General features: G+C 65.9%; 90 protein-coding genes, 7 tRNA genes, 1 other RNA gene, 1 pseudogene and 1 riboswitch (1 of these 100 only partly in view). Of the genes and pseudogenes, 30 read left to right on the forward strand and 69 right to left on the reverse strand.

All coding sequences use genetic code 11. The annotated features are described in order from the left end of the window. The 19 genes from AC1DRE_RS02870 to AC1DRE_RS02960 all read right to left on the reverse strand — a co-directional run. Positions 1-679, reverse strand: partial view of a carbohydrate ABC transporter permease gene (locus tag AC1DRE_RS02870; protein WP_476983246.1) — the 5' portion only. Its footprint begins 203 nt before the window's first position; only the first 679 of its 882 coding nucleotides appear in the window; its start codon is at positions 677-679; the stop codon falls past the left edge of the window. A gap of 3 nt (positions 680-682) precedes the next feature. Next, positions 683-2,083 carry an extracellular solute-binding protein gene (locus tag AC1DRE_RS02875; RefSeq protein WP_476983247.1) on the reverse strand — a complete coding sequence of 467 codons (1,401 nt, stop codon included), beginning with the start codon at positions 2,081-2,083 and terminating at the stop codon, positions 683-685. Positions 2,084-2,198: 115 nt separating this feature from the next. Further along, positions 2,199-3,401, reverse strand: a complete 1,203-nt coding sequence (locus tag AC1DRE_RS02880; protein WP_476983248.1) for an ROK family transcriptional regulator — start codon at positions 3,399-3,401, stop codon at positions 2,199-2,201. Between the two features lie 205 nt (positions 3,402-3,606). Beyond that, entirely contained in the window at positions 3,607-4,749 is a 1,143-nt protein-coding gene (locus tag AC1DRE_RS02885) for a class I SAM-dependent methyltransferase (protein ID WP_476983249.1), read from the reverse strand. 112 nt (positions 4,750-4,861) lie between these two features. Continuing rightward, entirely contained in the window at positions 4,862-5,986 is a 1,125-nt protein-coding gene (locus AC1DRE_RS02890; RefSeq protein ID WP_476983250.1) for an NAD(P)-binding domain-containing protein, read from the reverse strand. Positions 5,987-5,994: 8 nt separating this feature from the next. Next, positions 5,995-6,345, reverse strand: coding sequence for a zinc ribbon domain-containing protein YjdM (locus AC1DRE_RS02895; RefSeq protein ID WP_476983251.1), 351 nt, complete (start codon positions 6,343-6,345; stop codon positions 5,995-5,997). A 91-nt stretch (positions 6,346-6,436) separates the two neighbouring features. Beyond that, positions 6,437-6,512: transfer RNA gene (locus AC1DRE_RS02900), tRNA-Ala, on the reverse strand. Between the two features lie 186 nt (positions 6,513-6,698). Then, positions 6,699-6,771, reverse strand: a tRNA-Ala gene (locus AC1DRE_RS02905). Between the two features lie 139 nt (positions 6,772-6,910). Continuing rightward, the gene (rsfS, locus tag AC1DRE_RS02910; protein ID WP_104173103.1) at positions 6,911-7,312 is read right to left on the reverse strand and encodes a ribosome silencing factor; all 402 of its coding nucleotides are present in this window, start codon (positions 7,310-7,312) and stop codon (positions 6,911-6,913) included. 105 nt (positions 7,313-7,417) lie between these two features. After that, positions 7,418-8,791, reverse strand: a complete 1,374-nt coding sequence (locus AC1DRE_RS02915; protein WP_476983252.1) for a hypothetical protein — start codon at positions 8,789-8,791, stop codon at positions 7,418-7,420. Positions 8,792-8,798: 7 nt separating this feature from the next. Continuing rightward, positions 8,799-9,416, reverse strand: coding sequence for a nicotinate-nucleotide adenylyltransferase (gene nadD / locus AC1DRE_RS02920; RefSeq protein WP_104173200.1), 618 nt, complete (start codon positions 9,414-9,416; stop codon positions 8,799-8,801). Positions 9,417-9,471: 55 nt separating this feature from the next. After that, positions 9,472-9,696 carry a hypothetical protein gene (locus AC1DRE_RS02925; protein WP_214955410.1) on the reverse strand — a complete coding sequence of 75 codons (225 nt, stop codon included), beginning with the start codon at positions 9,694-9,696 and terminating at the stop codon, positions 9,472-9,474. Between the two features lie 80 nt (positions 9,697-9,776). Further along, positions 9,777-11,126 carry a glutamate-5-semialdehyde dehydrogenase gene (locus tag AC1DRE_RS02930; protein ID WP_476983253.1) on the reverse strand — a complete coding sequence of 450 codons (1,350 nt, stop codon included), beginning with the start codon at positions 11,124-11,126 and terminating at the stop codon, positions 9,777-9,779. Positions 11,127-11,152: 26 nt separating this feature from the next. Next, positions 11,153-12,325: a glutamate 5-kinase gene (gene proB / locus AC1DRE_RS02935; RefSeq protein ID WP_476983254.1), complete on the reverse strand. Its 1,173-nt coding sequence runs from the start codon at positions 12,323-12,325 to the stop codon at positions 11,153-11,155. After that, positions 12,315-13,904: a GTPase ObgE gene (gene obgE / locus AC1DRE_RS02940; protein WP_104173108.1), complete on the reverse strand. Its 1,590-nt coding sequence runs from the start codon at positions 13,902-13,904 to the stop codon at positions 12,315-12,317. The genes proB and obgE overlap by 11 nt, the downstream gene beginning before the upstream one ends. A 117-nt stretch (positions 13,905-14,021) precedes the next feature. Next, positions 14,022-14,285, reverse strand: a complete 264-nt coding sequence (gene rpmA / locus AC1DRE_RS02945) for a 50S ribosomal protein L27 (protein WP_009372867.1) — start codon at positions 14,283-14,285, stop codon at positions 14,022-14,024. Between the two features lie 61 nt (positions 14,286-14,346). After that, complete coding sequence (rplU, locus tag AC1DRE_RS02950) at positions 14,347-14,655, reverse strand: 50S ribosomal protein L21 (RefSeq protein ID WP_011692233.1); 309 nt, start codon at positions 14,653-14,655, stop codon at positions 14,347-14,349. Positions 14,656-14,978: 323 nt separating this feature from the next. Further along, positions 14,979-16,571: a bifunctional hydroxymethylpyrimidine kinase/phosphomethylpyrimidine kinase gene (gene thiD, locus AC1DRE_RS02955; RefSeq protein ID WP_476983255.1), complete on the reverse strand. Its 1,593-nt coding sequence runs from the start codon at positions 16,569-16,571 to the stop codon at positions 14,979-14,981. Next, positions 16,554-16,651: riboswitch (TPP riboswitch) on the reverse strand. (Overlaps the previous gene by 18 nt.) Before the next feature lie 105 nt (positions 16,652-16,756). Next, a complete protein-coding gene (locus AC1DRE_RS02960) occupies positions 16,757-20,017 on the reverse strand; it encodes an Rne/Rng family ribonuclease (protein ID WP_476983256.1) in 3,261 nt (1,086 codons plus the stop codon). Positions 20,018-20,488: 471 nt separating this feature from the next. On the opposite strand from AC1DRE_RS02960, the gene AC1DRE_RS02965 reads away from it, so the two are divergent. Then, entirely contained in the window at positions 20,489-21,160 is a 672-nt protein-coding gene (locus AC1DRE_RS02965) for a vitamin K epoxide reductase family protein (protein WP_476983257.1), read from the forward strand. 121 nt (positions 21,161-21,281) lie between these two features. Here AC1DRE_RS02965 and ndk read toward each other — a convergent pair whose 3' ends face one another. The 4 genes from ndk to ileS are packed head-to-tail and all read right to left on the reverse strand — an operon-like array spanning position 21,282 to position 26,886. Beyond that, positions 21,282-21,701 carry a nucleoside-diphosphate kinase gene (ndk, locus tag AC1DRE_RS02970; protein WP_104173111.1) on the reverse strand — a complete coding sequence of 140 codons (420 nt, stop codon included), beginning with the start codon at positions 21,699-21,701 and terminating at the stop codon, positions 21,282-21,284. 37 nt (positions 21,702-21,738) lie between these two features. Further along, a complete protein-coding gene (locus AC1DRE_RS02975) occupies positions 21,739-22,182 on the reverse strand; it encodes a DUF4233 domain-containing protein (protein ID WP_476983258.1) in 444 nt (147 codons plus the stop codon). A 2-nt stretch (positions 22,183-22,184) separates the two neighbouring features. Further along, entirely contained in the window at positions 22,185-23,543 is a 1,359-nt protein-coding gene (locus tag AC1DRE_RS02980; RefSeq protein ID WP_476983259.1) for a bifunctional folylpolyglutamate synthase/dihydrofolate synthase, read from the reverse strand. A gap of 4 nt (positions 23,544-23,547) precedes the next feature. Beyond that, on the reverse strand, positions 23,548-26,886 hold the full coding sequence (ileS, locus tag AC1DRE_RS02985; RefSeq protein WP_476983260.1) for an isoleucine--tRNA ligase: 3,339 nt from the start codon (positions 26,884-26,886) through the stop codon (positions 23,548-23,550). Positions 26,887-27,248: 362 nt separating this feature from the next. Here ileS and AC1DRE_RS02990 point away from each other — a divergent pair, with 362 nt between their 5' ends. Next, positions 27,249-28,277 (forward strand): endonuclease/exonuclease/phosphatase family protein, encoded by a 1,029-nt coding sequence (locus tag AC1DRE_RS02990; RefSeq protein ID WP_476983261.1) that lies wholly within the window; start codon positions 27,249-27,251, stop codon positions 28,275-28,277. Positions 28,278-28,299: 22 nt separating this feature from the next. Here AC1DRE_RS02990 and AC1DRE_RS02995 read toward each other — a convergent pair whose 3' ends face one another. Together AC1DRE_RS02995 and AC1DRE_RS03000 are read right to left on the reverse strand one after the other, a co-directional pair. After that, positions 28,300-29,061, reverse strand: a complete 762-nt coding sequence (locus AC1DRE_RS02995; RefSeq protein WP_476983262.1) for an SDR family oxidoreductase — start codon at positions 29,059-29,061, stop codon at positions 28,300-28,302. Between the two features lie 9 nt (positions 29,062-29,070). After that, positions 29,071-29,430 (reverse strand): DUF488 domain-containing protein, encoded by a 360-nt coding sequence (locus AC1DRE_RS03000; RefSeq protein ID WP_104173117.1) that lies wholly within the window; start codon positions 29,428-29,430, stop codon positions 29,071-29,073. 61 nt (positions 29,431-29,491) lie between these two features. Between AC1DRE_RS03000 and valS the strand changes: the two genes are divergently transcribed. Continuing rightward, on the forward strand, positions 29,492-32,113 hold the full coding sequence (gene valS, locus AC1DRE_RS03005; RefSeq protein ID WP_476983263.1) for a valine--tRNA ligase: 2,622 nt from the start codon (positions 29,492-29,494) through the stop codon (positions 32,111-32,113). 431 nt (positions 32,114-32,544) lie between these two features. Here the strand turns inward: valS and AC1DRE_RS03010 are convergent, their stop codons facing one another. The 6 genes from AC1DRE_RS03010 to AC1DRE_RS03035 all read right to left on the reverse strand — a co-directional run bounded on the left by AC1DRE_RS03010 (position 32,545) and on the right by AC1DRE_RS03035 (position 37,815). After that, complete coding sequence (locus tag AC1DRE_RS03010) at positions 32,545-33,159, reverse strand: mycothiol-dependent nitroreductase Rv2466c family protein (RefSeq protein ID WP_476983264.1); 615 nt, start codon at positions 33,157-33,159, stop codon at positions 32,545-32,547. 67 nt (positions 33,160-33,226) lie between these two features. After that, a complete protein-coding gene (clpX, locus tag AC1DRE_RS03015) occupies positions 33,227-34,516 on the reverse strand; it encodes an ATP-dependent Clp protease ATP-binding subunit ClpX (protein ID WP_104173120.1) in 1,290 nt (429 codons plus the stop codon). Positions 34,517-34,712: 196 nt separating this feature from the next. After that, on the reverse strand, positions 34,713-35,372 hold the full coding sequence (locus AC1DRE_RS03020) for an ATP-dependent Clp protease proteolytic subunit (RefSeq protein WP_214955434.1): 660 nt from the start codon (positions 35,370-35,372) through the stop codon (positions 34,713-34,715). A 39-nt stretch (positions 35,373-35,411) separates the two neighbouring features. After that, entirely contained in the window at positions 35,412-36,020 is a 609-nt protein-coding gene (locus tag AC1DRE_RS03025) for an ATP-dependent Clp protease proteolytic subunit (RefSeq protein WP_476983336.1), read from the reverse strand. Positions 36,021-36,275: 255 nt separating this feature from the next. Continuing rightward, entirely contained in the window at positions 36,276-37,673 is a 1,398-nt protein-coding gene (gene tig / locus AC1DRE_RS03030) for a trigger factor (protein ID WP_476983265.1), read from the reverse strand. Positions 37,674-37,740: 67 nt separating this feature from the next. Further along, a tRNA-Pro gene (locus AC1DRE_RS03035) sits at positions 37,741-37,815 on the reverse strand. A gap of 154 nt (positions 37,816-37,969) precedes the next feature. On the opposite strand from AC1DRE_RS03035, the gene AC1DRE_RS03040 reads away from it, so the two are divergent. Continuing rightward, positions 37,970-38,043, forward strand: a tRNA-Gly gene (locus AC1DRE_RS03040). A 95-nt stretch (positions 38,044-38,138) separates the two neighbouring features. Here AC1DRE_RS03040 and AC1DRE_RS03045 read toward each other — a convergent pair. The 3 genes from AC1DRE_RS03045 to AC1DRE_RS03055 all read right to left on the reverse strand — a co-directional run bounded on the left by AC1DRE_RS03045 (position 38,139) and on the right by AC1DRE_RS03055 (position 40,677). Next, entirely contained in the window at positions 38,139-39,068 is a 930-nt protein-coding gene (locus tag AC1DRE_RS03045) for an Fpg/Nei family DNA glycosylase (protein ID WP_476983266.1), read from the reverse strand. Beyond that, positions 39,068-39,562, reverse strand: a complete 495-nt coding sequence (locus AC1DRE_RS03050) for a ribose-5-phosphate isomerase (protein WP_104173124.1) — start codon at positions 39,560-39,562, stop codon at positions 39,068-39,070. Before AC1DRE_RS03050 ends, AC1DRE_RS03045 begins: the two co-directional genes overlap by 1 nt. A 113-nt stretch (positions 39,563-39,675) precedes the next feature. Beyond that, positions 39,676-40,677 carry a hypothetical protein gene (locus tag AC1DRE_RS03055; protein ID WP_476983267.1) on the reverse strand — a complete coding sequence of 334 codons (1,002 nt, stop codon included), beginning with the start codon at positions 40,675-40,677 and terminating at the stop codon, positions 39,676-39,678. A gap of 146 nt (positions 40,678-40,823) precedes the next feature. Here AC1DRE_RS03055 and pepN point away from each other — a divergent pair, with 146 nt between their 5' ends. Then, positions 40,824-43,376: an aminopeptidase N gene (pepN, locus tag AC1DRE_RS03060; protein ID WP_476983268.1), complete on the forward strand. Its 2,553-nt coding sequence runs from the start codon at positions 40,824-40,826 to the stop codon at positions 43,374-43,376. 97 nt (positions 43,377-43,473) lie between these two features. After that, the gene (locus AC1DRE_RS03065) at positions 43,474-43,953 is read left to right on the forward strand and encodes an OsmC family protein (RefSeq protein WP_476983269.1); all 480 of its coding nucleotides are present in this window, start codon (positions 43,474-43,476) and stop codon (positions 43,951-43,953) included. A gap of 32 nt (positions 43,954-43,985) precedes the next feature. Here the strand turns inward: AC1DRE_RS03065 and AC1DRE_RS03070 are convergent, their stop codons facing one another. Then, positions 43,986-44,984: a Rossmann-fold NAD(P)-binding domain-containing protein gene (locus AC1DRE_RS03070; protein WP_476983270.1), complete on the reverse strand. Its 999-nt coding sequence runs from the start codon at positions 44,982-44,984 to the stop codon at positions 43,986-43,988. Positions 44,985-45,093: 109 nt separating this feature from the next. Between AC1DRE_RS03070 and AC1DRE_RS03075 the strand changes: the two genes are divergently transcribed. After that, a complete protein-coding gene (locus AC1DRE_RS03075) occupies positions 45,094-45,759 on the forward strand; it encodes a mechanosensitive ion channel family protein (protein WP_476983271.1) in 666 nt (221 codons plus the stop codon). A 2-nt stretch (positions 45,760-45,761) separates the two neighbouring features. Beyond that, positions 45,762-46,217, forward strand: coding sequence for a globin (locus tag AC1DRE_RS03080; protein ID WP_476983272.1), 456 nt, complete (start codon positions 45,762-45,764; stop codon positions 46,215-46,217). A gap of 65 nt (positions 46,218-46,282) precedes the next feature. On the opposite strand, the gene AC1DRE_RS03085 is transcribed toward AC1DRE_RS03080, so the two are convergent. Then, the gene (locus tag AC1DRE_RS03085; protein WP_476983273.1) at positions 46,283-46,990 is read right to left on the reverse strand and encodes a Pr6Pr family membrane protein; all 708 of its coding nucleotides are present in this window, start codon (positions 46,988-46,990) and stop codon (positions 46,283-46,285) included. Positions 46,991-47,032: 42 nt separating this feature from the next. Then, entirely contained in the window at positions 47,033-47,692 is a 660-nt protein-coding gene (locus tag AC1DRE_RS03090) for a DUF8185 domain-containing protein (protein WP_476983274.1), read from the reverse strand. 63 nt (positions 47,693-47,755) lie between these two features. Between AC1DRE_RS03090 and AC1DRE_RS03095 the strand changes: the two genes are divergently transcribed. After that, on the forward strand, positions 47,756-48,736 hold the full coding sequence (locus AC1DRE_RS03095; RefSeq protein WP_476983275.1) for an acyl-CoA thioesterase: 981 nt from the start codon (positions 47,756-47,758) through the stop codon (positions 48,734-48,736). A 107-nt stretch (positions 48,737-48,843) separates the two neighbouring features. Here AC1DRE_RS03095 and ettA read toward each other — a convergent pair whose 3' ends face one another. The 3 genes from ettA to AC1DRE_RS03110 form a co-directional block, all read right to left on the reverse strand. Next, positions 48,844-50,526, reverse strand: coding sequence for an energy-dependent translational throttle protein EttA (ettA, locus tag AC1DRE_RS03100; protein ID WP_104173133.1), 1,683 nt, complete (start codon positions 50,524-50,526; stop codon positions 48,844-48,846). A gap of 127 nt (positions 50,527-50,653) precedes the next feature. Further along, positions 50,654-51,274, reverse strand: coding sequence for a DUF6993 domain-containing protein (locus tag AC1DRE_RS03105; RefSeq protein ID WP_476983276.1), 621 nt, complete (start codon positions 51,272-51,274; stop codon positions 50,654-50,656). 66 nt (positions 51,275-51,340) lie between these two features. Continuing rightward, complete coding sequence (locus tag AC1DRE_RS03110) at positions 51,341-51,916, reverse strand: single-stranded DNA-binding protein (RefSeq protein WP_476983277.1); 576 nt, start codon at positions 51,914-51,916, stop codon at positions 51,341-51,343. A 220-nt stretch (positions 51,917-52,136) separates the two neighbouring features. On the opposite strand from AC1DRE_RS03110, the gene AC1DRE_RS03115 reads away from it, so the two are divergent. Then, positions 52,137-52,212: transfer RNA gene (locus AC1DRE_RS03115), tRNA-Arg, on the forward strand. Positions 52,213-52,441: 229 nt separating this feature from the next. After that, positions 52,442-52,843 (forward strand): LapA family protein, encoded by a 402-nt coding sequence (locus tag AC1DRE_RS03120; RefSeq protein ID WP_476983278.1) that lies wholly within the window; start codon positions 52,442-52,444, stop codon positions 52,841-52,843. Positions 52,844-52,886: 43 nt separating this feature from the next. On the opposite strand, the gene AC1DRE_RS03125 is transcribed toward AC1DRE_RS03120, so the two are convergent. From AC1DRE_RS03125 to AC1DRE_RS03145, 5 genes are all read right to left on the reverse strand, one after another. Further along, complete coding sequence (locus AC1DRE_RS03125) at positions 52,887-53,063, reverse strand: hypothetical protein (RefSeq protein ID WP_181038806.1); 177 nt, start codon at positions 53,061-53,063, stop codon at positions 52,887-52,889. Between the two features lie 81 nt (positions 53,064-53,144). Continuing rightward, positions 53,145-53,576: an SRPBCC family protein gene (locus tag AC1DRE_RS03130; RefSeq protein WP_476983279.1), complete on the reverse strand. Its 432-nt coding sequence runs from the start codon at positions 53,574-53,576 to the stop codon at positions 53,145-53,147. 211 nt (positions 53,577-53,787) lie between these two features. Then, the gene (locus AC1DRE_RS03135) at positions 53,788-54,645 is read right to left on the reverse strand and encodes a sugar phosphate isomerase/epimerase family protein (protein ID WP_476983280.1); all 858 of its coding nucleotides are present in this window, start codon (positions 54,643-54,645) and stop codon (positions 53,788-53,790) included. Next, positions 54,642-55,856: a dihydrodipicolinate synthase family protein gene (locus tag AC1DRE_RS03140; protein WP_476983281.1), complete on the reverse strand. Its 1,215-nt coding sequence runs from the start codon at positions 55,854-55,856 to the stop codon at positions 54,642-54,644. The genes AC1DRE_RS03135 and AC1DRE_RS03140 overlap by 4 nt, the downstream gene beginning before the upstream one ends. Further along, positions 55,856-57,025 (reverse strand): Gfo/Idh/MocA family protein, encoded by a 1,170-nt coding sequence (locus AC1DRE_RS03145; protein WP_476983282.1) that lies wholly within the window; start codon positions 57,023-57,025, stop codon positions 55,856-55,858. Before AC1DRE_RS03145 ends, AC1DRE_RS03140 begins: the two co-directional genes overlap by 1 nt. 161 nt (positions 57,026-57,186) lie before the next feature. On the opposite strand from AC1DRE_RS03145, the gene AC1DRE_RS03150 reads away from it, so the two are divergent. From AC1DRE_RS03150 to AC1DRE_RS03160, 3 genes are all read left to right on the forward strand, one after another. Then, the gene (locus AC1DRE_RS03150) at positions 57,187-58,272 is read left to right on the forward strand and encodes a LacI family DNA-binding transcriptional regulator (RefSeq protein ID WP_476983283.1); all 1,086 of its coding nucleotides are present in this window, start codon (positions 57,187-57,189) and stop codon (positions 58,270-58,272) included. Positions 58,273-58,286: 14 nt separating this feature from the next. Then, entirely contained in the window at positions 58,287-59,024 is a 738-nt protein-coding gene (locus tag AC1DRE_RS03155) for an alpha/beta hydrolase (protein ID WP_476983337.1), read from the forward strand. Positions 59,025-59,326: 302 nt separating this feature from the next. After that, positions 59,327-59,599 carry a GNAT family N-acetyltransferase gene (locus AC1DRE_RS03160; protein WP_476983284.1) on the forward strand — a complete coding sequence of 91 codons (273 nt, stop codon included), beginning with the start codon at positions 59,327-59,329 and terminating at the stop codon, positions 59,597-59,599. Positions 59,600-59,635: 36 nt separating this feature from the next. Here AC1DRE_RS03160 and AC1DRE_RS03165 read toward each other — a convergent pair whose 3' ends face one another. Next, complete coding sequence (locus AC1DRE_RS03165; protein WP_476983285.1) at positions 59,636-60,874, reverse strand: ROK family transcriptional regulator; 1,239 nt, start codon at positions 60,872-60,874, stop codon at positions 59,636-59,638. A gap of 141 nt (positions 60,875-61,015) precedes the next feature. Here AC1DRE_RS03165 and xylA point away from each other — a divergent pair, with 141 nt between their 5' ends. Together xylA and xylB are read left to right on the forward strand one after the other, a co-directional pair. Continuing rightward, on the forward strand, positions 61,016-62,203 hold the full coding sequence (xylA, locus tag AC1DRE_RS03170; RefSeq protein ID WP_476983286.1) for a xylose isomerase: 1,188 nt from the start codon (positions 61,016-61,018) through the stop codon (positions 62,201-62,203). An 84-nt stretch (positions 62,204-62,287) separates the two neighbouring features. Beyond that, on the forward strand, positions 62,288-63,715 hold the full coding sequence (xylB, locus tag AC1DRE_RS03175; RefSeq protein WP_476983287.1) for a xylulokinase: 1,428 nt from the start codon (positions 62,288-62,290) through the stop codon (positions 63,713-63,715). 7 nt (positions 63,716-63,722) lie between these two features. Here xylB and AC1DRE_RS03180 read toward each other — a convergent pair whose 3' ends face one another. Together AC1DRE_RS03180 and map are read right to left on the reverse strand one after the other, a co-directional pair. Continuing rightward, on the reverse strand, positions 63,723-64,628 hold the full coding sequence (locus tag AC1DRE_RS03180; RefSeq protein ID WP_476983288.1) for an aldose 1-epimerase family protein: 906 nt from the start codon (positions 64,626-64,628) through the stop codon (positions 63,723-63,725). An 87-nt stretch (positions 64,629-64,715) separates the two neighbouring features. Further along, on the reverse strand, positions 64,716-65,483 hold the full coding sequence (map, locus tag AC1DRE_RS03185) for a type I methionyl aminopeptidase (RefSeq protein ID WP_476983289.1): 768 nt from the start codon (positions 65,481-65,483) through the stop codon (positions 64,716-64,718). A gap of 131 nt (positions 65,484-65,614) precedes the next feature. Between map and AC1DRE_RS03190 the strand changes: the two genes are divergently transcribed. Continuing rightward, positions 65,615-66,304 (forward strand): DNA alkylation repair protein, encoded by a 690-nt coding sequence (locus AC1DRE_RS03190; protein WP_476983290.1) that lies wholly within the window; start codon positions 65,615-65,617, stop codon positions 66,302-66,304. A gap of 26 nt (positions 66,305-66,330) precedes the next feature. Here the strand turns inward: AC1DRE_RS03190 and mptB are convergent, their stop codons facing one another. Further along, positions 66,331-67,887, reverse strand: a complete 1,557-nt coding sequence (gene mptB, locus AC1DRE_RS03195) for a polyprenol phosphomannose-dependent alpha 1,6 mannosyltransferase MptB (protein ID WP_476983291.1) — start codon at positions 67,885-67,887, stop codon at positions 66,331-66,333. Between the two features lie 157 nt (positions 67,888-68,044). On the opposite strand from mptB, the gene orn reads away from it, so the two are divergent. The 3 genes from orn (at position 68,045) to def (ending at position 69,616) form a co-directional block, all read left to right on the forward strand. Beyond that, positions 68,045-68,680, forward strand: coding sequence for an oligoribonuclease (gene orn / locus AC1DRE_RS03200; protein WP_476983292.1), 636 nt, complete (start codon positions 68,045-68,047; stop codon positions 68,678-68,680). Positions 68,681-68,811: 131 nt separating this feature from the next. Beyond that, positions 68,812-68,884, forward strand: a tRNA-His gene (locus tag AC1DRE_RS03205). A gap of 159 nt (positions 68,885-69,043) precedes the next feature. Further along, positions 69,044-69,616, forward strand: coding sequence for a peptide deformylase (gene def, locus AC1DRE_RS03210; protein WP_364127015.1), 573 nt, complete (start codon positions 69,044-69,046; stop codon positions 69,614-69,616). Between the two features lie 90 nt (positions 69,617-69,706). On the opposite strand, the gene AC1DRE_RS03215 is transcribed toward def, so the two are convergent. The 4 genes from AC1DRE_RS03215 to rnpB all read right to left on the reverse strand — a co-directional run bounded on the left by AC1DRE_RS03215 (position 69,707) and on the right by rnpB (position 73,025). Then, a complete protein-coding gene (locus AC1DRE_RS03215) occupies positions 69,707-70,504 on the reverse strand; it encodes an HNH endonuclease family protein (protein ID WP_476983293.1) in 798 nt (265 codons plus the stop codon). A 92-nt stretch (positions 70,505-70,596) separates the two neighbouring features. Further along, positions 70,597-70,806, reverse strand: a complete 210-nt coding sequence (locus AC1DRE_RS03220; RefSeq protein ID WP_476983294.1) for a hypothetical protein — start codon at positions 70,804-70,806, stop codon at positions 70,597-70,599. 75 nt (positions 70,807-70,881) lie between these two features. After that, complete coding sequence (locus tag AC1DRE_RS03225; RefSeq protein WP_476983295.1) at positions 70,882-72,363, reverse strand: glyceraldehyde-3-phosphate dehydrogenase; 1,482 nt, start codon at positions 72,361-72,363, stop codon at positions 70,882-70,884. Positions 72,364-72,633: 270 nt separating this feature from the next. After that, positions 72,634-73,025, reverse strand: an RNA gene (rnpB, locus tag AC1DRE_RS03230) — RNase P RNA component class A. A 121-nt stretch (positions 73,026-73,146) separates the two neighbouring features. Here rnpB and AC1DRE_RS03235 point away from each other — a divergent pair. Genes AC1DRE_RS03235 through AC1DRE_RS03245 form a run of 3 tightly spaced genes read left to right on the forward strand, consistent with a single transcriptional unit; the run spans position 73,147 to position 75,663 of the window. Continuing rightward, positions 73,147-73,959: an SPFH domain-containing protein gene (locus AC1DRE_RS03235; protein ID WP_476983338.1), complete on the forward strand. Its 813-nt coding sequence runs from the start codon at positions 73,147-73,149 to the stop codon at positions 73,957-73,959. Between the two features lie 42 nt (positions 73,960-74,001). Then, positions 74,002-74,838: an alpha/beta hydrolase gene (locus tag AC1DRE_RS03240; protein WP_476983296.1), complete on the forward strand. Its 837-nt coding sequence runs from the start codon at positions 74,002-74,004 to the stop codon at positions 74,836-74,838. 60 nt (positions 74,839-74,898) lie between these two features. Further along, on the forward strand, positions 74,899-75,663 hold the full coding sequence (locus AC1DRE_RS03245) for a YaaA family protein (RefSeq protein ID WP_476983297.1): 765 nt from the start codon (positions 74,899-74,901) through the stop codon (positions 75,661-75,663). Positions 75,664-75,727: 64 nt separating this feature from the next. On the opposite strand, the gene AC1DRE_RS03250 is transcribed toward AC1DRE_RS03245, so the two are convergent. Both AC1DRE_RS03250 and AC1DRE_RS03255 read right to left on the reverse strand, forming a co-directional pair. Next, positions 75,728-76,465, reverse strand: coding sequence for a zinc ribbon domain-containing protein (locus AC1DRE_RS03250; RefSeq protein ID WP_476983298.1), 738 nt, complete (start codon positions 76,463-76,465; stop codon positions 75,728-75,730). A gap of 61 nt (positions 76,466-76,526) precedes the next feature. Further along, positions 76,527-77,459: a Nif3-like dinuclear metal center hexameric protein gene (locus AC1DRE_RS03255; RefSeq protein WP_476983299.1), complete on the reverse strand. Its 933-nt coding sequence runs from the start codon at positions 77,457-77,459 to the stop codon at positions 76,527-76,529. A 99-nt stretch (positions 77,460-77,558) separates the two neighbouring features. Here AC1DRE_RS03255 and msrA point away from each other — a divergent pair, with 99 nt between their 5' ends. The 3 genes from msrA (at position 77,559) to epsC (ending at position 79,722) form a co-directional block, all read left to right on the forward strand. Next, positions 77,559-78,083 carry a peptide-methionine (S)-S-oxide reductase MsrA gene (gene msrA / locus AC1DRE_RS03260; protein WP_476983300.1) on the forward strand — a complete coding sequence of 175 codons (525 nt, stop codon included), beginning with the start codon at positions 77,559-77,561 and terminating at the stop codon, positions 78,081-78,083. A gap of 77 nt (positions 78,084-78,160) precedes the next feature. Continuing rightward, positions 78,161-79,096 carry a cysteine synthase A gene (gene cysK, locus AC1DRE_RS03265; protein WP_104173157.1) on the forward strand — a complete coding sequence of 312 codons (936 nt, stop codon included), beginning with the start codon at positions 78,161-78,163 and terminating at the stop codon, positions 79,094-79,096. A 41-nt stretch (positions 79,097-79,137) separates the two neighbouring features. After that, entirely contained in the window at positions 79,138-79,722 is a 585-nt protein-coding gene (gene epsC / locus AC1DRE_RS03270; protein ID WP_055803662.1) for a serine O-acetyltransferase EpsC, read from the forward strand. Here the strand turns inward: epsC and AC1DRE_RS03275 are convergent. Together AC1DRE_RS03275 and gndA are read right to left on the reverse strand one after the other, a co-directional pair. Next, a complete protein-coding gene (locus tag AC1DRE_RS03275) occupies positions 79,719-80,552 on the reverse strand; it encodes an oxidoreductase (RefSeq protein ID WP_476983301.1) in 834 nt (277 codons plus the stop codon). The genes epsC and AC1DRE_RS03275 overlap by 4 nt on opposite strands. Before the next feature lie 134 nt (positions 80,553-80,686). Further along, complete coding sequence (gene gndA, locus AC1DRE_RS03280) at positions 80,687-82,123, reverse strand: NADP-dependent phosphogluconate dehydrogenase (RefSeq protein ID WP_476983302.1); 1,437 nt, start codon at positions 82,121-82,123, stop codon at positions 80,687-80,689. A gap of 262 nt (positions 82,124-82,385) precedes the next feature. Here gndA and AC1DRE_RS03285 point away from each other — a divergent pair, with 262 nt between their 5' ends. Beyond that, positions 82,386-83,114: a FadR/GntR family transcriptional regulator gene (locus tag AC1DRE_RS03285; protein WP_476983303.1), complete on the forward strand. Its 729-nt coding sequence runs from the start codon at positions 82,386-82,388 to the stop codon at positions 83,112-83,114. A 61-nt stretch (positions 83,115-83,175) separates the two neighbouring features. On the opposite strand, the gene AC1DRE_RS03290 is transcribed toward AC1DRE_RS03285, so the two are convergent. From AC1DRE_RS03290 to AC1DRE_RS03300, 3 genes are read right to left on the reverse strand one after another with little or no spacing between them, the layout of a single operon-like run. Then, a complete protein-coding gene (locus AC1DRE_RS03290) occupies positions 83,176-84,234 on the reverse strand; it encodes an L-idonate 5-dehydrogenase (protein WP_476983304.1) in 1,059 nt (352 codons plus the stop codon). Further along, complete coding sequence (locus AC1DRE_RS03295) at positions 84,234-85,004, reverse strand: SDR family oxidoreductase (protein WP_104173161.1); 771 nt, start codon at positions 85,002-85,004, stop codon at positions 84,234-84,236. Before AC1DRE_RS03295 ends, AC1DRE_RS03290 begins: the two co-directional genes overlap by 1 nt. Positions 85,005-85,017: 13 nt before the next feature. Next, the gene (locus tag AC1DRE_RS03300) at positions 85,018-85,965 is read right to left on the reverse strand and encodes an NAD(P)-dependent oxidoreductase (RefSeq protein WP_476983305.1); all 948 of its coding nucleotides are present in this window, start codon (positions 85,963-85,965) and stop codon (positions 85,018-85,020) included. A 70-nt stretch (positions 85,966-86,035) separates the two neighbouring features. Here AC1DRE_RS03300 and AC1DRE_RS03305 point away from each other — a divergent pair, with 70 nt between their 5' ends. Next, entirely contained in the window at positions 86,036-87,100 is a 1,065-nt protein-coding gene (locus AC1DRE_RS03305; RefSeq protein ID WP_476983306.1) for a D-2-hydroxyacid dehydrogenase, read from the forward strand. Positions 87,101-87,198: 98 nt separating this feature from the next. Here the strand turns inward: AC1DRE_RS03305 and AC1DRE_RS03310 are convergent, their stop codons facing one another. Together AC1DRE_RS03310 and AC1DRE_RS03315 are read right to left on the reverse strand one after the other, a co-directional pair. Next, the gene (locus tag AC1DRE_RS03310) at positions 87,199-87,822 is read right to left on the reverse strand and encodes an FMN-binding negative transcriptional regulator (RefSeq protein WP_476983307.1); all 624 of its coding nucleotides are present in this window, start codon (positions 87,820-87,822) and stop codon (positions 87,199-87,201) included. A 4-nt stretch (positions 87,823-87,826) separates the two neighbouring features. Beyond that, complete coding sequence (locus AC1DRE_RS03315; protein WP_476983308.1) at positions 87,827-88,804, reverse strand: DMT family transporter; 978 nt, start codon at positions 88,802-88,804, stop codon at positions 87,827-87,829. On the opposite strand from AC1DRE_RS03315, the gene AC1DRE_RS03320 reads away from it, so the two are divergent. Beyond that, positions 88,803-90,215, forward strand: coding sequence for an aminotransferase-like domain-containing protein (locus AC1DRE_RS03320; protein WP_476983309.1), 1,413 nt, complete (start codon positions 88,803-88,805; stop codon positions 90,213-90,215). The genes AC1DRE_RS03315 and AC1DRE_RS03320 overlap by 2 nt on opposite strands. A 107-nt stretch (positions 90,216-90,322) precedes the next feature. On the opposite strand, the gene AC1DRE_RS03325 is transcribed toward AC1DRE_RS03320, so the two are convergent. The 7 genes from AC1DRE_RS03325 to AC1DRE_RS03355 form a co-directional block, all read right to left on the reverse strand. Continuing rightward, the gene (locus AC1DRE_RS03325) at positions 90,323-91,678 is read right to left on the reverse strand and encodes an MFS transporter (RefSeq protein ID WP_476983310.1); all 1,356 of its coding nucleotides are present in this window, start codon (positions 91,676-91,678) and stop codon (positions 90,323-90,325) included. 172 nt (positions 91,679-91,850) lie between these two features. Next, entirely contained in the window at positions 91,851-92,651 is an 801-nt protein-coding gene (locus AC1DRE_RS03330; RefSeq protein ID WP_476983311.1) for an IclR family transcriptional regulator, read from the reverse strand. 304 nt (positions 92,652-92,955) lie between these two features. Beyond that, complete coding sequence (locus tag AC1DRE_RS03335; RefSeq protein ID WP_476983312.1) at positions 92,956-93,246, reverse strand: hypothetical protein; 291 nt, start codon at positions 93,244-93,246, stop codon at positions 92,956-92,958. Positions 93,247-93,350: 104 nt separating this feature from the next. Further along, positions 93,351-93,426 (reverse strand) — tRNA-Val (locus AC1DRE_RS03340). A gap of 110 nt (positions 93,427-93,536) precedes the next feature. Beyond that, positions 93,537-94,457 carry an NAD-dependent protein deacetylase gene (locus AC1DRE_RS03345; RefSeq protein WP_476983313.1) on the reverse strand — a complete coding sequence of 307 codons (921 nt, stop codon included), beginning with the start codon at positions 94,455-94,457 and terminating at the stop codon, positions 93,537-93,539. A gap of 4 nt (positions 94,458-94,461) precedes the next feature. Next, complete coding sequence (locus tag AC1DRE_RS03350) at positions 94,462-94,965, reverse strand: peroxiredoxin (RefSeq protein ID WP_476983314.1); 504 nt, start codon at positions 94,963-94,965, stop codon at positions 94,462-94,464. Further along, positions 94,962-95,381, reverse strand: a complete 420-nt coding sequence (locus AC1DRE_RS03355; RefSeq protein WP_104173208.1) for a DUF3052 domain-containing protein — start codon at positions 95,379-95,381, stop codon at positions 94,962-94,964. Before AC1DRE_RS03355 ends, AC1DRE_RS03350 begins: the two co-directional genes overlap by 4 nt. A gap of 398 nt (positions 95,382-95,779) precedes the next feature. Between AC1DRE_RS03355 and AC1DRE_RS03360 the strand changes: the two are divergent. Beyond that, positions 95,780-96,168, forward strand: a pseudogene (locus tag AC1DRE_RS03360) (pyruvate dehydrogenase (acetyl-transferring), homodimeric type); the annotation flags it as partial.

Below are 96,168 nucleotides of genomic sequence, written 5' to 3' on the forward strand. Positions count from 1 at the left end.
TCTGCAGCGTGACGAGCATCAGGTTGGTGGCGATGCTGGATCTGATCAGCGGCAGCGTGATGAACACCAGGCGCTGCCAGCCCGCCGCCCCGTCCATCAGGGCGGCCTCCGAGATCTCACGGGGCACGTCGGCGAGGGCCGCCCGGTACACCAGCATGGAGAATGCGGTGCCTCGCCAGATGTTGGCCAGCACCACGGCCACCATGGGGAACGCATACAGCCAGTCGGCACCGGCCAGGCCCGCACCGGCCAGCAGCTGGTTCAGGGTCCCGTCCCTGCTGAAATAGGCGTAGGCGGCGAAGGCCGCAACAATCTCGGGAAGCACCCAGGCCGCCACCACGGCTGTTCCCACCACGGCGGACACGCTTTTCCGGGCGCGCGCCATCAGCCCGGCAATAAGGAGTCCCAGCAGGTTCTGGCCCACGATCGCAGACGCTACGACGAAAACTATCGTCAGGACCACCGAGGCCGGGAACGCGGCGTCGGTGAGCAGACGGGTGTAATTCTCGAGGCCGGTCCAGGCCGGATTCCTGGCGTTGCGCCCGGTCAGGGCCGCGTTGGTGAAGGACGCGTGGAAGGACCACAGGACGGGCGCCGCCAGGAAAAGGAGGATCAGCAGGACGGAAGGCACAACCGGCAGCAGCCGGAGCTGCCGCCGGACGGATTTTCGAGCAGGCATGCGCTACTTCTGCAGGACCTTGGCTTCACCCACCTGGTCCCTGACTGTCTTGTCGTACTGCTCGGCCGCCTCCTGCGGCGAGAGGGTGCCGGTGATCACGGCTTCGGTCGCTACCTGCACCGCGGCCGAGATCCGAGGATAGTCGGCGGTGGCAGGCCGGTAGTGGGTGACGGACACCAGCTCTGACACGTCCTTCACGAACGGGTTGGCCGCCAGGTAGTCCGGTTCGGAAGCCACGTCCGTGCGGACCGCGATCTGGGAACTGGCCACGGTGAACGACAGCGAGTTCTTCTTGTTCATGGCCTCGGTGAGGAACTTGAACGCCAGGTCCGGATTCTTGGAGTCCGCCCCGACGGCCAGGGTCCAGCCGCCGGACATGCTGACGCCGCCCGGTTCCTGGCCCCGCTGCGTGGGGAACCTGGCAACGCCCATGTCCTCCGCGTAGCCGGCCCACTCGTAGCTGCCGCCCTTCTGCCAGAACGACGGCGTGTAGGACCCTTCCACCGTGGCCCCCATTTTGCCCTGCGGCAGCCATTCACCGAAGACTTTCTTCCAGACGTTGGCATCAAGCGCCTCGGCCGGCGCGACAGCCAGCTTCTCGTCGTAAAGGGTTTTCAGGAACGCCAGCGAATCCGTGAATCCCTGCGAGCCAACCACCCATTTCTTCTCCTGCTGGTCGTACAGTTCGCTGCCCGTACCGTAGAGCAGCTCGTAGAAGCTCTGCATCACAGTGCCTTCACCGGTGGCTTTGCCGGCGTACATATTGAACGGGACGAGTTCCGGGTCCGCGGCCTTCATTTTGCGTGCAGCATCGAGGATGTCGTCCCAGGACCGGGGCTGCCATGGAACGGCAATGCCGGCCTTCTGCAGGACCTTCTTGTTGTACCAGATGGCCCGGGTGTCGGTTCCGAGGGGCACGGCGTAGATGCCGCCGTCGTCTCCGGTGCCTGCAGCTTTGGCGGCTTCGTTGAACGTCTTCCAGTCGTCCCACTTCTCGAGGTAGCTGTCCAGTTTCAGGAGGTATCCGGCGTCGACGTCGGACCTCACTTTGAACGTGTCCTCGTAAAAGACGTCCGGGGCGGTCTCTGCCGATCTCAGGGCCAGCGCAAGCTTCGTGCCGTAGTCGTCGTCATTGGCCTCGATGGGCTGCAGCTCAACGGTGGTCCCCTGGTTGGCGGCTTCGAAGTCCTTCTTGGCGTCCTTGAACAAGGTGTCGAGGGCGGAAAACGAATCCGTTTTTTGGTAGACGATTTTCAGGGTCCGGTTTTCGGCGGCCGGCTGTTGCGCGGAACAGGCCGCCGTTGCCAGCAGGGCTGCCGCGGACAACAGCGCGGCCACTAATTTGGCAGCACCCGCTTTGGCGGGGCCTTTTTTGGCAGGATCTATTTTGGCAGGGCGATGCATGACGCTCCGATCTTCGAGCGGCTGCAGCCCCCAATAACCTCCAGCTGGCCCCAGCCTTTAGCCGATATGCAATTTCAGGTTAGTGCTGCCCGCTGTCCCGCAGCTCGGGCCAGCCTCAGCCTTCCAGCAGAAGCCGCTGTGCGCGCGGGGCCAGCGTATGCTCGAGCACCAGGCAGGCCGCGCCGACGGCACCTACGTCCTCTCCCACGCCTGTGCCGACAACTTCGACGCCATGGATCTTGCGGGCCGCGCTGTTCTCCGCCAGCAGCTGCGGAACGCGGTCCAGGTACCTCTGCGAGAGGAGAGTCCAGAACGGGCCTCCGAACACCACCCGTTCGACGTCAAGGGTGTTGGTGACGACGGCGACGGCCCGGGCCACGAGGACGGCGGACTGGTCAATAATCTCCCCGGCCTTGCTGTTGCCGGCGTCAGCTGCCTCACACAGTTTCGCGAAGCTCTCCTGGACCGCCGGGGCGCCGGAGGGGTGGCGCTCAACTTCCAGGACGCCGGCCGCTTCGGCCTGCGCCACGAGGACCTGCGGAATGCACGACGACTTCACGCATCCCCTCAGTCCGCAGTCGCAGGGCGCGCCGTCCGGGTCCACAATGATGTGCCCTATTTCGCCGGCATTCCCCGAGGTGCCGCGCACGACTTCGTCGTTCAGGACGATGCCGCAACCGATGCCTGTGCCCATGTACATAAAGACGAAACTGCCCGAGCCGCTGGGACCGCCCGCCCAGGTTTCGGCGACCGCGGCGCTGGTGACGTCCTTGTCCACCAGGGTGGACAGGCCGGTGGCCTCCGCCAAGGCGTCGCGCAACGGCACGCGGTCCCAGCCGAGCAACAGCGGCGGATCCACAACTGTGCCCTCTTCCAGGTTGATAGGGCCCGGAGCTGCGACGCCGAGACCGGCAATCTTGTCCGGGTCGACGCCGGAGGCGGCCACAAGGTCCTTGATCTCGGCGGCAATGGTGGCGATGATCCCGTCGGGGTCGCTGGCGCCGGGGGTATTGATCCGTGAGTGCCTGACGACGGCCCCCACAAGGTCGAGCACCACGAAGGTGGTGACGGCAGGATCGAGGTGCACGCCAACGGCGTACATTCCCGCAGGGTTCAGCCGGAGGATGGTGCGCGGCTTGCCGGGCCCGCTCCCTTCCTTGCCGGCTTCGACGATCAGGTTCTGGTCGAGCAGGCGCCGGGAGATGTTGGAAATCGTCTGCGGGGAAAGGCCAACGATCTGGGCGAGTTCCACGCGGCTGAGGCCGCCGGAGGACCGCCGGATGGCGTCCAGAATCACCGTGAGATTGAAGTCCCCCATGCGGGGCAAATTTGTTCCGCGCCTCGGCGATGGCGTGCGGATCTCAGTCACGGATTCCCCTAAACTTCTTCGGTTATGCACTACTGATGCTTGAATCGTACGTTACCTGCGGTCGTGGCGGTACGCTCACACGCTGACTTCTGGCACGGCGGTTTCCGCCCTGCGGCGGACCGTCTGCCGGCCCGCATCCGCGGCGCCGGCAGCGTTATGGGAGCGGACTGCGCGCCGTGCTGACCGCAACCGTGAACTTGGCGTTCCGGCCCGCGACGCGGGTGGGGCCGACAAACCGTTCCAGGGCAGGCAAATACTGCAGGTGGCTGTTGTATACAGTCCAGAGTTCCCCGCCCGGTGCCAGTACCCTGCCGGCGGCACGGAACATCTTGAGCCCCGCCCCTGCATGGACGCTGGCGCCCAGGTGAAAGGGCGGATTCAACAGAATGAGCCCGGCACTTCCGTCCGGCAGCGAATCCATGGCGTCGTCCTGGAGGACAGTGATCTGGCCCTCCAGTCCGTTGGCCTCCGAAGTTGCCCGGGCAGAGTCGACGGCGGCCGCCGACTGGTCCGTGGCAGTGACCTTGGAGCCCGGATGGCTTCTGGCATACATGGCGGCCAATATGCCGGTCCCGCACCCCAGATCCACCACGCCCCCAGCCGACGGCATATCGGGCAGGAACCCCAGCAGGAACCGTGTCCCGATATCGAGCTTGGTGCCGGCGAACACCGCACCGCGCGCGCAGACGGTGAGGCCCAGCTCGCTGTTGGTGTCAGCGACCGGAAACGGCGGCGGGCCGGTCACAGGCCTGGGGTCCCGGGCGATGAGGACCCTTGATTTCTGCCGGGCCAGCTGTGGCTGGACGTCGTTGAAGTGGCGCAGCAGGACCGTGTTCATACCCAGGCTCATGTGCTTGATCCGGCCGCCCGCCAGCAGGACCGTGTGCGGTGCCGCGTAGCGGGCTACGGCGTCGGCCACTTCCTCCAGCTCCGCGAGCGTTTTGGGCAGCTGCAGCAACACGACGTCCGCGCCGTCGAACAGGGCCGCATCGAGCGGTCGCTGGTCAACACCGGCGTCGATGTTGAGGGCCGCGGCATTGTTCCGGAGGGCCCGCTCCCCCGTGATGAGGTCCTGGTGGACCCGTACGTTCCTGACGCCGCACGTGGCCAGCGCCCCCAGTGTGAGGGCTCCGTAGCGGTCACCGACCACCGCTACGCGGCTGTCCGGGGTCAGCAGTTCCGACGCTGTTTCGAGCAGGAGCCTGTCTGTTGCGTCCCAGGCCTGCAGGTTCGGGGCTTCAACATCCGGGAACCGGCGCAGGCCCGAGAGGACCGAGTCCAAGCTGTTTTCCGCCACGTGCAAGCTGCCGCCTTCTCTGTCCATCGTCGATCCGCTCACCGGGAAGATTTACCGGGCGGAAAGCTACCCAGTAAAACCTACCGTGAAACGGCCCCGTCCGCGGCCCGCGTCACCCCTGCCCCGCCGCGGCTGCCAGCATCCCCAGGATGCCGGCCACAGCCGCCCGGCCTGCGCGGTTGGCGCCGATGGTGGACGACGACGGCCCGTAGCCGACAAGGTGAACGCGTTCCTCTGCTGCCACCTGGGTTCCGTTCATGGCGATTCCGCCGCCGGGGCCGCGGAGGTGCAGCGGGGCCAGGTGTTCCAGCTCGGCCCGGAATCCGGTGGCCCAAAGAATGGCATCCGCCGCCAGGAAGCCCCCGTCGGCCAGCCGGACTCCGCGGGGTTCGATTCCGGTAAACATCGGGCGCCGGTCCAGGGCGCCCCGCGCTGCGGCGGCCCGCAGGGAGGGGGTCCAGATCAGACCGGTCACGGAAACCACGCTCTGTGGAGGCAGTCCCTGCCGTACACGCTCTTCAACGAGGGCGACGGCGTCGTGTCCCGCCTTCTGATCAAATTCGGCGTCGCGCCATACCGGCTCCCGGCGGGTGAACCAGCTTGTGGACGTCACCTGGGATATTTCGTCAAGCAGGCCGACGGCGGAAATACCGCCGCCCACCACAATCACGTGCTGCCCGCGGAACTCCTCGGCAGCCACGTAGTCGGCCACGTGCAGCTGCTTCCCCCGGAACGTGGACTGCCCGGGGTAGATCGGCCAAAACGGCCTGGTCCAGGTGCCGGTGGCGTTGATGACTGCCCGCGCCGACCAACTTCCGGCCGAAGTTTCGATCCGTAGCCGCCCCGAAGGACGGTTGTCCTCGCGGGATACGGAGCGGACTTTCACCGGCCGGACAATGTTCAGGCCGAGTCCGTCCTCGTAGTCCCCGAAATAGCGTGAGAGAAAGCCTGAACTGGGTTCGGCCGGGTCAACCGACGGCTTGGGAATGCCCGGCAGGTCGCTGATCCCGTTCACAGTGGCCATCCGCAGGCTCTGCCAGCGGTGGCGCCATGCACCGCCCGGCCCGGCTTCGGCGTCCAGCACGACATACGAAGGGGGCGCTTCCTCCGGGGCGGGAGCCCGTAGAAAGCCACGCCGCTGCAAGTGATAGGCAGCTGATAGGCCGGCCTGGCCGGCACCGATCACCACTACATCCGCGGTCTGCAGTTCCGTTGCCCGGGCGTCAGTGATTTCCAATCCCTGCCCTAGACCTTCTTGACCACACTGGACTTGAGCTGCATGGGTCCGACGCCGTCCACTTTGCAGTCGATGTCGTGGTCACCGACGCCGTCCATCAGCCGGATGCCGCGAACCTTCGTCCCGACTTTGATGACAGTGGAGCTTCCCTTGATCTTGAGGTCTTTGATCACGGTCACCGTGTCACCGTCGGCGAGCACATTGCCTACCGCGTCCTTGATCACCGCTTCCGCAAGAGCTTCAGGTTCTGCGGCCGCGGCGGACCACTCGTGGGCGCACTCGGGGCAGACCAGCAGCGCACCCATTTCATATGTGTACTCGCTGGAGCATGCAGGGCAAGGGGGAAGAGTGTCGTTCACGGTCCCATTTTAGTCGAGCGTGCTCCGGCCAAAGGCCGGGCTGCTTAAACAGCAGAAGCCGCCCGATCGGGCGGCTTCTGCTGTGTGAATCTGGTGGAGCTGAGGGGACTCGAACCCCTGACCCCCTGCATGCCATGCAGGTGCGCTACCAGCTGCGCCACAGCCCCAAACTCTTGTTTCTTTCGGATCGATCTCCGTAAGCAACTTGATTATCTTAAACCACAATCGTGTAAGACGCCAATTCGGCAGAGGCGTTGGTGGCCGGCACCCCGGCTCACCATCCGTACCGGCACGAGTGGTTAGTGAAAACAAGAAAGTCCGCCGGAATCTTTTGATTCCGGCGGACCGTTCGGTGGAGCTGAGGGGACTCGAACCCCTGACCCCCTGCATGCCATGCAGGTGCGCTACCAGCTGCGCCACAGCCCCGAATTTTCATTGCTCCGGCACCTTCAGCTTTCGCTGCCGGGCCCGGCTCTTCGTCCGGATCTCTCCGAAGCAACTCAAATATCTTAGAACAGCCGTTCCGAAAATTCCAAATCGGGCATATTCGGGCGGCAGGTTCCGCTTATTCGCTGTCTGAGGAGACAGCAGCCTTGGCCGACGTGTCGTCGCCGAGCTGGAGGTCCACGACGGGGCAGTCCTTCCACAGTCGCTCAAGGGCGTAGAAAACGCGGTCCTCCTCATGCTGGACGTGGATGACGACGTCGGAGTAGTCCAGCAGGACCCAGCGTCCGCCGGAGCGGCCCTCGCGGCGAACAGGACGCAGGTCCTGCTTGCCCAGTTCCTCTTCGATCCCGTCAACGATGGCGTTGACCTGGCGCTCACTGGGCGCCGAGGCGATCAGGAAGACGTCGGCAAGGGCAAGCCGCTCACTGACGTCCAGGGCAACGATGTCCTGGGCTATCTTGTCCGCAGCAGCGCGCGCTGCTACGCGGGCTGTGGCGATGGATGTTTGGGTTGCAGTCACGGGACTCCTTGTAGTGGTTTAAAGCTATGTATGTTCCGACGCCCGTGGTGTCTACCCCGGATGACGGGAGAACAGCAGCGTTGGCGACGCGCCGGGACGTTTGGATCAGGGCGCCAGGCCGCTGATGATCATGGTGACGCCGGCGATCAGCGCAACAATCCCCAACGCGAGGACACCCAACTGCAGCAGACGGACACGGTGCGCCCTGCCGAGGCCGGCGGTGACGGCGTCCAGCGGTTCAAGGCCGTAGGCAGCGTTGGCGGGCACACGTGGCCTGTCCACGAAATTCTCGCCGGATTCCGCAGCCCAGGGCTCGCCGGACGCCGATGCTCCAATCTGCATTGCCGCAGGATCAGTTGCTGCCTGCGCTGCCGCCTCGGCGCGCGCAAGCACGCCGGCCCGGCCCGTTACCGGCCTGGCATTCCGCTGCCTCGACGGTCCGGATTTGCGTGATCCCTTGGTACTTGGCGGCTGCAACCTGGGGCCGGGGTTGGTGACTACCGGCACATAAGAGGTGGCGGGCTTTTTCATCACCGGCCGGTCAATCCCCGGGACCTTCTCGAACTCCAGGGGCGTCACCATCGCAAGGTTGCTCACAGCTGACGGCTCGGTCTTCGGATGCGCGGGCTGGCTGGCCTGCTCGGCCAGCTTCTGCTTGGCCATGGCCCGTTTGTTCAGGACGGCGGCGCGCTCGGCCAGGGCGATCTGTTCGGCGAGGATTTCCGGGTCCACCGCTTCAGGATCGTTCGCCGCGATGTGCTCCATCTTGGCGATCTGGTTCCTGGCCTGTTCGGCGAGGAGGGAACGTGCTGCGAGAGCCTGCTCAACGGTCATTCCATCAGGAAGCCGGCTGTCCGGGTTGGCTTGCGGCACGTTGGCCAGCGGCGGACCGGACTGTTGCCGTCCGGCCGGAGGGGTTTCCGCTTGCGGCGATGCCTGTGGCGGCCGGGCCGGCTGAACGATCCGCTGGGCGGACGTGCGGGCAGGCGGAACGATGGGGTTGGCAGCCGTGGCCGGTGCAGCCTCGGCTTGAAGCTGCTGGAGGCGAAGCTGGCGGCGAGTCGGCGGACCGCCGCCGGACAGCCGTTCTTCCTTCTCTGCCAGTTCCTTGATGGTCCGCAGGGCAGCACGGTCCCGTGCCCTGCTCTGTGAGGACCGCTCGGACCCGGTCGACGGTCGGACTGAATCCACCGGGCCGGGTGCCACGCGCCGGATTCGGCCGGTTCCGGCGTCCGAACCGTTTTCGCCGGACCGTGCTTCTGGTCCGGACTGCGTCTGCGGCGCAGGCGGCGTCGCCGGACCGGGTTTGTGCGGGGCATCGCCGCGGACAGGAGCCGGCGTCACATTGACGGGCTCTTTTGAGGCAGGGGGAACCGGACGCGGAGCCGAAGGCCCCGCATCCTGGCGTGATTCCGCGCGCTCATCTCTGGCCTGTCGCAATTCACGACGGCTGCGGAGGGGAGGCTGTTCCTGGCTCATCTAAAACTCACTCGGTACTGGCTGGTTCGTGTAACTCGGTAAGTGCAGCGCTGCTGTCCGGGTCGGGCTGCCCGGCGTACAGGCCGTATTTCGCAATATACTGGACCACCCCGTCGGGCACGAGGTACCAGACAGGGTTGCCTGCCGCGACCCGGGCCCTGCAATCCGTGGAAGAGATCGCCATGGCGGGCACTTCCAACAGGCTGACGTCCTTCCGACCCATCCCGTCAAGGACGTGCCCCGGACGGGTCACACCGACAAAATGCGCCAGCGACCACAGTTCGTCAATGTTCTTCCAGGACAGAATCTGCGCCATGGCATCCGCACCGGTGATGAAGAAAAGGTCCGCATCCGGCCGTTGCGTCCGCAGGTCCCTCAGGGTGTCGATGGTGTACGTCGGACCGGGACGGTCCACATCCACACGGCTGACCGTAAAACGCGGATTGGAGGCTGTGGCGATCACCGTCATGAGATAGCGGTGCTCGGGCTCACTGACCTGCTTGTGCGTCTTTTGCCACGGCTGGCCGGTGGGGACAAAGACCACCTCGTCAAGGCCGAACTTCGCCGCAACTTCGCTGGCCGCCACCAGGTGGCCGTGATGAATGGGATCAAATGTGCCACCCATCACACCCAAACGCAGGCGGCGCTTGGCGCCGCGCCGCTTCAGGACGGTAGTGATGTTAGTGGCCTTGGCCGTGATCGTGCTTGTTCGGGTGCTGGCGGTGCGGGTCTGAGTGCTCCTCGACGGCTTCGTGCCGGTTACCCAGGTTGCTGTAGGACAGCGTCACGAACATCAGGATGAGCATGATCGTAAAGATCGATACACCGAAGACCCACGGTTCGGCCCACAGCGGAGCCAGTTCTTCATGTTCGGCGACGGACGCGCCAACCTGCTGCAGCAGCATTTTCTCCCCTAAAGAGTTCACACAATGAGGACGGCGGTACTTCCCGCCGTTCCGGACTTCTGTTCCATGTTACAGCGTTGCTAGCTGCGGATCTGGCCCTCGCCCTGGACTATCCACTTGGTGGTAGTCAGTTCGGTCAGCCCCATGGGGCCGCGTGCGTGGAGCTTCTGGGTGGAAATGCCCACCTCGGCGCCCAGCCCCAGTTCGCCGCCGTCCGTGAACCTGGTGGAAGCATTGACGATGACCGCCGCGGAGTCGATTTCCGAAATGAAGCGCTCCGCGTTTGCCAGGTCGTTGGTGATGATGGCCTCAGTGTGGCCGGTCGACCAGCGGCGGATGTGCTTCACTGCCTCGTCGAGGTTGTCCACCATGGCAACGGCGAGGTCCAGGTCCATGTACTCGGTGGCCCAGTCCTCATCGGTGGCGGGAACGGTTTCCACGGACGCGGGCAACGCGGCGCGTACGCGGGCGTCGGCATGGAGCGTGACTCCGGCCTTCCGAAGTGCCGCGGCGACGGCGGGAAGCACGGTTGACCCGGAGTGCACCAGGAGGGTCTCCACCGTGTTGCAGACGCTGGGCCGATGGGTCTTGGCGTTGAGGAGGATGTCCACCGCCATCTCTTCACTGGCGGATTTGTCAATGAAGATATGGACGTTGCCCTCGCCCGTCTCGATGACCGGCACGGCCGAATTGTTGACGACAGTCTGGATCAGGTCCCTGCCGCCGCGGGGAATCAGGACGTCCACCCGGCCGCGTGCCCGCATCAGGACGTTGGCGCCTTCACGGCCGAACTGGTCAACGGTCTGGACGGCATCTGCCGGCAGGCCGACCGAAGCGAGTGCATCGCGGAGGACCCTGATGAGGGCCTCATTGGTGGCTGACGCGGCGGTACCGCCCCGCAGGATCACCGCGTTGCCGCTCTTCAGCGCCAGCCCGGCGATATCCACCGTTACGTTGGGACGTGCTTCGTAAATGGCAGCAACCACGCCCATGGGAACGTTGATCTGGCGCAGGCGCAGGCCGTTGGGCAGCGTCTGGCCGCGGACCACGTTTCCCACCGGGTCCGGCAGACCGGCGAGGTTCTCCAGTGCGGCGGACAGTGCCTCAATCCGCGTCTCATTCAGGGTCAGGCGGTCAAGCAGCGCGGCGGACGTTCCGTTGGCACGGCCGGCCTCTACATCCTTGGCGTTGGCGGCGAGGATTTGGGTCCTGCTGTCGAGTAGGGCCTTGCCGATGGCGCGGAGGCCCTTGTCCTTCCAGGCACGGTTTGCGCGCGCCATACTGCGGGCAGCGTGGCGGGACCGGTCGGCGATGGAATGTACGGCGGCCTCGACGTCAGCCGGCGACAGCTGGGCATTTTCCGGCGTGGGAGATACCTCCGTGGAGTCGTTGGATTTCTCAGCGGCTTGGTGAATCAGTGCCTCAGTCATCATTCAAGTCTAAGGGAGTCAGCCCGTTAGACCAGAACCAGGTCATCAACGTGAACAACTTCACGGTCGAAGCCCCGGCCCAGGGACTCCCCCAGCTCCACTGTGGAACGGCCCAGCATTTGCGGCAGTTCGTCGGAGGAGTAGTTGACCAGGCCCCGGGCGATAACGGTACCGTCGGGTGACAGCATTTCCACGGCGTCGCCGGATTCAAAGGTCCCTTCAACGGCCGTAATACCAGCAGGCAGCAGCGACGTGTGATTGTCCTGTACGGCCGTGACAGCACCGTCGTCGAGGATCAGCCGGCCCTGCACATGGGCAAGGTGGGCGAGCCACATCATGCGCACAGACTTGCGTCCGCTGTTGACGGTGAACCAGGTTCCGACGTCCTCGCCCCTTAGGGCCGCCGCGGCATTGGCGGTGGAGGTGACCAGGGCGGGGATTCCCGAATCCGCTGCCATGGTGGCGGCCTCGACCTTGGTCTGCATTCCGCCGGTTCCGACTCCGGCCTTGCCGGGCTTGCCGATGTTGACGCCTTCAAGGTCCTGCGGGCCATCCACCTGCGGAATCCGCTTGGCCCCCTTCGACGGCGGGCCGTCATACAGGGAGTCGACGTCGGAGAGCAGCAGCAGGGCATCCGCGCGGACCAGGTGCGCCACCAGGGCGGAGAGCCGGTCGTTGTCGCCGAAGCGGATCTTGTGCGTGGCCACGGTGTCGTTCTCGTTGACCACAGGCACGACGCCCAGGTTCAGGAGCCGGTTCAGCGCGCGGAAGGCGTTCATGTGGTGGCTGCGCCGCATAAGGTCATCCGCGGTCAGCAGCACCTGGCTCACGGTCACGCCGTGCGCTGCGAAGGCATGGGTGTAGCGGGCCATCAGCAGCCCCTGCCCGACGCTTGCAGCCGCCTGCTGGGTGGCAAGGTCCCGCGGGCGCTTCACGAGGCCCAGCGGTGCCAGGCCGGCGGAGATGGCGCCGGAGGAAACAAGGATGATCTCCGTGCCGGCGTTGCTCTTCGCGGCCAGCGCATCCGACAGCTGGATCAGCGCCTCTTCTGAGATCCCACCCTTGATGCTGGTGAGCGACGATGATCCAACCTTGACGACGATGCGGCGGGCCCTCGCGAGCACGCTACGGTCGTCGGTCCTGGGTTCCTCGATGACAATTGCGGAATTATCGGTCACGTGTGGGGGTTCACTCCTCATTCTCGGTGGTCAGTCCGCTTTCTTTAAGCGGCCGTGCGGCACGGCGCCCGCTGACTGATTCAGTCCAGATGCCGGCTTTGCGCTCGGCTTCAAGTTCAGCCCGGGCCGCAGCCTTGGCGTCGCGGCGCTCCTGCTGTTCGTCGCGCTTTTGCCCGCGGGTGGGGCGGTCGCCGATGTCGGCAAAGCGGACGTCGGTGCCACGCGGAGAGGCGAGCAGCTCGGCGCCGGCCATCATGGTGGGCTCCCAGTCGAACACCACGCCGTCGTCTTCACCGATCACTACGGTGTCGCCGGGCACGGCGCCCTGCTTGAACAGCTCGTTTTCCACGCCCAGTTTGGCCAGGCGGTCGGCGAGGTAGCCAATGGCTTCCTCGTTGGTGAAGTCGGTCTGCTTGACCCAGCGCACGGGCTTGTCGCCCAACACGCGGAACAGCGGCTCAAGGTTCTTCTCTTCGCGGCGGATCTTGAAGCCGGTCTCGTTGACTGCCCTGGGGCGCAGCACGGGTGCGTGCACCTTGGGCGGCGTGGCAGCCACGGCGTCCCGGGCGGCCTTGACGATCTCTGCCATGGCGAAGCCCAGCTGTCGCAGGCCTTCGTGGCTCGTCGCGGAAATCTCGAACACACGGTAGCCGCGGGATTCAAGCTCGGGCCGGACGAACTCGGCCATATCCTTGCCGTCAGGCAGGTCGACCTTGTTCAGTGCCACCAGCCGGGGACGGTGGTTCAGCGGGACAACCTCGCCGTCGGAGCCGGCGAAGCTCATGTCAACCGCGTATTTCTCGAGCTCGGCTTCGATGATGGCCAGGTCCGAAAGCGGATCGCGCTCAGATTCCAGCGTACCGCAGTCCAAAACGTGGACCAAAGCTGCGCAGCGCTCTACGTGTCGCAGGAAGTGGTGGCCCAGGCCCTTGCCTTCGCTGGCCCCTTCGATAAGTCCGGGGACGTCGGCGATGGTGAAGCGGACGTCGCCGGCCTGCACCACACCCAGGTTGGGGATCAGGGTGGTGAAGGGGTAATCGGCAATTTTGGGGCGTGCCGCGGACATGGCGGCGATCAGGCTCGACTTGCCCGCTGACGGGAAGCCCACGAGTGCGATGTCCGCAATGGACTTCAGTTCCAGGACGATGTCGCTGGATTCGCCTTCGATGCCGAGCAGGGCGAAACCCGGGGCGCGGCGCTTCTGCGAGGACAGCGCGGCGTTGCCCAAACCGCCCGGGCCGCCAGCGGCCGCGATGAACTCAGTGCCTTCGCCGACGAGGTCGGCCAGCACGCGGCCGTCCTTGGTCTTGACTACGGTTCCTTCCGGAACGGGGAGGATCAGCGTTTCGCCGTTCTTCCCGCCGCGCCAGTCACCCATGCCGGGTCCGCCGTTGGTGGCATGGCGGTGGGGTGCGTGGTGGTAGTCCAGCAGCGTGGTGGTCTGGGCGTCAACGCGCAGGATGACGTCGCCGCCGTCGCCGCCGTTACCGCCGTCGGGACCGCCCAGGGGCTTGAACTTTTCGCGGTGGACGGAGACACAGCCGTGACCGCCGGTACCGCCGGATACGTGCAGTACTACCCGGTCTACAAAGCTCGCCACGTGAATCTCCTCTGTGCATAACCTGACCGTCTTGGACGCCCAAATTGATTGTAATGCGGTTAAAAGAACAGTGGAGCGGGCCATCAATGGCCCGCTCCACCGGTTCAGATCTTGTTGTTACTCTGCAGCTGCAGCAGCAACGATGTTCACGACTCGACGTCCGCGGCGGGTGCCGAATTCGACGGCGCCGGGGGTCAGTGCGAACAGGGTGTCGTCGCCGCCACGGCCAACGCCTGCACCCGGGTGGAAGTGGGTGCCACGCTGGCGGACGATGATCTCGCCTGCGGAAACTACCTGGCCGCCGAAGCGCTTGACGCCGAGGTACTGGGCGTTGGAGTCACGACCGTTGCGAGTGGAACTCGCGCCTTTTTTATGTGCCATTTGAAATGCCTGCCTTAAAAATTCTGGGGAATCTGCTGAAAACCTGAAAAGTAACGGAAGGTTACTTGATACCGGTGATCTTGACCTTGGTCAGTTCCTGACGGTGACCCTGGCGCTTCTTGTACCCGGTCTTGTTCTTGAACTTCTGGATGACGATCTTCGGACCACGAAGGTCCTGAAGGATCTCAGCCGTAACCGTTACCTTGGCCAGGTCCGCAGCGGCAGAGGTGACTTTGTCACCGTCTACCAGGAGCAGTGCGGGCAACTCAATGGTGCTGCCGGCTCCACCGGGGACGCGGTTCAGGGTAACGAAGTCTCCAACGGAAACCTTCTCTTGGCGGCCGCCTGCGCGGACAATCGCGTACACCACTGGGGAACTCACTTCTCTCGACGTTTATTACTAGATTTGCGTGCGGAACCTGGGTCCAATTGTTTGGCCTGGCTCACGCTGTGCCTCAACGCCGGTGGATTCCCCGGGGGAACCCATGAGTTATCCCACGAACAATTCCGTTTGTCATTCCAAACAGTCTGATCCGGGGTCATAACCCAAGTGTTGGCGTAAGCACCGAAGATCTAGAATACGCTAATTTTGCCTTCGGCCGCAAATGAGGCTGGCTCCGGTGGTAGTACGTGATAGGCGACACTCCGTGTATTACGGCCTGCCACTGCAACGACTTCCGGAACCGTGCCCCACTATCCTACCGGCTTTGGAAGGCTTTCCGGTTCAGCGTGCAGGCGCGGCGCGTCGAAGAACTTCACCTCGTACCGGCAGGACTGCCGGAAGGCCACCCGCATTGCCTGCCGTTCCATTTCCGAGGCAGCCCGGGCGGCGTCGTCCGTGATCCGCACCGCCTGCCTGGTGGCGGCGGCGAACTCCTCGTCCGCGTACGTCCGCAGCCAGTCGGCATACGGGTGGCCGGACGGCGATCCTGCGGCCAGGAACTGCCCGTGCAGCGTGGCCCCCACTTCGGCGTACAGCCAGAAACACGGGAGTACCGCTGCCACCAGCACTCCGTAGCTGCCGGAAACAGACGAGGCCAGCAGGTGGTCCACATAGGACTTGGTCACCGGCCCCAGTCCGGAGTCCACCGTCCGCGTGCTCAGCCACGTCCGGTGCAGTTCGGACTCGACTTCGAGGCATTGCTGGGCCGACCGCGCCCAGAACAGCTGCTCGGCCTCGGTGGGGGCGATCGCGGCCGCACGCGACAGCACCCTTGAATAGCCGTTCAGGTAAAGGGCGTCCTGGGCAAGGTAATAGGCAAAATGGCGTTCCGTGAGGGAACCGTCGGCCAGGCCGCGGATGAAGTCCAGCCCGTAGATGGCGTCCAAGTCCGGCCCAGCGTCCTGCCGGAGCACCGCGGCGAACCGGCCTTCCGCCGGCACGTCCTGCCCCCTGGGCGCCAGATGGTGGAAGTGGTGGACCGGGCCGTTGCCCGTCCCCACGTCCAGCACACCGGACTCCCGGAGCGCCCCCTGCAGCCACGGTTTCACAGCCCGCAAGGACGCCTCCCAGTCCCCCAGCCTTGCCTGCACGGTGGCCATGGCGGAAGACAGGGAGCAACCGGTCCCATGGCTGTTCCGGGTGGCGATCCGGTCACCGTCGACCACCACCACATCCTGGGCCAGCAGCCCTTCGGTGTTGACGAGCGCGTCCGGGCATTCCCCGCCGTCGAGATGTCCGCCTTTAACCAGCACGGTGGTGCCGGCCTGGGCGGCAAGCCGTTTGCCCTGGGCCAGTGCCGCCTCCCAGTCGCCCGCGAGGGGCTCGTTGAGGAGCATCGCGAGTTCTGCGAGGTTCGGCGTGATCAGGTCGGCCAGTGGGAGGAGTTCACGCAGTTCCGCTTCGGCGGCCTCCTGCAGGAGCCGGTCACCGCTGGTGGCCACCATGACAGGGTCCAGAACCACGACGCCGGGACGGGACTTTGCCAGCCAGTTGCGGACGGCGGCAATCACCGCGGAGTCACCCAGCATGCCGATCTTGACGGCGTCGATGCTGATGTCATCGCTGATGGCCTCAAGCTGGGCGGTCAGGAAGTCCGCCGGCGGAACGTGGACGGCCCGGACACCGTGGGTGTTCTGTGCCGTCAGGGCGGTAATGGCGGCCATGCCGTAGCCGCCGTTGGCGGCAATGCTCTTGAGGTCCGCCTGGATCCCCGCCCCTCCGGACGGGTCCGATCCGGCGATGGCCAGCACCCGCGGGGTAGCGCGCAGGCCGGTGTCCAGGGTGGATCCGGCCTCCGTGGTGGAGGCAGGGGTGGGCAGGAATGATGAAGACAAAGGAGACATCCCTTCGCCGGTGCTAGCCGGACAGGTTCAACGGGTGTGGATCTCAGCCGGCCCTGTGCGCGGCACCCCGTGTCAGTCCCCTAGCCTAGCCGTTTTCCTTTAACGGACTCGCGGGTACGGCCCGAATCCGGCGTATTACTACGCCCGGTTCGGACCGCACCCGCGGTGTCAGTCGGCTGGTGGGATCAGAGCTCGGAGGCCGGGACTCCCACGCCGAGGATGATCGGTTCGCTGGCCGGAGCCTTTGCCCGCGCATCCTTCTGTGCCGGTTCCGGTGCCTTCGCCTCATGGGAGTGCCCTGCCGCGGCTACCGGAGCGGTCTCGTGATGTTCCACGGACGTTTCGTTCGCTGCGCCCTGGGCACGGCTGGCACTCCGGTTGCGGCGCGGACGGCGCGCCCGGCCCTGCACCGCAGTGTGGTCCGTGTAGTCGGCTTCAGCAGCCTGGGCTGCTGCCGGGGCCCGCGTTTCCGGAACCCGGGCTGCCGGGGCCTGGACCGCCGGAACAGGCTGCTCAGCCGGTGCCGCGGCGCGCTCAGCCGCTGCAGGCTCGCCAAGGTGCGCGAACGCCTCGGCCAGGCGGTCGAGGGTCAGGGCCGCACCGGTGGCCGGCGATTCCCCTGCGTGCTCAACGAACGGAAGCGCAACCTTTTCGCCGCCGAAAGTCAGGACCGCGGCCGGCCGCCCCGCGGCAGCCGCCTCGGCGTCGGACACCTTGGCGGGCCGCGCCGTGGCGGGAGCGGACTGCGCCGGCGTTGACTGGACAGCGTGTGCCTGCCCTGCCGCCTGGGCAGCGGCAGCCGCCGGGGCGGCATGGCCGGCCTCGGCGTCGTGCAGGTGGGCGGCGTGCGCCGCGGCGGCGATGTTGGCCAGCGCAGCGCGGGTAGCTTCGGCCTTGGCGTGGCGCTCGGCATCGGTGGGCTCGTGATGGACCGCGGCCGGCGTCAGCGGAGCGGCCTCGGGAGCCTGACCGCCCTTGCCGCGGCGGCGGCTCTTGCGCTCCGTCCGCGGGGCCGGCTGGCTCTCCGTCCGCGGTACGTGATGCTCGGCGGCCACAACGTTGGCGCGGCGGTGTTCCACGGGCTCGTCGTGGGTGACGATGCCGCGGCCGGCGCAGGCTTCACACTGCTCGCCGAAGACTTCCAGCAGCCCGGTGCCCATCCGCTTACGGGTCATCTGCACGAGGCCCAGCGAGGTCACCTCGGCCACCTGGTGCTTGGTCCGGTCGCGGCCGAGGCACTCCACCATGCGGCGGAGCACGAGGTCGCGGTTGGATTCGAGCACCATGTCGATGAAGTCGATGACGATGATGCCGCCGATGTCGCGGAGCCGGAGCTGCCGAACGACTTCCTCGGCCGCTTCCAGGTTGTTCTTGGTGACGGTTTCCTCGAGGTTGCCGCCGCTGCCGGTGAACTTGCCGGTGTTGACGTCCACCACGGTCATGGCTTCGGTGCGGTCGATGACCAGGGAACCGCCGGACGGCAGGAAGACCTTGCGGTCGAGTGCCTTGTGGATCTGCTCGTCGATCCGCCATGCCGCGAAGATGTCCGTGTCCTTGGTCCACTTCTCGAGCCGGCCCACGAGGTCCGGAGCCACGTAGGTGACATAGGCCTCGATCGTGTCCCAGGCTTCCTCGCCGGAGACGATCAGCTTGGAGAAGTCCTCGTTGAAGACGTCACGGACCACCTTGATGGTCAGGTCAGGTTCGCCGTAGAGCAGTTCCGGAGCGAGGATCTTGGTGGACGTTGCCTGGCCCTCGATCCCTTCCCACTGGGCGCGCAGGCGGTTGATGTCGTGCGTGAGCTCTTCCTCGGACGCGCCCTCGGCTGCGGTGCGGACGATGACGCCGGCATCCTCCGGCAGGCGGTCCTTGAGGATCCGCTTGAGGCGGTTGCGTTCGACGTCGGGCAGCTTGCGGGAGATTCCGGTCATGGAACCTCCGGGAACGTAGACGAGGTAGCGGCCCGGCAGGGAAATCTGGCTCGTCAGGCGGGCGCCCTTATGGCCGACCGGGTCCTTGGTGACCTGGACCAGCACGGAGTCGCCGGACTTCAGTGCGTTCTCGATCCGGCGCTGCTTGCCTTCGAGGTTGACCACGTCCCAGTTGACTTCACCGGCGTACAGCACGGCGTTCCGGCCGCGTCCGATGTCCACGAAGGCGGCTTCCATCGACGGCAGCACGTTCTGGACCTTGCCCAGGTAGACGTTGCCGATCAGGGAGTCCTGCTGGGTCTTGGACACGAAGTGTTCCGCCAGGACGCCGTCTTCGAGGACGCCGATCTGGATTCTGTCGTCGCGCTGGCGGACGATCATCTGACGATCCACGGACTCGCGGCGGGCCAGGAACTCGGCCTCGGTGATGACGGTGCGGCGGCGTCCGGTATCGCGGGATTCGCGGCGGCGCTGCTTCTTGGCCTCCAGCCGGGTGGAGCCCTTGACGGATGTGACGCGGTTGTTGACCGGCGCCTCGCTGACGGCGCGCGGGGCACGGACACGGGTCACGGTGTTGGGCGGGTCGTCGCCTTCCCCTCCGGTGAGCTCAAGATCCTGGTCGCCGCGGCGGCGGCGGCGACGGCGGCGGGACGTCACGCCGTCCTCAGCGGTCCGGGTGGACTCCTCATCGGCGTCCTCGGCGTCTTCGGCCTCGCCGGTTGCTTCGCGGTCGGCCACGCGGCTTCGGCCGCGGCGCCCGCGGCTGCGCCGGCGACGGGCGCCGCCGGAGTCAGCATCGCCGTCGTCGCCGGTTTCTTCCTCGTCAGGTTCCTCGGCCGCAGCAGGGGTGACCGCGGGGGCCGGGGCCGCGGGGCGGACCACGGTGCTCAGGTCGGGTGCCTGGAAAATCATGGAAGTGACCGAGCCGGGCTCAAGGAAGAGCGCGCCCACCGGGCTGGCCTCCGCGGTGGCGGGCTTTTCAGCCACGGCTTCCTCCGGTGCTGCCGTTTCAGCAACGGGCGCGGTCTCCTCGGCGGGTGCGGCCTCCTCGAGGGGCGCAGGCTCGGCGACCGGCGCAGGTTCTTCGGCGGGGGCCGGTTCAGCAGCGGGTTCGGTGACGGCCACTTTTGCGGGGGCCTTGGCACGCGAGGCACGGCGGCGGACGGGCTTTTCAACGACGGCGGCTTCAACCGGGACGTCTTCCATGGGTGCCGCATCAGCAGGAGTTGCGTCTACCGGAGCAGCTGCGGCGTCCTCGGCGAAGACCGGGAGCGGCTCGGCAGGCTCGACTTTCCTGCGGGAACGGCTGCGGCGCGCCGGGGGCTTCTCCTCTGCGGCGGGATCCGTCGCAGGCGCCTCCGCCGGAACTGCCTCCGGTTCGCCGGCTTCGACGGCCTCCACCTTGGGGGCGGCCTTGCGCCTTGTCCGGGTCGCCTTCTTCGGCGCTTCCGGAGCTACTGCTTCTACGCTGGCAGCGGTTTCTTCATTAACGGCTAGAACCTGGTCATTATCCATATGTGGCGACACTCCTGCCCCTGATGTACCGCCACATCCGGCACCCATTGGGGCACATATTTGTCAAAACCCGCAGGCGTTGACAGAAGTCAATTGGATACCCTCAGGTTCGCACCGGCATTGGGGTGCGGCAGCCCTGGAGGGCCGGCGACGTCGTTCTGAAACCCGTTGTTCCTCAAGCCACAACCAGGTGCCGTCCAATGGCATTGCGGGAAAGCCGGGATCTATCGTGGATCCGGACCGTGCCCTGCTCATCATTGGCGGTCTTACAAACGAGCCACCGGACCGGAATCCGAATGTGGATCGTATTCCAGCCAGCTTCATTCTCTCATACGCTCAGTCCATCGCGGCGGATGCAGTGCCGGTCAACTTACAATCAGGGCGCGGCCCGGCTGCAGTCTGTGCGTCCCTTCCAGCCTCCGGCGTTACAATCAGGGCGAGGAGCCCTCGAGAAAAAGGACGCAACATCCCATGCCCAGCATCTCCAATTCCACGCAGGACAACAGGGTGGGCAGTGGCCTCCGCGAGCGTGCAGCGGCCCAGGAAAGCCTGCCTCCTATGACCAGGGACAAGCGCTTCGGATGGCTCCTGGTGATCACCGGCATCGTCGGCTGGCTCGCCTCGGGCGCCCTCGTCCTGGAAAAGCTCGAGGTCCTCAAGGATCCGAACCATGTAACGGCCTGCGACATCAATCCGTGGGTTTCGTGCGGCGCTGTCATGCAGACCCCGCAGAGTTCGGTCTTCGGCTTCCCGAACATGTTCATTGGCATCGTGGCGTTCGCCGTCATTATCACCACGGGCATGGCTGTTCTTTCCGGCGCCAAGTTTGCCCGCTGGTACTGGCTCGGCCTCCAGGCCGGTGTGACGCTCGGCTTTGCCTTCGTGGTGTGGCTGTGGTCGCAGGCCCTGTATGCCATCCATATCCTCTGCCCGTTCTGCATGGTGGTCTGGGCCGCGATGATCCCGCTCTTTGTGTGGGTCACGGTCCGGAACATCATGCACGGGGTGATCAAGGTTCCGGCCGGACCCGCCAAGATCGTGGGCGACGCCGGCTGGATCGTCACGGCCCTGCTTTACGTGGCCGTCATCGCCACCATTTTCTTCGCCTTCATCCAGGTGTTCATCGGAACCTCCGGGTACTAAAACCTAAGAAAAAGCGCGAACGTACAGTTTGAGGCCCCCGTTTCTTCGGAAAAGGGGGCCTCAACTGTACGTTCGCGCCTAAGGCAGGTGCTTAAGTGTCCGTTCGCGCTGGTGGATGCTGTTAGTCCTGGAACCAGATCTTGATCTCGCGTTCGGCGGACTCCACCGAATCCGAACCGTGGACCAGGTTCTGCTGGACCTTCAGGCCCCAGTCGCGGCCGAAGTCGCCGCGGATGGTGCCGGGCGCCGCCGTCGTCGGGTCCGTGGTGCCTGCAAGGGAACGGAAGCCCTCGATGACGCGGTGGCCTTCGAAGATCGCCGCGACAACGGGTCCGCTGAGCATGAACTCAACCAGCGGCTCGTAGAACGGCTTGCCCACGTGCTCCTCATAGTGCTGCTCCAGCAGTTCGCGGCTGGCGTCGACCTTCTTGAGCTCGGCCAGGCTGTAGCCCTTGGCTTCAATCCGGCCCAGGATGGCTCCGGTCAGGTTGCGGGTCACGCCGTCGGGCTTGATCAGGACGAGGGTGCGCTCAATGCTCACAACTGCTCCAATGTGGTTGGTGGGGTTTGAACATAGTCTAGTTGGTTTCGCCGTCGGGGTGGGCGGCGTCCCACTCGGCCTGCTCACGTTCGCGCTGCGCGGCCTCGCGGTCGATCCGGATGCCGGTCCGTATGCCGTACCACCATGCCACGGCAAACAGGATGCCCACTACGAACATCATGGGCTCAAGGAATCCGGTGAAAATCAGGACCAGCTGCAGGATCCAGCCCAGGGCCACACCCCACGGCTTGGACAGCACGGCGCAGGTGAGCACGAGCACCACGCTCAGCGCGATGCCCACCGAGAGAATCAGTGCCGGCGGGAACTCGTCGCGCCGGAGGCCGAAGACCGCCAGTGTGGCGAAGAACGCGACGAACCCCTCGAGGACCAGGACCGTGGAGGCGAACATGACTTTGGTGGAGCGCCGCTTCTTGGGCATGCCCGGCCGCCACTCCCGCTGCGCCTTTGTAAGTCGAGCCATTGTCAGGCGTCCGCCTTTCCGAGCAGGATCCGGGCTTCCGCCACGAGCGTGATGGAACCCGTCACCAGGACGCCGCCGGCGAGGTCCTCGTTGGCTTCGGCGTGCTCCACGGCCCATTCCAGTGCGTCGTCGAGCTTTTCGGCCACATGGATGTTGTCTTCGCCGAAGCCCAGGTCCAGCGCCAGTTCCGCCAGGTCCTCGGCCGGTACTGCCCGCGGCGAGTTGGACTGGGTGAAGCAGTATTCCGCGGCGAGGTCGCCCAGGGACTCCTTGAGCTGGCGGAGGATCTCCTCCGCGTCCTTCTCCTTCAGGACGCCCACCACCAGCACCAGTTTGGTGAAGCTGAAGGCTTCATGGATGGCTTCGGCCGAAACCCTGATGCCCTCGGGGTTGTGGGCGGCATCCACGATGATGGTCGGAGCAGTGCGGAGGACTTCCAGGCGGCCCGGAGAGCTGACCGATGCAAAGGCCTCCTGGAGGATTTCGGCGTCAAGGGCCTTTTCGCCGCCGAAGAACGCCTCAAGGGCGGCAATGGCGACGGCGGCGTTCTCCGCCTGGTGCGCTCCGTGCAGCGGAACGAGCAGTTCCTCGTACCGTCCGGCCAGGCCCTGGATGGTGACCATCTGGCCGCCGACGGCAACGGTCCGTGACTCGACGCCGAACTCCACGCCTTCGAAGCGGTACGGGGCCTGGACTTCCCGGGCCTTTTCGAGCAGCACCTGGGCGGCGCCGACGGGCTGCGCGGCACTGACCAGGAAACCTCCCGGCTTGATGATGCCCGCCTTTTCGCGGGCAATGTCTTCGGTGGTGTCACCGAGCAGGTCCGTGTGGTCCAGCGAGATGGGAGTAACCACGGCCACCTGGCCGTCACCGACATTCGTGGCATCGGTAATGCCGCCCAGGCCCACCTCCATGACAGCCACGTTGACCGGCTGGTCGGCAAAAACGGCGAAGGCCAGGATGGTGAGACACTCGAAGTACGTCAGCCGGGGCTGGCCCTCGGCCTCGAGCTCGCGGTCCACAATCTGCAGGTAGGGCCGGATCTCGTCCCAGATCCGGACGAAGGTCTCATCCGATACCGGTGCACCGTCGATGCTGATCCGCTCGGTCACCTTGGACAGGTGCGGGCTCGTGTACCGCCCGGTGCTCAGCCCGTGGGCCCGGAGCCCGGCCTCGATCATGCGGGCCGTGGACGTCTTGCCGTTGGTGCCGGTGACGTGGATGATCGGGAACGCCTTGTTGGGCTCCCCCAGCACATCCATGGCCCGGAACAGCGGCGCGAGGCGCGGTTCCATCTTGTTTTCGGGCGCGCGGCCCAGCAGTTCGGCGTAGACGCTCTCTACGGAAAATTCGTCTGTCATTGCTTTAGGCCTCTACTTTTTCAACGCTGATCTGCGGTTCGGCGGAGTCTGCCACAACGGTTCCCAGGTCCACGGTCAGGGTTTCGGTCCTGATGAGTCCGGCATTGGCCTCCAGCGCGTCGATGACGTTCTGCGCGGCGGTCACGGTGGTGCGGATGCGGTCGCTCACGTTGAGCCCGGCATCCTTGCGGGCCTGCTGGATGGCACGGACCATGTCCCGGGCCAGGCCTTCGGCTTCGAGTTCCGGAGTGACCTCGGTGTTGAGGACCACGAAGCCGCCGCCGGGCAGCACCGCAGCTGCACGCGAACCGGCTCCCTCGGTGGCTTCCGCCACGACCGTTTCCAGCGTGTATTCCTGCGGCTCGAGGACGAGTCCGCCCGCGGTGACCACTCCGGCGTCGTCCACGGACCAGTCACCGGACTTGGAGCCCTTGATGGCCTGCTGGACGTTCTTGCCCAGGCGCGGCCCGGCGGCCCGTGCATTGACCACGAGCTTCTGCTCGATGCCGAACTCCTCCGGAGAGGCACTGTCGGCGTCCAGCAGTCGCACGGAACGCAGGTTCAGTTCGTCGGCGACGACGGCGGCGAAGCCTCCCAGCGCATCCGCGCCGGGTGCCACGACGGTGAGCTCCTGCAGCGGCAGGCGGACCCGGAGGTTTGCAGCCTTGCGGAGTGAGGATCCGGTGGAACAGATCTGCTGGACCCGGTCCATCGCCTCGACGAGTCCCGGGTTGGCCGGGAAGAGCCCGGTGTCCGGCCAGTCGGCCAGGTGCACGGAGCGCCCGCCGGTGAGGCCGCGCCAGATCTCTTCGGAAACCAGCGGCAGCAGGGACGCAGCCACCCGGGAGACGGTCTCCAGCGCGGTGTAGAGCGCGTCGAAGGCGTCGACGCTCTCGTCGAAGAAGCGCTGGCGGCTGCGGCGCACGTACCAGTTGGTGAGCATGTCCAGGTAGCTGCGCAGTTCGTCGCAGGCACCGGAGATGTCGTAGCTGTCCAGCTGGGCGGTCATGTTGCGGACCAGGTCCCCGGTGTTGGCCATGAGGTACTGGTCCAGTGTGTCCGCGTAGCCGTCGTAGCGGAGCTTGGCGTCGTAGCCGTTACCGCCAGAGGCTGCGTTCGTGTACAGCGTGAAGAAGCTGTACACGTTCCACAGCGGCAGGATGACCTGGCGGACGCCGTCGCGGATTCCCTGCTCGGTGACCACAAGGTTGCCGCCGCGCAGGATGGGGCTGGACATCAGGAACCAGCGCATGGCGTCGGAGCCGTCGCGGTCCAGGACCTCGGAGACGTCCGGGTAGTTGCGCAGGCTCTTGGACATCTTCTGCCCGTCCGAGCCGAGCACGATGCCGTGGCTGATGACGTTGCGGAAAGCCGGCCGGTCGAACAGCGCCGTGGACAGGATGTGCAGCATGTAGAACCAGCCGCGGGTCTGCCCGATGTACTCGACGATAAAGTCTGCCGGGTTGTGGGTGTCGAACCACTCCTCGTTCTGGAACGGGTAGTGGACCTGGCCGTAGGGCATGGACCCGGAGTCGAACCACACGTCCAGGACATCCTCGACGCGGCGCATCACGGACTGGCCCTCCTCGGGGGTGCGCGGGTCGTCGGGGTTGGGACGGGTCAGTTCGTCGATGAACGGCCGGTGCAGGTCAACCTGCCCGGCTTTGTTCAGCGGGAGCCGGCCGAAGTCGGCCTCGATCTCGGCCAAGGAACCGTAAACGTCGGTGCGCGGGAATTCGGGGTCGCTGGACTGCCACACCGGGATGGGGCTGCCCCAGTAGCGGTTGCGGCTGATGGACCAGTCACGGGCGTTGGCCAGCCATTTGCCGAACTGGCCGTCCTTGACGTTGCCGGGGATCCAGTTGATCTCCTGGTTCAGCTCGGACATGCGGTCCTTGAACTTGGTGACTTCCACGTACCAGGAGGACACCGCGCGGTAGATCAACGGGTTGCGGCAGCGCCAGCAGTGCGGGTAGCTGTGCTCGTAGCTGGCCTGCCGGACCAGGCGGCCCTGGGCGCGCAGCACCTGCGTGATGGGCTTGTTGGCCTCGAACACCTGCAGTCCGACGATGTCGTGCAGGTCGCCGTGCGAGAACAGCGGCAGGAACTTGGCGCCCTCGTCCACGGACAGGACCACGGGGATGCCGGCCTCTTCACAGACCTTCTGGTCGTCTTCACCGTAGGCGGGCGCCTGGTGGACGATGCCGGTGCCGTCGGTGGTGGTGACGTAATCGGCCACGAGGAAGCGCCAGGCATTCTCCGTGCCGAACTTCTCGGTGTCGCTGAAGTCGGTCCAGAGCGGCTGGTACTGCAGGCCGGCGAGCTCGGCGCCGGTGTACGTGGCGGTTACCGCAGCCTCGGCGGCCTCAACGCCTGCGGTGCCGTCGCCGTAGCCCAGGTCCTTGGCGTAGGCGCCCAGCAGGTCGGCGGCGAGCAGGAAGCTCCCCGAGACGGGAGCCTCCGGGGACGCCGCCTTGATGCCGTTGGGACCGGCCGGCAGCACGGCATAGGTGATGGCGGGCCCGACGGCGAGCGCCAGGTTGGTGGGCAGCGTCCAGGGCGTGGTGGTCCAGGCGAGCGCCTGCACGCCGGCGAGCTGCCTGGACAGTTCCGACTCCCCCGCCGTGATGGGGAACGTGACGGTGACGGTCTGGTCCTGGCGGTTCTTGTAGACGTCGTCGTCCATGCGAAGTTCGTGGTTGGACAGCGGCGTTTCGTCCTTCCAGCAGTACGGCAGGACCCGGTAGCCGTTGTAGGTCAGGCCCTTTTCGTGCAGCTGCTTGAAGGCCCAGAGCACGGACTCCATGTATTCGACGTTGAGCGTCTTGTAATCGTTATCGAAGTCCACCCAGCGGGCCTGGCGGGTGACGTAGCTCTTCCACTCGTCCGCGTACTTCATCACGGACGCGCGGCAGGCGTCATTGAACTTGTCGATGCCCATCGCCTCGATCTGGGTTTTGTCCGTCATGCCCAGTTGCTTCATGGCTTCCAGCTCGGCGGGAAGGCCGTGCGTGTCCCAGCCGAAGCGGCGCTCGACGCGGCGGCCGCGCTGCGTCTGGTAGCGGCCCACGAGGTCCTTGGCGTAACCGGTCAGCAGGTGGCCGTAGTGCGGGAGGCCGTTGGCGAAGGGAGGGCCGTCGTAGAAGACAAACTCGTTGCTGCCGGGTTCGCCACCGGGCAGGTCTGCGCTGCGGTGGTCGATGCTCGCCTGGAAGGTACCGTCCTGGTCCCAGTACTTGAGGATCCGTTCTTCGATCTCCGGAAACTTCACGGAGGCAGACACGCCAGAGGCGGTGGAACCGGAGCCTGACGGTGCGGCTGAGGCCTTGGGGTAATAGGTCATCTCGACATCCTGGGTTGAGCTAGTGAACAAGTGGATCATTCAGGATGCGAGGACGGCCCGTACGCTGTCTTTCAACAGCACCGGCACCGCGGTACCACCTCACTTACCGTCGCCGGCCCTCCGCAATGGAGAGCACCGGCGTCGGCCGCTCATTGCTGCTGTGACGGGCTTACCCGTCCGGTTCTACTGCTTCGGGTCCTGCGCCGCAGGGCCCGAAGGTTCTTCCGGAAGCTCACCGGTGATGGCCGGGTCAAAGCTGATACCCGATTCTACCCAGAGTTACCTCAAATTACCCCAAATTGCTGTATCGACGAGGTGATCCGGGGCATACTCGGGCATCCGGAATGCATAGACTCGGGCGCATGACCATCTCCACACCGGTTTCCGCCGCAACCAGCCGGCCACAGCGCCGCCGGTCCGTCGCCTGGCCGGTGCTCGCCGTGCTGGCTTCTGTGCCGGTGGCCGTCCTGTCCGTCTTCCGTGCCATTCCGGCGGAATGGCCTACTCCGGTCGTCCAGCTGTTGTCCTTCACACCGTGGCTGGTGATCCCGGCCGGCGCCGGGTTGCTCCTGGCCGTTGTTGGCCGACGCCGGTGGGTGGCCTGGGTGACTGCCGTCCTGATGGCGATCCAGCTCTTTTGGCTGTTCCCGCTGGACCACGGCCGGAGCATTCCCGAGGCCGGTGCGCCGACGGTGCAGGTGACGGCCATGAACATTAATTCGGAATACGGCCAGGCGGACGCGGCGGAAATTGTGCGGCTGGTCCGGGAGAGCGGCGTTACGCTGCTGACGGTCCAGGAGCATTCGCAGGCCCTTGAGGACAGGCTCGCGGCCGCTGGGCTGTCCGCTTTGCTGCCGAACAGGATCAGCGACCCAACGGACGACGCCTCCGGCAGCGCCACCTACTCGGCGCACCGCATGGAAGCGGTTGGCATCGTGCCGGACACGCCGTTCCAAATGCCGATCGTCAGGGTCACCGTTGAAGGGACGGGAGGGCCGGCGGTCCTCGAAATAGCGAACGTCCATGCGCTGCCGCCGGTTGACGTCCGCATTGGCCAGTGGCGCAGCGACCTCGCCGCCGTGGCCCGCCTGGCCGCGCGGCCCGGCAACCGGCTGCTCATCGGCGACTTCAACGCCACGTACGACCACGCCGAGTTCCGCGCACTCCTCGACGGCGGCCCCGATGGCCGGAAAATGGTGGATGTTGGGACCGCCGCCGGACTGCGCCTGGTCCCCACCTGGCCGATGGAGGGACCCCGCCTGCCCGGTATTGCCATCGACCATCTCGTCACCAGCCCCGGCATCACCGGTTCCGGGTACGCGGTCCATCGCGTACCCGGAACGGACCATGCAGCGGTGGTGGCGACGCTGAGCGTCCCGGCAGCCGGTTAGAACCCTGCTCGGGCCTGCTTGCTCAGGCCTGCTTGCGGATGAGCTTGTAGTTTGAGGCCTGCGCCACGGGCCGGATCACGATCTGGTCCAGGTTGACGTGGTGCGGCGCGGTGACTGCGTAGCGGACCACGTCGGCGACGTCTGCGGCCGTGAGCGGCTTTTCGACGCCCTGGTAGACCTTGCCGGCAGCCTCCTGGTCGCCCAGCCTGTTCAGTGCGAACTCCTCGGTATGCACCAGGCCCGGGGCAACCTCGATGACCCGGAGATTGTGTTCCACCTCTTCGAGCCGCAGCGCATCGTTCATGGCGTGCTGGGCGAACTTGGCCGCGTTGTAACCGCCGCCGCCCTCATAGGCGGCCAGCCCCGCCGTCGACGTCAGGTTCAGGACTGTTCCCTCGCCGCCGGCCCGCAGCATCGGCAGGAAGGCACGCGTCAGTTTCATGGTGCCCAGGACGTTCACCCGGAACATCCACTCCCAGTCTTCCGTCTTGGCATCCGCGATCCTGTCCGCTCCGCGCGCACCGCCGGCGATGTTGATGAGGGTGTCAATGCCGCCTGCCTGCGTCACTTCGGCCAGGAGCCGCTCCACGTCAGAGTCTTCGGTGATGTCTGCCGGGACGGCCGTGGCTCCCGTTTCCGCGGCCAGTGCCGCGAGCCGGTCCGCGCGGCGGGCGACCGCAAAGACCGTCCACCCCTCAGCCGCCAACGCACGGACCGTGGCTTCGCCGATTCCCGTGCTTGCTCCCGTGACTACTGCTGCCTTCGTGTGCTTTTCCTCAGTCATGGCACCACCCTAACGCTGGAGGAACTCCAGCAGCACACGGGCGTGGTTGACCTCCGGATCCCTGGCGCCGTACAGCAGAGTGATGCGGCCGTGCTTCTCCGCCAGATCCTGCAGGGCGGCCACGGCCGGGTTGTTTTCGAGTTCGGCCTCATACTGGACGCGGAAGTCCGCGAAACGTTCCTTCATGTGGGCGAACTCGGTCCGCAGCGGTGCTGACGGGGCAATGTCCTTGAGCCAAAGATCCAGCCGGGCCCGCTCCTTGCTGACCCCGCGCGGCCAGAGCCGGTCCACCAGGACACGGAAACCGTCGTCGTCGGCCGGTTCATCGTAGATGCGTTTGGTCGCCAACTGGCGGGCTTCGTTGTCCATACCGGGATGCTAGTGCAGGGCGGCGCGCAGGCGATGGAAGAGATCATGAAAGAATTGCTCCATGGCTGAAGACAAACAGGGTACAGACACGCCCACCACTGCCCCTATCAATGTTCCGGACAAGCCCGCCCTTGAGGGGTTGGAAGCTGCCCTGACGCAGCGCTGGCTTGGCGAAGGGACCTACAAGTTCAATCGGGAAACCACCAGGGAGCAGGTCTACTCGATCGACACTCCTCCGCCCACGGCGTCGGGGTCCCTGCACGTGGGGCACATGTTCTCCTACACCCAGACCGACGTCCTGGCGCGCTACCAGCGCATGACCGGCAAAAACGTCTTCTACCCGATGGGCTGGGATGACAACGGCCTGCCCACCGAGCGCCGCGTCCAGAACTACTACGGTGTTCGCTGCGATCCGGCGATTTCCTACGATGCCGCCTACCGCCCGCCGGCGGAGCCGGCCAAGAACCAGCGCGACTTCGACGTCGTCTCGCGCCGGAACTTCATCGAACTGTGCGAGGAGCTCGCCGTCGAAGACGAGAAGGTCTTCGAGAACCTCTTCCAGACCCTGGGCCTCTCCGTCGACTGGGACCTGACCTACCGCACCATCGACGACAAGTCCCGCGCCATCTCCCAGCGCGCCTTCCTGGCCAACCTGGCCGCCGGCGACGCGTACATGGCAGAGGCACCCACCCTGTGGGATGTCACGTTCCGCACCGCCGTGGCCCAGGCCGAACTCGAGGACCGCGAAGTCGCCGGCGCGTACTACCGCTACCCGTTCTTCACCGAGGACGGCGACAAGATCTACGTCGAGACTACCCGCCCGGAGCTGCTGGCCGCCTGTGCCGCCCTCGTGGCGAACCCCGACGACGAGCGGTACCAGCCGCTGTTCGGCAAGAAGGTCACCTCCCCCCTGTTCGGCGTTGAGGTGGAGGTCAAGGCGCACCATCTCGCCAAGGCGGACAAGGGCTCGGGCATCGCCATGGTCTGCACCTTCGGCGACCTCACCGACGTCACCTGGTGGCGCGAACTGCAGCTGCCCACCCGCGCCATCGTGGGCCGCGACGGCCGGATCATCGGTGACACCCCGGACTGGATCACCACCGGGGAAGGCCTCTCGGCCTTCGAGTCAATCGCCGGCAAGACAGTCTTCAGCGCCAAGGAAGCCGTTGTCGAGCAGCTGTCCGCCGCCGGGCTCCTCGACGGCGAGCCCAAGAAGATCATGCACCCGGTCAACTTCTTCGAGAAGGGCGACAAGCCCCTCGAAGTGGTGACGTCGCGCCAGTGGTACATCCGCAACGGCGGCCGCGACGAGGACCGCCGCGAACGCCTGATCGGCCGGGGCAAAGAAATCGAATTCCACCCGGCCTTCATGCGCTCACGCTACGAGAACTGGATCTCCGGGCTTAACGGCGACTGGCTCGTGTCCCGCCAGCGCTTCTTCGGCGTGCCGGTGCCGGTCTGGTACCCCCTGGATGCCGACGGCAACCCCGAATATGATGCGCCGATCGTCCCGTCCGACGCGCAGCTCCCCGTGGACCCGGCCGCCGACGCCGCCCCCGGCTACGAAGAAGCCCAGCGTGATGTGCCTGGCGGTTTCACCGGCGACGCTGACGTCCTGGACACGTGGGCCACGTCCTCGCTGACGCCGCAGATCGTGGGCGGATGGAGCACGGACGAGGCACTCTTTGCCAAGGTCTACCCCTTCGACGTGCGCCCGCAGGGGCACGACATCATCCGGACCTGGCTCTTCTCCTCCGCCGTCCGCGCCGACGCGCTGCAGGACACCGCCCCGTGGAAGCACGCGGCCATCTCGGGCTGGATCCTGGATCCGGACCGCAAGAAGATGTCCAAGTCCAAGGGCAACGTGATCGTCCCGACCGATGTCCTCAACGAGTACGGCTCGGACGCGGTCCGCTACTGGGCGGCCTCGGCCAAGCTCGGCGCGGACACCGCCTACGAGATCGCCCAGATGAAGATCGGCCGCCGCCTGGCCATCAAGCTCCTCAACGCCTCGAAGTTCGTCCTGAACCTCGGTGCCACGGAAAACTCGGTGGTTTCCACGGATCTGTCCGTGCTGACCAACCCCTTGGACCGGGCGGTACTGGCGCAACTCTCGGATGTCGTGACGCAGGCCACGAAGGCGTTCGAAAACTACGATTATGCCCGTGCCCTGCAGATCAGCGAAAGCTTCTTCTGGCAGTTCACCGACGACTATGTGGAGCTCATCAAGGACCGCGCCTACGGTGCCGCCGGCGAGGCCGAGCAGGCGTCCGTGCTGGCGGCCCTGGCCACCTCCCTGGATACCCTGCTGAGGCTGTTCGCACCCTTCCTGCCCTTCGCCACCGAAGAGGTCTGGAGCTGGTGGCGCACCGGGTCCGTGCACCGCGCCGAGTGGCCGGCGCCCCTGGATGTGTCCGATGGCGACACCACCATGCTCGCGACCGTCGGGGTCGCGCTGAGCGGCATCCGCAAGGCCAAGTCCGAGGCGAAGGTCAAGCAGCGCACTGAGGTCCTGTCCGCCACGATCACCGCCACGGAGTCACTCACCACGCAGCTGAAGGCCGGTCTTGCTGACCTGAAGGCAGCCTCCAACGCACGCGAACTGACCCTCGTGGCAGGCGAAGGCGAACTCACCGTCAGCGATGTTGTACTGGCCCAGCCGGAGGAAACGCCAAGCGCCTAGCCCCGTGCAGCCTGACAAACCTGTCGGGCCAAACATGAAGCCCCATCAGCGTCCTGCTGGTGGGGCTTCTGTTTTGGCTGCGCCCCGGCTTGGGAGCTCCCCCCCCCCCCCCTGTTTTTGGGCAAAGGGGAAGCCCCATCAGCGTATTGCCGTTGGTGGGGCTTCGACTTTTCGATTGTCTCGTGACGTCTATGACAACCTGGCGGAATCCTCGGAAGTTCAGGTCTTCCTACCTCGTCACTGGTAGCCAGCTTCTGACTTTGCCGAAGGCTGCGTCAGATGCGTGTCACTGAATCTTTGGTTTCCGTGTCCCTCTTCTTTCGAAGTGGGTAAGAACTATTGTTGTCCCACCCACGGCGAACCGCAATAGTCCCGGAAGAACTACATGGCAGTAATTCTCCCGGGCCCGAGGGGCCGTCCAGGGGATGCCGTCAGTTGAATTCAGGCCGCTCGGTGCGGCTGCGCTTGATCTCGAAGAAGTGCGGGTATGCGGCCAGGGTCACCGCGGCGTCCCACAGGCGGCCGGCTTGCTCGCCCCGGGGAATGCGGGTCAGCACCGGACCAAAGAACGCAGTGCCGTTGAAGGCCACCACCGGGGTTCCCACGTCCTGTCCCACGAGGGAGATGCCCTCTTCGTGGCTGGCGCGAAGCTGCTTGTCGAAGGCGTCCGAGGACGCCTCGGCTGCCAGCGCGGCCGGAAGCCCGCACTCCGCCAGGGCTTTGCTGATCACAACGCCGAAGTCCTTTTCGCCGGCGTCGTGGATCAGGCTGCCCATGGCGTCATACAGGGGCTTGATGACGTGGTCGCCGTGCTGCTCGCGGGCGGCGATGATAACGCGGACCGGCCCCCAGGCCTTATCCATCGCTTCGCGGTAGCCCGGGTCCAGCTCGCGTCCCTCATTCAGGACGGCAAGGCTCATCACGTGCCATTCGGTGTCGATGTCGCGGACTTCCTCCACTTCGCCCACCCAGCGGGACGTGATCCAGGCGAAGGGGCACAGGGGGTCGAACCAGAAGTCGGCTTTGCTCGCGGTGGTTTCAGGCACGGAAATCTCCTCGTAAAGTCATCAGGGCAAGGCGCGCATCAGGCGCACATCTACCAAGAGCGAAGAACTAAGCGGATTTATTCCGACGCTTCGCCACCACATCGTGGGCAATCATGGTGGGCTGGGCCTTCTTCGCCACCACGTCGGCAGTGATGACGACACTGGCGATGTCGTCCCGGCTGGGGAGGTCGAACATCACCGGCAGGAGCACTTCCTCCATGATGGCGCGGAGTCCGCGCGCGCCGGTGCCGCGCTCCAGTGCCTGGTCGGCGATCATGTCCAGCGCTGCCTCGTCGAACAGCAGCTCAACGCCATCGAGCTGGAACATCTTCTGGTATTGCTTCACCAGAGCGTTCTTCGGTGTGGACAGAATCTGGATCAGGGCGGGCCGGTCCAGGTTCGAGACCGTGGTGATGACGGGAAGCCTGCCGATGAATTCCGGGATAAGCCCGAACTTCAGCAGGTCCTCCGGCATGACCTCGCCGTACGAGTCGGAGTTGTTCTTGACCTCGTTGAGCGGGGCGCCGAAGCCGATGCCCTTGCGGCCGGACCGGGAGCCAATGATGTCCTCGAGCCCGGCGAAGGCTCCTGCAACGATGAACAGCACGTTGGTGGTGTCGATCTGGATGAACTCCTGGTGCGGATGCTTCCGGCCGCCCTGCGGGGGAACCGAGGCCACCGTGCCTTCCAGGATCTTCAGCAATGCCTGCTGGACGCCTTCACCGGAGACATCCCGGGTGATGGACGGGTTCTCACTCTTCCGGGAAATCTTGTCGATCTCGTCAATGTAGATGATGCCCTGTTCGGCCTTCTTGACGTCGTAGTCAGCGGCCTGGATGAGCTTCAGGAGAATGTTTTCGACGTCCTCGCCAACGTACCCGGCCTCGGTCAGTGCCGTGGCGTCCGCGACGGCGAACGGGACGTTAAGGCGCCTTGCCAGGGTCTGGGCGAGATAGGTCTTGCCGCAACCGGTGGGGCCGATCAGGAGGATGTTCGACTTGGCGATCTCGACGTCGTCGTGATGGACGCCTTCGGCGAGGCTGCCGCTCTTGGGGGCGTGGCCGGCCTGGATCCGCTTGTAGTGGTTGTACACCGCCACGGCGAGGGAGCGCTTGGCCGGCTCCTGGCCGATGACGTATTCCTGCAGGAAGTCGAAGATCTCCCGCGGCTTGGGAAGTTCGAAGCTGCCGAGGTCCGCGACTTCCGCGAGCTCCTCTTCGATGATCTCGTTGCAGAGCTCAATGCACTCGTCGCAGATGTAGACGCCGGGCCCGGCAATGAGCTTTCGCACCTGCTTTTGGCTCTTTCCGCAGAAAGAGCACTTCAGCAGATCCGTGCTCTCGCCAATCCGAGCCATATGTGAACCCCTTAGTATCTTGCTGCCACCGCAGCACTGCACCGGTTGCTGGAATCACGGTGGGTCCGGAAGGTCCGGCCGTGACATGTTCCACTCTAGGTCACATTCGGCCTGAGGGGTGGAACCTTACGCGTTGAAAACGAAAGCCGGTGCGGTCCATTTTCCATGAACCGCACCGGCTCCGCGTGTCGTGCTGCTACCTGCTGATCGCCTGCGGCTTGATCTTGCGGGAATCAAGGACCTGGTCGATCAGGCCGTAGGACTGGGCCTCGGCGGCTGTCAGGATCTTGTCGCGCTCGATGTCGTTGTTGACCTGTTCGGACGTCCTGCCCGAGTGCTTGGCCAGCGTGTCTTCGAGCCAGGCGCGCATGCGCATGACTTCCGCTGCCTGGATCTCGAGGTCCGACGCCTGGCCGCCCTGGCCGCCGGACAGGGCCGGCTGGTGGATGAGCACGCGTGCGTTGGGCAGTGCCAGCCGCTTGCCCGGCGTACCGGCCGCGAGCAGGACGGCTGCGGCACTTGCCGCCTGGCCCAGGCACACGGTCTGGATCTCGGGGCGGATGTACTGCATGGTGTCGTAGATGGCCGTCATGGCGGTGAAGGAGCCGCCCGGGGAGTTGATGTACAGCGTGATGTCGCGGTCCGGGTCCGTGGACTCAAGCACCAGCAGCTGGGCCATAACGTCGTCAGCGGAGGCGTCGTCCACCTGGACGCCGAGGAAGATGATCCGGTCCTCGAAGAGCTTGGTGTACGGGTCCTGGCGCTTGAAGCCGTAGGGGGTGCGCTCCTCGAACTGCGGCAGCACATAACGGCTGGTGGGCAGGTTCCCGGCAGACGATCCGAAATTGTAGTTCATGTTCATTTCTCCTGGAATCATTTCTGTCTTTGCCGGTTACTATTCCGAGCCGCTGGCGTTTTGTGTTCCGCCGCCGCCGGCTACAGATCCCGCGTGCGCGGCGATCTTGTCGAAGAAGCCGTACTCGAGGGCTTCGGGGGCCGTAAACCACTTGTCACGGTCGTTGTCCTTGAGGATGGTCTCGACCGTCTGCCCGGTCTGGTCGGCGGTGAGTTCCGCCATGACCTTCTTCATGTGCAGGATGAGTTCGGCCTGGATCTTGATGTCAGAGGCCGTGCCGCCGATGCCGCCGGACGGCTGGTGCATCAGGATGCGGGCGTTCGGGGTGGCGTAGCGCTTGCCCTTGGTGCCCGAGGAAAGCAGGAACTGCCCCATCGACGCCGCAAGACCGGTGGCGACCGTTACGACGTCGTTCGGGATGAACTGCATGGTGTCGTAGATGGCCATGCCGGCGGTAACGGAGCCGCCGGGCGAGTTGATGTAAAGGTAGATGTCCTTTTCGGGGTTCTCCGCTGACAGCAGCAGCAACTGCGAGCAGATCGCGTTGGCGTTCTCATCGCGAACCTCGGAGCCAAGCCAGATGATGCGCTCTTTCAGCAGGCGGTTGTAGATGTAGTTGTCCTGGGCTGCCGGATCGACAGTTGCCATCCGGGGTGCCCCTGCTTGCTGTGACATATGTACTTACCTCTCGCTGGCGACGGTGACGTCACGGTACGACGTCACTGAAAATCACTACTTGGACACTAACCGGTTTCGCGGCCGTTTTGTTCTCGCGGATCGCGCTGTTCGCTGACGGCGCACGATTGCCGCAGCCCCGCCGCCGTTCCGGAGTTAAGCCGCCGTTCCGGGGTTAAACGGGGAAGCCCCCGGATCAGGGATCCGGGGGCTTCCGTGCAACGCGTGCTAGAACTTCACTGCTGCGGGGTCGTCGCTGGGGGCGGTTTCCTCGGCGGCAGCTTCGCTGTCAACGGCGGGAGCCTCTTCAGCCTCAGCGGCAGTGGCTTCTTCGCCGCCGGGGCGGACGAAGTCGCTCAGGTCAACCTTGTTGCCCTCGGAATCGGTAACCTCGGCCTGGCCCAGCACCACGGCCAGGGCCTTGCGGCGGCGGACCTCGGAAACCATCATGGGAACCTGGCCGGACTGATCGATGATCTGGGCGAACTGGTTCGGGTCCATGCCGTACTGGCTGGCCGTGGTCACGATGTAGTCGATCAGCTCGCTCTGGCTGACACCGACCTCTTCCTTGTCCGCGATGGCGTCAAGGATGATCTCGTTCTGGAAGGCGCGCTCGGTGTTGGCCTTGACCTCGGCGCGGTGCTCCTCCGTGTCGTGTTCGCCTTCACCGTGGGAGTTCTCAGCCTTGAAGTGCTGCTCCAGCTGCTCTTCGACCACCGAGGCGGGAACAGGAACCTCAACGAGCTCAACGAGCTTGTCCAGGACCTTGTCACGTGCCTCGACACCCTGCTCGACAACCTTGGACTCGGAAGCTTGCTTGGCGAGGTCCGCACGGAGTTCGGTCAGCGTGTCGAACTCGGATGCCAGCTGGGCGAAGTCGTCGTCAGCCTCGGGAAGCTCGCGTTCCTTGACGGACTTGACCACTACCTTGACCTGGGCACCTTCGCCGGCGTGGTCGCCGCCTACGAGGGTGGTTTCGAAGATGGCGTCCTCGTCGGCGCTGAGGCCGGTGACGGCTTCGTCGAGGCCTTCGAGCATGGTGCCGGCGCCAACCTGGTAGGACAGGCCTGAGGCGGAGTCAACTTCGGCGCCGTCGATCGAGGCGGTGATGTCGATCGTCAGGAAGTCGCCGTCGGCGGCCGGACGCTCCACGGACTTCAGCGTGCCGAAGCGGCCGCGGAGTTCGTCGAGTGCCTTGTCAACGTCTGCTTCGGAGGACTCGGCGGCGGCAACCTCAACCTTGATGCCGGCGTAGTCCGGCAGCTCGATCTCGGGACGGATGTCGACTTCAGCGTGGAACTTGAGTTCACCGTCGGTCGCGGAGGGGTCCGGAACCTCGGTGATTTCAACCTCGGGACGGCTCAGCGGGCGGATTCCAGTCTCCTGGACAGCTTCCTGGTACCAGCCGTTGAGGCCTTCGTTGATGGCCGTCTCCAGCACGTAGCCGCGGCCAACGCGCTGGTCGATCAGCTTTGCGGGGACCTTGCCCTTGCGGAAGCCAGGTACCTGGATCTGCGAAGCAACAGTCTTGTATGCCTCTTCGATGCTGGGCTTCAATTCCTCAAAGGGGACCTCAACATTGAGCTTGACCCGCGTGGGGGTGAGGTTCTCGACAGCGCTCTTCACAGTCTAAGTACTCCTGGTTTTTGTGGGATGGGTTTCTGCAAACGCAATGATCTGACAAGCTGCAGAGTCGGGGTGACAGGATTTGAACCTGCGACTTCCTGCTCCCAAAGCAGGCGCTCTAGCCAAGCTGAGCTACACCCCGTAAGTGCACAGAACAGTCTACGGTGATAACGGCCGGATATGCACATTTGACACTGGGGCCCTGAATTAGGTTTAGTTATATCCGGCTCGAGCAGCCGACCGGAAGTAATGCATCAGCAGCTGAGATCAACAGCAGCGGCCAGAAGCATTCCCACGGGGACGTAGCTTAATGGTAAAGCCTCAGTCTTCCAAACTGATTACGCGGGTTCGATTCCCGTCGTCCCCTCCAGGACAGTCCCGCAAGGACACAAGCAGGACACCAGGAAAGCCCCTCTCCGGAGGGGCTTTCCTGCTGTCCGGGCACCTTTGCCGGGTTTCCGGACCTTACGTCACCTGCTGGCACACGGGGCACCAATAGAGCTTGCGCGCAGCAAGGTCCGTCAGTGCCACAGCGGCTCCGCAGTTGCGGCAGTCGAGGCCGTGCCGCCGGTATACGAAATGCGACTCGTCCGGGGCCGGCAGTCCGGCGGCGGGATCCGTCCAGTAGGTCGGCGGCGTGGTGATGATCCTGCCGTGGCGGACGCCGTCGGACATCATTGCGACCGCGTCCTCCCACAGTCCTCCTGCCGCCTCCCCGTCCAGCGAGCGGCCGGGCAGCCAGGGATCAAGGCCCTGGCGGAAGAGGAGTTCGGCCCGGTAGACGTTCCCGACGCCGGCGATCACCTTCTGGTCCATCAGCAGCGCAGCGAGGGGCGTCCTGCGCGCCCGCACGCCGGCAATGAAGCCTTCCTTGTCCCCGGAAAGGTTCCGCAGCGGGTCCGGACCCAGCCGGGCCAGGACCGCGTCGGCTTCCGCCTCGGTGATGGCGTGGCACGTAGTGGCACCCCGGAGGTCCGCCCAGCCGTGCGCGCCGGCCAGCCGGACACGGACGGCACCGACCGGCGCGGGAGGGCCGTCGTACCCGGAACTGCCGCCGGCGGATGCAAAAGCAGCGTCGGCAGCCACGCCGTCGTCGAACACTTCCCGCTCCCCCACCTTCCGGGGCGCGCCGATGCTGGACGCGCCGCGGAACGTGGCGTCACCGCCGAAGTCCCAGGCGCCATAGAGACCCAGGTGCACGTGCAGGACGAGCCCGTGGTCGAAATGCAAAAACAGGTGCTTGCCGTGGGCCACGGAGGCAACCAGGGTGCGGTCGTTCAGCAGCGCCGCGCCGTCAGCGAACCGCCCCTGCGGACTGGAGACGGCGAGGCGCTGGCCGGAAAATACGTCCGAAAACTGGCGGGCCAGCCGGTGGACCGAATGCCCTTCCGGCACTAGGCGATAACCTCGCCGGTGTTCTCGTAGGCCGCGATCTTGCCAATGCGGCGGACATGGCGTTCATCGTTGCTGAACGGTTCCTGCAGGAATGCCTCGATGATTTCAGTTGCCTCGTCGACGCTGTGCTGGCGGCCGCCGACGGCAACGACGTTGGCGTCATTGTGCTCGCGGGCAAGTGTGGCCGTGGACAGGTTCCAGGCGAGCGCCGCACGGACGCCCTTGACCTTGTTGGCGGCGATCTGCTCGCCGTTGCCGGAGCCGCCGAGCACGATGCCCAGGGCGTGCACTCCGGCAGCCTGGTCGGCCACGACGGCGAGCGCTGCGTTGATGCAGAAGGACGGGTAGTCGTCCAGGGCGTCGTAAGCCTTGGGCCCGTGGTCCACCACGTCGTAGCCCTTCGCTGTGAGGTGGGCTACCAGGTGGGCGCTGAGCTCCATCCCGGCGTGGTCGGTGGCGATGTGGACGCGCGGAAAGTCGGAAGAGGTGGTCACGGCAGTGTCCGTTCAGTCGTTAGCACCGGTAGGCTTCCGGGCTGCTTCGGGGGTCGGGTCCAAGCGTACTAGGACGCAGGCGGTGGGTGCCCGCCATGAACACTCTGCGGACGTCAGGGCTGGGGCGGGCGCTTCTCCCCGCGCGCCCGGGCAGCCACCCGCGACAGGACTGCGGCCACCCGTTCGGCGGAGGCGGTGCTGCCGCCGCTGACGGCTACCTTCTTGCCGTCCGCACGGTTGACGACGACGGCGGGGCCGCTGCTGACGAGGATGGCCGTGGTTCCGCCGTGGTGCCGGTAGCCCCAGCCGCCGTAGTCCGCGGCACGGACGTCCGCGGGTGCAGCCGAGGCAATGGCCGCGGCCGGAACCTCCATCACCCGGACGAATCCTGCGACGAAGACGCGCAGCCCGCTCCGGTCGACGATGACCCGGGCGAAGAGGAAAGCCGCTGCCAGCACCGCCAGCACCACCAGCAGGGCACCCAGCCAGGGGACGGCGATGGAGACCAGGGCCGCCGGGAAGAGCGACGCGACGCCCAGCATCACGAACACCGAACTGCGGGCATGGACCCACAGCCGTACGGAATCCGTCGCCAGTTCCGGGTCGAGTTCGCGTTCCAGTGCCTCCTGCAGGGCACGGTCGTCGTCCACCGACCACTGTTCGTCGGCCTTGAAGACAAACCCGATGATGACGGCGAGCGCCAAGGCGGCCCCGCTCCCGAGGGCGAGCACCGACATGTCGACCCGTGCCTCGCGGACGTCTGCGATGCCCGCCTGGCCCACCAGCACGGCAGCCAGTGCCGTGGTGACAAAGAGGCTGATGCCCAGGCCTGCGCCCATCATGATGCGCCGCATCACAGCCGGCCGGCTCAGGGGCACGGCTTGCCACAGGGAGAGCCAGCCCACCGCCGCGATGATCAGGCCGCCGAACGTCACAAAGGAAGAAAACGGCGCAAAACCTGCCGGCCCGGCGTCGGACCAGCGCACAGCCATGGGGTCCGGGACGTCCGGTCCGAGCAAGAGGGCGCACACGACGAACCCGGCGGCCAGCAGCACAGGGAACCCCACCGCGAACCGCAGTGCCTTGGCGTCCACCGAATCCCTGATCTTTCCCATACCCCCAACGCTACTCCGCGCCGGCGCCGTGTGATTCACCTAACTTGCTAACGGGCAACGAAGTGAAAGAATAACTTCACAGTGCCGGCAATGACTGTTGCCGGCCGGCAACCGCAACCCTTTCTGGAGGCCCCACCTTGCCAGGTATGAACCTGACGCGCGCCGAAGCCCGTGAGCGCGCCGACCTCATCTCCGTTGAGTCCTACGACGTCAGCCTGGACCTGACCCGGGGCGACAAAGTCTTCGGATCCACCACCGCCGTGAAATTCAGCGCGCGCCCCGGCTCCTCCACCTTTATCGATGCGGTAACCCACAAGGTCCACAGCGTAATGCTCAACGGCATCGAGCTGGATCCCGCGGAGGTGTCCGACGGCATCCGCATCCAACTCCCGGACCTCGCCGCAGAGAACAACCTGCTGGTGGTGGCCGAGGCACCGTACATGAACACCGGCGAAGGTCTGCACCGGTTCGTGGACCCGGTGGACAGTGAGGTCTACCTGTACACGCAGTTCGAGGTTCCCGACTCACGCCGGATGTTCGCCGTGTTCGAGCAGCCCGACCTCAAGGCGAGCTTTACGTTCACCGTCACTGCACCGTCGCACTGGGACGTGGTGTCCAACTCCCCCACGCCTGTGCCCATCGAGACCATTCCCGGTGAGCGCGGCGGTGCCCGTTCCGTCTGGGAGTTTGCCCCCACTCCCCCGCTGTCCTCATATGTGACAGCGCTGATCGCCGGCCCGTACCAGTCCGTGCGCAGTGAGGTGAAATGCGCCGACGGACGGGTTGTTCCGTTGGGAGTGTTCGCGCGGAAGTCGCTCATGCAGTACCTCGATGCGGACAACATCTTCGAACTCACCCGCCAGGGGTTCGAGTTCTTCGAGGCACAGTTCGGGTGCCCGTACCCGTTCGAGAAGTACGACCAGCTCTTTGTCCCGGAGTTCAATGCCGGGGCGATGGAGAACGCGGGCGCGGTCACCATCCTGGAAGGCTATGTGTTCCGCGGCAAGGTCACGGGCGCGCAGATCGAACGCCGGGCCATCACCGTGCTGCACGAACTCGCGCACATGTGGTTCGGCGATCTCGTGACGATGCGCTGGTGGAATGACCTGTGGCTCAACGAATCGTTCGCCGAGTACATGTCCCACCTGGCTGCGGTGGAGAACACCGAGTTTGACCACGCCTGGACCACGTTCGCTTCGGTAGAAAAGTCGTGGGCGTACCGCCAGGACCAGCTGCCCACCACGCACCCCATCTTCGCCGAGATCAACGACCTGCAGGACGTCGAGGTGAATTTCGACGGCATCACGTATGCCAAGGGCGCCTCGGTGCTGCGCCAGCTGGTGGCGTGGGTGGGGCCGGAGCAGTTCATGTCCGGGGTCCGCGAGTACTTCAGCAAGCACGCCTGGAAGAACACCGAGCTCAGCGACCTCATGGTGGAACTGGAAAAGGCCAGCGGCCGCGACCTTGACCGGTGGGGGCAGCTGTGGCTGGAAACTGCCGGGGTCAACACGCTGACGCCTGACGTCGCGGTGGATTCCACCGGCGTGATCACCTCCTTCGCCATCGTGCAGTCAGCGGTCGCCGAGCAGCCCACCATCCGGCCGCACCGCCTCGCCGTCGGCTTCTACAACGTCACCGACGGCCAGCTGGTCCGGGTGTACCGCGAAGAACTGGACGTCGACGGCGAACGCACCGAGGTGCCCGCCCTGGCCGGCCTGCAGCAGCCGGACCTGGTCCTGCTCAACGATGACGACCTCGCCTACGCCAAGGTCCGCCTCGACGCGAAGTCCCTGGCCACTGCCACGGCCCACCTGAAGGACTTCCGCGAGAGCCTGCCGCGCACCCTCGTCTGGGGGTCGGCCTGGGACGCCGCCCGTGACGGGGAATCACCGGCCCGCGGCTACGTCGAACTGATCCTGGCCAACATCGCCTCCGAATCCGATTCCTCCGTGATCCTGGTCCAGCTCCGCCAACTGGCCACCACCCTCACCTATTACGTTGCCGAGGAGCACCGGGAAAAGACGTCGGTGGCCGCAGCGGACACACTCTGGGACCTGGCAGGGGCGGTTCCGGCGGGCTCGGACGCGCAGCTCCAGTTCGTGAAGTCGTACGCCCTGCTGGCCCGCAGCGACAGCCAACTGGATACGGTATCGGCGCTGCTGGAGGGCTCCGCCGTGCTGGACGGACTCACTGTCGACCAGGACCTGCGGTGGGAGCTGCTCGCCTCGCTGGTGGCCGGCGGACGGCACGGCCAGGACCGGATCGACGCCGAACTCGAGCGGGACAACACGGCCAACGGCCAGAATGCGGCAGCCCTGGCCACGGCGGCCATTCCCACAGCGGAGGCAAAGGCTGCGGCCTGGGAGTCCATCGTGGTCAAGGGCGAATTCTCCAACGCCCTGCAGGCCTCGGCAGTGGCGGGTTTCACGCGTGTGCTGGATCCGGCGCTGCTGGCGCCGTACACGGAGAAGTACTTCGACGCCGTTCCCGGCATCGTTGCCAACCGCACCCACGCGCTCGCCCAGCAGATCGTCGTCGGGCTTTACCCGTCGCAGCAGACCACCCAGGCCACTGTGGACCGGACGGACGAGTTCCTGGCCGCCCTGCCCGAAGACAGCGCCGCCCTGCGGCGCATGATGCTGGAAAACCGCGACGGCGTGGCCCGCGCACTGCGGGCCCGCCAGGCCGACGTCGGGTAGCCACCGGCGTTTGCCGCGACGAACCGGAACCCCGGAGCTGCCCGCTGCAGCTCCGGGGTTCCGGGGTTCCGGCGTTTGCCGTCACTAGACTTGCGGCATGAACCTTGATGAGCACCGTTACACCGTGACTGTCCGGTGGACCGGGAACCGTGGAGACGGAACGTCGACGTACCGCGGGTACTCCCGGGCCCACGACATCGTTATCCCCGGACTTCCTACCCTCCAGGGATCCGCGGATCCCACGTTCCACGGGGACAAGAGCCGGTACAACCCCGAACAGCTGCTCCTGACCGCGCTGTCGCAGTGCCACATGCTTTCGTTCCTCCACGTGGCCGTGAAGCATGGCGTGGTGGTGACGGCCTACGAGGACCGCGCCGAAGGGCTGATGCGGACCAACCGCGACGGCAGCGGCCAGTTTGAGTCCGTCACGCTCCGGCCGCAGGTGACCGTTGCGGCAGCTGAGGACGACGCGCTCATGGAACAGCTGCATGAAGAGGCAAACAAGGTCTGCTTCATTGCCCGCAGCGTCAACTTTCCCGTGCTGCACGCACCCACCACGGTTGGCGGGGGAGCCTGACCGCTGCTATTGACCGGCGGTACCGCCGTCCCTCAGGACGTACCGGATGCCTGGAATTCGTCCAGGAGCCGCTTCTCCGTTTCGGCGCTGAGCCCGGCCTTCCGTTCCCTGTCCAGGCCGCGGCGGCGTTCGTCGTAGAGCGTGTCCCGCAGGGTTTCCTGCCAGGGCCGCAAGGTGAGGCCGGCCGCGACGGCGGCATCGTTGGAGCGTGAAGCAAAACCGTCATGTCCCGGCGGGAGCCACAGGGGCAGCGAGTCTTTGCCTGCCCAATAGGCAATCCCCCGGGCAACCAGCCAGTCTTCCGGCACCGTGAGCGTCCGGCCTCCATAGCCTGCGAGGCGTTTTGCTTCGTCCACGTAGTCCTCAAACGGTACGACGCTTCCGACCGCGTTCAGGGTGCCGGTAATCCTCAGTCCTGCCGCTTCCAGGATCCAGGCCGCGAGGTCGCGGACGTCAATGATCTGGGTGGCACTGCCGCCGATGTCCGGAACGAGGACCGGTCCCGAGTCGCGGGAAAAACGGGCCGGCCAGTAGCCGTAGCGGTCCGTACCGTCCCCGGGGCCGCCGATCAGTCCGGCCCGGCAAAGGTGGGCCTTCGCGCCGGCCAAGGCGGTGGCGTGATGCTCGATGGCCGACTTTGCCTCGCCGTAGTTCTCCGGCGCAAAGGCGATGCCCGGCGCAAGGGCTGGCAGCAGCCCTGCGCTCTCGTCCGCGCCGGGCAGTGAGTGGTCCGCGTACACGGAGCAACTGGAGACCGTTGTCCAGTGCGCGGCCGCCGGGGCCAGGAATTCCAACGCGTCCCTTGCCTGCTCCGGATCACGGGCCACGTCAATGACGGCGTCCCAGTCCCCGGCGGCCTTTTCATACGCCTGCTTTCCCTGGGCACGGTCGGCCTGCAGCCAGGCCGTCCCTTCCGGCGGAGCGGCCGCCAGGCCGCGCGCAAGGCAGGTCACGGCGTGGCCGGCGGTAACCGCCTGCCGGGCAATTTCGGCGGACAGGAAGGCGGTGCCGCCCAGGATCAGGATGCGCATGTGGCCACGCTACGGCGCTAGTGTTGAAGGTGGACAGAGTGTTATGCGCCCGGCGAACGCCGGGCCATCTCCGGCGAACGCCGGTCAGCAATAAGGAGTGCCCCTGCCGATGTACAGCATGTTGTCGATCACGCCACCAGCCGTCCCGGACGTCTCCGGAATCAACGCCGCCGGAATTGTGATCAGCATCGGGGTTGGCGTTGGAGTGTGGCTCGTGGCCACCTTCGTGATTGTCGGAATCACCAAGAGCGTTGCCGCCGGCACCACATTCTTCAAGAAGCCGCATTTCCGGTGGGTTGCCCCGGCCCTGCGCGCCCTGGACCACGAGCGCCGCGTCCAGCGGGCGAAGACCATCGGCTCACTGCTGAACAGCGTGGCCAGCGTCCTCATCGCCGTCATCACTATCATGTACGTCCTCAAGAACCTGGATGTGGACATTGCCCCGCTGCTGACCAGCGTCGGTATCCTGGGTGTCGCCATCGGCTTTGGCGCGCAGCAGCTCATCCGCGACTTCCTGGCCGGCATCTTCATCACGATCGAGGACCAGTACGGCATCGGCGATGTCATTGAGACCAGCGAAGTGGTGGGAACAGTGGAGTCCATGGGCCTCCGTATCACCCGTGTCCGGTCGGAGGACGGCGCCATCTGGTACCTGCGGAACGGTGAGATCCTGCGGGTGGGCAACCGATCCCAGGGCAACTACGTGGCCCCGGCGGACGAGCCCGCGGACGTACCCAACCCTGATACAGCACCCCAGCAGAAGGCCGGAGAGTAACCATGAGCACGCCAACCCCTGACCAGAGCCAACCGAAGATGCTGATGCAGAACGATCCCTTCACCCAGCCCGGCTACACGGACAACTTCTACGACGCCGTGGGCGGCCACGAGACTTTCGTGAAGCTAATCGATGTCTTTTACGACGGCGTGGCCACGGACCCGCTGCTCCGGCCGATGTACCCGGAAGAGGACCTCGAACCGGCCAAGAGGCGCTTCCTGATGTTCCTCGAGCAGTACTGGGGAGGCCCCACCACCTACGGCGAAGAACGCGGACACCCCCGGCTACGCATGCGCCACATGCCGTTCCGCGTTACCCCCGAAGCCAAGGACCGGTGGCTGCACCACATGCGCACGGCAGTAGACGCTCTGGAACTGCCGCCGCTCTACGAGGGCGCGCTGTGGGATTATATGGAACGCGCTGCACTGTCCATGATCAACAGCCCCTCGGACGCCTGAGCGCGGTCCACCGCCCGGTGTGGACGCGCCGGCGGCACAGGTCCCGGCGCGGAAGGGTCCGGTGATCAGGGCCGCCCGTGCCGGACCGCCAGCGCTGCGCGGGCATTGCCGGCCACGTGCAGGAGGACCGCCACGACAAAGAACGCGACGAGCACCTGCGCCGTCGTCGCCAGCGCGGCCGGCCAGCCGCCGTCGAGCGTCGGATCAAGGAAGTCGTAGACATACCAGCCGTCGATGGCTCCGCGCACCCACGAGAAGACGAGGAAAGCGGCAGGGTATCCGAGCCACATGAGCGGACGGATCCAGGTGCCGCGCACCGTCCTCGTCACGAGGAGCCAGTCAAGCGCGGCGAACAGCGGAGCCACGCGGTGATGCGCCAGCTGTGGCCAGTACATGTCCAGGCTCCACCACGGCTCGCCGGGCGGGGCCACGAGGACCACATAGATGAGGCCTGTCATCACCAGGTACAGCGCCAACGCACCGAAGAGGCGGTCCCACCATTCCGGAAGCCGGGTCCGTGGAAGTGCGGCTGATGCGACGAGCACGAGTCCAAGGACCAGGTTCGACTGGACCGTGAATTCCGAGTAGAGCTGGGCGACGTCCACGTCATTGCCCGGGAGCGTCGCGTCATACGTCTTCCGGACAAGGGCTATAAGCACAAAGACGCCGACCGCGAAACGAAGCGCTCGGATCCACATGCGGTCCGGATGCAGCGCATCGTTAAAGCCAAGGTGCCGCTCGACCGGGGGAACCAACACCGACATGACGCTCATGCGCCCCAGTATGGCAGGCCCGTTCAGACGCTCACGAGGGTCTTAAAGCCCCGATCCGGTGCGGGCGAGAACGTGTCCGCGGGACCCGCTGAGCCGGAACCAGCGCCCCGCGCGGTAGAGCTGCTGTTCGCCGTCGGCCAGAAAACCGAGCGTCAGGGCCGCGAACGCGGCCCCCAGCGGCAGCCCGGCGGCACCCGGCAGTTCCCTTCCCCAGACGGTGGCACGGGCGTTGTTGACGATCAGGGCACCGGGTTTGTCCGGAATGATGGCGGCGATCTCGGTGATTCCGGCCTCGGCGGCCTGCCGCAGCGTGGCGTCCGGCAGCGTGGCGATTGACTCCCACCCCGCGCGCGGCGCGCCGACGCCGGCCCACGACTCGGTAACGGTCACCGGCGGCAGCGGCAGCTCGACGTCGTTCTCCCCTGCCCGGGCGAGGCGGTCCAGTACCGCCGCGATCGGAACGGTGACGTCGGTATCCGACGGTCGGGCCAGAGCCATGGTCCGCAGTCCGAGGATCGTCGGCGTCGCCTCGCCCAACAGCCTGGGCCGCAGCACGCACACGTAAGCGGCAAGCACCGGGCCGGTGGCCTGGAGGCGGATGGCGCCGTCGTCGATCGACCTTGCGCGGGTGGCAAAGGTGCGCAGATCTGCGAGGTCGCGGGGATCGGTGAACTGCAGGGGCTGGGTTAGGACGTCAGACACAATATCGACTCTACCGGCTGCGCCTCTTTGGGACGGTGCCGGGGGGACGTCTAAAGTCGAACCATGACTGAAGCCGATGCCGGACTGCCGGGACCACCGACACAGGACCCCACCTCCTCGCTCATTGAACTCCTGGACCTCGGCGAGCTTGAAGGCGCCCGGACCGACGAGGACATCTTCATGGGACCTTCCCAGCGCCAGCCGCGGCAGCGCGTCTTCGGCGGACAGGTCCTGGCGCAATCGCTCATCGCGGCAAACCGGACCGTTGATCCGGCCCGCAGTGTTCATTCGATGCACGGGTACTTCCTGCGCCCGGGCGACGCCAACAAGCCCATCACGTTCGGCGTCCAGCGGTTGCGCGACGGCCGTTCCTTCTCGGCCCGCCGCGTCCACGCGTACCAGGACGGCATGCCCATCCTGTCGATGATTGCCTCCTTCCAGGAGGAGGATGAGGGCGTCGACCACCAGACCTCCATGCCCGAGGGCATCCCCGACCCCGAGTCGCTGCCCAGCACGGCGGACCTCCTGGGCAAGTTCGACCACCCCGTGGCACGGCACTGGGCCTACGAACGTCCCTTCGATATCCGCCATGTGGACCCGCCGCTGTACGTTTCGGCCAAGGGTGAGCGGGAAGCCCGCAATGCCGTCTGGATGAAGACCTTCGGGCCGATGCCGGACGACGCCAACACGCACCGGGCAGCCCTTGCCTACGCCAGCGACTACACGCTGCTCGAATCCATCCTGCGCAAACACGGACTCAGCTGGATCACTCCGGGCATGAGCGTGGCAAGCCTCGACCACGCCATGTGGTGGCACCGCCCCGTGCGCGTTGATGAATGGCTGCTGTACGTTCAGGAATCGCCGAGCGCCCAGGGTGCCCGTGGCCTTGCCACCGGCAAGATCTTCAGCCGGGACGGCCAGCACGTCGCGTCCGTGGCCCAGGAGGGCATGGTCCGGGTGCCGACCGACCTGAAGAACAAAGTGGTGGGCGCCTTCCAGACGAAGGTCCTCCAGCACCAGATGCGCAAAGGCGGGAAGGACTAGGTCCGAGCTGCCGGCGCACGGCGGACCACCGCCTCAAGTCATATGGAAAAAGGCCGGTTTCCCCTTCGGGGAAACCGGCCTTTGCATGACCCGGGTGGCTTGGGAGCCTAGTCGCGGGTCAGGCGGCGGTGCGTCACGCGGTGCGGCTTGGCCGCATCGGGGCCGAGGCGCTCCACCTTGTTCTCTTCGTACGACTCGAAGTTTCCTTCGAACCAGTACCACTTCGACGGGTTTTCCTCGTCACCTTCGTAGGCCAGGATGTGGGTGGCCACCCGGTCAAGGAACCAGCGGTCGTGTGATACCACAACGGCGCAGCCGGGGAATTCCAGCAGCGCGTTTTCGAGGCTGCTGAGCGTCTCGACGTCCAGGTCGTTGGTCGGTTCGTCAAGGAGCAGCAAGTTGCCGCCCTGCTTGAGGGTCAGGGCAAGGTTCAGGCGGTTGCGCTCACCACCGGAGAGGACACCGGCCTTCTTCTGCTGGTCCGGTCCCTTGAATCCGAATGCCGCGACGTAGGCACGGGACGGCATTTCAACGTGGCCCACCTGGATGTAGTCCAGGCCGTCCGAGACGACTTCCCAGAGGGTCTTGTTGGGGTCGATGCCGCCGCGGCTCTGGTCCGCGTAGGAGATCTTGACCGAATCGCCGATCTTCAGGTCGCCGCCGTCGAGCGGCTCCAGGCCCACAATGGTCTTGAACAGGGTGGTCTTGCCGACACCGTTGGGGCCGATGACGCCGACGATGCCGTTACGGGGCAGCGTGAACGACAGCCCGTCGATGAGGGTCCGGTCCTCGAACCCCTTCTGCAGGTTCTTGGCCTCCAGCACCAGGCCGCCGAGGCGGGGTCCCGGCGGGATCTGGATCTCTTCGAAGTCGAGCTTGCGGGTACGGTCCGCTTCTGCGGCCATTTCCTCGTAGCGGGCCAAACGGGCCTTGGACTTGGTCTGGCGTCCCTTGGCATTGGAGCGGACCCACTCGAGTTCCTCGGTGAGGCGCTTGGCCTGCTTGGCGTCCTTCTTGCCCTGGACCTCGAGGCGGGCGCGCTTCTTCTCCAGGTACGTGGAGTAGTTGCCTTCGTACGGGTACAGGTGCCCGCGGTCAACCTCGGCGATCCATTCCGCGACGTGGTCAAGGAAATAACGGTCGTGGGTGACGGCCAGGACTGCGCCGGCGTAGTTGGAGAGGTGCTGTTCCAGCCAGAGCACGCTCTCGGCGTCAAGGTGGTTGGTGGGCTCGTCGAGCAGCAGGAGGTCCGGCTTTTGCAGCAGGAGTTTGCAGAGCGCCACGCGGCGGCGCTCACCACCGGAGAGAAGGGTCACGTCAGCGTCCGCAGGCGGGCAGCGGAGGGCGTCCATGGCCTGCTCCAGCTGGGAGTCGAGGTCCCAGGCGTCCGCAGTGTCGATGGCTTCCTGGAGCTGGCCCATTTCTTCGAGCAGGGTGTCGTAGTCAGCGTCGGGGCTGGCCATTTCCTCTGAGATCTCGTTGAAGCGCTGGATCTTGCCGTAGATCTCGCCCACGCCTTCCTGGACGTTGCCCAGGACGGTTTTTTCCTCGTTCAGCGGCGGCTCCTGCAACAGGATGCCCACGGTGTATCCGGGGCTGAGCCGGGCCTCACCGTTTGAGGGCGTGTCCAAACCGGCCATGATCTTCAGGATGGTGGACTTACCGGCGCCGTTCGGGCCAACAACACCAATTTTGGCGCCAGGGAAGAAGGACATGCTTACGTCGTCAAGAATGAGTTTTTCGCCAACGGCCTTGCGGGCCTTGGTCATTGTGTAGATAAATTCCGCCATGGTTCCAAATCTAGTGGGTCGGCGGGGTTAACTCACATTCGCGGACGGCATTCGGGCCGTTCGGCATCGTTCAGAACGGACAGTCCGGCCACGGCTGAGCCAGGAAACGCGGCGGCCTGATTGCGGCTCAGCCGCCGACGAAGCACTTTCCCGTCGCCAAAACCGGCAGGACCGTGACCACAACGCTTCCATCGCGGATCTGGCCGATCACGCAGTCCTCCCCCTGCAGCGCAGCAGCTTCGATGGCATCAACTTCCAGGCCGGTGGGCGTGCGGCTGGCCGATACCTGCAACGAACCTGCCGGTATTCCGGCGCCGGTCAGGGCCGCTGTCAGCTGTTCCTGGCCGGGTTTCGGATTGCTGGCAACTACTCCGCGGAGGGCATTACCCATGGTTTCACTCAGCCGCGCGGTGGCAGCGTCCAGTTGGGGCTGGTCCGCGGCCGTCGATGCAGCAGCCCCGGCAACTGCTGACGATGAAGGCTCCGCGGACGGCGTTTCCACGGCAGCAGCCGCAGCCTGCGACGGCGGGGCTGACGGGACCGAATGGACCGAATCCGCTCCCGTGCAGCCGGCGAGTCCCGCCACAAGCACCGACGCCGCGATGAGCGCCACTGACGCTGTGCTTAGGCGTCGCAGGTTTCCGGCCTGAGGTGTTCCGGGCTGCTTTCCGGACTGGCGGTTTTGGGGTTGTTGGTTGTCGGACTGGCGGATTCCGGACTGGCTCCGGGGTGTCTCTGCTCGGATCACCTTGCCATTCTGCCATGCGGCACCGCAGGGGAACGGTGCCGCACTCGGGGCATCAGCGGGACATGTTCAGGCGGCGGCCCCGGTAAGTTCTCCGGTCTCCGAATCGAGCTGCAGGACGTCGCCGTTTTCGTCCTGATAGATCCCTCCGGCAGCCGGGTCCCCGTTTTCGTCGTCCTCCCCGCGATCCCCGGCGCCTTCAGGGTCTTCCGAGTCGGGCACGGTGCCGTCCTGAGACCCGGACGCAGGGCCGGGCTGCCCCTGCCCCGCGCCGGTCTGGGCGGTGTTCCCGGCCGTACGGATGAAATTGGCGGAGCCCCACATGAGGTCATGCCCGACGGACTCGGCGTCGATCTCGGCAGCATGGTAGATCCGGCCGTCCTTCTCCCAGCTCCGCATCTTGAGCCGGCCCACGATAATGACGCGCTGGCCCTTCTTGATGCTGCACCCCATGTTGCCGGCCAGCTGTCGGTAGCCCTGCACGGTGAACCAGTTGGTATTGCCATCGACCCACGTGCTCGATGCGCGGTCATACCGCCGGTCTGTGGAACCGAGCCGAAACGATGCGGTGGCGACTCCCCCTGGCGTGGTGGAACTCCTGATCTCCGAGGCGACGAAGCCCCGGACAGTGATGTTGTCGGTCATCTTGGTGTCCTGTCTCGAATGATGGTGCCTTAGCAGGCACCTTCAGCTTCACGCCGGCAGGGCAACGGATCGAGGGTCTATCTTGCGTATGTGCATAACTCCGCGTGAATCACGGATGTTGCGGCCAGGTCAAAACGCCGCCAGCGGGCTGACTGGCCGAAGCCGCGCGGCACTGTAAACTTTTCTAGGCGCCGCCGGAATGGTCCGGAGGTGCCAACGTGCCCCAGTAGCTCAGGGGATAGAGCAGCGGCCTTCTAATCCGCCGGTCGGGGGTTCGATTCCCTCCTGGGGCACCAAAGGAAGCGGCTCCCGCCTGCGCCAACGCAGAGGGGAGCCGCTTCCGTCTTTCCACGCAGCCGCCGTCGGAGGACAGTGTTAACTGACCCGCGGGAAACGGAACAACGCATTCCTCCATGGCTTTAACGCTAAGCATGCTTATGATTTGAGTGTGGCGTCGACTCATCGATGTGGCGTCGGCGCCACAATCCGCCGCCACGGCGGATCACCTCGAAGAGGATGGACCGAATGACTCAGCAATCGCCCGACTACGATCCGAACGAGACGGCCCCGACATCAGGGCAGGTTCAACCCGGCAACGCAGAGCGCCCGATTCCGCCCGGCACAACGCCTGCGCAGCCCCCGCCGCATGCACCGGAGGACCGGCGTGTGACACGGGCCGGCATGGTCTGGGCGGCCGTCGCCACCGCATTGGCGGTGATGGTTCTGCTCATCGTCTTCATCCTGCAGAACCAGGATTATGTGCAAGTCAGATACTTCGGGCTGGAAGGGGCTGTGCCACTGGGCATTGCGCTGTTCATCGCCGCGGTGGGCGGCGGCATCCTGGTGGCGGTTGCGGGCGCAGCCAGGATTATTCAGCTTCGCGCGGCGGCCCATCGGAGGAAGGTCCTGGCACAGCGCGTCCGGTAGGCGCGCGCCAGGAACGCGGCGGCCACCGTGCCGGCTGGCCGTGTCACCCGCGTTCGTCACCGCCCGGGTGCCCTTCGGGAGTGTCATCCATCCCGGCGATATCGGGGTCAATTGTTGCGGCCAGGTCGCCGGCCACGGAGTCCCGCGCGGCCTCGTCCACGGGCCGGGACATTCCGTCGTCGCCGCGAGCGGTACCGTTTTCGTCTGGAATCTCAGTCATGAGGCCAAGCTAAACCCGTTCCAGGAGCTTGTCGAGGGCCCGCATCTCCGGCGGCAAACCGCTCCGGAAGACCCGGGACAGTCAGCGCTCCAACAGTTCCTTCAGGTTTCCCAGCACCATTTCCCAGAGCTTTGCAGACTCCTCCACCTCGGAATCGCTTGTGTTGTTACCTTGCCTGATGGTGACCTGGGTACCTTCCGGCTTCTCGTCCAGCCGGTATTCCACCGTGTGATAGTTCTCCGGCAGGTCCGGCAATCCCGTCAGCGGGCTGTAGTGGGTCATGCGGAGCAGCTCCTGGTGCCGGTTTTCCAGCACGATGCCTTTGTCTTCGTAGCTCTTGCCTTTCCACTCACCGGCGAAGGTCACCGGGTCGCCTTCCCGCCAGGTGGTGGTCACATTCGTGCCAAGGAAATACTGTTTGACAATTTCCGGATCGGTGAGTGCCTTCCACACCCGGCTGCGCGGTGCTTCCACGAGGATGGACGCTTCCGCGTCCTTGATCTGATCGTTCATCGCTGTTCCTCCTGGGCCTCAGGATACGCGCGGTGGTGGACGGTGTTAAGGGACAAATGCGCTGGCATCAAAACGAGTGCACCAATGGCAACGGCCCGGCACCGCAATGCGGTACCGGGCCGTCAGGTGTGGCGCAGGCCCCGGCCGTGACGTAACAGGGGCCCGCGGTCTGGTCAGGAATCACGCCGACGCAGGGGCGCGGCGGGACCGGTCAGACGTACGGCAGGACGAGTCCCGCGTACCGCTCCTTCATGGTCGCCAGGACGCTGTCGCCGTCGGCGTCCCAGATTTCCTGATTGAAAATTTCCACTTCGATGTCGCCGGTGTAGCCGGCATCGCGGACCCAGGTGCCGATGGTCGCGAAGTCGATGACGCCGTCGCCCATCATGCCCCGGGACAGCAGTGCGTCGGCCGCGATGGGCAGGTTGAAATCGCAGACCTGGTACGAGGCGATGCGGTTCTCCCGGCCGGCCCGTTCGATCTGGGCCTGCAGCTCCGGGTCCCACCACACGTGGAAGGTGTCGACGGCGACGCCGACGGCCTTCGCATCGTACGGTGCCGCCAGGTCCAGGGCCTGGCCGAGGGTGGAGATCAGGGCGCGGTCGGCGGCGTACATCGGGTGCAGCGGCTCCAGCACCAGCCGGACGCCGTTCTCGGCGGCGAACGGAACCAGGTCCGCGAGGCGGTCGGCGACGCGCCGGCGGGCAGCCACCACGTCCTTCTCCCCCGGGGCGAGCCCGCCGACCACCAGGAACAGTTCCCGGGTGTCCAGCGCCACGGCTTCCAGGATGGCGGCGCGGTTGTCAGCGAGCGCCGCCGCCTGCCCCTCGGCGTCGGCTGCGGTCAGGAACCCGCCGCGGCAGAGCGAGGACACCCGCAGGCCGGCGTCCCTGATGAGTTTGGCGGCCTTGTCGAGGCCGGCTTCGTGCACACGGTCACGCCACGGGCCGATGGCGGGGATGCCCGCGCGGGCGCAGCCGTCGACGGCCTCGGCCAGGGTCCATTTCTTGGTGGTGGCGCTGTTGAGGGAAAGCCGTGAAAAAGGGGACGGCCCCGAATTGGATGTCATACTCCCACTCCGTTGATGCGCAGGTAGTCGGACATCCGGAACGCGGCCAGTGCCGGGTCCTTCAGCAGTCCCGCCTGGTCGGCCAGTTCGAAGGTCTTCGCCAGGTGCACCACGGACCGGCCTGAGTGCAGTCCGCCCACCATTTGGAAGCCTGGCTGTTTGCCGTTGAGCCAGGACATGAAGGCGATCCCGGTCTTGTAGTAGAACGTGGGCGCGCTGAAGATGTGCTTGCCCAGTTCCCGGGTGGAGTCCAGGATGGCCCGCGCTTTGGCGGGGTCGCCGGCGTCGTAGTTTTGCAGCGCTGCCGATGCTGCCGGATAGATGGCGGCGAAGATGCCCAGCAGGGCGTCCGAGTGGTGCGTGCCGTCGCCGTCGATCAGTTCCGGGTAGTTGAAGTCGTCGCCGGTGTACAGCCGGACGCCTTCGGGGAGTGCCGCCCGCAGTGCCACTTCGTGGCTGGCATCAAGGAGCGAGACCTTGACGCCGTCCACCTTGTCCGCGTGCTCGCGGATCAGGGACAGAAACGTGTCAGTGGCCGTGGCGACGTCGTCGGAGCCCCAGTAGCCGGCCAGGGCGGGATCGAACATGGTCCCGAGCCAGTGCAGGATGACGGGCTGCTCGGCTTCCTGCAGCAGCGTCGAGTAGACGTGCAGGTAGTCGTCCGGCCCGCTGGCCACCTTCGCCAGGGCGCGTGAGGCCATCAGGATGACTTTGGGACCGGCCTCGGAGACGACGTCGACCTGCTCGCGGTAAGCATCGAGTACGGCCTGGATGCCGGCGGCGCCTGCGGGCAGCATGGCCGGATCAAGCTGGTCGGTGCCGGCGCCGCAGGACACCAGGTCACGGACGGACTTGCCGGCCGTGGCGGCGTTGCCGGAGGAGACCACCGATGCGGCCTCCATGCCGGTGCGCTTGATCAGCTGCTGGGTGGCAGCCCAGTCCAGGCCCATGCCGCGCTGGGCGGTGTCCATGGCATCCGCCACGCCGAGGCCGTAGGACCAGAGCTCGTGCCGGTAGGCCATGGTGGCGTCCCAGTCGAGGCGCGCAGGGGCGCCCGGAGTGTTGTCGGCAGTGACTTCCGGAATGACGTGGGCGGCGGCGTAGGCGTGACGCGAGGTGATGGGGGCCGAGGGCCGGGACCAGGCGGGGGCGGCCTGGAGCCGGTATTCGCGGGTTCCGCCGTCATGGGTGGGAAGGATCAGCGATGTCATTAGAGCGTGATCTCCGGGATGTCGATGGTGCGGCGTTCGTCGTTGGACTGGAGTCCGAGCTCGGCGAGCTGCACGCCGCGGGCGGCGGAGAGCAGGCCGAAGCGGTGTTCACGGCCGGCTACGACGTCGCGGAGGAATTCCTCCCACTGCAGCTTGAAACCGTTGTCCAGCTCCGCGTTGGCGGGCACTTCCTGCCACTGGCCGCGGAAGGATTCCGTGACGGGCAGGTCCGGGTTCCAGACCGGCTTGGGAGTGTGGGCGCGCTGCTGGGCAACGCACTTGTTCAGGCCGGCGACGGCGGAGCCGTGCGTGCCGTCGATCTGGAATTCGACCAGTTCGTCGCGGTAGACGCGGACGGCCCAGGAGGAGTTGATCTGGCCGATGACCGGCTCGCCCGCCGGCGTTTCGAGTTCGAAGATGCCGTAGGAGGCGTCATCGGCGGTGGCCTTGTATTCCTTGCCGGCCTCGTCCCAGCGGGCCGGGATGTGGGTGGCGGTCTTGGCGTTGACGCTCTTGACCTTGCCGATGATGCCTTCGAGGACGTAGTTCCAGTGGCAGAACATGTCCGTGGTCATGCCGCCGCCGTCTTCCTTGCGGTAGTTCCAGGACGGGCGCTGTGCCGCCTGCACGTCGCCCTCGAACACCCAGTAGCCGAATTCGCCGCGGATGGACAGGACGCGGCCGAAGAAGCCCTCGTCAACCAGGCGGCGTAGCTTGACCAGGCCCGGGAGGTACAGCTTGTCGTGCACAACGCCGGCGGTCACGCCGGCTTCCTTCCCGATGCGGGCCAGTTCGATGGCCTCTTCGAGGGTTTCAGCCGTGGGCTTCTCGGTGAAGATGTGCTTGCCTGCCAGCATGGCTTTCTTCAGTGTTGCGGCCCGGAGGCTGGTCATGGAGGCGTCGAAGATGATGTCGACGGTGGGGTCGTTGATCACGGAGTCGAGGTCCGTGGTCCACTCCGCCACCTTGTGGAGTTCGGCGAGTTCACGGATTTTGGCTTCGTTGCGTCCCACCAGGATGGGCTCGACCTGGACCTTGGTGCCGTCCTCGAGGGTGAAGCCGCCGGCGTCGCGGATGGGGAGGATGGAGCGCAGCAGGTGCTGGCGGTAGCCCATCCGGCCGGTGATGCCGTTCATGGCGATACGGATCGTCTTTGTTTCGAAGCCCATGTGTCCTCCACAGTTCGTAGCTCAGTGCGTGTCATTGGGAAAGCGCATTCCCACTGCATTTATGATGCATCCTTCCGCGCCACATGGCAAGCGCTTTCCCGAAACTCGGTCAAACTGCCATAATGGCCAGTACGCGCACGTTGGCTGAACAGGAGATACCGGTGGCTGCAAGTACCCTCACCGAGGTGGCACGACTGGCCGGGGTTTCGCCGGCCACTGCATCACGCGTCCTCAACGGTTCCGCCCGCAAGCCGGGCCCGGGCGTGTCCGAGCGGGTGCGCCAGGCCGCGGAAACCCTCGGCTACATCCCCAATGCCCAGGCGCAGGCGCTGGCAAAATCCAGCTCGGGCCTTGTGGGCCTCATTGTGCACGACATCGCGGATCCGTACTTCTCCGCGATCGCCCGGGGCGTGCAGGACGTGGCCCGCGAGCAGCACAAGATGGTGCTGCTGGCCACCACGGGCGGAACCCCGGCGGATGAGAAAGACGCCGTGGCCGCTTTCGCGGCCAGGCGGGCAGACGCCATTGTCATTGCCGGCTCACGGTCCCGCCGGCCGGAGGACGACAAGGGCAACGCTGACCTCGCCGCCGAACTGGACCGCTACTGCCGCAACGGCGGCCACGTCGGCGTCGTGGGGCAGGCAATCGTCGGCGCCGGCGCGCTGGACGGATACCACCTGGTGGAAGTACCGAACGAGGCGCTGGCCGCGGAACTCGCCGGAAAGCTTGCTGCCAGCCATTCAGGCGAGTTCGTCATCATCGGCGGCCCGGAGGGGCTGATCACCTCCGACGACCGGATCCGCGGTTTCCAGTCCGGCCTTGCGGCGGCCGGCCGTCCCGCCGCCGACGTGCTTCGTGCATCCTTCAACCGCGCCGGCGGCTACGAGGCGGGACTCGAGCTGGCTCGTCGGATCCAGGACGCCCGGGCATCCGGAGCGTCGAAAGAGGGCGAAAAGCCAGGACTGTGCATTTTTGCTGCGAACGATGTCATGGCCATCGGTGCCACGGCGGGGCTTCGCTCCCAGGGGTTCAGAATCCCCCGCGACGCCCTGATCGCCGGGTTCGACGACATCGAAACTCTCCGGGACTTCCGCCCCGGACTCTCTACAGTCCGCCTTCCGCTCGAGGAAATCGGCCGCCTGGCCACGCTGAGCACTTCGGGCCCTGAAGGTCCCGACGGGGACGACGGCGGTCCCGCCGTGACGGGACAGGTGACGCTCAGGCGGAGCACCGAGTGGACGCCCTGACGGGCAGCCCCACGATGCCGGCGGGCCTCAGCGTCCTCCCGGCTGGCGGGGAACCGCTCCGGGAATCGCCGGCAATGCTGATCCTTCCCGGCGGAGGCTACGAACGCCACGCCGACCACGAGGCCGAGCCGGTGGCCGAATGGCTGGCCTCACTGGGCATCCACGCGTTCGTGCTGCGCTACCGGGTGGCTCCGCACCGCCACCCGGCGCCCCTGCAGGACGCCAAGGCCGCGCTCGCCTGGATCCGGAGCGGAGGCCACGGACTCGCCGTGGACGGCTCTCGGGTGGGTGTCCTCGGGTTCTCAGCCGGCGGTCACCTTGCTGCCACCCTGGCTGCCGGAGTCCCCTGCGGCGACGCTTCGCTCGACGTGCCGGGCTCGCGTCCCGACCTGTCCATCCTGTGCTACCCCGTACTGTCCTTCACAGCGGCAGTCCACCAGGGAAGCATCAACAACCTGCTCGGCGCCTCCCCGTCAAACGAACTGCTGGCACGGCTGTCGGCGGAGCTTACTGCCACCGGCGACACTCCCCCGTCCTTCATCTGGCATACCTTTGACGACGGTGCCGTGGACGTCGGGCACAGCCTGCGGTATGCCCTGGCACTGCGCCACGCTGCCGTGCCTGCCGAACTGCATGTCTTTCCGCATGGACGGCACGGGCTGGGTCTGGCGGCCGGCGTCTCCGGCGTGGAGCGGTGGACGGAGCTGTGTGCCACCTGGCTTGCCGGGCACGGCTGGCGCGTCGCCCGCTAAAGCGCGGGAGAGCCGGCGCCTGAGAACAACCGGCTGCGGCGAGCCGTCGCGCTGTTGGTGCAGGTTCTTCGCCCTGACCGGGGCGGAATGGAATGGCTCCGGCCCCGGGGACCGCAAGAACCAGCTGCGGGAAAAGTTCGACGCCGGCACACCGGCACCCGGGGTCCTCGCCTTCAGGGACGGCCGTCCGGTGGGCTGGTGCGCGGTCGAACCGCGCGGCTGCTACCCGCGGATCCTGCGTTCGCAGGTCCTGAAGGTGGCCGGGCCGGCCGCGTCCAGCCACCCCGGGGACGGACCTGTGGTTGCCCGTCTGGTCGGTGAGCTGCTTCGTCGTCGCACCGGGCCACCGCCGCAGCGGTGTCGCTGCGGCGCTGCTTCAGGCCGCCGTCGGCCACGCCCTTGCCCACGGCGCCGGCATTGTGGAAGGCTACCCCGTCGTTCCTGAGCAGCGGCCGAAAGCGGGTCCCGCCGACCTCTACCACGGAACCCTGAAGCTGTTCCTGGCCGCAGGCTTCGAGGTGGTCAGCGATGCGGTGCCGGGCCGGGCGGTGGTCCGGCTCGTCGCCCCATCCTGAACCCGGGCAGTCCCGAACACCAGCCCGGCCTGAAAGCTATCCTGCCGGTGTCAGGCTGAACGGGGCGGCCAGGACAGCGCGCAGGGAGCTCCCGGCCGCGCCGAGCAGGGCCGCGGACTGGCCGAGCTCGGAGACCGCCACCCTGGCGGGGCTGACGACGCCGGGCGCGAAGTGGGCCAGGCTCTGGACCACAGCTGGAGCAATCCACGGTCCCATCTGGGTGAAGTGGCCGCCGAGCACCACGGCGGACAGGTTCATCATCCGCGCCGTGGACGCCGCGGCAATCCCCAGGTAGCGGCCGGCCCGGGCCACCGCTGAGATGGCGGCCGCGTCCCCGGACGCAAGTTGTTCGCCGAGCCTCGCGAGCCGCACGGACGCGGTGCCTGCCGGAATGCCGGCCTCGGAGAAGATGGCTTCCTGCCCGGCGAAGGTCTCCAGGCAGCCGTGGCCGCCGCACGAACAGTCGGGGCCGGACGGTTCCACCACCATGTGGCCCACCTCGCCGGCCTGGCCGTGGGGCCCCGCGAACAGTTCGGAGCCGATCACCAGGCCGCCACCGACACCCACCTCGCCGGAGACGAAAAGGTAGTCCTGGAAATCCAGTCCGTGCCCGTACCAGAGTTCACCCAACGCAGCGCAGTTCGCTTCGTTGTGCAGGACTGTGCCGTACGGTGCGTCGGGAAGTAACCGGTCAAGCTGCAGGGCTACCGCGCGCCAATGCAGGTTGGGGGCGCTGGCAACGGTCCCCGACGCCGAGTCCACGAGTCCTGGAACAGCCAGCCCGCCGCCAAGAATCACGATTCCGGCCGCAGACGCTTCAGCGGCAACGTCGCTGACAAGCCCGGCCAGCAGGGCCATGACGGATTCAGGTGGCTGGCCGCGGTTGCCGCGTTCCAGTGTCCGCAGGATCCGCAGGTTCCCGCCGAGGTCCAGGAGCCCGGCGGAAATATAGTCCACATTGATTTCCATGCCCACCACGCCGCGGCGGGTGCTCAGCTCCAGGCCCACTCCCGGGCGGCCGCGTTCGCCGTCCCGGGTGGCGCCGGATTCCGCCACCAAACCGGCGTCCACGAGCTCGGCCACGAGGCTTGACACGGACGCCTTGGTCAATCCGGTCCGGGACGCGAGGTCAGCGCGGGTGGGGTGCGGGGCCGGCTCGGTGCGCGCCTGCGCCAGGGAAGCCAGGACCCGCACCAGGTTTCCGCGCCGGACATCCTCGACGCGGCCGGGCGCAGGACGGCCCGCACCGCCGTCGGCATTTTTTTCCAGTGACATTTCCGCCGCCTTCATCATTGACCTTAGTCAATCATGATGCATATAGTTCAGATTGAAAACTAATTGATTGCCAGCCGTCCCCGCGGTGGCCGGTACCGCTCAACCACTCCCCGCACACCATCTCTGAACCAAGGACGCTTCATGACTCTTCAGCCCACCCCCGCAGACCGTTTCACCTTTGGCCTTTGGACCGTCGGCTGGACCGGCGCCGATCCGTTCGGCGTCGCCACGCGCCCGGCCCTGGACCCGGTCGAGGCCGTCCACAAGCTCAGCGAACTCGGCGCCTACGGCATCACCTTCCACGACAACGACCTGGTCCCGTTCGATGCCACGTCCTCCGAGCGCGAGCTGATCCTGAAAAACTTCAAGGCAGCCCTGGCCGAGACCGGCCTGAAGACCCCCATGGTCACCACCAACCTGTTCAGCCACCCGGTCTTCAAGGACGGCGGCTTCACCTCCAACGACCGTTCCGTCCGCCGGTTCGCGCTCAGCAAGGTCCTGCAGAACATCGACCTCGCAGCCGAGCTGGGAGCCGAAACCTTCGTGATGTGGGGCGGCCGCGAAGGCAGCGAATATGACGGCTCGAAGGACCTCTCGGCCGCGCTGGACCGCATGAAGGAGGGCGTGGACACGGCCGCGGCCTACATCAAGGACAAGGGCTACGGCCTCCGGATAGCCCTGGAGCCCAAGCCCAACGAGCCCCGAGGCGATATCTTCCTGCCCACCGTGGGACACGGGCTGGCATTCATCGCCCAGTTGGAACACGGCGACATCGTGGGCCTTAACCCGGAAACCGGCCATGAGCAGATGGCCGGACTGAACTTCACCCACGGCATCGCCCAGGCTCTCTGGGCAGGCAAGCTGTTCCACATCGACCTCAACGGCCAGCGCGGCATCAAGTACGACCAGGACCTCGTCTTCGGCCACGGTGACCTGACCAGCGCGTTTTTCACGGTGGACCTGCTCGAAAACGGGTTCCCCAACGGCGGCCCCACGTACGACGGACCGCGGCACTTCGACTACAAGCCCTCCCGCACCGACGGCTACGACGGCGTCTGGGAATCCGCGAAATCCAACATGTCAATGTACCTGCTGCTCAAGGAACGCGCCCTCGCCTTCCGCGCCGACCCCGACGTCCAGGAAGCCCTGACCACATCCGGTGTCTTCGAACTCGGGGAGCCCACGCTTTCCGCCGGTGAGAGCGCCGCGGACCTGCTCGCTGACACGTCCGCTTTCGCGGAGTTCGACGCCGACGCGGCCGCCCAGCGTTCGTTCGCCTTTGTCCGCCTCAACCAGCTGGCCATCGAGCACCTGCTCGGCGCCCGCTAGGCCCGCTTTTTTCAACCACCAAATACCGCTGCCGCCGGATCCGGACTTCCGGGTCCGGCGGCAGACCTTGCAGAAAGAACCGCCATGCCGCTGGTCGCAGGAATCGACAGCTCCACACAGTCATGCAAAGTGGTGATCCGCGACGCCGGCACCGGCGCGCTGGTCCGCCAAGGGCGTGCGGCCCACCCCGAAGGCAGCGAGGTACACCCCGACCACTGGTGGACCGCCCTCCAGGATGCCATCGCCCAGGCGGGCGGCCTGGACGACGTCGCCGCCGTTTCCGTCGGCGGCCAGCAGCACGGCATGGTGTGCCTGGATTCCTCCGGCGCGGTGGTCCGACCGGCACTGCTGTGGAACGACACACGCTCCGCCGTCGACGCCGGGCAGCTCATCGCCGACGCCGGCGATGGCGACGCCGAGGCCGGTGCCGCCTTCTGGGCAGCCGCGACCGGTACGGTCCCCGTCGCATCCCTCACAATCACCAAACTTCGCTGGCTGGCCCGGGAGGAACCGGACAATGCGCGCCGCGTAGCGGCCGTCTGCCTCCCGCACGACTGGCTGAGCTGGCGGCTGGCAGGCCACGGTCCGGGAACGGGCCCCTCGTCTCTTCAGCTGCTCCGGACGGACAGGTCCGACGCATCCGGCACAGGTTACTTCTCCACGGCGTCGGGGGCCTACCTCCCCGGGATCCTGGAGAAGGTCCTGGGCCACGTGCCCGTGCTTCCCGCCGTCGCCGGTTCACTGGAGGCCGCAGGCAAGACGCCGGCCGGTGCGCTGATCGGCCCCGGAGCCGGCGACAACGCCGCCGCTGCTCTCGGCGTCGACGCGCGCCCCGGCGACGTTGTGGTGTCACTGGGGACGTCAGGGACGGTATTCGCAGTCTCCGAGACCCCTGCCGCCGACGCCACGGGGCTCGTCGCCGGATTCGCGGATGCCACCGGCAACTTCCTCCCGCTGGCCTGCACGCTGAACGCCACCCGGATCTTCGATGCCACCGCCACGCTGCTCGGCGTGACCCTCGCCGGACTCACCGAACTCGCCCTGGACGCCCCGGCCGGATCCGGCGGCCTCACGCTCGTGCCGTATTTTGAAGGTGAGCGCACACCCAACCTGCCGCACGCCACTGGCTCCCTCCACGGCGCCACCCTGGGCAGCTACACGCGGTCCAACCTGGCCCGGGCCGCCATCGAAGGCGTGGTCTGCTCCCTCGCGGATGGCTTAGCGGCATTGCAGGCACAGGGCGTGGTTGCCGCCCGGATCATCCTGGTGGGCGGCGGGGCGCAGTCCGCTGCGGTGCAGCAGATCGCCGCCTCCGTGTTCGGCCTCCCCGTGGTGGTGCCGGAGCCGGGGGAATACGTGGCCGACGGCGCCGCGCGCCAGGCAGCGGCCGTCCTTACGGGACGGTGGCCGGAGTGGGAATCGGCGCGGATGGAAGTGACGGCGCCCGACGGCGGGTCCCCGGACGTCCTCGTCCGGTACCGACGGTATGCGGGGGCCTACGTCAACGGCTGAGCGCCCGTCAGCGACTGAGCGCCCGGATGGTCCAGCTGGCCTGGTGGGACTCCCCCGGGGCCAGCCGGATCACGCCGGTACCGCTGTTGAACGCATCCGGCGGGCACGTCATTGGCTCAACCGCGAGGCCCAGCCGGGACGGCCCCGCGGGTTTGTCCGCGGTATGGATCTGCAGCCACGGCCAGGCAGTATCCCACTCCAGCTCGACGCCGGTCCCGGAGGGGTCGTAGGCCCGAACGGCCGCGAGGCCGTCCACGTTGGGAACCAGGCCGGTAAAGGCGTGGTCGATTTCCACGGCGCCGAGGACTCTTTCGGTCCGGAAGTCAAAGGCGTGGCCCTGCACGCTGGCCATGCCTTCGGGCAGCAGCCGGTCGTCGGAAACCTCCATGAATTCGGTGGCCGGGATCTGCACGGTCCACTCATCGAGCGGGGCAGGTCCGGCGACGAGGTACGGGTGGGGGCAGACACCGTAGGGCGCTGCGTCCGCGCCAATGTTTTCGGCGCGCACGGTGCTGTGCAGTCCGTCCGCCCGCAGCTCGTATTCAACGGACACGTCAAGGCGCCCCGGATACGCCTCGCCCGGCTCGACGCGGGCGCCAAGGCGGACGGATGACGCGGTCTGCTCCTGCAGCTCCCAAACTGCGCCGAACACGAGTCCGTGCAGGGCGGTCCCCCGCTCCACCTCGTTGACCGAGGCTTGGAAGTCCCCGCCGTCGAAGCTGTAGCGGCCATCAGCCAGCCGGTTCGGCCACGGAGCACAGATAACACCGCGGTAGTCCGGGATACCGCCGTCGGCGCCGAAGCTGATCACCAGATCGCGGCCGTCGTACCGGAGTTCGCGGAGCGCCCCTCCCCTGGCCGTGGCGATGGCGGTGTAGGGGCCGAAACTGATCTGGTGCTCGGTGGCGGTCATGTGGTTTCCATTACTGCTGGGAGAGGCTTTGTTAGCGCTCACTATTGTAATCCACGGAAAACAGATTCCGTGGTTGGCAACGCGCCGTCAGGGCAGCGTGAGGATCACTGGCCCGTCCGCGGTGATGGCGACTGTGTGTTCGCTGTGGGCCGCCCGGCGGCCGTTGGCGGACCGCAGCGTCCACTCGTCGTCGTCGTGGTAGTAGTCGTCCTTGCCGCCGAGGATCAGCATGGGTTCAATGGCTATCACCAGCCCCTCCGTCAGTTTGATGCCGCGGCCGGGACGGCCCTCATTCGGCACCGGGGGCTCGGCATGCATCGTGCGCCCGATGCCGTGCCCGCCGTGATCCGCCAGCAGGCCGTAGCCGGCCCGGCGCGCTGCTCCGCCGATCGCATAGGCGAGATCGCCCATTTTGTTGCCGAGCCGGGCCATCTCGATGCCACGCGCCAGGGCCGCATCGGTGGCAGCAATCAGCGCCAGGTCCACCGGATCCGCCGTTCCCACGACGAAGCTGACGGCGGCGTCTCCGCACCACCCCTCCAGGAACGCGCCGCAGTCCACGCTGAGCAGGTCGCCGTCCTGCAGGCGGTAGCCGTTCGGGATGCCGTGGACCACGGCATCGTTGACGCTCGCGCAAATGACGCCAGGAAACGGCACCGAGGCCCACCGCGGGCGGTAGTTCAGGAAGGCAGGCGTGGCTCCAGCGGCCGATATTGACTCGGCGGCCAGCTCATCAAGCTCCTTCAGCGAAACACCCACCGCCGCCGCGTCCTTCACCGCGGTCAGCGTGTTTGCCACCACCCGGCCGGCCTCGCGCATCAGCGCAATCTCGTCTGGGCTCTTGATCATGGACATGCTGATACCTCCGGGATGCCGGCGCGCCGCCCGGCGGGATTGGTGTCTCCTCCGGCGGACTGCTGTTCTGTCCTCCACTCTAGGGCCCGGGCGCCGGGTCCGCACGGATCGCCTGTGGCTATGGTTGCTCCATGGGACACAGTGATCTGGTTGCCGCCATCCGGGCAAGGCTCACCGCCGCCGCGGACCCGGTGCGGGCAGCTGGCGCGCACGCCTACCTGAAATCGGCCATACCGCTGTTGGGCGTCCGGGTGCCCGAGGTGCGCAGGATCGTCAAAGCCGAGGTCGCAGCGGCGCCATTAGCATCCGGCGATGAGCTGAGGTCGGTTGTGCTGGAACTCTTCCGGACAGCCACCTACCGGGAGGAACGGTATGCCGCGATAGACCTGACGGCCTCGAAGCTTGTCAGGACGGATCTGGCGATGATGCCTGTGTACGAGGAAATCATCCGGACCGGAGCATGGTGGGACCTGGTGGACGGCGTCGAAGACCGGTTGGGCCGGCTCTTGCAGGCACACCGGGACGTGCTGACACCAGTCCTGCTCCGGTGGAGCACAGACCCCGATTTCTGGATCCGCAGGGCGTCCATCACCGCCCAGCTCGGGGCGAAAGCCAACACCGACACCGGGCTCCTGGCCGCGGTCATCGAGGCCAACCTGGCGGACCGGGAGTTCTTCATCCGCAAGGCCATCGGCTGGGCGTTGCGCGAGTACGCCAAGACTGATCCCGCGTGGGTCAGGCAGTTCGCTGCGGCGCACGGGGTCGCCCTCAGCCCGCTTTCACTCCGCGAGGCGCTCAGGAACCTGCCCGCAGAGGACTAAACAGCCCGCATTGGTCCAGGCTCCGGTCAGATGACCGGACGGGTGGTCACCGGCTCGTCCGGCTTGCTGAACAGCTGCTTCGTTTTCGGATCCAGGAAGATCAGATACAGCGCGAACATCAGGGCGATGATGGCCGCGGCGTTGCGGGCAAGGGCCAGGGGAAGGCCCAGGTCCTCGGTCTGCAGGTAGGGGAACACTTCCAGCTGGTCCGAGATGGCGTAGACCATGAAGAAGGACACGATGAAGTACAGGGCCTTCACCTGCCAGTCGTCCCGGATGCCGGTGACGGCAAACAGCGGGATAAGCCACACCACATACCAGGACTGGATCATGGGGGCGAGCAGGACCACCGCCGCAAACGCCAGGGTGAGCCGGCGCATCAGCCGGTCATGGTCACCACGGAAGATCTGCCAGGCGACAATACCGACGGCGAGCAGCTTGCCGGCGTCGTAAACCCACTTGGCCAGTCCCCAGCCGTCCAGTCCGAAGGCGTTGGAGATGGAGGCCACCACGAGCCCCAGCAGGCCCACAGGTGCGTACCAGATCCAGATGCTGCCGGGAGCTGACAAGCCGTTCACCCAGCCGAAGCCGAAGCCGTTCACCAGGCTCATGCCGTACAGGATTGCCAGGCTGATGCCCGCAGTAAGCCCCCAGAACACGAACTTCCGTGGCCAGCCCGCCCTTTTGCCGGCCCAGAGCAGCCCGATGAACGGCAGGAACACGATAGTGATCGGTTTGACGGAGATCGACAGCGTCACCAGCACCAGTCCAAACACCACCCGCCTGGTGGCGCAGTAGTAGAGCCCTGCCAGCGCGAGTCCGATCATCAGCGCATCGTTGTGGACGCTGGCGATGAAGTTGGTGAGGAACAGCGGATTGGCTGCAGTCAGCCACAGTGCCCGGTGCGGGTTCACGCCGTGCAGCTCCGCCAGTTTGGGCACATAGACAATACACAGCACGACGCCGACGAGCGCCGCCAGCCGGAACAGCATGACGCTGGCTTCCGGGTGCACGTTCGTGGTCCACACCACGAGCTGTTCAATCCACAGGAACAGCTGGCCGTACGGAACCGGCGCCTCAGTCCACATCTTGTCGGCACCGAGCTGGAAATAGTTGGACAGCGCCGAGATGCCGTTTTCGTAAGGGTTGAATCCTTCGACCATCAGGCGGCCCTGCCCGATATAGGCGTAGACGTCCCGGCTGAAGAGCGGCACGGAGAACATCATGGGCAGCCCCCACAACGCGACTGCCTGCAGGGTGGCCTTGCGGGCACCTGCGCCCCAGACCCGGACCCGCTGGCCAAGGCGAAGCCAGGCACGGACCAAGAGCATGCCGCCCACGGCCAGCAGCACGATGGACAGTGCAACTCCGACGGCCTCGGTACGCATCCAGATGAACAGCGGCAGGCGGCGAAGTTCGGAGACGGGGGCGAGCCAGCCAACCCCCAGCGAGCCGATCGCCATGAACATTGAACCTGCGAACCCCGAGAGGAGGGGCGAGAGGGCGTTGTCCACTTCAGCCGCGGCCGGCTCCGGTGACGTACCGGCAGCCACATTTCCCACCGCGGGTACAGGCGCCGTCATCTCAGGATCGTCCAATCTGTTGTGGGGCATATTTCACCCGGTGGCAGCCGGGCACGCCGGCGGAAACGGGGCCGCAGCGGTGAAAAAAAGGCACCGCCACGTACCCGAAATCCTAGCATCGGACAGCTCTCCGGCAGTGAAACGGTAGGCTGGGCGGGTGCCTATAACTAACGAACGCATTGTCTGGATCGACTGCGAGATGACCGGCCTCGACCCCAAGAACGACGCCCTCATCGAGGTTGCCGCCCTGGTGACGGACTCTGAACTCAACATTCTTGGCGACGGTGTCGACGTCGTCATCCGTCCCGACGATGCCGCGCTGGCCCAGATGAACGACTTCGTCCGGGACATGCACACACGCTCCGGCCTGCTCGAGGAGCTCCCGCACGGCAAAACCATGGCCGAAGCGGAAGCCGTCATCATGGAGTACATCGCGAAGTGGGTGCCGGACCCCCGCAAGGCTCCACTGGGCGGCAACTCCGTGGGCACGGACCGCGTGTTCCTTGCCCGGGACATGCCCTCCGTGGTGGAGCACCTGCACTACCGGGTCATCGACGTGAGCACCATCAAGGAACTGTCGCGGCGCTGGTTCGCCCGCGCCTACTTCCAGGCTCCGGCCAAGCACGGCGGACATCGGGCGCTCGGGGACATCAAGGATTCCATCGATGAGCTGCGGTACTACCGCGAGGCAGTTTTTGTTCCGGCTCCGGGTCCGGACAGTGCCACAGCCCAGCGCATTTCAAAGTCCGTCATGGCCTCTGCCGGGTCCCTCGCGGAGTCTTCGAAAAAGTGATCTGCGCCACGTTTGGCGGAAATTTTCGCTAAACGGACAAAAGTGGCAAAAACACCTCCACGGAGCAGGTAAGCTATATGACGTTGCCTTTCAAGACAGCCGGATAGCCGGACGGTCTCGCAGGGCACATGGTGGGCGTAGCTCAGTTGGCAGAGCGCCTGGTTGTGGTCCAGGAGGTCGCGGGTTCAACCCCCGTCGCTCACCCTCATGAAGGGCAGGATTTTCCGCCCTTACGTAAAGGCCGCACCGGTTATCCGGTGCGGCCTTTATTTGTTTCCTGGAAAAGTCCTAGGCCCCGCCGGTCGCTGCGGGCCGGACTGCTCCCGGACCTGATCCCGCACTGCACCAAAGGAACAACCTGACATGACCGTTCTGCCGATCACCATTTGGGGCGAGCCGGTTCTGCACCGCCGGGCCGCCGAAGTGGAAGTCTTCGACGACGAACTGCGCACGCTCATCGCCGACATGTTCGAGACGAATGACGCCGCCAACGGAGTGGGGCTTGCCGCACCCCAGGTGGGCGTGGGCAAGCGCATCTTTGTGTACAAGTTCGCCAATGACGACGATGTCCCTCCTGTGGGCGTCCTGGTGAACCCCGTCCTCACGCTGTCCAAGGTTTCCGGCGCTCTTCCGGACCCGGATGAGGAGGTGGAGGGCTGCCTGTCGTTTCCCGGCGGCCAGTACCCGCTCAAACGCGCCGAGTGGGCTCGCGTCCAGGGGTTTGACGGCGACGGGAACCCGGTGGACTTTGAAGCCACCGACTGGTTTGCCCGGATCATCCAGCATGAGTATGACCACCTGGACGGCAAGCTCTATGTGAACCGGCTGATGGACCGCTACGCCCGGAAGGCCATGAAGCAGGCCAAGCGGAGCGGCTGGGGAGTTCCCGGCCTGACCTGGATGCCCGGCGTCGACCCCGACCCGTTCGGGCACTGAGCCCAACCGCACGCAAACAAGGCACGCAAAAGCCCGCTGCGGGCACTGCACGCCCGGGGGCCCGCTGGACGCCCCGTCCGGCCCGCCCCGTTATCGCGGAATGACCGTCTGCTGCTGCGGACACGACGCCAGCACGCGCTTCATGGCATCCTTTTCCGCCGGGGTGACCCACAGGGCGTACGCGGCTTTCACGGAGATCTGGCGCGCGACGTAGTGGCATCTGAAGGCCTTGTTCTTCGGCAACCAGCCGGCGGCGTCCGACGCGCTCTTTTCCTGGTTGGCCGAACCGTCCGCGGCCACGAGGTTAAGGGGATCGTTGGCGAGGCTTTGGCGCTGTTGCGGCGTCAACTGCTGGGCACCCTTCTGCCAGGCATCCCCCAGCGCCACCACATGGTCGATCTGGACGGCTTTGCTGCTGTCCGCTCCCCTGGTGAACGTCACCACCGCCCCGGTGTAAGGCTCGTGGAACTGGCCGGCAGCCACGCGGCAGCGCGAGCCCTCAGTGAACTGCGCGCCGGCAAGATCGCGCCGCAGGATGTCGTTGCGGGTGTCGCAACCGTTGCGGTCCACGTCCAGCCACGCCTGGCCGAATGCCGTGCGCTCGTAGTTGTCGTTGGCGGCCCGGCCCTTCACGGCGAGGGTTTCCAGTGCCGCCGCCGCACTGCCTTCGGGCACAGGCCGGACCGGAGGGACCGCTTTCATCCACGAAGGATCCAGCACCGGAGCCTCGCTGGGACCGGTGACCGGCGGCTCCGCCGCGGCGAACTGGCCGGCGGTGAAAAACCAGGCAAGAGCGGACACCAGTCCCACGGCCAGCACAATCAGGACTGCCCAGGCCTGGCGGGAGCGGCGCCGGGCACGGCGGTACGCCGTCCAGCTGATGGTCATGGCTGACGGGTCCGGTGACGATTCCTATGCACGACAAGAGCCTAGGCCAGGGCACTGACAACCTGGCCGATATCCACAGTGTGGAGGAGCGGTTACTGCTCCTTGATCACACGTTTGAGGTCTTCAGTGGCGATGTCCAGCAGGTCCGCGAGCTGCCGGACCCTGCTTTCCGGAATCTCTCCCGCCGCATGCGCCACGCGCGCCTGGTCAAGGAGACGGGTGGCTTCCTTATGATTCGTCCGCGCTACGTCGAGCGCGTGTTCCAGTGTGGTTTCATGTTCGAGAGTCGATTCCTGTTCCATGACACCATTCTGTGTCGGTTTCCCGGCCGATGCCAGAGCACCCGCCGGAAACCGCAGACCTGAAACTGCCGGGCGCTAGACCGCCGCGATCGCTGCCAGCGCGGCAGCGGGCTCCTTGACGGGGAATGACGGCGGGTTGACGCCTGCCATTTCCTCCATCACGCGGACTACCTGGCAGCTGTAGCCGAACTCGTTGTCGTACCAGACGTAAAGGACCAGGTTCTTGTCATTGGAGATGGTGGCCAGGCCATCAACAATTCCGGCGCGGCGGGAGCCGACGAAGTCTGTGGAGACCACCTCGGGCGAATCGATGTAATCGATCTGCTTGCGCAGGTCCGAGTGCAGGGACATCTGCCGCAGGTAGTCGTTGACCTCGTCCTTGGTGGTGCCGCGTTCCAGGCTCAGGTTCAGGATGGCCAGGGACACGTCCGGGGTGGGAACGCGGATGGAGCTGCCGGTGAGCTTGCCCAGGAGTTCGGGCAGCGCCTTGGCCACAGCCTTGGCGGCACCAGTTTCGGTGATCACCATGTTCAGCGCGGCAGAGCGCCCGCGGCGGTCACCCTTGTGGAAGTTGTCGATCAGGTTCTGGTCGTTGGTGAAGGAGTGGACCGTCTCAACGTGGCCGTGGACCACGCCGAACTTGTCGTTGATGGCCTTCAGGACCGGAGTGATCGCGTTGGTGGTGCAGGACGCGGCCGTGACGATCTTGTCCGACTCCAGGATGGTGCCGTGGTTGATGCCGTGGACGATGTTCTTCAGCTCGCCCTTGCCCGGTGCCGTGAGCAGGACACGCGAAACGCCCTTGCTCAGCAGGTGCTGGGACAGGCCTTCGGCGTCGCGCCAGCGTCCCGTGTTGTCCACCACGAGCGCGTCCTTGATGCCGTAGGCCGTGTAATCCACCGTGGAGGGGTTGTCCGAGTAGATGACCTGGACCTGCACGCCGTTTGCCGTGATGGTGTTGTTCTCGGTGTCGAGCTTGATGGTGCCCTCGAAGGAACCGTGAACGGAGTCGCGCCGAAGCAGGCTGGCCCGCTTGGCGAGGTCGTTGTCCGAACCGCGGCGCACCACGATGGCGCGGAGCCGGAGGCCGTGACCGCCGCCGGCCTTTTCGATCAGGAGGCGCGCCAGCAGGCGTCCGATGCGGCCGAAGCCATAGAGCACGACGTCGGTGCTGGTGCGGTCATCGCCGCCCCGCTTGCCGACGATGTCGGCAAGTTCGGCGCGCAGGAATTCATCCAGGTTCGCACCGTTGGCCTCGGTCTTGTACTTCTGGTTCAGGCGGGCAATATCGATTGCCGCAGCGCCAAGTTCCAGCCCGGCGAGGGCATCCAGCAGCGGTGCCGTCTCTTCCAGGAGCAGCTCGTCCTTGCTCATCCGACGCGCGAAACGGTGCGCCTTCAGGATGTTCATGGTGGACTTGTTGATCAGGCTGCGGCCGTGGATGGAGGTCACCACGTTGTTCTCGCGGTACAGCCGGCCGATCACCGGGATCATGGCCTCGGCAAGTGCCTCACGGCCCATCCACGTATCAAGACAAGAATCTGACGTCTGGCTCACAGAACTACCTTCCTTGGGTCAACCACATACGTCTTCGTATGCAGATGGCGGCCACCGGAGGTATTCCGGGGCACAGGCATCAGCGGGGATTCGGTCCACCCCGGACACCTTCGAGAAGCGCAAAGAAAAACCGCCGGCTGCGAACGCAGACCCGGCGGCAGAACTTCTACGTTCGCTATCCATTCTAGGGCGGCAGAGCCGCCTGCACCGCCCCGAAAAGCGTGAAGTCACTCACACGGCCCGGCTGGCCGGTCGCCTGAGGGCTAGTGGTGGATGGGTTGACCGATACGCCGGGTTCTGTGTTCCCGCACCGTTGCCGGGGCGGGAATAGCGGCCATCCATCTACGGACGCCGTTGCCGACGCCCTCCAGCGGCCTACCCGGACACTCGGGCGAGCAGCCCTCGAACGTGCCCTGTCTGGCCTTGCTCCGGGTGGGGTTTACCTAGCCTTCCCGGTCACCCGGGAAGCTGGTGGTCTCTTACACCACCGTTTCACCCTTACCTGTTCACGGCCCGTGCGGACACGGACCGCGGCAGGCGGTCTGTTCTCTGTGGCACTGGCCTGCGGGTTACCCCGAGTGGGCGTTACCCACCACCCTGCTCTGCGGAGCCCGGACGTTCCTCGAGCCACTTGCGTGACGCGCGGCCGCCTGGTCAACCCATCCGCCGTCTATTCTACGGGCAACCCCGGTGGCCCGGTTGCGCAGCGGATGCCGGGCGCTTTTTGATCCCTTGGTGGGACAATTGAACAAGATCACCCCGGGCAAGAAGGAGGGGATCCTGATGGACCCCACCAATACGTTCATCGCCATCGCCGTCGCACTGCTGCTGCTCATCCTCCTTAAGATGTCCGTCCGGATCGTCCGGCAGTACGAGCAGGGCGTGCTCTTCCGGCTGGGAAGGGTCATTGGCGTCAGGATGCCGGGACTGCGGTTCATCATTCCCGTTGTTGACCGCCTTCCGCTGGTCAGCCTGCGGATAATAACCATGCCCATCCAGTCGCAGGGCATCATCACCCAGGACAATGTAAGCGTCGACATCTCCGCTGTTGCCTACTACCGCGTGGTGGACGCCGTGAAATCCGTCGTGGCGATTGAGAATGTCGCAGCGGCCATCGACCAGATCGCCCAGACCACCCTGCGGAAGGTGGTGGGCCGCCACAGCCTGGATCAGACGCTGTCCGAAACCGAGCGCATTAACAGCGATATTCGGGAAATTCTGGATCAGCTGACCCTCGCCTGGGGCGTCGAGGTAGTGCTGGTGGAACTGAAGGACATCCAGCTTCCGGACAGCATGAAGCGCGCTATGGCCCGCCAGGCTGAGGCCGAGCGGGAGAAGCGGGCGAAGATCATCGCCGCTGAAGGCGAAGCCATCGCGGCAGCCGCCCTCGGCGACGCTTCGGACACCATGATGGCCCATCCTCTTGCCCTGCAGCTGCGGAATTTGCAGTCCCTGGTGGAAATCGCCGTGGATAAGAACTCCACCGTAGTCTTCCCTGCGCCGCTGATGAGCACCATCGGCGAACTGTCCGCATTCCTCGCCCGCGAGAACCAGGCGGCCACGGCTGCCGCTAAACCGCCGGTCAAGGCGGCCTGAGCCGGCTCTGGTATCCGGAGCCTCCGCGTCTATGATCGGCGTATGGATCTTCCGACGCTCGGACGCCGGCGGTTGCTGGAACTCGGAGCCGGCGGCGTGACTGCCGCCGTGCTGGCTGCCTGCGCCCCGGTCCCCGAGGGCCTCGAGGTTGCGACCGCGGAAGTGCGGAGCGGATCCTTCACGTCGAAGTTCCGCCCGGACACGGGCACAAACTGGTCCGTAGCCGTTCCGGGCCGCGGCGGCGGCAGCGATCAAGGTCCCCTCCCCGTTGCCGTCTTCCTGCACGGGACAGGCGCTGACCATCGTATGGTTTTTGACGATCTCCGTGCGGGCGACGTCCTGTCACAACACGTCGCCCGCGGCGGGACGCCGTTCGCACTCGCGGCCGTGGATGGCGGCGAAAGCTGGTGGCACCGCCGCGCGACAGGGACGGACGCACAGGCCATGGTTGCCGAGGAATTCATCCCGCTCCTGGCCGGCCAGGGCCTGGACACCGGCAGGCTCGCCGTGTTCGGCCTGTCGATGGGCGGATTTGGCGCCCTGCTCCTCGCCTCGCAGCACAGGATTCCCGGACTCCGCGCGGTCGCAGCCATGAGCCCGGCAGTTTGGAGCCTGCACGACGCCGCACGGACGGACAACTTCGACAGCGCCGAGGATTTCGCGGCCAACGACATCTTTGCCCTCCGCCCGGAGCTTGGGGCGCTCCCGAAGAGAATCGACTGCGGCACGTCGGACAACCTGCTCTACAGCGTGAAGGACTACGTGAGCGGCCTGCCCGGTGAACACGAGGGCGGATTCCAGGACGGCGGCCATGACGGCGGCTACTGGCGCTCCATCCTCCCGGACGTGTTCTCGTTCCTTGGCCGTAACCTGGCCTGAGGCCGTTGCGTAGCTTGGCCGCCGGCAGAGCGTCGCGTTGCGCGCCGGTAAGATCGTACGGTGCTGATTCTGCTGCCGCCGTCCGAAGGCAAGACCCCCGCTCCCAACGGTGACGCCGTCGACTGGACCGCCCTGAGCTTTCCCGCTTTGAACACGTACCGCGCGAAGGTGCTCGAAGCGCTGGGAAACGTCAGCGCCCACCGCGATGCCCTCGCCCTGCTGGGCGTCGGCGCCTCGCTGAGTGCCGACGTCGAACGCAACACCCGGCTGCACACGGAACCGGCGGCTCCGGCGCACCAGGTCTATTCCGGGGTCCTGTACGACGCGCTGGGCTACCAGTCGCTGACGGCGGCGCAGCGCCGGAAGGCCGATGAATCCGTACTGGTCATTTCCGCCCTCTGGGGCGCCATCCGCTTTGCCGACCGGGTGCCCGCCTACCGGCTGTCCATGGGGACGTCACTGCCCGACGTCGGCCGCCTTGCCTCGTTCTGGAAGCCGCAGATTTCGGAGGCACTGGCGGCCGAAGCGGAGGGGTCACTGCTGGTGGACTGCCGTTCCAGCACCTATGCCGCCGCCTGGGCTCCCCCGCCGGCGCAGACCGTTGCGGTCAACGTCTTCACGGAGGTGAACGGCGTCCGCAAGGTGGTCAGCCACTTCGCCAAGCACACCCGCGGCGAGCTGGCACGCCACCTGCTGACGCGTCGGGGTGCAGCTCCCCGCACGCCGGCTCAGCTGCTCAAGGCGGCCCGGGAGAAGTGGGATACCGAGCTGGTGGAAGGCACCGCCCGCAAGGCGCATGCCCTGAACATTATCCTGCCCAACTAGGTAGCACTTGATGTCGTTCTGAGCGCTCAAAACGACACCTGCTGCTACCCAGTTGGGAAAGTGCTTAGACCCACTCTGCCGAGCGGACCAGGATGCAGCCGGAATCCGGGCAGAATACAACGTCGTCCTCGGCTGCTGCCTTGATCTCGGCAAGGTCACCCGGGCTGAGCTGCATTCCCGAGCCTTCGGACTTGCCGTGGAACAGCCTGGCCGCGCCGACTCCGCGCTTGGCAAGGGTCTTTTCGTAGACGGCAAGCAGGCCCGCGTCGAGACCCGCGGCGAACTCTGAGCGCTTGCCGCCGACCTCTCGCGCCTCGGCGGCAATCTCGGCCAGGGCCGCGTCCAGCTCGGCGCGGATCACACCAAAGGAGCCCTGGACATCGTCCACGATCTGCTGCTGGGCCGCCTGGCGTTCGCGGAGTCCCTCGAGGCGCTCCATGACTTCGAGTTCAACGTCCTCAAGGGCCGAGCGCCGCTTGTTCAGCGAGGCAATGTCGCTCTGCAGGGCGACGAGGTCCTTGGACAGGCCTGTGCCGCTGTTCAGCCGCGCTTCGTCCCGTTCGATCCGGGACGCCACCTGCTCAACATCCGCTTCGGAGCGCTTGAGCTCGGCTTCGGCATCGTGGACCGCCATTTTTGCGGCTCCGAGCTCGCCGTTGGCCACGGACAGCGCAGCTTCGAGGTCGCTGATCCGGGGATCGCTTTCGATGATCCGGCGGCGGTTGGACAGCGATTTGAGCCTGGCGTCGAGTCCCTGCAGTTCGAGCAATTTCAACTGTTCCGCCGGTGCTGCCTTGGCCACTATTACCTCCGCTTGTTCCTACCGGCCGCAGCCGGGCACCGGACCGGCGCAGTATTAGACTCTAGTCCCCGCCCGGAGTCAGAATGAAGTCCCAGGGATCGCTGTTCGTGGTGCTGACGCGGATGTCCACGTCGTGGCCCTGGTCGCTGAGGACATTCCCCAGCGCGTCCGCCGCAGCGGGCAGCCACAGCCATTCGCTGGCGAAGTGCGAAACGTCGATGAGGTAGGGCCGGTCATTCACGGCATTCTCCCGGGCCTCGGACGCCGGGTGATGGCGAAGGTCCGCCGTCACGAAGATATCGGCGTTGCTTGCCCGGACCTCGTTAAACAGGGAGTCACCCGCGCCGCCGCAGACGGCTACGCGCCGGACCAGCCCGTCCTTGTCCCCGGAAACCCGGACGCCACCCGCCACAGATGGAAGGATGCCGAAGACGCGGGCGGCAAAATCCCCCAGCGTCATAACGTCTTCAAGGTCACCCACCCGGCCGATGCCTTCTTCGGGCAGGCCGTTCGGGGAGGGGGTAAGGGGAACCACGTCGTTGAGGCCAAGTGCGTCTGCCAGGACATCCGAGACGCCCCCGACGGCGGAGTCGCCGTTGGTGTGAACGGTCAGCAGCCCGGTTCCGGATTCGATGAGGCGGTGGACCGCTTTGCCTTTTGCCGTCGTCGCCGCCACCGACGTGACTCCCCTAAGCAGCAGGGGGTGGTGCGTGATCAGCAGCTCAGCGCCCCATTCGATGGCTTCCTCGATGACGTCGAGCGTGGGATCGACGGCGAACATGATCCTGCTCACTTCTGCTGACGGATGGCCGGCCACCAGGCCAACCTCGTCCCATTCTTCGGCAAGGGACTCCGGCCAGAGCTCTTCAACCGCCAACAGGATCTGGCCGAGCGTGGGGGCATCGGAGGACTCGGCTGCTTCAGTGGACTCCGCACCGGCGTGATCGGCAGTGGTAGGGGCGTCGTCTGCAACGTCGGTGTTCACAGGTTCCATACCCTCATTTTTACCCTATCCGCCGGCTTGGTCCGCACGTGTAACAGTCTCGTAAGGTGGTGGGGGAATCATCAGCGCGCTTCAACCATTGAAGAGGACATGAAAACTCTTGTGCTTGGCGGAGGCTGTTTCTGGTGCCTTGACGCCGTCTACCAAAAAACCAAAGGCGTCACGTCGGTTATTTCGGGGTACACCGGCGGCCATGACCGCTATCCGGACTATTACTCCGTCTGCTCGGGCACCACGGGCCATGCCGAGGTGGTTGCAGTGAGTTTCGATGAGGACGTGATCCCCGCCGAGGTCATCCTGGACATGTTCTTCGCCCTCCACGACCCCACGACGCTCAACCGCCAGGGGTACGACGTCGGCACCCAGTACCGCTCGTCCATGTTCTACGAGACCACCGAGGAAAAGATCCTCTTCGAAGAGGCGATCGAACGGAACCAGGAATTGTGGGCACATCCGATCGTCACCGAAGTCAGCAGGCTGCCCGCGTTCCACGTGGCCGAGAATATCCACCAGAATTACTACGCCAAGCATCCGGAACAGGGCTATTGCCAGGTGATCATCAACCCCAAGCTGGCCAAGGCCCGGAAATATTACTCTGCATGGCTTAATGCTTAGCAGCGTTCCGGCCGCCCTCGTTAGGCTGACCTCAGTATTCGCTGTTCAGAGAACTCTTCAGAGATAGGCACAAATACATGGCACGGATCTACGACGACGTCACCCAGCTTGTCGGCGGCACTCCGCTGGTCAGGCTCAACCGTCTGACCGAGGGCCTGGACGCCCAGGTGGCCGTCAAGCTCGAGTTCTACAACCCGGCCAACAGCGTCAAGGACCGTATCGGTGTTGCCATTGTTGACGCCGCGGAGAAGTCCGGCGCGCTCAAGCCCGGCGGAACCATCGTCGAAGGAACGTCCGGCAACACCGGCATCGCCCTGGCCATGGTAGGCGCCGCCCGCGGCTACAAGGTCATCCTGACCATGCCCGAGACCATGTCCACGGAACGCCGTGTCATGCTCCGTGCGTTCGGTGCGGAGATCGTGCTGACCCCGGGTTCCGAAGGCATGCGCGGCGCCGTGGAGAAAGCCCAGGAGATCGTGGCCAACACGGAGAACTCCATCTGGGCCCAGCAGTTCGCCAACGAAGCCAACCCCGAGATCCACCGCACCACCACGGCCGAGGAAATCTGGACCGACACCGACGGCAAGGTAGACATCTTTGTCTCCGGCATCGGTACCGGCGGAACCATCACCGGCGTCGGCCAGGTCCTGAAGGAACGCAAGCCGGACGTGCAGATTGTCGCGATCGAACCGAAGGATTCCGCAATCCTGAACGGCGGCGCTCCCGGCCCGCACAAGATCCAGGGCATCGGCGCCAACTTCATCCCTGAAATCCTGGACACCAACGTCTACGACGAAGTCCTGGACGCCACCTTGGAGGATTCAGTCCGCGTGGCCCGCGACCTCGGAGTCAAGGAAGGCATCCTGGGCGGCATTTCCTCCGGCGCAATCGTCTGGGGTGCCCTCGAGCTCGCCAAGCGCCCGGAGAACGCCGGCAAGCTCATCGTCGCGGTTGTCTGCGACTTCGGCGAGCGTTACATCTCCACCGTGCTCTATGACGACATCCGAGGCTAAGTCTTAGCCCGCCATTCCCTGTTTCCTGTAGAAAGGTCTTTGTGAGCTTTTTCGCAAGACTTAAGGAAGACCTCGACGCCGCCCGGTCGCATGACCCGGCGGCTCGAGGTTCTTTTGAGAACTTTTTTGCCTACTCCGGCCTGCATGCCATCTGGGCGCACCGCCTGACGCATAAGCTCTGGCAGAATCCCTCGCTACGCTTTCCGGCGCGCCTCATTTCGCAGTTGGCGCGGTTCCTGACCGGGATCGAGATCCATCCGGGCGCCACCATCGGCAAGCGGTTCTTCATCGACCACGGCATGGGTGTGGTCATCGGTGAGACGGCGGAAATCGGCGAGGACGTCATGATCTACCACGGCGTCACGCTCGGTGGACGGTCCCTTGCCAAGGTCAAGCGGCACCCCACCATCGGGGACCGGGTGACCATTGGTGCCGGCGCCAAGGTCCTGGGCCCCATCACCATCGGGCGCGACAGCGCCGTGGGGGCCAATGCCGTGGTGGTCAAGGACGCCCCGCCGGAGTCCATCATCACCGGTGTCCCGGCAACGTGGCGCCACCGTGACGCGCAGCGCGAAACCAAGCCTGCCGTGGACCCGGCCGAGTACTACATCGAGTACCGGATCTAGCGGCCGACCCGCTGGTAGATGGCCCAGAAAACCGCGTCGAACGCACGGTCCGGCAGGAGCCGACGCAGTGCCACGATGGCCCGGGCACCTCTGCCTACCGGATAACGTGTCTTTGGCCGGGCGGCCGTGGCGGCGTGGACTATTGCGTCGGCGATGACTTCCGGCTGCGTTGACATGCCGGGGCCCGAGGTGGAGGCCAATGCGGCCGCGACGATTTTTGCTTGGTCCCCGTAAGGTCCGTGCCCTGAGGTTGCCAGCAGGCTCTCGCCGGAGATGCCGCCCCATTCCGTCTGGGTGCCTGCCGGTTCGATGATTGACACCTTGATGCCGTGGGGCTTGAGTTCCAGGCGCAGGGAGTCGCTGAGCCCTTCGACGGCGAACTTCGTGGCGTGGTACCAGGCACCCAGGGGCTCGTACATCTTGCCGCCGATGGATGACACGTTGATGATCCTGCCCTGCGCCGCGGCCCGCATGGCGGGCAGCACCAGCTGGGTTATGCGTGCCAGGCCGAAGACGTTGACGTCGAACTGGCGCCGGCCTTCCGCCGGTTCCACCTCTTCCAGGGATCCGTACGACCCGTAGCCGGCGTTGTTGACGAGGACATCGATCCTGCCGTGCGCTTCGAGGATCGTACCCACGGCTGCTGCCATCGATGCCTCATCCGTGACATCCAGGTCCAGCACCTTCACGCCGAAGGCTTTCAGCGGTTCCATTTTCCCGACCCGCCGGGCCCCCGCATATACCGTGAAGCCGTGTTCACTGAGCTTTTTGGCGGCCTCGAACCCAATACCGGTGGACGCACCGGTGACAAACGCGACTGGCGGGGACATGTGCTGCACTCCTTGGTGACGGCAGGCTTGGCGACGCGGGCCTATTAACGACAACGGCCGGCGCCTCCCAGAGTATCCGGGAAGCGCCGGCGCTGACTGTCACCGTTGGGGTGAGTGCCGGTGTGGCGTTGAAGCTAGTGGGTGTCCACTGCCTCGATTTCGGACTTGTCCTCGCCCCAGAGGGTGTGGAACGTGCCTTCGGCGTCAACACGGCCGTAGGTGTGTGCGCCGAAGAGGTCGCGCTGTCCCTGGATCACGGCGGCGGGCAGGCGCTTGCGGCGCAGGCCGTCGTAGTAGGCCAGCGAGGAGGAGAAGACCGGGACGGGGATACCCAGCTGCACCGCCGTAGCCACCACACGGCGCCAGGCCGGCAGGACCTCGGCGATGGCCTTGGTGAACGCCGGAGCGAACAGCAGGTTCGCCGGCTTTTCCGCCGCGGCGTAGGCCTTGGTGATTTCCTTCAGCAGTTCCGCACGGATGATGCAGCCGCCGCGCCACAGCGAGGCGATCTCATCCAGCTTCAGGTCCCAGCCGTATTCCTTGGCGGCCGAGGTCAGCATGTCCAGGCCCTGGGCGTAGGAAACCAGCTTGGAGGCGTACAGCGCCTGGCGGACGTCCTCGACGAACGTCTCCGGGACCTCGACGTCGATTTCCTCGCCGGCGAGCAGTTCCTGGGCCAGCTTGCGCTGTTCGGCCTGGGACGAGAGCGCACGTGCGAACACGGACTCGGCGATGCCCGACGTCGGGGATCCCAGCTCGAGCGCGGAGATGACCGTCCAGCGGCCGGTGCCCTTCTGGCCTGCTGCGTCTACAACGACGTCGACGAACGGCTTGCCCGTTCGGGTGTCGACGTGGCCGAGGACCTCGGCGGAGATTTCGATCAGGAAGGAGGCGAGCTCGCCCTTGTTCCACTCGGCGAAGATCTTGGACTGCTCGGCCGGTTCGATACCGGCGCCGGAGCGCAGCAGGTCGAAGGCTTCGCCGATGACCTGCATGTCGGCGTATTCGATGCCGTTGTGGACCATCTTGACGAAGTGGCCGGCGCCGTCGGTGCCGATCCAGGCGCAGCAGGGCTGGCCGTCAACGTTAGCGGCGATCTTTTCCAGCAGCGGCCCGAGGGCGTCGTAGGACTCCTTGGAGCCGCCAGGCATGATGGACGGGCCGTTCAGGGCGCCTTCCTCACCGCCGGAGACACCGATGCCCACGAAGTGCAGGTCCTTCTTGGCGAGGGCGGCTTCGCGGCGTCGGGTGTCCTCGTAGTGCGAGTTGCCGGCGTCGATGATGATGTCGCCGGCCTCCAGCAGGGGCTCAAGCTGCTCGATCACGGAGTCGACCGGCTTGCCGGCCTTGACCATGATGAGCACGCGGCGGGGCTTTTCCAGGGAATTTACAAGCTCCTGGAGGGTTTCGGTACGCACGAAGTCGCCGTCGTGTCCGTGCTTTTCCAGCAGCGCGTCAGTCTTCTCAACAGACCTGTTGTGCAGGGCCACGGTGAAGCCGTTACGGGCCAGGTTGCGGGCGAGGTTGGCCCCCATCACCGCGAGGCCGGTGACACCGATGTGTGCTGACATCAAAACTCCAATTCATTTCTGTGCAACGTGTGCATTCTGTTCCGCACTTCCTGCGGAACACGCTCTAAGAACCAGTGGCTGTCAATAAACCATATGTATTTCCGCGGACAACGGGAAAGTTGCGCCCACGTTTTGGAAGGCGGCGCGTCATAAAACAGTCTATGATGCCGCCAGCGTGAGGCCGGGGCGGCGGCCGCCCCGGGTCCCGTCATGGGTTGGGCCCGCGCCGGACGGCGGCGCCGGCACGATTATGCTTACCACTATGTCAACCAGCCTCCATCATCGCGCCATTGAACATCTGGGAACCCGTATCGTGAACGGCGCGCTGCCCACGGGCCACGTGATGCTGGCTGAGCAACTCGAGGATGAGCTGAAGGTTTCCCGCTCCGTGGTGCGGGAAGCCGTCCGGGTCCTGCAGTCCCTCGGCCTGGTGGAAACCATCAAGCGCGTGGGGATCCGCGTGCTTCCCGCCAGCCGCTGGAATCCGTTCGATCCCCTGGTCATCCGCTGGCGCCTGGCCGGCGAGGGCCGCGGCGCCCAGCTCAGGTCCCTTGCGGAGCTGCGCTCCGCCGTCGAACCCGTCGCCGCCGAACTGGCCGCCGCCAACGCCCCGCAGGACCTCCGGAAGGAACTGCTGGACGTGTCGCTGGCCATGCGCGACGCCGGCCGGGCCGGCAACGTGGCGGAGTTCCTGCAGTTGGACATTCGCTTCCATTCCCTCCTCCTCACCGGCTCCGGCAACGAAATGTTCGCCAACCTCGTAGGCCAGGTGGCGGAAACCCTGACTGGCCGGACCGTCCACGGCCTCATGCCGAACCACCCCCGCGAGGCCGCCCTGCAGTGGCATGTGGACGTGGCGGAGGCCATCGCCGCAGGGAACGCCTCCGGGGCCCGGGAGGCCTCCAGCCGGATCATGCGCGAGACGATCTCCGAGATGGAAGCCAGCTGGCGGGACCAGCCCAGGGTCTTCGTCCCCCTGCAGAACAACTAAGCGCGAACGTACACTTGAGGCCCTAATAGCAGGGCCGTAAGTGTACGTTCGCGCGGAAATTCTACTCAGGGCTGAAGTCCAGCAGCACTTTCCCGGATTCAGCGGAGTTCCTGGCCACTTCAAAGGCCTCGAGTCCGCGGTCCAGCGGGAATTCATGGGTGACCACGGGGTCCACGAACAGCGTGCCGTCCGCAAGCGCCGCAATGACCTCGTCGATCTCGGCGTTGAAGCGGAAGGAACCCAGCAGCTCGAGCTCGCGCGTGATGGCCAGGGAGATCAGCACGGGCTGCGGCCCGGAAGGCAGCAGGCCCACCATTACCACCTTGCCGCCGCGGACGGCGCCCTTGATGGCTGAGGCGAGTCCGTGGTGGCTGCCGGATGACTCGATGACCACGTCCGCCTCCACGGCGGCGATGGCCTCGGCTTCATCGCCTTTCAGGACCTCGTCGGCGCCGACGGCCCGGGCAATTTCCAGCGGCTTGGGGTACATGTCCACGGCGACGATCCGCCGGGCACCGGCGCGCTTGAGGACGGCCACGGCCAGGGCGCCGATGGGTCCGCTGCCGATCACCAGTGCCGTCTTCCCCTTGACGTCACCGGCGCGGGCCACAGCGTGCCAGGCAACGGCGGCCGGCTCGGCCAGGGCAGCTGTCCGCAGGCTGAGGCCTTCCGGCAGCGGACGGAGCATCCGGGCAGGCAGAGTGGCATACCGGCTGAAGGCGCCGTCGGTGTGCGGGAAGCGGGCGGCACTCCCCAGGTAGGTGCAGCCCGGCGACAGGTTGGGCCGGTCTTCGGGGTACCGCGCGGCACCGGGGCCCGGTGTTGCCGGGTGAACGGCGACGGCGGTCCCCGCCGCAGGTCCGGTGCCGTCCGCGGCCGCTTGCAGGACGGTGCCCACAATCTCGTGCCCCAGGACCAGCGGGGCCCGGAGGATCGACTCACCGGCGGCACCGTGCAGCCAGTAGTGGAGGTCGGAGCCGCAGATGCCGCCAAAGGCTATTTCCACCACCGCTTCCTCGGGACCGGGAACAGAGACAGGCACCTCCTCGATCCGGAGGTCGCCGGCTGCATGGGCCACCACGGCTGCCGAGGTCGCGGGGAGTTCGTGGATGCCGGGCATCAGACCACCACCGTCATTCCGCCGTCGATGAAGATGGTCTGTCCGTTCACGAAGTTGGAACCGTCCGAAGCCAGCCAGACCGCCGGGCCGGCCAGGTCCTGGACCGTCCCCCAGCGGTGGGCCGGCGTGCGGCCCAGGATCCAGGAGTTGAACTGCTCGTCGTCCACGAGGTTCTGCGTCATTTCAGTGTGGATATAGCCCGGGGCGATGCCGTTGATCTGCAGCCCCGAAGCCGCCCATTCCGCAGTCATTGCCCTGGTGAGGTTGCGGAGTCCGCCTTTGGCCGCGATATAGGGGGCGATGGTGGGCCGCGCGAGGTCGGTCTGCACCGAGCAGATGTTGATGATCTTGCCGTGACCGCGCGGGATCATGTGCCGCGCCGCTTCCCGTCCCACCAGGAAGGCGCTGGTCAGGTCTGTGGAGATGACGCGTTCCCAGTCGCTGACTTCCAGGTCCAGCATGGGGACGCGGTGCTGGATGCCCGCGTTGTTCACGAGGATCTCGAGCGGCCCCACATTTTCTTCCACCCAGGCGACGCCGCGGGCGGCCTCGGTGTCCTTGGTGACGTCGAAGGCGCAGCTGTGCACCCGCCCCGGCGGGTAGTCGGCCGCCATGGCGGCTTCGGCGGCTTTGAGCCGTTCGGGGTTGATGCCGTTGAGCACCACAGTGGCGCCGGCGTCGGCCAGGGCCCGCGCCAGGGCGTTGCCGATTCCCCGGCTGGAGCCCGTGACCAGCGCGGTCCGGCCTGTCAGGTCAAATAGTGCACTCATTGTTTCCTGTTCCTCAATTGGTCTTGACTGCTGCGTCGTTGCTGAGATTCGAGATGGTCTGCCGGACGGCCGCGAGGTCGAGGTCGCCCAGCCCTTGGCGCTTCAGTTCCGCGTAAAGTTCGACGCCGGCCGTCGCCATGGGCACGGCGGCCTTCACGGCCCCGGCGCTTTCCAGGACGAAGGACAGGTCCTTGTGCATGAATTTTGCCGGACCGGTGGGCTCGTAGTCCTTGGCGGCAAGGCGCGGCCCGACGATGTCCAGGACCCTGCTGCCGGCCAGCCCGCCGGACAGCACTTCATACAGTGCCCCCACGTCCATGCCGGAGCGTTCGGCGAGCTCAGCGGCTTCTGCGAGCGCCGCCGTCGTGGTTCCCACGATCAGCTGGTTGCAGGCCTTGGCCAGCGAGCCCGAACCGAGGGGCCCCAGCCGGCGGACTGTGCCGCCCATGGCGTTGAAGAAGGGAAGGAGCCGCTGGAAGTCCGCGTCCTCCGCGCCCGCCATGATGGCCAGGGTCCCGTCCCGGGCACCGTCGGTGCCGCCGCTGACCGGCGCATCGACGACGACGGCGTTGCCGCGGCTCGCCGCGGACACCCGCGCCCCGAAGTCCCGCACGGCTGCCGGGGAGACACTGCTCATGACCACAACGGCGGTACCGGGGCGGGGCGGGCTTTGGGACCAGCAAGCAAGAAGCCCGGCTGCCGCTTCCTCGATGTAGCCCAGGTCCGGGAGCATAAAAACAATGACCGGTTCGTCGCGCAGCGCGGCAACGTCGGCGGCGCGGGCGCCGCCGCGGGCCGCAAAGTCGTCCAGGGCGGCCGCTGACCTGTTCCAGCCCGTAACGTTCCAGCCTTCCTTCAGCAGGTTGGCTGCCATGTGGCCGCCCATCAGGCCCAGCCCAACGAAACCGGCCCTCTTTTCACACGAATTTTCACTCAAATCGTGGTCTGTCTGCGCATCCATCGGCAGCGGTACCTCACTTCATCGTGGTTAATGGAGGGGAATCTGTTCAATATCCTAGCCTCCATTCAGTATGATGAACACTATGACGACTAAAACCACCGTCGCAATCGCCGTCCCGCTCGAAGCTGAGCTGGTTGAGCGCATCCGCGCCGTAGATCCCGCCGTGACCGTCCTCTATGAGCCCGATCTCCTCCCGCCCGAGAGGTTCCCCGCGGACCACTCCGGCGATCCGGACTTCAAACGCACTCCGGAACAGGAGGAGCGGTACTGGGACATGCTGAACAAGGCCGACGTCCTGTACGGCTTCCCCAACGAGAATCCCGCCGGGCTTGCCCGCATTGCCGGAAGCAACCCCCGGCTCCAGTGGATCCACGCAATGGCGGCAGGCGCAGGCGGAGCGGTCAAGGCATCCGGCCTGGATCAGGAAACCCTGCAGAAGTTCAAGGTCACCACCTCCGCTGGAGTGCATGCCCTCCCGCTGGCGGAGTTCGCCGCGCTGGGCATCCTCAACGGCTTCAAGCGCAGCGCCGAGCTCGCTGTGGACCAGGCCGCCAAGGTCTGGCCTGAACTGCGCACCCCGACGCGCCTGGTCAACGGCTCCACCCTCGTCGTGACGGGCCTCGGCGAGATCGGACTGGAAACAGCCCGCATCGCCCGCGCCCTCGGCATGAAGGTCAGCGGCACCAAGCGGAACGTTGAGCCGATCGAGGGCATCGAAAGAGTTGCCGGCAACGACGGCCTGGCCGGGCTGCTCGCCTCGGCAGACGCCGTCGTGAACACCCTGCCCGGCACGCCGTACACGGAGAAGCTGTTCAACCGTGAAGTGTTCGCCGCCATGAAGCCGGGAACGGTGTTCGTCAACGTTGGCCGCGGCACCGTGGTGGACGAAGACGCCCTGCTGGAGGCGCTCAACAACGGCCAGGTGGGCTTCGCCTGCCTCGACGTATTCGCCGTCGAACCCCTGCCGCAGGACAGCCCGCTCTGGAACCACCCGAAGGTCATGGTGTCCCCGCACACCTCGGCGCTGAGCGCGGCGGAGAACCGGCTGATCGCAGAACGCTTCAGCAGCAACCTGCGCACGTTCCTCGACGGCGGGGAACTCCCCCACCTCGTGGACACCGTGCACTTTTACTAAGCCGCACTACTGTAGGTGCACCGGACCGTGCGGCACCCCCGCAGGCCAGGGCGGCCCCTCCGGCAACGGAGGGGCCGCCCTTTTGCGGGTCCCCGGGACTATTGCTGCCTTGCCCGCTCGACGTCGGCGGCGCTCTCAGCCTGCCCCCGGGCGGCAAGTCCTGCCACCACTCCGTCGATGTCCGCATCGGGCCGGTTCTGGCTGAGCTTGGCCTTGGCCTCAATGCGGGTAATAACAAGTTCCAGGCCGACGATGGCGCGCAACTGCCCGGCAAGGTAGCGCTCCGGTGCATCATCCACGCTCCACGGGTGGTCGAAGCCCGCTTCGTTGACGTCTGTCAGGCGCCTGACCTGGGCGGCGAGCCAGGCCGTATCGTCGTGGACCACCAGGTTGCCGTACACATGCGCCGTCGAGTAGTTCCAGGTCGGGACAACACGCCCGTGCTCGGCCTTCGACGCATACCAGGACGGCGAGATGTAGGCGTCCGCGCCCTGGAGGATGGCGAGCGCCTCTCCGGTCACCGGCTCGGACCACTGCGCGTTGTTCCGGGCAACGTGGGTGAGCAGGGCACCGCGTTCGCCGATCGAGGGGTCGTAGACGAACGGAAGCAGCGTTGCGAGCAGGCCCTGCGGTGTCATCGTGACCAGATTGGCTGCGGCGGGCCGGGTGAGGAGGTCGCTGATGGCGTCGGATCCGGCTTCGAAGTGGACTGGGGTGTACATGGTGCTAATCCTTTGCAGGCTGGAGGGATCTTGTGGAGTGTGGGACGGCCTGCGGAGCGGGGGGCCGCCCGAGTCGGGCCCGCACGGCGGCGCCGGCGCAGAGGATGACCGCACAGCCGCCGATGATGGTGGTCCAGGTCAGGGCCTCGCCCAGCAGGAGGGAGGCCCAGCAGATGCTCAGCACAGGCTGGACGAGCTGGACCTGGCTGACCTGGGCCATGGGGCCGACGGCCAGGCCCCGGTACCAGGCGAAGAAGCCCAGGAACATGCTCACCACCCCGAGGTAGGCGAACGCCGCCCACTGGACCGGCGTGGCTGACGCCGGCTGCTGGGCCAGGGAGAGCATCATGAGAAACACCATGAGCGGCGACGCCAGCACCAATGCCCACGAGACGGTCTGCCAGGAGCCGAGCTCGCGGGCCAGCAGGCCGCCCTCCGCATAGCCGATCGCCGCTGCCACAACGGCACCAAGGAGCAGCAGGTCCGCCGAGTGCAGCTGCCCGAATCCGCCGGACTGCATGGAGGCGAAGGCGATGGCCGCCAGCGCGCCCACGCCGGTGATGAGCCAGAACGCCGGGGGTGGACGCTCGCGCCCCCTCAGGACAGCCGCCGTCGCCGTGGCCGCCGGGAGCAGGGCAATGACCACCGCGCCGTGGCTGGCCGGCGTGGTGGTAAGCGCGAAGGACGTCAGCAAGGGAAATCCAATCACAATGCCGGCGGCCACCACCGCGAGCCTGCCCCACTGCATGCCGCGGGGAAGTTCCTGCCGCGCCAGTGCAAGGGCGGAAGCGGCCAGGATCCCGGCCACCACCGCGCGGCCGGACCCGATGAACAGCGGCGAGAGCCCCGCGACGGCGATCTTGGTGAACGGAACCGTAAACGAGAAGGCCGCTACTCCGAGGAGACCCCACCACAGTCCGGAAGGGGTGCGGGACAGTACCACTGGGCGAACTGGCGTAGTAGCGCTACTATTGTCTCTCATGAACAACGATAGCAGTTCCCGGATTGCGACGCGACTACGGGAATGGATCACCAAAGCCGCGCCCGGATCAAGGCTGCCGTCCACACGGTCCCTGGTGGCTGAGTACCAGGCCAGCCCGGTGACCGTGCAGAAGGCATTGCAGTCCCTCACTGCGCAGGGCCTGATCGAGAGCCGGCCCGGCGTCGGAACGTTCGTGCGGGCCGTCCGGAGTGCCCGCCCCTCGGACTATGGCTGGCAGACGGCCGCACTGAGGTCGCCGCTGGCACCGCTTCCGTCAGCCTCCAGCACCATGCGCGACGTGGCAAACGACGCCATCGCCTTCCACTCCGGCTACCCGGACCGGGAACTTCTGCCCGAGCGCCTCGTCCGCGCGGCACTCACACGGGCAGCACGGGGTGACGCAGCGTTGTCCCGTCCGCCGGCAGCGGGCCTGCCGGAACTGCAGTCATGGTTCGCGCACGAACTCGGCGCCTCGACACCGGCCGGAACCACACCCCCGAACCCGAGCGACGTCGTCGTACTCCCGGGAAGCCAGAGCGGGCTCAGCTCCATCTTCAGCGCGCTCGCGGGCCGCGGGCAGCCGCTGCTGATGGAGTCCCCAACCTACTGGGGCGCTATCCTGGCGGCGGCACAGGCCGGCGTCCGCGTTATCCCGGTGCCCAGCGGTCCGGACGGTCCGGACCCGGCGGAACTGGCCCGGGCCTTTGACGAAACCGGTGCCCGCCTGTTTTACGCCCAACCGAACTACGCGAACCCCACCGGTGCGCAGTGGGCGGCAGGGCGGGGTGAAGAGGTCCTGGACGTGGTGCGGGCGAAGGGTGCCTTTCTGGTGGAGGACGACTGGGCGCACGACTTCGGCATCACCACGAGCCCCGTGCCCGTCGCTTCCCGCGACGACTCCGGGCACGTGGTGTACCTGCGCTCCCTGACCAAGAGCGTGTCGCCGGCCATCCGCATCGCCGCCGTGATCGCGCGCGGCCCGGCACGTGAGCGCATCCTCGCGGACCGGGCAGCCGAGTCGATGTATGTCAGCGGCCTGCTCCAGGCCGCGGCGCTCGACGTCGTGACCCAGCCCGGGTGGCAGACGCACCTGCGCAGCCTTCGCCACCAGCTCCAGTCCCGCCGCGACCTCCTGGTCACCAGCCTGCGCGAGCATGCCCCGCAGGCGCACATCGAGCAGGTGCCCAAGGGAGGCCTGAACCTCTGGGCGCGCCTTCCCGACGGCACAGACCTCGAACGGCTGACCCGTGACTGCGAAAGCGCCGGGGTCATCATTGCCGCCGGGCGGGAGTGGTTCCCGGCCGAACCCGCAGGCGCTTTCATCCGCCTCAACTACTCAGGGTCCAACCCTGGAGCCTTCCCGGAAGGGGCCCGGATCATCGGCCAGGCACTGGAACGCAACAACTCCTAGCAGCGGGCAGGCACGGACGGGCCCCGGGCAGCAACGGCTGTGGCCCCCTCCTTGCGGAAGGGGCCACAGCGGTTGTGTTGGAGTGCAGTTCCGGTGCTGCGGGAGTGCTAGCTCGCGTCCTCCGTGAGGACGAGGTCACGGGCCACGGTCTCCGGCGTGAAGAACGTGGTGACGAAGGAGATGAGCGCGAGCACCAGCGAGTAGATGGCAAGCACCAGCCAGGAGTGATCCGTTGCCGCCAGCAGCGACGCGCCAACGAGGGGAACGAGGCCTCCGGCCATAACGGCGGAGAGTTCGCGGCTCATGGCCACACCGGTGAAGCGGTACTGGGAACCGAACAGCTCCGGCAGGAGCGGGCACTGCGGACCGAGCATGGACTGGACGCCGATGGCGATACCCACCACCATGACCACCCAGACCAGGGTCACGTTGCCCAGCGTCACCAGGTAGAACGCCGGAAGCGCGATGACGGCCTGGAACAGTGCGCCGTAGCGGTATACCGGCACACGGCCAAAGCGGTCGGACAGGGCCCCAAAGGTGACCACCATAACGGCGGCGAAGCCGGCGGCAATCAGCAGGCCAACGGGTCCGATGAACTTGTCGCCCGGGAAAACCCCGTCCTTGGCTGCCAGGAAGGCGATGAGGAGCGCCGAGTAGATCGATGAGTTGCCGTTCTCACCCATGCGCAGGCCGATGCCGATCAGCACGTTCTTCTTGGAGTGCTTCCAGAGCTGGCCGATGGGGTTCTTGACCACGTTCTTGTGCTTTTCCAGCTCCTGGAAGACCGGAGTTTCCTTGAGCCGGAGCCGGATGAAGATCGCCACCGCAATCAGGAAGATGCTGGCCAGGAAAGGCACACGCCACAGCCAGCCTTCCAGGACCGCCTTGTCAGCCATGGCAATCAGGGCGAACGTGCCGGCACCGAGGAGGGTGCCCAGCTGGATGCCGACAAACGGCAGGGAAGCGAAGAACCCACGACGACGGCGCGGCGCGACTTCGGAAATCAAGGTGGTGGCGCCCGCCTGCTCAGCGCCGGCGCCGAGGCCCTGGAGAATTCGCAGCGTGACGAGGAGGACCGCGCCCAGCATTCCCGCCTGCTCGAAGGTCGGCAGCAGGCCGATTGCGAAGCTTGCCGTGCCCATCAGGCCGATCGTGAGGATCAGGACCATTTTGCGTCCGAATCTGTCACCGATGTAGCCGAAGATGATTCCGCCGAACGGGCGGGCCGCAAACCCAACGCCATAGGTGGCGAATGATGCGATCAGGGCGCCGTCCTCGCCGAGCGGCTTGAAGAAGAGCGGCCCGAAAATGAGGGCCGAAGCCAGGCCATAAATGTAGAAATCGTAGTACTCCAGAGCGGAGCCTACGGAGCTGGCAAGAGTTGCCCTCCGCAGTTGTTCCGGTTCGACGACGGCGTCGTCCACATCGGCAAGCGGTGAATTAGTACGAGTTGTCACTAGCACTCCCTTAAGAACACTCCAGACCCCCGTTGGTCTGGTGGGATAGTGACGACACCGGTGGCGTCGATCACTATAGTGAACACAGTACAGCACGCTGAACGGATAGCCAATGATGAAATCCGTTTTATTTTTCCGTGCGTCAGCGCCCGCCCTTTGCGCCGCTTCGGGGGCGGTTCTAGCCCATGGGATTGCCCAGGGATCGGGCCAGTTCCTGCAGTTCTTTCACCATCATGGCGCCCTGTTCCTCGGAATAGGTGGCCTTCAGGGCGGTGACGGACAGCCCCAGGCTTGGCCCGTGCGCTCCCCTGGTCGGGACCGAGACAGCGAGGCATACAACGCCGGTGGTGGACTCCTCGTCTTCGAAGGCATAGCCTCGCTCCCGGATACCGGGCAGCTGCTTCTTGAAGTCGGCGCCGGTCCGGAGAGATTTGGGCGTGAGCACCGGGAGTTCCGTGTCGTCAGGGAACATCTCCTCGATGTCATGGTCGTGCAGCCGCGCGATGAGCGCCTTGCCGACGGCGCACAGCGACACCGGCATTTTGTCGCCGATATTCGAGGTGAGCCGGACCGCAGGGTGGCCCTCGTAACGGGCCAGGTAGATGACATTGGTTCCGTCCAGCATGGCGATACGGACCGTTTCGCCCGACAGGGTAGGGGCCTGTTCGCAGAAGCGGTAGAACTCCTGGACCTCATCCAGCCGGCTGAGGTAGGCGGCGCCAAGTTCCACAAGCTTGCGTCCGAGCGTGAAGTCCGCCCCCTGCCGGTTGATGAGGCGGGCCTCTTCGAGGGCCAGCAGGAGATTCGAGGTCGACGACTTGGGGATGCCGAGCTCCCTCGACAGATCACTCAGCGTGAGCCTGCCCGTCGAAGAGGCGGCCAGCGCCTCCAGAACGGCGGCGGCACGCGTCACGGCCGGCGCCGGGGACGCACTCCCCAGTCCGTCGGAGGAGGTGCGGGGAGCTCGGGAATCGGCCATGATTCTCCTTCAGGTAAAGCGCGTCCATTCAGCGCCGTTCAAATCAAAGGTGTGTTCAATCAGCTGAACAGTAACCATCATAATGTGTGGAGGCGGGATCCGCTCCCGGGAGCCGCCGGCATCGGCCGTCGGACCCGGCGCGGGCGGGTCCGAAGGTCCCGAATACCCGGCGCGCCCCAGCCGGCCTTGTTTCACATTTCGAAAAATTCACTGTATATTCATTTCAAGCCTTCCACCGCGGCATCCCCCAATAGCCGCGGTGGAAGGCTTTTCCAATTTCCCGGCAGAATCGCCGTTCCGGGAATCAGGCAGCGTCGGCCACGGCCTCCCTCAGCCGCCAGCCCCCGCCGAGCCCGTCGCGGATCAGCTCCATGGTGGTGAGGGCCGAGTTGGCGTTCCTGCCCAGCCGCGCCTGGACCTGCCAGACCTCAATGTCCACCCGACCAAGGCCCTTCGGCATCCTCCGCTCGGCCTCCCACCAGCTGACGCGCTCAAACCAGCGGACCGGCTCTGCGCCGATGGTCCATTCCCGCCCGCCGCGAACAACGGACAGCGGCCGGCCGTCCGGGGCCATCCTCATCAAAACGTGTTCCATGCCGGCAACACTATGGACAGGGTCCGACAGTTTTTTGTCCGTGCCAGCAAACACAAAAAACCCCGTCCTTGCTGACCTTTCGGCCAGCAATGACGGGGTTCCGTTGGTGGGTCCTACCGGGATCGAACCGATGACATCCACGGTGTAAACGTGGCGCTCTACCAGCTGAGCTAAAGACCCAAACCGTGATTTCCGCGCCTCAGCGCTTCAACCAACGAACAGCAACTGTACCGGATAAATCCCGCCGAACGCCAATCGGCATTCGCCTTCACGCTGTAGTGAGCCCTACATCACAGATCCGGCAGTTCACTGGCCAGCCAGGTGAGCGACTCGCTGACACCGGCTTCCAGTTTGATCGTGGCCAGGTCATCGCCCCTGGTGCCTCCCCTGTTGATGATGACCACGGGCTTCTGCTGCTTGGCGGCATGCCGCACGAAGCGGAGGCCGCTCATGACCGTCAGTGAGGATCCGGCAACAACCAGGGCACCGGCATCATCGACCATGGCGTACGAGCGTTCGACCCGGTCCCTGGGAACATTCTCGCCAAAGTACACAAAGTCCGGCTTGAGGGTGCCGCCGCATGCGGGGCAGTGTGCCACGACGAAACTGCGGATGAGGGCCGAATCCTCCACCGTTGCGTCGGCGTCGGGCGCCATTTCCACAACACCGTCTTCCAGGGCCCGTTCGAGGAATCCGGGGTTCAGCTCCTCCAGTACCCCGGCCAGCAAGGTTCTGCTGTAGCGCCGCGCGCAGGCAAGACAGGCCACGCGGTCGAAACGGCCATGGAGGTCCACCACATTCACGCTGCCGGCATCCTCGTGGAGCCGGTCCACATTTTGGGTGATGAGGCCGGTCAGCAGGCCGCGTTGCTCGAGCCTGGCCGCCGCCACATGGCCGTCATTCGGATCGGCCCGGCGCAGGTGAGACCAGCCGATGTGATTGCGCGCCCAGTACCGCTGGCGGTTGTCCGGGTGGCCGATGAACTCCTGATAAGTCATGGGTGCCCGCGGTGCGGCACCGGGCCCCCGGTAGTCAGGGATGCCCGAGTCCGTACTGAGACCGGCTCCGGTGAGGAGCGCGAAGCGCCTTCCCGCCAAGGCGTCCCGGATGCCCCGAAGGACTCCGATGACGTCGGGTGCAGGGGTGGCGGCGCTGACCGGCGGCAGGCTGGCGAACCCAGTCATGCCAAGGCCGGGGCGCCGCTCCCTCATTCCGTCAGCTCCCGCCGAGCTCCGCGAGGGCGGCACGATATCCGGCCAGGTCACGGGCCTGGCCGCGCGGATTCACCACGACATAGCGGACGATGCCGTCCGCATCGATGATGAACGTTCCGCGCTGCGCCATCCCGGTGTCGGGATCGAACACGCCGTACAGCGACGCCACTCCGCCGTGCGGCCAGAAGTCGGCCAGCAGATCAAATCCGTAGCTTTCCTTCTCTGCGTAGGCACGCAGCGTGAACTTGCTGTCCACGGAAACGGCCAGGACTGTCGCGTTCGCATCCGCAAACACCGATAGATTGTCGCGGATTTCACAGAGCTCGCCGGTACAGATTCCGGAAAAGGCGAACGGATAAAAAACGACGACGACGTTGCGCCCCCGGAGTTCCGACAACCGGACGGGCTCGCCGTACTGGTTGACAAGTTCAAAATCAGGAGCTGTGCTGCCGATTTCCGGAAGAACGCTGACCGCCGCGGCGGTCTGTACCGGCGGTGGGGTCACTTGTTCTTCCTGGTGACCAGGCGCGTTGCGCTCCAGTCCTTGGATACACCCGGCGATGTGGTGAGGTGGAGCCCCGCCGTGGGCGCAGCTTCCTGGATCTCCGCAGGAGACACGTAACCGGACCTCCCCGACTTTGGCGTCAGTACCCAGACCACACCGTTCTCACTCAGGGTGGTCAGTGAATCCATGAGCGTGTCCACCAGGTCCCCGTCGCCGTCGCGCCACCAGAATATGACGGCATCAACTACGTCGTGGTCGTCTTCATCAAGGAGTTCCGAGCCCGTGAGGTCTTCAATATCGTCACGCAAGTCGAAGTCGACGTCGTCGTCGTAACCGAACTCCTGAATCAGATCCCCGTTTTTGAAACCCAATTTTTCCGCCACATTTACCGAAGTGGCGGCGTCGGCCTCGCTCACGTGTTCCTCCAATGCTTAGTCATTTTCATAAATCTAGTGATTTCCATTACTACAAGCCAACACCCTTTGTGCCTGCTCTTCAAGCTGTTGCCCCCGCGATCCCACTTATTCTGCGTCACACCGGGGGCTGACGTCCGTCCGCCGAAGCGGCCTTCCGTCACACAACCAGTATGACGTCAAATGCGACGGGGCCGTCAGGCAGCGGCTACGCATCGGATAGCTCGCACAGCTAGAGTGGCTGATGACTACTATGCCGGCGGGGCGATCGCCCTGGATTTATACGGTCATAGAAGTGATAGGACCCCCTGCCCGGCGCACATGACCGGGCTGTTGTAACCGATACGTCGCACACGTCGCGTTCACGCCAGGCAGTTACCCTGCCGGACCTGAGGGCGCCGATGCATGCGCGCAAAGAGAGGTTGGACGTGGCTGCAGGAGAAGATACCTCCCATATCCTCAGCGGGTTGACTAACCAGCTGCCTGATCGTGATCCGGAAGAGACCGCCGAATGGATTGAGTCCCTGGATACGCTGATCAGGGAACAGGGCACCGAGCGTGCCCAGTACATCATGCGCAGTCTCCTGCAGCGTGCCGGCGCCCAGAGCGTCGGGGTCCCGATGGTCACCACCACGGACTATGTGAACACGATCCCCGCGGACCAGGAAGCGCCGTTCCCGGGGAACGAGGAGTACGAGCGCAGGTACCGGGCGTACATGCGCTGGAACGCCGCGGTGATGGTGCACCGGTCCCAGCGGCCGAACATCGGCGTGGGCGGGCACATCTCCAC

Source organism: Arthrobacter sp. P4_H3 (assembly GCF_056400885.1).

What these genes read in the sequence shown, in the direction of transcription:
- AC1DRE_RS03295 (WP_104173161.1), bottom strand. Translation starts at nt 85,004, where the DNA reads ATGAGTGCACTATTTGACCTGACAGGCCGGACCGCGCTGGTCACGGGC.
- def (WP_364127015.1), top strand. Translation starts at nt 69,044, where the DNA reads ATGACCGTTCTGCCGATCACCATTTGGGGCGAGCCGGTTCTGCACCGC.
- map (WP_476983289.1), bottom strand. Translation starts at nt 65,483, where the DNA reads ATGTCCATGATCAAGAGCCCAGACGAGATTGCGCTGATGCGCGAGGCC.
- AC1DRE_RS02980 (WP_476983259.1), bottom strand. Translation starts at nt 23,543, where the DNA reads ATGACAGACGAATTTTCCGTAGAGAGCGTCTACGCCGAACTGCTGGGC.
- AC1DRE_RS03215 (WP_476983293.1), bottom strand. Translation starts at nt 70,504, where the DNA reads ATGACCATCAGCTGGACGGCGTACCGCCGTGCCCGGCGCCGCTCCCGC.
- AC1DRE_RS03335 (WP_476983312.1), bottom strand. Translation starts at nt 93,246, where the DNA reads ATGGAACACGTTTTGATGAGGATGGCCCCGGACGGCCGGCCGCTGTCC.
- AC1DRE_RS03165 (WP_476983285.1), bottom strand. Translation starts at nt 60,874, where the DNA reads ATGTCACTGGAAAAAAATGCCGACGGCGGTGCGGGCCGTCCTGCGCCC.
- AC1DRE_RS03180 (WP_476983288.1), bottom strand. Translation starts at nt 64,628, where the DNA reads ATGACCGCCACCGAGCACCAGATCAGTTTCGGCCCCTACACCGCCATC.
- AC1DRE_RS03240 (WP_476983296.1), top strand. Translation starts at nt 74,002, where the DNA reads ATGGATCTTCCGACGCTCGGACGCCGGCGGTTGCTGGAACTCGGAGCC.
- AC1DRE_RS03305 (WP_476983306.1), top strand. Translation starts at nt 86,036, where the DNA reads ATGATGAACACTATGACGACTAAAACCACCGTCGCAATCGCCGTCCCG.
- AC1DRE_RS02995 (WP_476983262.1), bottom strand. Translation starts at nt 29,061, where the DNA reads ATGACTGAGGAAAAGCACACGAAGGCAGCAGTAGTCACGGGAGCAAGC.
- gndA (WP_476983302.1), bottom strand. Translation starts at nt 82,123, where the DNA reads ATGTCAGCACACATCGGTGTCACCGGCCTCGCGGTGATGGGGGCCAAC.
- AC1DRE_RS02975 (WP_476983258.1), bottom strand. Translation starts at nt 22,182, where the DNA reads ATGGCTCGACTTACAAAGGCGCAGCGGGAGTGGCGGCCGGGCATGCCC.
- AC1DRE_RS03020 (WP_214955434.1), bottom strand. Translation starts at nt 35,372, where the DNA reads ATGAACTACAATTTCGGATCGTCTGCCGGGAACCTGCCCACCAGCCGT.
- thiD (WP_476983255.1), bottom strand. Translation starts at nt 16,571, where the DNA reads ATGTCTCCTTTGTCTTCATCATTCCTGCCCACCCCTGCCTCCACCACG.
- pepN (WP_476983268.1), top strand. Translation starts at nt 40,824, where the DNA reads ATGAACCTGACGCGCGCCGAAGCCCGTGAGCGCGCCGACCTCATCTCC.
- nadD (WP_104173200.1), bottom strand. Translation starts at nt 9,416, where the DNA reads ATGGGTGGCACATTTGATCCCATTCATCACGGCCACCTGGTGGCGGCC.
- AC1DRE_RS03315 (WP_476983308.1), bottom strand. Translation starts at nt 88,804, where the DNA reads ATGAGAGACAATAGTAGCGCTACTACGCCAGTTCGCCCAGTGGTACTG.
- AC1DRE_RS03075 (WP_476983271.1), top strand. Translation starts at nt 45,094, where the DNA reads ATGTACAGCATGTTGTCGATCACGCCACCAGCCGTCCCGGACGTCTCC.
- AC1DRE_RS03330 (WP_476983311.1), bottom strand. Translation starts at nt 92,651, where the DNA reads ATGGCCGATTCCCGAGCTCCCCGCACCTCCTCCGACGGACTGGGGAGT.
- AC1DRE_RS02880 (WP_476983248.1), bottom strand. Translation starts at nt 3,401, where the DNA reads ATGGGGGACTTCAATCTCACGGTGATTCTGGACGCCATCCGGCGGTCC.
- AC1DRE_RS03235 (WP_476983338.1), top strand. Translation starts at nt 73,147, where the DNA reads ATGGACCCCACCAATACGTTCATCGCCATCGCCGTCGCACTGCTGCTG.
- AC1DRE_RS03055 (WP_476983267.1), bottom strand. Translation starts at nt 40,677, where the DNA reads ATGGGAAAGATCAGGGATTCGGTGGACGCCAAGGCACTGCGGTTCGCG.
- AC1DRE_RS02930 (WP_476983253.1), bottom strand. Translation starts at nt 11,126, where the DNA reads ATGACTGAGGCACTGATTCACCAAGCCGCTGAGAAATCCAACGACTCC.
- AC1DRE_RS03085 (WP_476983273.1), bottom strand. Translation starts at nt 46,990, where the DNA reads ATGAGCGTCATGTCGGTGTTGGTTCCCCCGGTCGAGCGGCACCTTGGC.
- AC1DRE_RS03025 (WP_476983336.1), bottom strand. Translation starts at nt 36,020, where the DNA reads ATGGCAACTGTCGATCCGGCAGCCCAGGACAACTACATCTACAACCGC.
- xylB (WP_476983287.1), top strand. Translation starts at nt 62,288, where the DNA reads ATGCCGCTGGTCGCAGGAATCGACAGCTCCACACAGTCATGCAAAGTG.
- AC1DRE_RS03310 (WP_476983307.1), bottom strand. Translation starts at nt 87,822, where the DNA reads ATGTACACCCCAGTCCACTTCGAAGCCGGATCCGACGCCATCAGCGAC.
- AC1DRE_RS03135 (WP_476983280.1), bottom strand. Translation starts at nt 54,645, where the DNA reads ATGACATCCAATTCGGGGCCGTCCCCTTTTTCACGGCTTTCCCTCAAC.
- AC1DRE_RS03290 (WP_476983304.1), bottom strand. Translation starts at nt 84,234, where the DNA reads ATGCCCGGCATCCACGAACTCCCCGCGACCTCGGCAGCCGTGGTGGCC.
- AC1DRE_RS03120 (WP_476983278.1), top strand. Translation starts at nt 52,442, where the DNA reads ATGACTCAGCAATCGCCCGACTACGATCCGAACGAGACGGCCCCGACA.
- AC1DRE_RS03145 (WP_476983282.1), bottom strand. Translation starts at nt 57,025, where the DNA reads ATGGGCTTCGAAACAAAGACGATCCGTATCGCCATGAACGGCATCACC.
- AC1DRE_RS03155 (WP_476983337.1), top strand. Translation starts at nt 58,287, where the DNA reads ATGCCGGCGGGCCTCAGCGTCCTCCCGGCTGGCGGGGAACCGCTCCGG.
- AC1DRE_RS03345 (WP_476983313.1), bottom strand. Translation starts at nt 94,457, where the DNA reads ATGAGGGAGCGGCGCCCCGGCCTTGGCATGACTGGGTTCGCCAGCCTG.
- rpmA (WP_009372867.1), bottom strand. Translation starts at nt 14,285, where the DNA reads ATGGCACATAAAAAAGGCGCGAGTTCCACTCGCAACGGTCGTGACTCC.
- proB (WP_476983254.1), bottom strand. Translation starts at nt 12,325, where the DNA reads ATGAGGAGTGAACCCCCACACGTGACCGATAATTCCGCAATTGTCATC.
- ettA (WP_104173133.1), bottom strand. Translation starts at nt 50,526, where the DNA reads ATGGCGGAATTTATCTACACAATGACCAAGGCCCGCAAGGCCGTTGGC.
- AC1DRE_RS03095 (WP_476983275.1), top strand. Translation starts at nt 47,756, where the DNA reads ATGACTGAAGCCGATGCCGGACTGCCGGGACCACCGACACAGGACCCC.
- AC1DRE_RS03220 (WP_476983294.1), bottom strand. Translation starts at nt 70,806, where the DNA reads ATGGAACAGGAATCGACTCTCGAACATGAAACCACACTGGAACACGCG.
- AC1DRE_RS03000 (WP_104173117.1), bottom strand. Translation starts at nt 29,430, where the DNA reads ATGGACAACGAAGCCCGCCAGTTGGCGACCAAACGCATCTACGATGAA.
- AC1DRE_RS03190 (WP_476983290.1), top strand. Translation starts at nt 65,615, where the DNA reads ATGGGACACAGTGATCTGGTTGCCGCCATCCGGGCAAGGCTCACCGCC.
- mptB (WP_476983291.1), bottom strand. Translation starts at nt 67,887, where the DNA reads ATGACGGCGCCTGTACCCGCGGTGGGAAATGTGGCTGCCGGTACGTCA.
- AC1DRE_RS03275 (WP_476983301.1), bottom strand. Translation starts at nt 80,552, where the DNA reads ATGTCCCCGCCAGTCGCGTTTGTCACCGGTGCGTCCACCGGTATTGGG.
- AC1DRE_RS02960 (WP_476983256.1), bottom strand. Translation starts at nt 20,017, where the DNA reads ATGGATAATGACCAGGTTCTAGCCGTTAATGAAGAAACCGCTGCCAGC.
- AC1DRE_RS02925 (WP_214955410.1), bottom strand. Translation starts at nt 9,696, where the DNA reads ATGCTGCTGCAGCAGGTTGGCGCGTCCGTCGCCGAACATGAAGAACTG.
- AC1DRE_RS03300 (WP_476983305.1), bottom strand. Translation starts at nt 85,965, where the DNA reads ATGGATGCGCAGACAGACCACGATTTGAGTGAAAATTCGTGTGAAAAG.
- valS (WP_476983263.1), top strand. Translation starts at nt 29,492, where the DNA reads ATGGCTGAAGACAAACAGGGTACAGACACGCCCACCACTGCCCCTATC.
- AC1DRE_RS02990 (WP_476983261.1), top strand. Translation starts at nt 27,249, where the DNA reads ATGACCATCTCCACACCGGTTTCCGCCGCAACCAGCCGGCCACAGCGC.
- AC1DRE_RS02965 (WP_476983257.1), top strand. Translation starts at nt 20,489, where the DNA reads ATGCCCAGCATCTCCAATTCCACGCAGGACAACAGGGTGGGCAGTGGC.
- xylA (WP_476983286.1), top strand. Translation starts at nt 61,016, where the DNA reads ATGACTCTTCAGCCCACCCCCGCAGACCGTTTCACCTTTGGCCTTTGG.
- AC1DRE_RS03070 (WP_476983270.1), bottom strand. Translation starts at nt 44,984, where the DNA reads ATGCGCATCCTGATCCTGGGCGGCACCGCCTTCCTGTCCGCCGAAATT.
- clpX (WP_104173120.1), bottom strand. Translation starts at nt 34,516, where the DNA reads ATGGCTCGGATTGGCGAGAGCACGGATCTGCTGAAGTGCTCTTTCTGC.
- cysK (WP_104173157.1), top strand. Translation starts at nt 78,161, where the DNA reads ATGGCACGGATCTACGACGACGTCACCCAGCTTGTCGGCGGCACTCCG.
- ileS (WP_476983260.1), bottom strand. Translation starts at nt 26,886, where the DNA reads ATGACCTATTACCCCAAGGCCTCAGCCGCACCGTCAGGCTCCGGTTCC.
- msrA (WP_476983300.1), top strand. Translation starts at nt 77,559, where the DNA reads ATGAAAACTCTTGTGCTTGGCGGAGGCTGTTTCTGGTGCCTTGACGCC.
- AC1DRE_RS03130 (WP_476983279.1), bottom strand. Translation starts at nt 53,576, where the DNA reads ATGAACGATCAGATCAAGGACGCGGAAGCGTCCATCCTCGTGGAAGCA.
- AC1DRE_RS03140 (WP_476983281.1), bottom strand. Translation starts at nt 55,856, where the DNA reads ATGACATCGCTGATCCTTCCCACCCATGACGGCGGAACCCGCGAATAC.
- AC1DRE_RS03125 (WP_181038806.1), bottom strand. Translation starts at nt 53,063, where the DNA reads ATGACTGAGATTCCAGACGAAAACGGTACCGCTCGCGGCGACGACGGA.
- AC1DRE_RS03255 (WP_476983299.1), bottom strand. Translation starts at nt 77,459, where the DNA reads ATGGAACCTGTGAACACCGACGTTGCAGACGACGCCCCTACCACTGCC.
- AC1DRE_RS02915 (WP_476983252.1), bottom strand. Translation starts at nt 8,791, where the DNA reads ATGAGCCAGGAACAGCCTCCCCTCCGCAGCCGTCGTGAATTGCGACAG.
- AC1DRE_RS03285 (WP_476983303.1), top strand. Translation starts at nt 82,386, where the DNA reads ATGTCAACCAGCCTCCATCATCGCGCCATTGAACATCTGGGAACCCGT.
- AC1DRE_RS03080 (WP_476983272.1), top strand. Translation starts at nt 45,762, where the DNA reads ATGAGCACGCCAACCCCTGACCAGAGCCAACCGAAGATGCTGATGCAG.
- AC1DRE_RS03065 (WP_476983269.1), top strand. Translation starts at nt 43,474, where the DNA reads ATGAACCTTGATGAGCACCGTTACACCGTGACTGTCCGGTGGACCGGG.
- AC1DRE_RS03320 (WP_476983309.1), top strand. Translation starts at nt 88,803, where the DNA reads ATGAACAACGATAGCAGTTCCCGGATTGCGACGCGACTACGGGAATGG.
- AC1DRE_RS02875 (WP_476983247.1), bottom strand. Translation starts at nt 2,083, where the DNA reads ATGCATCGCCCTGCCAAAATAGATCCTGCCAAAAAAGGCCCCGCCAAA.
- AC1DRE_RS03110 (WP_476983277.1), bottom strand. Translation starts at nt 51,916, where the DNA reads ATGACCGACAACATCACTGTCCGGGGCTTCGTCGCCTCGGAGATCAGG.